The 99,475-nt window shown below is 35.4% G+C and carries 75 protein-coding genes, 1 tRNA gene and 2 CRISPR repeat arrays (1 of these 78 cut by a window edge); of the genes, 72 read left to right on the top strand and 4 right to left on the bottom strand.

Annotated elements, in window-relative coordinates:
• The first annotated feature begins 185 nt into the window (after positions 1-185).
• From C7390_RS02840 to C7390_RS02825, 4 genes are all read left to right on the top strand, one after another.
• Positions 186-256, top strand: a tRNA-Trp gene (locus C7390_RS02840).
• Between the two features lie 270 nt (positions 257-526).
• Entirely contained in the window at positions 527-778 is a 252-nt protein-coding gene (locus tag C7390_RS02835) for a hypothetical protein (RefSeq protein ID WP_022501416.1), read from the top strand.
• Between the two features lie 616 nt (positions 779-1,394).
• On the top strand, positions 1,395-1,664 hold the full coding sequence (locus C7390_RS02830; RefSeq protein ID WP_022501415.1) for an autorepressor SdpR family transcription factor: 270 nt from the start codon (positions 1,395-1,397) through the stop codon (positions 1,662-1,664).
• Between the two features lie 14 nt (positions 1,665-1,678).
• Complete coding sequence (locus C7390_RS02825) at positions 1,679-2,380, top strand: SdpI family protein (protein ID WP_116443556.1); 702 nt, start codon at positions 1,679-1,681, stop codon at positions 2,378-2,380.
• Here the strand turns inward: C7390_RS02825 and C7390_RS02820 are convergent.
• A complete protein-coding gene (locus tag C7390_RS02820) occupies positions 2,367-3,170 on the bottom strand; it encodes a S8 family peptidase (RefSeq protein ID WP_022501413.1) in 804 nt (267 codons plus the stop codon). The two genes, C7390_RS02825 and C7390_RS02820, sit on opposite strands and share 14 nt — an antisense overlap.
• Positions 3,171-3,408: 238 nt before the next feature.
• Here C7390_RS02820 and arcC point away from each other — a divergent pair, with 238 nt between their 5' ends.
• The 29 genes from arcC to rpe all read left to right on the top strand — a co-directional run bounded on the left by arcC (position 3,409) and on the right by rpe (position 42,550).
• Positions 3,409-4,347, top strand: coding sequence for a carbamate kinase (arcC, locus tag C7390_RS02815; protein WP_022501412.1), 939 nt, complete (start codon positions 3,409-3,411; stop codon positions 4,345-4,347).
• A 138-nt stretch (positions 4,348-4,485) separates the two neighbouring features.
• Positions 4,486-4,941: a hypothetical protein gene (locus C7390_RS02810; protein ID WP_147581263.1), complete on the top strand. Its 456-nt coding sequence runs from the start codon at positions 4,486-4,488 to the stop codon at positions 4,939-4,941.
• 52 nt (positions 4,942-4,993) lie between these two features.
• Positions 4,994-6,631, top strand: coding sequence for an ABC-F family ATP-binding cassette domain-containing protein (locus C7390_RS02805; RefSeq protein ID WP_055174348.1), 1,638 nt, complete (start codon positions 4,994-4,996; stop codon positions 6,629-6,631).
• Between the two features lie 579 nt (positions 6,632-7,210).
• Entirely contained in the window at positions 7,211-7,906 is a 696-nt protein-coding gene (locus tag C7390_RS02800) for a hypothetical protein (RefSeq protein ID WP_090141390.1), read from the top strand.
• A gap of 4 nt (positions 7,907-7,910) precedes the next feature.
• The gene (locus C7390_RS02795) at positions 7,911-8,273 is read left to right on the top strand and encodes a flavodoxin (protein ID WP_318255993.1); all 363 of its coding nucleotides are present in this window, start codon (positions 7,911-7,913) and stop codon (positions 8,271-8,273) included.
• Positions 8,274-8,334: 61 nt separating this feature from the next.
• On the top strand, positions 8,335-8,472 hold the full coding sequence (locus C7390_RS13555; RefSeq protein ID WP_318255994.1) for a hypothetical protein: 138 nt from the start codon (positions 8,335-8,337) through the stop codon (positions 8,470-8,472).
• A gap of 375 nt (positions 8,473-8,847) precedes the next feature.
• Entirely contained in the window at positions 8,848-9,570 is a 723-nt protein-coding gene (gene cas6 / locus C7390_RS02790) for a CRISPR-associated endoribonuclease Cas6 (RefSeq protein ID WP_116443554.1), read from the top strand.
• A gap of 84 nt (positions 9,571-9,654) precedes the next feature.
• Positions 9,655-11,424 (top strand): Cas8a1 family CRISPR/Cas system-associated protein, encoded by a 1,770-nt coding sequence (locus C7390_RS02785; protein ID WP_090141395.1) that lies wholly within the window; start codon positions 9,655-9,657, stop codon positions 11,422-11,424.
• Between the two features lie 13 nt (positions 11,425-11,437).
• Positions 11,438-12,316 carry a type I-B CRISPR-associated protein Cas7/Cst2/DevR gene (cas7i, locus tag C7390_RS02780; RefSeq protein WP_090141397.1) on the top strand — a complete coding sequence of 293 codons (879 nt, stop codon included), beginning with the start codon at positions 11,438-11,440 and terminating at the stop codon, positions 12,314-12,316.
• Positions 12,300-13,025 carry a type I-B CRISPR-associated protein Cas5b gene (cas5b, locus tag C7390_RS02775; RefSeq protein WP_090141398.1) on the top strand — a complete coding sequence of 242 codons (726 nt, stop codon included), beginning with the start codon at positions 12,300-12,302 and terminating at the stop codon, positions 13,023-13,025. Before cas7i ends, cas5b begins: the two co-directional genes overlap by 17 nt.
• A gap of 81 nt (positions 13,026-13,106) precedes the next feature.
• Complete coding sequence (cas3, locus tag C7390_RS02770) at positions 13,107-15,605, top strand: CRISPR-associated helicase Cas3' (protein ID WP_116443553.1); 2,499 nt, start codon at positions 13,107-13,109, stop codon at positions 15,603-15,605.
• Between the two features lie 49 nt (positions 15,606-15,654).
• Entirely contained in the window at positions 15,655-16,149 is a 495-nt protein-coding gene (cas4, locus tag C7390_RS02765; protein WP_090141402.1) for a CRISPR-associated protein Cas4, read from the top strand.
• A 26-nt stretch (positions 16,150-16,175) separates the two neighbouring features.
• Complete coding sequence (cas1b, locus tag C7390_RS02760; RefSeq protein WP_090141403.1) at positions 16,176-17,168, top strand: type I-B CRISPR-associated endonuclease Cas1b; 993 nt, start codon at positions 16,176-16,178, stop codon at positions 17,166-17,168.
• Positions 17,169-17,306: 138 nt separating this feature from the next.
• Positions 17,307-17,585 carry a CRISPR-associated endonuclease Cas2 gene (cas2, locus tag C7390_RS02755; RefSeq protein WP_090141404.1) on the top strand — a complete coding sequence of 93 codons (279 nt, stop codon included), beginning with the start codon at positions 17,307-17,309 and terminating at the stop codon, positions 17,583-17,585.
• A 194-nt stretch (positions 17,586-17,779) separates the two neighbouring features.
• A CRISPR array of direct repeats spans positions 17,780-22,204; the repeat unit is 30 nt; unit sequence GTTTTAATAGATACATAGTGGAATGTAAAT.
• 307 nt (positions 22,205-22,511) lie between these two features.
• Complete coding sequence (locus tag C7390_RS02750) at positions 22,512-24,104, top strand: phospholipase D family protein (protein ID WP_116443552.1); 1,593 nt, start codon at positions 22,512-22,514, stop codon at positions 24,102-24,104.
• Between the two features lie 363 nt (positions 24,105-24,467).
• Positions 24,468-24,665, top strand: coding sequence for a hypothetical protein (locus C7390_RS02740; RefSeq protein ID WP_090139889.1), 198 nt, complete (start codon positions 24,468-24,470; stop codon positions 24,663-24,665).
• A gap of 3 nt (positions 24,666-24,668) precedes the next feature.
• Entirely contained in the window at positions 24,669-25,757 is a 1,089-nt protein-coding gene (tnpB, locus tag C7390_RS02735; protein ID WP_090139886.1) for an IS200/IS605 family element RNA-guided endonuclease TnpB, read from the top strand.
• A 134-nt stretch (positions 25,758-25,891) separates the two neighbouring features.
• Entirely contained in the window at positions 25,892-28,606 is a 2,715-nt protein-coding gene (locus C7390_RS02730; RefSeq protein WP_116443551.1) for an FtsK/SpoIIIE family DNA translocase, read from the top strand.
• 114 nt (positions 28,607-28,720) lie between these two features.
• The gene (locus C7390_RS02725; protein ID WP_055174998.1) at positions 28,721-30,391 is read left to right on the top strand and encodes a formate--tetrahydrofolate ligase; all 1,671 of its coding nucleotides are present in this window, start codon (positions 28,721-28,723) and stop codon (positions 30,389-30,391) included.
• Between the two features lie 25 nt (positions 30,392-30,416).
• Positions 30,417-31,922 carry a UDP-N-acetylmuramoyl-L-alanyl-D-glutamate--2,6-diaminopimelate ligase gene (locus tag C7390_RS02720; protein WP_116443550.1) on the top strand — a complete coding sequence of 502 codons (1,506 nt, stop codon included), beginning with the start codon at positions 30,417-30,419 and terminating at the stop codon, positions 31,920-31,922.
• Positions 31,912-34,140 carry a replication restart helicase PriA gene (gene priA, locus C7390_RS02715; protein ID WP_116443549.1) on the top strand — a complete coding sequence of 743 codons (2,229 nt, stop codon included), beginning with the start codon at positions 31,912-31,914 and terminating at the stop codon, positions 34,138-34,140. The genes C7390_RS02720 and priA overlap by 11 nt, the downstream gene beginning before the upstream one ends.
• 35 nt (positions 34,141-34,175) lie before the next feature.
• Positions 34,176-34,646 (top strand): peptide deformylase, encoded by a 471-nt coding sequence (gene def / locus C7390_RS02710; protein ID WP_022501405.1) that lies wholly within the window; start codon positions 34,176-34,178, stop codon positions 34,644-34,646.
• A gap of 2 nt (positions 34,647-34,648) precedes the next feature.
• Positions 34,649-35,608: a methionyl-tRNA formyltransferase gene (gene fmt, locus C7390_RS02705; protein WP_116443548.1), complete on the top strand. Its 960-nt coding sequence runs from the start codon at positions 34,649-34,651 to the stop codon at positions 35,606-35,608.
• Between the two features lie 30 nt (positions 35,609-35,638).
• Positions 35,639-36,949 carry a 16S rRNA (cytosine(967)-C(5))-methyltransferase RsmB gene (rsmB, locus tag C7390_RS02700; RefSeq protein WP_318295534.1) on the top strand — a complete coding sequence of 437 codons (1,311 nt, stop codon included), beginning with the start codon at positions 35,639-35,641 and terminating at the stop codon, positions 36,947-36,949.
• A 56-nt stretch (positions 36,950-37,005) separates the two neighbouring features.
• Positions 37,006-38,055: a 23S rRNA (adenine(2503)-C(2))-methyltransferase RlmN gene (gene rlmN, locus C7390_RS02695; protein WP_022501402.1), complete on the top strand. Its 1,050-nt coding sequence runs from the start codon at positions 37,006-37,008 to the stop codon at positions 38,053-38,055.
• 126 nt (positions 38,056-38,181) lie between these two features.
• Complete coding sequence (locus C7390_RS02690; protein WP_055307057.1) at positions 38,182-38,901, top strand: Stp1/IreP family PP2C-type Ser/Thr phosphatase; 720 nt, start codon at positions 38,182-38,184, stop codon at positions 38,899-38,901.
• A 16-nt stretch (positions 38,902-38,917) separates the two neighbouring features.
• Entirely contained in the window at positions 38,918-40,912 is a 1,995-nt protein-coding gene (gene pknB / locus C7390_RS02685; protein WP_116443546.1) for a Stk1 family PASTA domain-containing Ser/Thr kinase, read from the top strand.
• 15 nt (positions 40,913-40,927) lie between these two features.
• Complete coding sequence (gene rsgA, locus C7390_RS02680) at positions 40,928-41,803, top strand: ribosome small subunit-dependent GTPase A (protein WP_022501399.1); 876 nt, start codon at positions 40,928-40,930, stop codon at positions 41,801-41,803.
• 87 nt (positions 41,804-41,890) lie between these two features.
• Positions 41,891-42,550, top strand: coding sequence for a ribulose-phosphate 3-epimerase (gene rpe / locus C7390_RS02675; RefSeq protein WP_022501398.1), 660 nt, complete (start codon positions 41,891-41,893; stop codon positions 42,548-42,550).
• Between the two features lie 161 nt (positions 42,551-42,711).
• Here rpe and ychF read toward each other — a convergent pair whose 3' ends face one another.
• Positions 42,712-43,809, bottom strand: coding sequence for a redox-regulated ATPase YchF (gene ychF / locus C7390_RS02670; RefSeq protein ID WP_022501397.1), 1,098 nt, complete (start codon positions 43,807-43,809; stop codon positions 42,712-42,714).
• Positions 43,810-44,098: 289 nt separating this feature from the next.
• Between ychF and mraZ the strand changes: the two genes are divergently transcribed.
• The 15 genes from mraZ (at position 44,099) to hemW (ending at position 60,635) form a co-directional block, all read left to right on the top strand.
• Positions 44,099-44,581 carry a division/cell wall cluster transcriptional repressor MraZ gene (gene mraZ / locus C7390_RS02665; protein WP_318295533.1) on the top strand — a complete coding sequence of 161 codons (483 nt, stop codon included), beginning with the start codon at positions 44,099-44,101 and terminating at the stop codon, positions 44,579-44,581.
• 36 nt (positions 44,582-44,617) lie between these two features.
• Complete coding sequence (gene rsmH / locus C7390_RS02660) at positions 44,618-45,553, top strand: 16S rRNA (cytosine(1402)-N(4))-methyltransferase RsmH (RefSeq protein ID WP_116443545.1); 936 nt, start codon at positions 44,618-44,620, stop codon at positions 45,551-45,553.
• A 16-nt stretch (positions 45,554-45,569) separates the two neighbouring features.
• On the top strand, positions 45,570-46,088 hold the full coding sequence (locus tag C7390_RS02655; protein WP_022501394.1) for a septum formation initiator family protein: 519 nt from the start codon (positions 45,570-45,572) through the stop codon (positions 46,086-46,088).
• A gap of 33 nt (positions 46,089-46,121) precedes the next feature.
• Positions 46,122-48,032 (top strand): peptidoglycan D,D-transpeptidase FtsI family protein, encoded by a 1,911-nt coding sequence (locus tag C7390_RS02650; protein WP_055174354.1) that lies wholly within the window; start codon positions 46,122-46,124, stop codon positions 48,030-48,032.
• A gap of 83 nt (positions 48,033-48,115) precedes the next feature.
• Positions 48,116-49,873 carry a peptidoglycan D,D-transpeptidase FtsI family protein gene (locus C7390_RS02645; RefSeq protein WP_318255778.1) on the top strand — a complete coding sequence of 586 codons (1,758 nt, stop codon included), beginning with the start codon at positions 48,116-48,118 and terminating at the stop codon, positions 49,871-49,873.
• A 120-nt stretch (positions 49,874-49,993) separates the two neighbouring features.
• Positions 49,994-51,346 carry a UDP-N-acetylmuramoyl-L-alanine--D-glutamate ligase gene (murD, locus tag C7390_RS02640; protein ID WP_116443544.1) on the top strand — a complete coding sequence of 451 codons (1,353 nt, stop codon included), beginning with the start codon at positions 49,994-49,996 and terminating at the stop codon, positions 51,344-51,346.
• 2 nt (positions 51,347-51,348) lie between these two features.
• Positions 51,349-52,506, top strand: coding sequence for an FtsW/RodA/SpoVE family cell cycle protein (locus tag C7390_RS02635; protein ID WP_090139869.1), 1,158 nt, complete (start codon positions 51,349-51,351; stop codon positions 52,504-52,506).
• Between the two features lie 2 nt (positions 52,507-52,508).
• Entirely contained in the window at positions 52,509-53,231 is a 723-nt protein-coding gene (locus tag C7390_RS02630) for a cell division protein FtsQ/DivIB (protein ID WP_055307054.1), read from the top strand.
• 152 nt (positions 53,232-53,383) lie between these two features.
• Positions 53,384-54,586, top strand: coding sequence for a cell division protein FtsZ (ftsZ, locus tag C7390_RS02625; protein WP_022501388.1), 1,203 nt, complete (start codon positions 53,384-53,386; stop codon positions 54,584-54,586).
• A gap of 402 nt (positions 54,587-54,988) precedes the next feature.
• Positions 54,989-55,858: a sigma-E processing peptidase SpoIIGA gene (locus tag C7390_RS02620; RefSeq protein WP_318255787.1), complete on the top strand. Its 870-nt coding sequence runs from the start codon at positions 54,989-54,991 to the stop codon at positions 55,856-55,858.
• 22 nt (positions 55,859-55,880) lie between these two features.
• Positions 55,881-56,186, top strand: a complete 306-nt coding sequence (locus tag C7390_RS13855; RefSeq protein WP_456362869.1) for a hypothetical protein — start codon at positions 55,881-55,883, stop codon at positions 56,184-56,186.
• Positions 56,170-56,736, top strand: coding sequence for a sigma-70 family RNA polymerase sigma factor (locus tag C7390_RS02615; protein ID WP_456362868.1), 567 nt, complete (start codon positions 56,170-56,172; stop codon positions 56,734-56,736). The genes C7390_RS13855 and C7390_RS02615 overlap by 17 nt, the downstream gene beginning before the upstream one ends.
• Positions 56,737-56,802: 66 nt before the next feature.
• Entirely contained in the window at positions 56,803-57,609 is an 807-nt protein-coding gene (locus tag C7390_RS02610) for an N-acetylmuramoyl-L-alanine amidase family protein (protein ID WP_116443543.1), read from the top strand.
• Complete coding sequence (gene lepA, locus C7390_RS02605; protein WP_022501384.1) at positions 57,596-59,410, top strand: translation elongation factor 4; 1,815 nt, start codon at positions 57,596-57,598, stop codon at positions 59,408-59,410. Before C7390_RS02610 ends, lepA begins: the two co-directional genes overlap by 14 nt.
• Entirely contained in the window at positions 59,400-60,635 is a 1,236-nt protein-coding gene (gene hemW, locus C7390_RS02600; protein WP_116443542.1) for a radical SAM family heme chaperone HemW, read from the top strand. The genes lepA and hemW overlap by 11 nt, the downstream gene beginning before the upstream one ends.
• 111 nt (positions 60,636-60,746) lie before the next feature.
• Here the strand turns inward: hemW and C7390_RS02595 are convergent, their stop codons facing one another.
• Positions 60,747-61,574 carry a helix-turn-helix domain-containing protein gene (locus tag C7390_RS02595; RefSeq protein ID WP_022501382.1) on the bottom strand — a complete coding sequence of 276 codons (828 nt, stop codon included), beginning with the start codon at positions 61,572-61,574 and terminating at the stop codon, positions 60,747-60,749.
• Between the two features lie 433 nt (positions 61,575-62,007).
• Here C7390_RS02595 and C7390_RS02590 point away from each other — a divergent pair, with 433 nt between their 5' ends.
• A complete protein-coding gene (locus C7390_RS02590) occupies positions 62,008-63,765 on the top strand; it encodes an ammonium transporter (protein WP_022501381.1) in 1,758 nt (585 codons plus the stop codon).
• A 247-nt stretch (positions 63,766-64,012) separates the two neighbouring features.
• Positions 64,013-64,906 carry an NAD(P)/FAD-dependent oxidoreductase gene (locus tag C7390_RS02585; RefSeq protein ID WP_116443541.1) on the top strand — a complete coding sequence of 298 codons (894 nt, stop codon included), beginning with the start codon at positions 64,013-64,015 and terminating at the stop codon, positions 64,904-64,906.
• Positions 64,907-65,097: 191 nt separating this feature from the next.
• Here C7390_RS02585 and C7390_RS02580 read toward each other — a convergent pair whose 3' ends face one another.
• Positions 65,098-66,543, bottom strand: coding sequence for a polysaccharide deacetylase family protein (locus C7390_RS02580; RefSeq protein ID WP_116443540.1), 1,446 nt, complete (start codon positions 66,541-66,543; stop codon positions 65,098-65,100).
• A gap of 280 nt (positions 66,544-66,823) precedes the next feature.
• On the opposite strand from C7390_RS02580, the gene nifJ reads away from it, so the two are divergent.
• The 22 genes from nifJ to C7390_RS02470 form a co-directional block, all read left to right on the top strand.
• The gene (gene nifJ, locus C7390_RS02575) at positions 66,824-70,384 is read left to right on the top strand and encodes a pyruvate:ferredoxin (flavodoxin) oxidoreductase (protein ID WP_116443539.1); all 3,561 of its coding nucleotides are present in this window, start codon (positions 66,824-66,826) and stop codon (positions 70,382-70,384) included.
• Between the two features lie 125 nt (positions 70,385-70,509).
• On the top strand, positions 70,510-71,214 hold the full coding sequence (locus C7390_RS02570; protein ID WP_116443538.1) for a hypothetical protein: 705 nt from the start codon (positions 70,510-70,512) through the stop codon (positions 71,212-71,214).
• A 33-nt stretch (positions 71,215-71,247) separates the two neighbouring features.
• Positions 71,248-72,582, top strand: coding sequence for an MATE family efflux transporter (locus C7390_RS02565; RefSeq protein ID WP_022501376.1), 1,335 nt, complete (start codon positions 71,248-71,250; stop codon positions 72,580-72,582).
• Between the two features lie 120 nt (positions 72,583-72,702).
• Positions 72,703-74,112 (top strand): spore germination protein, encoded by a 1,410-nt coding sequence (locus C7390_RS02560; protein WP_022501375.1) that lies wholly within the window; start codon positions 72,703-72,705, stop codon positions 74,110-74,112.
• Positions 74,113-74,755: 643 nt separating this feature from the next.
• Positions 74,756-79,033, top strand: coding sequence for a type II CRISPR RNA-guided endonuclease Cas9 (gene cas9 / locus C7390_RS02555; RefSeq protein ID WP_116443537.1), 4,278 nt, complete (start codon positions 74,756-74,758; stop codon positions 79,031-79,033).
• Positions 78,996-79,865 (top strand): type II CRISPR-associated endonuclease Cas1, encoded by an 870-nt coding sequence (gene cas1 / locus C7390_RS02550; protein ID WP_022501373.1) that lies wholly within the window; start codon positions 78,996-78,998, stop codon positions 79,863-79,865. Before cas9 ends, cas1 begins: the two co-directional genes overlap by 38 nt.
• A complete protein-coding gene (cas2, locus tag C7390_RS02545) occupies positions 79,862-80,182 on the top strand; it encodes a CRISPR-associated endonuclease Cas2 (RefSeq protein WP_022501372.1) in 321 nt (106 codons plus the stop codon). Before cas1 ends, cas2 (C7390_RS02545) begins: the two co-directional genes overlap by 4 nt.
• The gene (gene csn2, locus C7390_RS02540; protein ID WP_116443535.1) at positions 80,179-80,877 is read left to right on the top strand and encodes a type II-A CRISPR-associated protein Csn2; all 699 of its coding nucleotides are present in this window, start codon (positions 80,179-80,181) and stop codon (positions 80,875-80,877) included. The genes cas2 (C7390_RS02545) and csn2 overlap by 4 nt, the downstream gene beginning before the upstream one ends.
• A 57-nt stretch (positions 80,878-80,934) precedes the next feature.
• Positions 80,935-81,366: a CRISPR direct-repeat array (repeat unit 36 nt; unit sequence GTTTTAGGAGTATGTTATTTTGAATGGTAACAAAAC).
• Between the two features lie 30 nt (positions 81,367-81,396).
• On the top strand, positions 81,397-81,579 hold the full coding sequence (locus C7390_RS02535; protein ID WP_022502752.1) for a hypothetical protein: 183 nt from the start codon (positions 81,397-81,399) through the stop codon (positions 81,577-81,579).
• A 164-nt stretch (positions 81,580-81,743) separates the two neighbouring features.
• On the top strand, positions 81,744-83,492 hold the full coding sequence (dnaK, locus tag C7390_RS02530) for a molecular chaperone DnaK (protein ID WP_022502751.1): 1,749 nt from the start codon (positions 81,744-81,746) through the stop codon (positions 83,490-83,492).
• A 125-nt stretch (positions 83,493-83,617) separates the two neighbouring features.
• Positions 83,618-84,685 (top strand): chorismate synthase, encoded by a 1,068-nt coding sequence (aroC, locus tag C7390_RS02525; RefSeq protein ID WP_055175011.1) that lies wholly within the window; start codon positions 83,618-83,620, stop codon positions 84,683-84,685.
• A 30-nt stretch (positions 84,686-84,715) separates the two neighbouring features.
• Entirely contained in the window at positions 84,716-85,852 is a 1,137-nt protein-coding gene (tgt, locus tag C7390_RS02520) for a tRNA guanosine(34) transglycosylase Tgt (protein ID WP_022502749.1), read from the top strand.
• A gap of 135 nt (positions 85,853-85,987) precedes the next feature.
• Entirely contained in the window at positions 85,988-86,272 is a 285-nt protein-coding gene (yajC, locus tag C7390_RS02515; protein ID WP_022502748.1) for a preprotein translocase subunit YajC, read from the top strand.
• A gap of 349 nt (positions 86,273-86,621) precedes the next feature.
• Entirely contained in the window at positions 86,622-87,704 is a 1,083-nt protein-coding gene (leuB, locus tag C7390_RS02510) for a 3-isopropylmalate dehydrogenase (RefSeq protein WP_022502747.1), read from the top strand.
• A gap of 184 nt (positions 87,705-87,888) precedes the next feature.
• Positions 87,889-89,559 (top strand): dihydroxy-acid dehydratase, encoded by a 1,671-nt coding sequence (gene ilvD / locus C7390_RS02505; RefSeq protein ID WP_022502746.1) that lies wholly within the window; start codon positions 87,889-87,891, stop codon positions 89,557-89,559.
• A 54-nt stretch (positions 89,560-89,613) separates the two neighbouring features.
• Positions 89,614-91,305, top strand: a complete 1,692-nt coding sequence (ilvB, locus tag C7390_RS02500) for a biosynthetic-type acetolactate synthase large subunit (protein ID WP_055174368.1) — start codon at positions 89,614-89,616, stop codon at positions 91,303-91,305.
• A gap of 191 nt (positions 91,306-91,496) precedes the next feature.
• Positions 91,497-92,579, top strand: coding sequence for a 3-phosphoserine/phosphohydroxythreonine transaminase (serC, locus tag C7390_RS02495; protein WP_318295529.1), 1,083 nt, complete (start codon positions 91,497-91,499; stop codon positions 92,577-92,579).
• Positions 92,579-93,742 carry a phosphoglycerate dehydrogenase gene (locus C7390_RS02490; protein WP_116443534.1) on the top strand — a complete coding sequence of 388 codons (1,164 nt, stop codon included), beginning with the start codon at positions 92,579-92,581 and terminating at the stop codon, positions 93,740-93,742. Before serC ends, C7390_RS02490 begins: the two co-directional genes overlap by 1 nt.
• Positions 93,743-94,058: 316 nt before the next feature.
• On the top strand, positions 94,059-97,244 hold the full coding sequence (locus C7390_RS02485) for a type I restriction endonuclease subunit R (protein ID WP_318295528.1): 3,186 nt from the start codon (positions 94,059-94,061) through the stop codon (positions 97,242-97,244).
• A 20-nt stretch (positions 97,245-97,264) separates the two neighbouring features.
• Positions 97,265-98,890, top strand: coding sequence for an HsdM family class I SAM-dependent methyltransferase (locus C7390_RS02480; RefSeq protein WP_116443573.1), 1,626 nt, complete (start codon positions 97,265-97,267; stop codon positions 98,888-98,890).
• Positions 98,883-99,104, top strand: coding sequence for a hypothetical protein (locus C7390_RS02475; RefSeq protein ID WP_116443533.1), 222 nt, complete (start codon positions 98,883-98,885; stop codon positions 99,102-99,104). The genes C7390_RS02480 and C7390_RS02475 overlap by 8 nt, the downstream gene beginning before the upstream one ends.
• Positions 99,101-99,475, top strand: the beginning of a protein-coding gene (locus C7390_RS02470) for a restriction endonuclease subunit S (RefSeq protein WP_116443532.1). 861 nt of this gene lie beyond the right edge of the window; 375 of the gene's 1,236 nt are visible here — the first part of the coding sequence; the start codon lies at positions 99,101-99,103; the stop codon falls past the right edge of the window. Before C7390_RS02475 ends, C7390_RS02470 begins: the two co-directional genes overlap by 4 nt.

Raw genomic sequence — 99,475 nt, 5'->3', positions numbered from 1 at the left:
TGGAAGTGTGGTGACATATGGAGCTGATCTGTACTAATAGGTCGAGGGCTTAACCGAAAGAGGTTAAGGTTTGGATAGAACAAAGAGAGTTATTCTTAAGGAAAGTACGAAAGTACTTGACAGGATACGGATGTATAAGATATATTTAATGTGCAGTTTTGAAGGAGCAATCTATTCCTTTAGATAGGGGTGTGGTGAAGTGGTATCATAGGGGTCTCCAAAACCTTTGGTGGGAGTTCGATTCTCTCCACCCCTGTTATAATTTTATATAAGTTAGAAGATAGTTTTTGCATTAGGAGATAATGTAAAAGCTTTTTTTATTTTAATTTAGTATCTTATGAAATAAAGTTTATCAGCTTATTGTCAAAGCAACTTATGCGATATGACTAAAAGATAAAGCTATTTATTAAACTTATGTAAATCATAATTATAAATATTGCGTCAGAAATAATATAATGTTATCATTAAGAAGATATGTATATAATCAATTATTATAGCATAATTAATAATATATTCAGGAGCGTATATGGTAGACAGCAGCTATTTTAAGAATAATAAGAACAATGGTAATAGAGCGGGCGGTAAGAATAACGGCAAATTAATGGACAGGTTAAAGCAGCATAAGTGGATACCACTTGTTGTAATTATAGTATTAGCACTTGCAATGATTGCAATTCAGTATTTTATGTTAGATGTACTTCAATATACAAGACAGATGGCAGAACAGCAGAAAGAGGGATTTATTAATATATATCCTATAATCAATAATTTGCTTTAAAGAACATTTAGCATTTTAAAATAGAAAAATTTAAAATGCTAAAATTTTAAAATATTCAAAGCTTAGAAGGTTATAATAAATAAGGTCTTAAAAGTCAAAATACGCAAATTCCCACCTAGAGATGGAGGAGAATTATGCAGTTTTTGATTTTTAAGACCTTATTTATTTGATTTTAATTGTTCCCCAATATTAAATTGTATGTGTTTAAGTTTACGTGTTATTAGAAATAGAAATTAAGACTTATAAGACAAGATAGATTTATAAGATAAGATAGATTTATAGGACAAAATAGACTTATAGGAAAATGTGACTTATAGGACAAAATGTGTTGATAGAAACCGTCCTCAGACCTTTAATTTCAATGGCTGAGGGCGGTTTAATCTTTTTTGAAATAACTTTGATGGTGGTTAAAATATATTGATAAAAAACTTATATTCAATTTCAAATAAAAGAGATAATTAACAAATGTAAGAAAATAGATAATACATATTGACTTTATAAATAATATGCTTTACTATTTAGATAGATTTCTAATTAGATAATTTTCTAAATAGAATGAAATTATAATACAGCGCTGAATGGAACAATAATTAGGCAAAGTTAGGAAGTGATATGTTTGGCATTTGCAGATACTTTTAAGGCATTATCTGACCCGGCAAGGAGGGATATTTTAGAGATGTTAAAGAATAAGCCTCTTTCGGCGGGAGAGATTGCTAAACAGTTCGATATGACACAAGCCACAGTATCATATCATTTGAAAGTATTAAAAAAGGCAGATTTAATAAGAGAAAATAGAAAAAAGAATTTTATTTACTATGAATTAAATCTCACAGTACTAGAGGAACTGATGATGTGGTTATCTGATTTAAAGAATAAAGAAAATTAGGAGGAAAAGTATCTATGAAAGATAATAATACAGATTATCAAAATGATAATAGCTGTAATAATTCTAATATAAGCCTTTCAATGGCAGTAATATCGGTTATCGCTACATTGCTACCAATTATTATAGGATTGGCGTTATGGAATAAGCTTCCCGATGAATTGCCTGTTCATTGGGGAATTAAAGGCAATGTAGACAGATTGGCGACTAAGGCTGAGGGAATATTTATAATGCCTTGTCTGTGTGCAATTATCCAGATTGGTGTACTTATTAAATTATATATTGACCCAAGAAAAGAGCAGATTCATCATAAACCTGTACTTGTATCAATATGGATTGTTCCATTGATTACCATTTTAATTAATGTACTTATATATATAATAGCACTTGGTGGTAAAGTAAGTATGACAATGGCAGTATTTTTTATCATTGGTGTTATGTTTATAGGGCTTGGTAATTATATGCCAAAGTTGAAACAGAATTATACAATAGGAATTAAAGTTCCGTGGACATTAAATAGCGAAGAGAATTGGAATATGACACATAGAATGGCAGGTAAGGTATATGTTGTGGCAGGTGTTATTTCAATAATAATTGCATTGCTTAATAATGTATTAAGTGATGAAGTGACAATTATTATATTTATGGCTGTATTTCTTGTGACAGGCATAGGAAGTGTTGCTTATTCATTCTGGCTTTATAAGGTCAAGGGCCTTTAATAAATTGTATTATATCAAGATGTCCCCAGCCCTGCTGATTGGTGGCAAGATTGACTTTGTGACAGCATTTTTTAAGCCGTTGGCGGATTTCGTCAGGAGTATAATCGTGATTATTAAGAACACGGGCGATTGCACCGCTTACAATTGGTGCAGACATGGATGTTCCGCTTTTGGTGGAATATCCATTTTTTTTATTACTGCACGCTGTGATATTAGAGCCAGTGACAACAAGTTCGGGCTTAAGAATGCCATCAAGAGTAGGACCGCGGCCGGAATTAAATGTCTTATCATCAATAGAGCCAACGGTAATGACAAGGCGGCTTGTGCCGGGTGCGGTTATGCTGTGGGACTTTGGACCGCTATTACCGGCAGCGGCGACAACAATAATGCCTTCATTCCACATATTTTCCACATTTTTTATTAGTTCAGAAGTATTGGAGGGGTTGTGGGTAGTGCCAAAGGAAATATTTACTATTTTTATATTGTAAATATCTTTATTATTGATTATCCATTTAGTGCCTTTAATAACATTTTCTATATTGCCATTGCCGTTGGAGTCAAGCACCTTAACAGATATAATCTGGCTCATAGGGGCTATTCCTTTGAATCGGCCGTGACTTGCATAGCCATCGCCTGCGATTATGCCTGAAACGTGCGTGCCGTGACCGCTGTCATCATATGGAAATGCTCTATTATTAATAAAATCTTTAAATGCGATTATCCGGTTTCCAAAATCTATATGCTTATATATGCCTGTATCAAGTACAGCAACACCTATATTATTATTCATATCTATCCTCAGTTATGCTCTATATAAATATTTTATTCATAATAATTGTGATTGGTGCGTTGATTATTGATGTCTTATATTTGCTTTTTGTATTAAAATCTTATATAATATTCAAATACATAATACATTTAAGTAATTGGAATTGCTTTTATCTGAGATTTTCGAGTAGAAAGTTTTTATGTAAGATTAAAGGCATTGATAATATGTATAATATTCGTGAAAAGTGAGAGGTTGCGTTATGGACAAGAAAAGAATTGTTGTTGCATTAGGAAGAAATGCTTTCGGAGAAACATTCCCAGAACAGCAGGCAAATGTTAAGAAAGCAGCTAAGGCTATTGCAGATTTAGTAGAAGCTAAGTATCAGATAGTAATTACACACAGCAATGGTCCTCAGGTTGGTATGATTCAGACAGCTATGACAGAATTTGCAAGACTTGAGCCAGAAGACAGGACTGTTGCTCCTATGTCAGTATGTGGTGCTATGAGTGAAGGCTATATAGGTTATGATTTACAGAATGCAATCAGGGAGGAGCTTCTTAACAGAGGTATCTATAAGACAGTTTCAACAATTATAACTCAGGTAAGAGTTGATCCTTTTGATATAGCATTTTCTGAGCCTTCTAAGATAATCGGAAGATATATGACTAAGGAAGAAGCTGAAGCAGAGGAAGAAAAGGGTAACTATGTAGTTGAAGAAGAACCAGGCAGGTTCAGAAGAATAATTGCAGCTCCAATGCCTATTGATATATATGAGATTGATGCTGTTAAGGCACTTCTTTCGGCAGATCAGATTGTTATTGCTGCCGGTGGTGGTGGAATTCCAGTATTACAGCAAGGTTCACACCTTAAGGGTGCATCAGCTATTATAGAGAAGGATTACACAGCAGCTAAGCTTGCAGAACTTGTCGGAGCAGATACATTATTATTCCTTACAGCTTATGATAAGCTAACAATTGGCAAGGGAACAGCTGACGAGAAGGTATTTGACAATGTATCAGCAGCAGATCTTCACCAGTATATTAAAGCTGGACATTTCCCAGCTAAGACAACATTCCCTAAGGTAGATGCATCAATTAGATTTGTTGCAGCTGATTCAGACAGAAAGGCAGTTATTGCTAATCTTGAGCAGGCTAAAGAAGGCTTAGACGGAAAGGCAGGAACTACAATAACAGCTTAACTGGGTGACATATAATGGAACCTGCACAACAATAAGTGGTTCAATTACAACATATATTTGATGAATTACAACATCTCTCGATAATATATATAATTATGTGGTAGAATATGGTTATAATAATTATCAGGAGGTGTTGTTTTGCTTTTAATGGGGATGCAAAAGAAGAATTCAGATATGGATAGTCTGATGGAACATTTAGAATTTAAGGGTATTAATGTATTGAATGTATTTGAGGAAGGGAGGGTTAATAATCTGCTGTGGCAGATGAATACAAGAAAGAATAATGAACTGTTTATTAAGCACAGGTATGTTGTGTTATTTATATCATATGAAATGCTTAATGACATTAAAGGAGTATATTATCTGGAGCTTGTTAAGAAATTATCAGAACAGGGGAAGATTAAATTATATGTAGTCAACAACCATATTAAGATTAAGAATTTGCCCAAAAGAGGTGGCTGGCTTGAAAGTGTTATATGTGATTGTGAGGAGTGCGAGGACAATTATGAGATGAATTGTAAGATGTATCAGCTTGCTGATGATATTGTGTGTAATGTTGTCAATGATATATTCAATCAGAATACTTGCAATTAATCCCAATTCCATCTATAATTGTAATGTTTAACATTACTGGAGGTTATGATTAATGATTAGTGCAAACAATGTAACACTTCGTATAGGTAAAAAGGCCCTTTTTGAAGATGTAAATATTAAGTTTACAGAAGGTAACTGCTATGGTCTTATCGGTGCTAATGGTGCAGGTAAGTCAACATTTTTAAAAATACTTACTGGTCAGATTGAACCAAGTAAGGGAGATGTATCTATTACACCAGGTCAGAGATTATCATTCCTTGAACAGGACCACTTCAAGTATGATGAGTACACTGTATTAGATACTGTTATTATGGGTAACACACGCCTTTATGAAATAATGAAAGAAAAAGAAGCAATATATGCTAAAGAAGATTTCACAGAGGAAGATGGTAATAAGGCAAGTGAGCTTGAAGCAGAGTTCGCTGATATGAATGGCTGGGAAGCAGAATCAGATGCTGCACAGCTTCTTAACGGGCTTGGAATTACTACAGATCTTCATTATAAGCTTATGTCAGAACTTAATGGTAGTGAGAAGGTTAAGGTTCTTCTTGCTAAGGCTTTATTTGGTAATCCTGATATTCTTTTATTAGATGAGCCTACTAACCACCTTGATCTTGATGCTATTGCGTGGCTTGAAGAATTCCTTATTAATTTTGATAATACTGTTATCGTTGTATCACACGACAGATATTTCCTTAATAAGGTATGTACACAGATTGCAGATATTGATTATGCCAAAATTCAGCTTTATGCTGGTAACTATGATTTCTGGTATGAATCAAGCCAGCTTATTATTAAGCAGATGAAGGAAGCTAATAAGAAGAAGGAAGAAAAGATTAAGGAACTTCAGGATTTTATTCAGAGATTCTCAGCTAATGCGTCTAAGTCTAAGCAGGCTACTTCAAGAAAGAGAGCATTAGAGAAGATTGAACTTGATGAAATCAGACCATCAAGCAGAAAGTATCCTTATATAGATTTCAGACCAGCAAGAGAGATTGGTAATGAAGTACTTCAGGTTGAAGGTATTTCTAAGACAATTGATGGTGTTAAGGTGCTTGATAATATATCATTTATTGTTAATAAAGATGACAAGATTGCATTTGTTGGTTCTAATGAATTAGCAACTACAACTTTATTTAATATTCTTACAGGTAATATGGAGCCAGATGAGGGTTCATACAAATGGGGTGTAACAACTTCACAGGCATATTTCCCTAAGGATAGTGCGGCAGAGTTCAACAGAGAGGATACAATTGTTGAATGGCTTACACAGTATTCACCAGATCCAGATCCTACATATGTAAGAGGTTTCCTTGGACGTATGTTATTTGCTGGAGATGATGGTGTTAAGAAGGTTAAGGTACTTTCCGGTGGAGAGAAGGTTAGATGTCTTATATCCAAGATGATGATTATGGGTTCTAATGTACTTATATTTGATGACCCTACTAACCACCTTGATATGGAGTCTATTACAGCACTTAATAATGGACTGATTAAGTTCCCAGGTGTGGCACTTTTCACATCACACGATCATCAGTTCATTCAGACTACAGCTAACAGAATTATGGAAATCGTTCCATCAGGGCAGCTTATTGATAAGATTACAACTTACGATGAGTATCTTGAGAGCGATGAGATGGCAAGAAAACGTCAGGGATTTGCAGAAGCTGCAAGTGATGATGAAGATTAATTATTAATGCTTAGGATGGGGTTGTCACGAATGTGGCATCCCCATATATTAGTATTAGTCAGGTGTTGATAGCTTATGTATGCAATATAAGTGTGTATACACAAGCTGTTATTACCTAATTTTAAATATGTTGAAAGGAAAAATATGTTATCTTTAGTAGTTAATGTATAGAAAGTAAAAGAATAGATATACCCTAATAAACCGTAGTAAGTATAAGGGTTTGTTGAGGTATATTACTGTAAAGTAAGTGTACCTTAAAAATTGAATATTAAAAGATTATTAAACAGTAGTATAACTGTTGAACGTATGTTCTTTATACGGTAAAATATATAGTAAATAAAAGATATTTTACTTATTAGACATATAATAATTGTATTGGAGGTATCAGATACATGGAATTACACGTTACAAAACATAAAGGAAGGGAGATAGTTGTTCTACTGGATAATGATATGAGAAAAGAGATTGCTTTAGATTATAGGTAAATAATATCAGAAGAAATATAAATTAGAAAAGCAAAAGTCAGCCAAGATGTTTCATGGCGCATTGGTGCCTTTCGTAGAAAGGCGGATTATAAAAATGAAAAAGACAAAAATAATAATCACAGCTGCAATAATGGCGGCATTGGTAACAGCGACAGCTTGTGGTGGCAAGAACCAGGCTTCTACAGCAACAGAAGCTCAGACAACAACAGTTGCAGTAAAACAGGTTAATTCAACAAGCACAGAAAATGCAACGGACAAGCAGGAAGTAACAGAAGCTTCCGTAGAAAATACAGAGGCTTCTAATGAAGAAGTTTTAGTAGCTGAAGCAGTAATAGATGAAAATCAGGGAAATGGTGATAGTGTAGAAGAAGTTAATAATACAGTTCTTGAAGAACAGCCAGCAGAAGATATAAATGCAACCTGGACAGATACAACACCGGCAGAACAGCCAGAAGAAAATATTAATTCAGGCTGGGAAGATGCAGCACCAGTAGAGCAGCCAGCCGCTCCGGCAGAACCAAGTCCAGCACCAGAGCCAGTAGTAACTCCTCAGGCACCAACAGCTACAACATTAACAGATGAAGAAAGATTAGTTGCAACTGGAAAATGGACTAAAATTAGTGAAGGTATAAATTCTTATACAGGAAAAGCTTACTCTATCTATGAAGGTATTGACCCATTAACAGGATATAAAATAGGTACTGTATTTTCAGATGGAACTTTAACAGGACTTCAAACTAACACGAAAGAAGAGGCTTGTGCAATTGCGCAAGCACATAGAGCTACTTAAGACATTGCCTCAAAATACAGTAAGGCAGATGATTGTTGATGGAATGCAGTCAACATTTGGCAGAAAACCACAGATAAAAGGTGTTCCAGATAATATAGATTACTATGATGAAATTATATTAGGCACACCTATATGGGCAGGAATGCCAGCCGCACCAGTATATACATTTATAAAAAAATATGGAATAGCTGATAAAATAGATGCAGTATTTACATTTAGTGGCGGCGGAGATAATGACAGATGCATGGCGCAGTTGTCAAAGACACTTAAAAATATAAAAAATGAGGTTGCATTAGCAGACCGTAATAGCGAAATGGCAAAGAATAATCATGATAAACTTGAGAAATTTATTATGGATATTAAGTAGAATATAGGGGCATTAATGTATAAGATGAACATAATGAAAAACTGATGAAAAGAAATTACTTGTGACATTCTGTGCGGTCAAATCAAATGTATTATTAGGATGGCTTATAGGACTTGGCAACGTGGAAGAGTTAGAACCAGAAGATGTAAAGGAAAAAATGATAGCTCTTCTTGATAAAAATAAAGATTCTTATAAATAGATTTAACAGTGGAAGTGTATTTTGTGTATACTAAAAAGATATATAATGTGTTTTAGATAAAATTTAAAATATAATAAAAAGAAAAAAGGAATTGTTGTAAATTTGCGGCAATTCCTTTTTTAGATGGTGGTAGAATATTATCAAATAGTAATTCCAATATGTTGATATTAAAATAAAATATATAATAGTTATCTATTATTTACATTCCAGTATGGTAAATGTTTATAACTTAGAATTCTACAGTAAAAAATTAAAAAAATCAATATATAAAGACATTGAAATAAATTAGCACCTAATAGATAACTTTTATATTGACATATATAATAATAAGTGATATATCTATAGCATAAGAAGATAATAAAGGAGGTGAAATTGATGATTCAGTTAGTATTAGAATTTCAGCTAGAAAAGCCAGAACTGCCAGTAGAATATGAAAGAACAATTGTGAGCTTTTTAAAGGCAGCAAGTAATAATTATTCACAGGAAATGTTTGAAAGATTATATGATAAAAGTAAGTCAATAATAAAAACATTTACATATAGTGTATATCTGCCAGGAGCTGTTTTTGACAAAGATGTGATAAAACTTAAAGAAACGAGATTTAAAATATTTTTCACTGATGCAGATATGGGACAGAGCATAGAGTGGTTTAATTCATTTCAATTAATGAGAATGAAGAAATATCCGCTTAATAACAATGCAATGAAACTTATTTCAATAAAATCACAAAATAGAAAAGAGATTGTTGATAATGAACTTGTCATTAAAATGCAAAGTCCACTTATTGTAAGACAACATAATGCAGATACTAATAAAGATGAATATTATACATATGACAGTGCTGAATTTGCTGATAAGGTAAGAGATAATGTTTCAATATTCTTGCAGAAGGTTAATCTGGATATATCCATGGAAGATTTTTCACTGTTGCCAGTGAAGGGCAAGAAAGTTGTAGTTAATTGCTTTGGAAGAAAGATAGATGCCAATATAGGCATTTATAAAATAACAGGAAATCAAGAGCTGCTTAATATACTTTATCAGTCAGGACTTGGCAGTAGGCGTAGTGTAGGGCATGGTAAGTGGGAAGTGCTGATGTAACGTAACAATATGTATGGTATATAAGTATGCATTGGAGTTGAAAGTGTATACAAATAATTTGATTAAATTGAGAGGAGGTAAGAAATGAGTAAGCATCTTATAATACCGGGGGATTTTCTTAAAAATGCTGGTATTGTCGGGTTATATTATATGCTTAAGGAATATAATATAGATATTCTTGAAGGCAGGGAATATGGCATAAAAGAGCAGGGAAGTACTGAATATGGTTTTGAACCATATGAAAGTGGATTATGGCTGGATGAAGATTTTATAGAAAATGCTGATTGGACAGATATATTTTTTAAAGCCTGTGTTAAATATTACAGAGATAGTACGGTGTATGCAAGAGTTTTAGATAATATTAATGTTATTATAGACAAAATAGATAATGATGTATGGCAGGAAAATTCTGCTAATAAAGATATGCTTAAGTTTATCAGTGATAAGCTTTTATCCAATAGTTACAAGTCAGGCTTTGATAATATAAAGAATGATATAGAGAATGCATATATATATGAGAATCTGCAGAAAGAAAAGCTGAGCTTCAAGTTAGATGCGTGTGAACTTAAAAGGCGTTTAGAAGAATTAAATATATTTTTAAAGCAGCCTTTATGTGAAGAAACATTTGTTATGAAAAGTGTTATATATAATTATATTAACCGTTTTTGGGATGGAAAATGTTTTTTATTAAGAGCTAATGCAAAGAAAAATATGCGAATATTATTTGAACAGGATTTTGTAGAACCATTCAAAGAATATGTTAAGAAATTGCATAGTAAGGATAAAGATATATGCATTGACTGTGGAAAATTGCTGGGTAGTAGGGACAAGGTTTCAATAGCATTTATGAAGGATATGGCGGATGATCTTTCAAGAAAAAAATCAGCTTTTTGGAATTGTAAAGTGGATGCTTTTTTGTGTCCTGAGTGTGCATTTATTTATGCTTTATGTCCGTTGGGATTTAATCTTTTAGGAAGCCGATTTGCATTTCTTAATACAAATATTTCTATTAGAGGGATGATAGAGGCTAATAAAAAGAATGATTATGCTTATATAAAAGAAAATGATATATATCCGGATAATGCTGTAAAGCGTGAAAAAGAAAGTTATTCACAGTGGTTTGCAAGAATGTTGAACAGGCTGATGGAATATAAACTTAAAGAATTATCCAGTGTCCAGGTAATAATCAGAGGTACGAAGCAGGATGATAAGTATGTTTTTGCAGTTGTAAGTAATGATGCATTGAAAATTATTAAAGAGAAAAAGGTCCAGAATGCTTTACAATATATGCAGATGTATCCATATATTATGATAGAAGGAGAGTATATTAATATTCATGAGCAGGTTGTTCTTAATATACTGAACTTTAAAGGTCAGGAGCTGCTTCTTAACAGAGTGTTAAGGGCATCAATAGAGTCACCAGCTTATAATGCCTCTGCTTACTGGATTTATAATGTACTTTTGTGGAGCAATATAGTTAAAAGTGGCAAAGAGAATGGAGGTAAGATAGCTATGAACAGATTAGCAGTCATGAATAGTGGTTATTCACTTCGTACAGCATTATTAGCATCAAAGGGAGCTAAAGATGATGAATGTATCAGAGGTACGTTGTATCAGCTTATGAATGCACTTTCGACAAAGAATACAGGAAAGTATCTTGAAATAGTGATGAGATTATATAGTTCCTGCAAGATACCTGCGAATGAGGAGCAGGCAGGTAAGCTGGTAGTTCCTAGTGCGTTTGTAAATATGTTTAATAATCCAGCATTATTTGAAGAGTACGGATATGCATTTTTACTCGGATTAAAAGGATGCAATTCAAATTCTAAAAAACAAGATAATAAGAATGATTAAGGAGGGCATATAGATGAAAAAGGATGGATTAACATTAACAATGGTATTCTTGGCAGAGAGTGCCAATTATGGTGAGGGCGTAGGAAATATAACAACTTTGAAAAAGATGACAAGGGGAGATTATCAACAGTACTCATATATATCAAGGCAGGCTATAAGGTATAATTTAGTTCAGCAGCTTAATTGGGATGATACACCTGTGGATGGAAAGAGTGGGGTTGTTCAGTTTGCACCGTCCGCTACAATAAAAGAGTATCCAGAGATAGATTTATTTGGTTATATGAAGACGACATCTAAAGATGATAATCTTAAGGGTGGAGCAACAACAAGAAGCGCTGTGGCAAGACTGAGTAATGCGATATCTCTTGAGCCTTATCAGGGTGAATTAGAGTTCCTCACCAATATGGGACTTGCAAAACGACAAAATCTTGGTAATGCTATTGCACAGAGTGAGATACACAGGGCGTATTACACATATACATTATCGATTGATCTAGACAGAGTAGGAGAGGATGTAGATATAAGTATATCACCAGAACAAAAGACAGAAAGAGTAAATGCACTATTAGATGCCGTACAGTATTTATATAGAGATATTAAAGGAAGAAGAGAAAATCTTTCACCACTATTTGTTATTGGCGGTAATTATGCTAGGAAAAATCCTTTCTTTGAGAATTGTGTTCGTATTAAGAATAATAGTATAAGGACAGGTGCATTTGTAGATTTAATGCAGGGGGATGACAGTATAAATGATAATACGGTTGTTGGAGTTGTATCGGATATATTTGACAATGATACAGAGCTTAAGGAAAAGTTACACGCAGTGACAGTAGCAAAAGCATTTAGCCAGTTGAAAGAGAAAGTGAGCGAATATTATGATGAAAGCAATTAGACTACACTGTTTTCAAAATCTTGCTAATTATAAAAAGCCAAGCAGCTTTATCATAAAAGAAACGTATCCACTTCCACCATATTCAACAATCATAGGAATGATACATGCAGCATGTGGGTTTAAGAGATATCATAGGATGAAATTGAGTATACAGGGAACCAATCAGGGAATGATTTCTGAACTGTATACAAGATATTCTTTTTCATCTGGGGCAAAATATGAAGAAGGACGACATAATATATGCATTGAAGATGGTGAAAAATATGGAGTATTCAAAGGAGTGGCTAATGTAGAATTAGTCTGTGAAAATGAGATAATTATTCATATTTTACCAGAAGAAGATGAGGATATGCAGATTATATATGAGGCACTTAAAAATCCACCTATGTATCTGTCGCTTGGAAGATATGAGGATTTAATAGATATAAAAAGTGTTGATATAGTAAATATAAGAGAAGAGGACGAAGCAGATACAAAGCATAATATATATATTCCAGTATCATATATTATGGAAAGAGGTTATGAAAACAGTAATTCTACTGTTTATACCCTTAATAAGGAGTATGAGATAACTAAACAGGGGCTGCGTAGATGGAAGTCAGAGAAAGAAGGCGGACGGGTTAAAGTTTTTTATTATCCTAGTGGAATAGAGATAGAAAATATTTTAGTAGATGATTCACAATCAGAAGATGTAGTAGTATTTGCGTAATTAAAATTAATAGATACATATTGGAATTAGATTTATTTATCAATAATTACATAAGAGTTTGACAGAGTAGAAGGAGAACATATGGAGTATTATGCAAAGTCAGCAACAAAAAGTTTATCTGATGATGAGAAAAGTGAAATTGTTAAAAAGATTAAATCTGCAATAGAAATAGTAGAAGATAATCTCACACAAAGTGAAAAAACAGCTATTGATAATTCCATTGATGAGTTTATAAATATAACGGAAAAAGGACAGGTTACGTTAAAACAGCATCTTGAAGATATAGTAATATGTGCAGAGAATTTTTTTAAAATATATGGTGGATATTTTACGGATAAAGAGAAAAAGCTTGTTGTTGAAGCATGTCGAATACATGATATTGGTAAAGCTAACATAGTATTTCAGACTAAAATAGGTAATAGAGATTTACATTTAGATGAAACCTTCGATTATGAAATTCCTCATGGATATTTAAGTGCAGTAAGTATATCTCAGGATGAATTAAGCAATATGGTTCCAGATTGTACAGTAGAAGATTTTAAGATATTTATAACTGCTGTTTACCATCATCATGACAGGGAAGATAAGTGGGAAAGTGCTCAAATAAAGGAATTCTGTAAGAAATACTATATTGATAATCTGGCTGATTTTTATAAAAGAGAAGAAAAAAAGATAAGAGCAGCCAATGTTAATAAAATTTTATTTAGAAATAATGAAACATCAGTTAATAAGAGGCTTGATAATAATGTATGGGAAAAATATGCGCTAGTCAAAGGTCTGTTAAACAAGTTCGATTATACTGTTAGTTCAGGCTATGATAAAGCAGAACAGGTTTCGGATATTGATAACAAAATATTAGTTAACAATATTTATTCTTACTTTAAGTCACATAATATGCAATTTAATTCTATGCAGCTATATATGAAAGAGAATATTAATAAGAATCTAGTAGTAGTAGCACCAACAGGAATGGGAAAAACAGAAGCAGCTTTATTGTGGGCTGATGGTGAAAAATGTTTTTATACATTGCCATATATGGTTTCATCTAATGCTATATATGACAGAATAAAGAAAACATATAATTATGGTGATGTTACATTATTACATTCAGGAAGTATGCAGCATTTTATAGATGAAAGCAGAAAGGGAGAGGAAAGTGCTTATAATATGTATCAAAAGGCAAAGCTGCTTTCTTTTCCATTGACTGTGTGTACTGTTGATCAGATATTTAAGTTTGTATACAAAGCATTGGGAACAGAAATATTTGCAGCAACACTTAAATATTCTAAAGTTATAATAGATGAAATACAATCATATGATTCGGAAATTATAGCAGCAATTATATATGGTCTGAAAATTGTATCAGATATGGGAGGACATTTTGCAATTATAACGGCAACATTTCCACCAGTGTTAAGAAGTTTAATGGAGGAATATGGTCTTATAGAAGCAGTAGATTATGAATATAAAGATTTTTCAACAGTGGCAGAAAATGTAAGACATTGGCTTGATGCAGAGTATGGAGATATTAATGTAGATAAAGTTATTGAAGATGCCAGAGATAAAAAAGTGTTAGTAATATGTAATACTATCAGCAGTGCTCAGGTGTTGTACCAAAAAATATGTGATATATACGATTTCTGGATGAATGAAGAGAAAACAGAAATACATCTTTTACATTCAAATTTTATAAAACAACATAGAAGAATATTAGAAGAAAATATAATGTCATTTTCAAGGGATAATTCGTCTACTGGTATATGGATAACAACGCAGATTGTAGAAGCAAGTCTAGATATTGACTTTGATGTATTGTATACAGAAATGAGCACGGTTGATAGTTTATTACAACGTCTAGGAAGGTGTAACAGACATATGCGTTATGTACCTATAGAGGCTAATGTTCATATATATATTGCAGAAGAAATTAATAGCAAAGGAAATTCGGTAGAAATACTTAATGGTGATGATGTAAAAAGTAATAAGAAAAAAAGCATTAGTTATATATATGATAAAGATATATATAATCGCTCAGTAAATATACTGAAAGATTATACAGGAAGACCTTTAGCAGAAAGAGAAAAGAATGAATACATAAACCGGGTGTATTGTACAGAGGAATTAGTAGATACTGCTTATTACCAAAATATAAAGAAGGCTCTAGATAATTTCCAAATGATTAAGGAGGCGGAGTATAGTAAACAAGAAGCTGATAGACAATTCCGCAATATAAATAGTGTTACGATAATACCTGATAACATATATAACCAAAATATTGATTTTATAGACAATTGCTTAAAGATAATTAATGATAAATATATTAAAAAGGACATTAGAAGTATATTTACATCTAAAATATCGGATATGACTTTGTCGTTGCCAACATATAATAAGTACAAATTGCCAGAATTAGTTGACGAATGTGTTATTTGGGAAAGTGGCAATGGGGATGGGAAAAACAAAGCAAGGCAAGCAGAATTGAATATACATAGAGCAAGTATGGATTATGAATTTGATATAGATAAATGTACGGGAAGTGGATTAATAAAAAAACAGACGCAGGCTTCTATATTTATGTAATAGTTGTTAATAATATCAAGAGTATGTAGTATTTATGAGGTTTACAGTTATGGAAGATAAAATAACAGGTGTAATGATATATTATTATTTTATATGTAAAAGAAAACTGTGGTATTTTTGTCATCAGATTACAATGGAAGATGGCAATGAAAATGTACAACTTGGTAAATTGCTGGATGAGAATAGTTATGCAAGGGATGACAAGCATATTAATATTGATGATGCTATTAATATTGATTTCATACGTGAGAAGAAAGAATTACATGAGGTGAAAAAGAGTAAGGCGATAGAGGAAGCTGGAATATGGCAGTTAAAGTACTATCTATATTATTTGAAAAAGAGAGGCGTAGAAGGGCTTACTGGAAAGATTGACTATCCTTTGGCTAAAAGAAATATAGAGATAGAGCTAACAGATGAGGATTGCAGGGAACTTGATAAAATTATTGATGATATTAATAAAATAAAGGAGTATAAACTGCCACCAGAATTGAATGAAACCAAGATATGTAAAAAATGCGCTTATTTTGATATGTGTTTTATATAGTATTATGTAGTAAGTGGAGGAATAAAATGCAGCAGAGCTTTTATGTATACAATAATGGAGATTTAAAAAGAAAAGATAATACATTAAGATTTACATCATATGATGGTGAAAAAAGAGATATACCTATAGAGCGTATATCAGATATATATGTTATGTCAGAAATGTCTTTTAATACGACATTTTTAAGTTACATATCCCAGTATGGAATACCGATACATTTTTTTAATTATTATAATTTCTATACAGGAAGTTTTTATCCTAAAGAAAGTAATCTTGCAGGTCAGTTATTAGTAAATCAGGTGCAGCATTATACAGAATATGATAAAAGACTTTTAATAGCTAAAAAGTTTATTCAGGCGGCAGCAGATAATATATATAGAAACTTACGATATTATAATGGACGAGATAAAAATGTATCAGATTATATGAAGGATATAGATTCTTTGCGTACAGGATTGGTAGGTGTAAAATCTATACAAGAACTTATGGGGATTGAGGGAAATATACGAAAAAAATATTATGCTGCATGGAGTGTAATTATTAATCAGGAAATAGAATTTGATAAAAGAGTAATGCATCCTCCAGATAATATGATTAATTCATTAATTTCATTTGTTAATTCACTAGTATATACAAGAACATTAAGCGAAATATATCATACGCAGTTGAATCCAACAATAAGTTATTTACATGAACCTGGTATTAGAAGATATTCGTTATGCCTTGATATATCAGAAGTATTCAAACCATTGATTGGTGATAGATTGATATTTTCATTACTTAATAGAAAACAAATAACAGAAAAAAGTTTCACAAAAGAATTGAATTATTTACATTTAAAAAAGGATGCTTCTAAACTTATTGTTTCGGAATTTGAAAAAAAGATGAAACAGACAATAATGCATAAAGAGCTTGGACGACAGGTATCATATCAGTATTTGATAAGGTTAGAGGCATATAAACTTATCAAACATCTAATAGGTGAAAAGGAATATGAAGGTTTTAGGATATGGTGGTAATATTATATATGGATATCGGGTTCCAAGGTTCTTCACCAACTTATGAGCAAGCTCATGTGGGCTTAGACCTCTTGACTCTGGTATCATGTATGAAATTAACGACATTTAACATATATAAATAAAATATGAGGTTAGTGTATGTATATTGTTTTAGTATATGATGTAAGCAAGGATGAAAATGGAAGAAAAAGATGGTGTCATATATTTAAAATATGTAAAAAATATATGACACATATACAGAATTCGGTTTTTGAAGGAGAATTATCAAAAGTACAATTAATTAAAATGCAAAAAGAATTAGCTCCATATATTAATAACGAACTGGATTCTGTTATTTTATTTAAAAGTAGACAGCAGAAGTGGGTTGATAAAGAGTTGTGGGGTAGACAGGATAATGTAACAGATTTTATAATATAAAGTTATATATGTATTGCACAATCTTGTCTGTCGAATGATAATGATGTAAAATAACCATAAGGTCGACAATGTAGGTTTTATCAGATATTTGTAATTGTTGGATAAAATCTTTAGGATAATAATATATATAAATAATAGGAGTCGACAAAAAGGTATAAATTAAGATATCAAAATAATGTCATTTAAGACCACGTGTTTTAATAGATACATAGTGGAATGTAAATTATGTAATGTTAGTCGAGAAATACCCAAGTACAGCAGTTTTAATAGATACATAGTGGAATGTAAATCATTATGTAAGTCCGTGGGAAGCTTATAACGAAATTGTTTTAATAGATACATAGTGGAATGTAAATGCAGAAAATAACAATGCAGGAGCAGTTGATACAACAGTTTTAATAGATACATAGTGGAATGTAAATCATAAAATTGGATTATTTGATATTGATGGTGAATACGTTTTAATAGATACATAGTGGAATGTAAATATGGTACATATTGGGAATACAACGGAAATCCCCTTGGTTTTAATAGATACATAGTGGAATGTAAATCTAAATCCGCAACGGCAACTGTAACAGTTGTTTAATGTTTTAATAGATACATAGTGGAATGTAAATGTAGAAAAAAAATGTGGTGACTTAGATTATACATTGTTTTAATAGATACATAGTGGAATGTAAATGAACAAATTATTTAGCGAATGAGTGCGATAAACTGGTTTTAATAGATACATAGTGGAATGTAAATTTGAGTGAAGGCAGGCTAGAATTCGTGATGTAATTAGTTTTAATAGATACATAGTGGAATGTAAATGCTCTTCTATGCTCTCTTGACTGTAAAAGTTGCTTGTTTTAATAGATACATAGTGGAATGTAAATGAAGATGAAAAGATATTTCCGGTAACAGCAAGAGCGTTTTAATAGATACATAGTGGAATGTAAATTATTGCTATGAAAGTCAATATTAATAAACTTCCAGGTTTTAATAGATACATAGTGGAATGTAAATCATCCTACTTACATAGTTGATTCTGGTCGTGGAATGGTTTTAATAGATACATAGTGGAATGTAAATTTCTGCTTAGGATATTGTTGTTTATTGATATTTAAGGTTTTAATAGATACATAGTGGAATGTAAATTGTATAACAACGCTGTTCAGCAGCTGGATGATTATGTTTTAATAGATACATAGTGGAATGTAAATCTGCTTAGTAGTAATACTAAGGTATACGCTAGAAGTTTTAATAGATACATAGTGGAATGTAAATATTTAAGATCCGGAATAATCAGACTTGGCTTTTCTTGTTTTAATAGATACATAGTGGAATGTAAATTACAGATACAAGTGTATATGCAACAGGATGGTATGCGTTTTAATAGATACATAGTGGAATGTAAATGGTTATTACAGCACAGGACAGATATTTCACGGTTGAGTTTTAATAGATACATAGTGGAATGTAAATTACTTATAAATACTCATAGTGTTAAAAAAATCTAAGCGTTTTAATAGATACATAGTGGAATGTAAATGCTTTAGAATTATTCCGAGATGTGTTCAGTGATGTCAGTTTTAATAGATACATAGTGGAATGTAAATACACAATAGGAAGAGCTGTATATTCAGGTGAGACGGTTTTAATAGATACATAGTGGAATGTAAATAATGGAAAAGTTATTGCTGAACTTGTATGGAGTGAAGTTTTAATAGATACATAGTGGAATGTAAATAAAACTTTTCTCATTTCTCTCTGCATATCTGTAAGCGTTTTAATAGATACATAGTGGAATGTAAATTTTTGTCACTGATGACAGTATTGGGACACACTTGCGTTTTAATAGATACATAGTGGAATGTAAATGAAGGAGTGTGTACTTATATTTTCAAAGCCTACATAGTTTTAATAGATACATAGTGGAATGTAAATACAATTCCGATGACAGTAGATAGCTTTGCAACTTAGTTTTAATAGATACATAGTGGAATGTAAATCTTGATAAAGTGAAACTCTGCTGTGAAAATGCAGAAGGTTTTAATAGATACATAGTGGAATGTAAATTAAAGAGAACTCTGTCATTGTATATCGGTAATGTACGTTTTAATAGATACATAGTGGAATGTAAATATATGTACCGACAAGGCATTACATAGGGCTATGAAGTTTTAATAGATACATAGTGGAATGTAAATACATTAATCCCTAATATTTCAAATCGTTGGGGAAATAGTTTTAATAGATACATAGTGGAATGTAAATATAACGATGGTGAGATTTGCTGTGTCACAATCGGTTTTAATAGATACATAGTGGAATGTAAATAGATGAATTACTACTTGTAATAGAAATTCTATTACCGTTTTAATAGATACATAGTGGAATGTAAATAAAGAAAAGGCGACAAAACTTGAAATTATGCAATCGTTTTAATAGATACATAGTGGAATGTAAATCACGTATATATATTTTTGTGTATCTCTGTCGGTAGTTTTAATAGATACATAGTGGAATGTAAATATAAACAAATCGCATCTAAAATTCCTCCTGAGAAGGTTTTAATAGATACATAGTGGAATGTAAATTTTTATGATTATTCAATGTTCAATCTATTAAATGATGTTTTAATAGATACATAGTGGAATGTAAATGAAAAACCTAGACAGAATGTAATTCAGATTGAATTTGTTTTAATAGATACATAGTGGAATGTAAATTTGTTAAATCAGATATTCAAACACTAATTGATAAAAGTTTTAATAGATACATAGTGGAATGTAAATCTTTTTGGAAAAGAAATTGCAAACTGCATAGATGGGTTTTAATAGATACATAGTGGAATGTAAATTTAGTCAGACAAGCGGTTGGTATGCCAGACAACCTTAGTTTTAATAGATACATAGTGGAATGTAAATAAAGAGCAGAACAATTATTTGTTTGTGACAAGTTATGTTTTAATAGATACATAGTGGAATGTAAATTTGGCACTATAACACTGTATAGTTGTTGGGTTATTATGTTTTAATAGATACATAGTGGAATGTAAATGAGGGTATATCTGTGGACGATTATATTGCACAAAGTGTTTTAATAGATACATAGTGGAATGTAAATAACATTATGTGGCAAGTTCTAACAATTTTTCTTTGTTTTAATAGATACATAGTGGAATGTAAATTCGTCTGGGGAAGATATAGGAACACAGGTAGAGATGGTTTTAATAGATACATAGTGGAATGTAAATACAGAATAGAAGCTGGTGATTTTGGAAATGGCAGGGAGTTTTAATAGATACATAGTGGAATGTAAATGTAGGAGGTATAGTGTGAAAAATAAGATTTTCATAGTTTTAATAGATACATAGTGGAATGTAAATTCAATAATACTATTGGTGGGAGCACCAGTAGCGTGTTTTAATAGATACATAGTGGAATGTAAATATAAATGTATAATGCAAGTATCTTATACGAGGGGGTAGTTTTAATAGATACATAGTGGAATGTAAATAAAGATAATCAGACAGTAAATTCTATGGCTAATGCGTTTTAATAGATACATAGTGGAATGTAAATGTAACAATAGTAGTTTTAATTTTACTTTCAGAAATTTGTTTTAATAGATACATAGTGGAATGTAAATGACATTTGGAATTTTAGACACTTCCTCATATTGCTCGTTTTAATAGATACATAGTGGAATGTAAATACAAAAAGCAACGGTGGAAGAATAAAATACACTTAGTTTTAATAGATACATAGTGGAATGTAAATTTATCATCATTGAATTATATAATGAATTAACAAATCCGTTTTAATAGATACATAGTGGAATGTAAATTTTGTTAAAGTCACCCTTAAATACAGTAAATGTTGCGTTTTAATAGATACATAGTGGAATGTAAATATAAGCAAGAAAAAGATATTAAGGCTGGTGAGTGGGTTTTAATAGATACATAGTGGAATGTAAATTTATTATGTCTATGTTGTTGTGCTGCGGGTGTTCTGGTTTTAATAGATACATAGTGGAATGTAAATACGGATGATAGCAGTTCGTCTGGTTCATCAGGTAGTTTTAATAGATACATAGTGGAATGTAAATTTAAGCTAGAGGCGTCTATATGTATATGTCATAATGTTTTAATAGATACATAGTGGAATGTAAATCCAGAAGGTTTTTATTGGATATTTGACGGAGACAGGTTTTAATAGATACATAGTGGAATGTAAATCAAAGTCTGTTCGTACATCTGTTACACCTCCTTTTCGTTTTAATAGATACATAGTGGAATGTAAATGAAGAAACAAGATAACAATCTGAAATATTATCTTGTTTTAATAGATACATAGTGGAATGTAAATACATATGGCTCTGAATATGCCGCCGGTGCTGACCTCGTTTTAATAGATACATAGTGGAATGTAAATCTTTTCAAGTGTTGGTCTGCCCAGCTCTACAGACCAGTTTTAATAGATACATAGTGGAATGTAAATAATAGTGATGATTATATAAGCTATAATTCAGATAGGTTTTAATAGATACATAGTGGAATGTAAATGTCAGTGATTGTGATTGTGTAATGCGCACCGCAGGTTTTAATAGATACATAGTGGAATATAAATTTTTCTGATAATGAATTAAAGATATATACCCATGAATTAATCTCTTTTGATTGTAAAAAGAGTATAAAATCCCTATGTCAAGTTTTTGGGTAGTTATCTAGCTGTCGAGGTTAATTAATAGTTCCTATGAATCATTGAGATTGCATCAAAATAAAAAAATAAAACGCATAAAGAATATATAAAGAAATCACAACTAATCTTGCAATAAACAGTATATACTGATAGAATACAAGATGTTGCACGTTTTGCAGCTTATACAATAAGATATAGTTCCAGATGATTATATAATTAAAAAGGGAAAAAGTATATGCGTATAAATAGATTAAAGAAAGTGATAAAAGTATTCTTAATAATACTTGCTATACTACTTATTATTGTGATTGCCATAGTTGGTTGTGCGCTTATTACATATCATAAACAGCCAGTATTGACGGAAGAGGACAAAGAAGAGCTGTCTGTTGATAATATATGGAAGACAAGAACAGAGCCGGAAATGGCGGAAGTTATAGAAGATAATGGAGATGCACTGCTTGAGCGTATTAAGCTGATAAGCAACGCTAGGGATGAGATTATATTATCAACCTTTGATTTCAGGGCAGATGATAGTGGAAAGCTTATTCTTGGTGCGCTTCTAGATGCTTCAGAACGTGGAGTATCGGTAAATGTAATAGTTGATGGAGTATCTGGATTTCTCCGTATGAATGGTAATCCTTATTTTGAAGCGTTGGCAGCTGGAGAAGGAACAAGCATTAAGATATATAATAAGGTCAATCCGTTTGCACCATGGAAATCTATGGGAAGACTTCATGATAAGTATCTTATAGCTGATAGAAGCAGTTATATAATAGGTGGAAGAAACACATTTTCATATTTTTTAGGAAGCAGCTCGCCATATAAGAATTATGACAGAGATGCGTTGGTGTATTGCGAGAATCCAGATGAGAATAGTTCTGTTAACGATATTCTCTCGTATTTTGGGAAAGTATGGAATTATAAAGAAAGTAAGGCTTTTATCAATGGGGTAAATGCGCTTACGGATACAGACACATATTTTACAATATCAGAGAAAAATGAATATAATTATTGTGTAGAGAATACATATTCACATAATAATTCGGTGGACAGTTCCAGAATCACAGATAAGAAAAACAAGCTGGCAGCTAAGAAGAAAGTGGCAGCAGCCAGGGAAGAACTTCATTCATTATATGCAGACTATTGTGAAGACAATACAGATAATGGTATTTATAAAGGTCTTGGGAAAAGTGTTTATAAGGATATGTTTAAAGATGCTTATGAAGTGAATAATGTAGCACTTTTGAGTAATCCCATAGAATATTCATCAAAGAAACCATATGTATGGTATCAGCTTGTTGAACTTATGAAGAAGGCTGAAAGCAGAGTTAAGCTGCATACACCTTATATTATATGCAACGATTATATGTATGAAGGGCTAAAGTCGGTTTGTGACACAGTGGGTGATGTATCACTTATGACGAATTCAGTTGCTAACAATGGCAATCCATTTTGTTCTGCAGATTATTATGTTAATAAGAACAGGATACTTGGTACAGGGATTGATGTATGGGAATATGAAGGCGGTTATTCATACCATGGTAAGTCAGTACTGATTGATGATAACATATCAGTTATAGGCTCATTTAACATAGATATGAGAAGTGCTTATCTGGATACAGAGCTTATGCTTGTGATAGATAGCAAGGATATTAACAGAGAGTTGAATCAGTCAATGGAGGGCTATGAAAGGGTAGCAAGAAAGGCTGATAAAGATGGAAGCTATGATAATCCATATAACGTAAAGCCGGTAGAGTTATCATCATATAGAGAACGTCAGATGAAGCTCATAAAGAATTTTGCTTTGTGGGCAAGATATCTATTTTAGCATATATTAAAGCATTTACACCTTTAAAACAATTTAGCAGAAATCCAGTTAGCTTTAGCTGAGTGGATGAATGCGTCAGTCATAGACAGATTGTTCTAAAACAATCGTCCGTTACCGATAAATCAAATAAAGGAGATTTGTCATGGGCGAATGGAAATCAAAAAATCATAGTAAATACTTATTACAGAACTATGAAAAGCTATACCACTTATCATATCTGGAAGAAATATAATACTTATCTTTCTAAATGCTTTTGGAAAGAACATACCTTTTGGATGGATTGATATTTTGTATGTTCAGTTGGAAATGTCAGTGAAAAAATTCTAAAGGAATATATCGAAAACCAAGGGTAAATGTAAAATTATGGTCGACTATTATGTGGCAATACCTTATAATATAAGTATATTAAGAAAGGCGGTATGCTTATGGATAAATTATATTGGCATACCTACAGCAGCATTACAGGATTGGGAGCACGAAAGACGTACTCCCCCACCATATATCATTGGTATGATGGAACGGATTTTAGAACTGGAAAAAGAACTTTCAGAGAAAGGATAAGCTATGGTTCAGAAAGCATATAAATTCCGATTATATCCAAACAAAGAACAAAGAGAATATTTTGCCAGGACTTTCGGTTGTGTGCGTTTTGTATATAATCGCATGCTTGCTGAAAAGATAGCCTGTTACGAGGAAACAGGTAAATCTTTGTCTGTTACTCCTGCAAAGTATAAATCGGAATTTCCATGGCTGAAAGAAGTGGATTCATTAGCACTTGCCAATGCACAGATGAATTTACAGAGTGCATATCGCAATTTTTTTCGTGATAAATCAGTGGGTTTTCCTAAATACAAGAGCAAAAAGAACAACCACAAAGCCTATACAACAAACAATCAGAAAGGTTCAGTTGCGATTGTTGGGAAATGCATAAAGTTACCTAAGATTGGATATGTAAGGATAAAACAGCATCGTAGTTTTGTTGGAACAATCAAAAGCGTTACGATTTCTCAAGTACCCAGTGGAAAGTATTATGTGTCAATACTTGTAGAAACAGAGCATATCGAACTTCCACATACTGATAATAAGGTTGGACTGGATTTAGGAATTAAAGATTTATGTACCGCATCAAATGGAGATAAGTTTGAAAATCCTAAGACATTAAAGAAATACGAAAAACAGTTGGTAAAATTACAACGTCAGCTTGCACATAAGGAAAAAGGCAGTGCCAATTTCCATAAAATGAAACGAAAGATAGCAGGATGCCATGAAAGAATTACAAATATCAGAAAAGATAAACTGCATAGAATCTCACATAAACTAATCAACGATAACCAAGTGATAGTAAGTGAAAATCTGGCAATATCCAATATGATAAAAAATCACAACCTTGCAAAATCAATAGCAGACTGTTCATGGTATGAACTAACACGACAATTGGAATACAAGGCTGAATGGAACAATCGTCAGTATATAAAGGTCGATACATTCTATGCGAGCAGTCAGTTGTGTGGGTGCTGTGGATATAAGAATACAGATGTAAAAAATCTTGCAATAAGAATATGGTCGTGTCCTGTATGTGGGACAAAACATGATAGAGACCTCAATGCAAGTCAGAATATATTAGCAGAGGGACTCAGACTACTCTCTGCATAACAAAATACAACTAGGGATGGTTCAGCCCGAAGTTACGCTTGTGGAGTTAGTAGGTTACGAGGACGTTGAAGCAAGAAGCCAGTAAGCTTTAGCTTAGTGGTAGTTCACTAGTAGTATATGGAGGAGTTAGATATATGGCTTCAGGCAGAAGTAAAAGTACAGGCAAGAAGACCAGCAGTACCAAAAGAAAGACGACGTCTAACAGCAAATCAGGTAAAACTTCATATTCAGGAAATAGCAATACAACTAAGAAAAGCTCTAATTACAAAGGAAATGGCACGAAAAGCCCTAATGCAAGGGGTTCTGGTTCCCAAAGCTCATCTTCAAGGAATACAGGAAGCAATTCATCGCAGATGAATAACCAGCTAAGGGATGAGATAGTTTTTTTAATAGCTTTAGCGTGTGCAATTATCCTCCTGCTCAGTAATTTTAATATGGCAGGAATTGTTGGGCGTTCAATTAAATGGTTTATGTTTGGATTATTTGGAATTGCTGCTTATATAGTTCCGGTGATTATAGCTGTAAGTATTATGTTTATGCTTGCCAATAAAGATATTATCGGAGTTATGAAGATTAAAGCAGCTATGGCATATGTATTGTCGGTTATTGCGGCAGCTTTGTGGCAGAGAGTTACTAATGTGCCGGATATAAAAGAGCCGGTTGGTACATATTTTACATATTGTTCAGAGTATAAGACTGGAGGCGGCCTGTTTGGAGGAATATTATGTAAGATGTTAAATCCACTGGGTATGGCAGGTTCTTTAGTTATACTTATAATTCTTGCTATTATCTGTATAATCGTTATTACAGAGAAATCATTTATCAAAGGTATCCGTAATGGCGGAGAGAGGATAGTAAGTGAGGCAAGAAAAGATTATTCAGAATATAAGGAACATTCCAATCGTGTAAGAATGTTACAGGAAGAAGCAAGAGAAGAAGCCCCTGCTAAATCACGTATGAATAATGTTGTCAGGGGTGTTACTAATGACCTTACAATATATGACGATAACAGGAATGAAGGTTCAGATATAGATATAACAGAGATAGAGGCTGTGGATAATGAAGATGATATGTATAGTGATGATATATACGATCCGCTGATTACACCTATGCCTCGTATAAGCAGAGAACCAGTATGGGAGCTGCATGTGGATAGTGCGTCAGAGGAAAATATAAGCACACATCAGGACAATGCTGAGGACAATATCATCAAGAATGCTGCTGACGGCTCAGATGATATGTATAAATCAGAAGATAATGGTTTAGGTGAAATTATACAAAGCACAGCGAATACAGATATAGAAGATAAAGCAAATTCAGGTACAGAAAATATAGTCAATTCATATGCAGAAAATACAGCTGATTCATCGGCTGAAAGTTCTAAGCAGTATAAGTTCCCGCCAGTCAGCCTGCTTAACCGCAATACTAATTCGAAAGCTTCTAATCTTGAGCGTGAGAACAAAGATACAGCAATCACATTAAAGCAGACATTGCAGAACTTTGGTGTTAAGGTTGATATTACAGATATAAGCTGTGGCCCATCAGTAACAAGATACGAATTAAAGCCTGAGCTTGGTGTTAAGGTAAGCAGGATAGTATCTTTAGCAGATGATATTAAGTTAAGCCTTGCGGCAGCAGATATAAGAATAGAAGCACCTATTCCAGGTAAATCAGCCATAGGAATAGAAGTCCCTAATAAAGAGGCAGGCAGTGTATTCTTAAGAGAGCTAATAGAAACTGATACATTTAAGAATACTTCGTCAAAGATTGCATTTGCGGCAGGTAAGGATATAGCAGGAAAGACCATTGTTGCAGATATAGCAAGAATGCCTCACCTTCTTATTGCAGGAGCTACTGGTTCAGGTAAATCAGTATGTATTAACACAATTATAATGAGTATTTTATATAAGGCACGCCCTGATGAAGTAAAGCTTATTATGGTTGACCCTAAGGTTGTTGAGTTAAGCATATATAATGGAATACCACATTTGCTGCTTCCAGTTGTGACAGAGCCTAAGAAGGCGGCAGGTGCTCTTAACTGGGCAGTCAATGAGATGGATACAAGATATAAGAAGTTTGCAGGTGTTGGTGCACGTAGTCTTAAGGGCTATAATGACATAGCTGCAAAGATGGAATTCAAAGAAGGAGAAGTTCCTGTTGAAAAGCTGCCGGAGATAGTTATAATTATTGATGAGCTTGCGGATCTTATGATGGTAGCACCGGGAGAGGTCGAAGGTGCAATATGCAGGCTTGCACAGCTTGCAAGAGCGGCAGGTATCCATATGGTTATAGCAACCCAGCGGCCATCTGTTAATGTAATAACCGGACTTATTAAGGCAAATGTACCATCAAGAATAGCATTTTCCGTGTCATCGGGTGTTGATTCAAGAACTATACTTGATATGAATGGTGCAGAAAAGCTGTTAGGTAAAGGCGATATGTTATACTTCCCATCTAATATACCTAAGCCAATCAGAGTTCAGGGAGCATTTGTGTCAGATGAAGAAGTGTCAAAGGTTGTTCAGTTCCTTAAAGATAATATGTCAGGCGAGGTTAATTACGATGAGAGCATAACGGAGACTGCCATAGCTTCAAAAGCCGGTGGACAGGCAGCAGAACAGCAGGATGACAGAGATTCATTATTTGCAGATGCAGGACGTTTTGTTATTGAGAAAGAGAGAGGTTCAATTGGAATGTTACAAAGACAGTTTAAGATTGGCTTCAACAGGGCAGGACGAATAATGGACCAGTTAGCAGATGCCGGTGTTGTAGGACCAGAGATTGGCACTAAGCCAAGGAAGGTGCTTATGACAGCAGAGGAATTTGAAGAATTTATTAAAAATATATAATGAATATATGTACAAAATAGATTATATATGATATATGTAGTAGCATAAGTATCATAGTCAGGGCATTAGTCCTGTCATTATAATTACGCTGCGGGAAAGGATGAAATTATGGAAATTAAGAGCGATATTCAGATAGCACAGGAAGCACATTTAGAGAATATTAAAGATGTTGCGGCAAAGGTTGGAGTAACAGAAGACGAACTTGAAATGTATGGAAAGTATAAGGCTAAGTTATCAGATGAGCTTATCCACAGAGTAGAGAATAACGAAGATGGAAAGCTTGTTCTTATTACAGCTATCAATCCAACTCCGGCAGGTGAGGGAAAGACTACAATAAGTCTTGGACTTACAGAAGCACTTAACCAGAAAGGAATAAGTGCAATTGCTGCATTAAGAGAACCATCATTAGGACCTTGCTTTGGTATAAAGGGAGGAGCTGCCGGCGGCGGATACGCACAGGCTGTTCCTATGGAAGATCTTAATTTGCATTTTACTGGTGATTTCCACGCGATAACATCAGCTAACAACCTTCTTGCAGCAATGCTTGATAATCATATACATCAGGGTAATGCTCTTGGAATAGATACTAAGAGGATTGTATGGAAGAGATGTATGGATATGAATGATAGAACTCTTAGGAATATCGTAATCGGACTTGGTGACAAGCCTAATGGTGTTACAAGAGAAGATCATTTTATAATTACAGTAGCCTCAGAGATTATGGCTATACTCTGTCTTGCTGAGGATATGAAAGATTTAAAGGAAAGAATTGACAAGATAATTGTTGCATATAATTATGCAGGAGATCCTGTTACAGCCAAGGATTTAAAGGCAACAGGAGCTATGGCAGCTTTATTAAAAGATGCAATAAAGCCTAATATGATTCAGACACTAGAGAATACACCTGTGCTTGTACACGGTGGACCATTTGCCAATATTGCACACGGATGTAATTCTGTAAGAGCAACAAAGCTTGCTTTAAAGCTGGCAGATATTGCTGTTACTGAGGCTGGTTTCGGTGCAGATCTTGGAGCTGAGAAGTTCTTTGATATTAAGTGCAGAAAGGCTGGACTTAAGCCTGATGCAGTTGTTATTGTAGCTACTGTTAAGGCATTAAAATATAATGGTGGAGTTCCTAAGCAGGAATTATCAAAGCCAGATATGGAAGCTTTAAAGAATGGTATAGTAAACCTTGATAAACATATTGAGAATATTCACAAGTATGGTGTACCTGTAGTTGTTACACTCAACTCATTTGTGACAGATACAGAGGAAGAATATGAATTCATAAAGAAGCACTGTGAAGAATTAGGCTGTGAATTTGCATTATCTAATGTATGGGCAGACGGCGGAGCAGGCGGAATAGAACTTGCAGATAAGGTGCTTGCTTCATTTGATAAGAAGAGCAATTTTAAGCCTTTATATGAAGATGAACTTCCATTAGAGGATAAGATTATGACAATAGCTAAAGAAATATATGGAGCAGATGGTGTTACATATGATTCTAAGGCTAAGAAGGAACTTGACCATATTACACAGATGGGCTTTGGAAATCTTCCTGTATGTATGGCTAAGACACAGTATTCTTTGTCTGATGATGCATCTAAGTTAGGAAGACCAGAAGGTTTTACAATTAATATTAGAGAAGTGTATGTTGATGCTGGTGCAGGCTTTGTTGTAGCACTTACAGGAAAAGTTCTTACTATGCCAGGACTTCCTAAAGTGCCAGCGGCAGAAGGCATTGATTATGATGAAGAGAATGAGAAGATAACAGGATTATTCTAGGTGTCTTGAAAAGAAAGGAGCAGTTATGCAGTTAAAAGATATTTTGGATATATGCAGAGCTAATGAAGTAGAACATTTTGAATATACAGTTGTTAATGGTGATATTAATACAACTGTTACAGGTATTGCTTCTGACTCAAGAAAAGTAACAGACGGAGGTATCTTTGTCTGCATAGTTGGTTCGGTAAGCGATGGACATAAATATATAGAGCAGGTTAAGGATAAGGCGGCTGTAATAGTTGTACAGAAGGGATCACAGTATAATACAGAGAAGATACCGGCAGCAGTTATAGAATGTGATAATACAAGACTTGCCCTTGCACTTATGTCAGCAGCATTTTACGGCAATCCTGATAAGAAGTTGTTTACAATTGGAATTACAGGAACTAAGGGTAAGACAACTACAACTTATATGATAAAGAATGTTCTTTGTGCGTGTGGAATAAAGACAGGTCTTATCGGAACTATCGAGACAGTTATAGGAGATGAGGCTGTTCCGTCCTGCAATACAACACCTGAGTCAATACAGATTCATAAAACCTTCAGGAAAATGGTTGATGAGGGATGTAAGGCAGTAGTTATGGAGGTATCCTCACAGGGCTTAAAGCTTGACAGAACTGCAGGTATTGTATTTGACATCGGAGTATTTACTAATCTTGAGCCTGATCATATCGGTCCTAATGAGCACGCTTCATTTGAGGAGTACCTTGAATGTAAGGCTAAGCTTTTTAAGCAGTGCAAGACAGGAATAGTCAATGCAGATGATAAGCATACAGCTGATATATTAAGAGACTCTGTATGCAGTGTTGAGAAGTATGGCATATCAGAAGATTCAGACATAAAGGCAAGTGATATCAAGTTGTTCCATGAGAGAGGAAAGATAGGTCTTACTTATAAGTGTAGTGGTCTTGTCAATATGGATGTGGAACTTTCACTTCCGGGAATGTTCTCAGTATATAATTCATTGTGTGCAATAGCTGTTACAAGACATTTTAATGTGGATAATGCTATTGTTGAAAATGTATTGAAAGATGTAAAGGTTAAAGGAAGAATAGAGCTTGTTCCAGTATCTGATAAGTTTACTCTTATGATTGATTATGCTCATAATGCGATGTCCTTAGAGAGTATTTTAAAGACACTTAAAGAGTACAATCCACATAGACTTGTATGCCTGTTTGGCTGTGGTGGCAACCGCTCTAAAGAGAGAAGATTTGAGATGGGTGAAGTGTCTGGAAGATTAGCAGACCTTACGATTATAACATCTGATAATCCAAGATTTGAAGAGCCTCTTGCTATTATGGAAGATATTAAGACTGGAATTAACAGGACTACAGGTAAGCATATTGATATTGCAGACAGAAAAGAAGCTATTAAATATGCTATTGAGAATGGTGAACCTGGAGATATTATCGTGCTTGCAGGTAAGGGACACGAAGATTATCAGGAGATAAAAGGCGTTAAATATCCTATGGACGAACGTGTTCTTATATCAGAAGTTCTTAAAGAATTAAAGGAGAAAAATGTACGCTGATATAATAATAGATATTTCACACGAACAGCTTGATAAGACATTCCAATATGCTGTGCCTGATGATATGGATGGTAGTGTTGATATCGGAACATCTGTAAGAGTGCCATTTGGAAAAGGTAACAGAATTATAACAGGATATGTAATTGGTTTAACTGATAAGCCATCATATCCTGTTGATAAGATAAAGAGCATTGACAGTGTTGTTACAGGAAAAGTAAATGTCGCTAAAAGTATGATAAAGCTTGCAGCGTGGCTGAAACGGCATTATGGCTGTACTATGAATCAGGCATTAAAGACGGTTATTCCTGTTAAGGACGAGGTCGGACATAAGCAGAAAAAGTCTGTCTGCCTTTTGGTTGATACTAAAAAGGCACAAGAACTTATAAGCATATATGAGAAAAAAGCGAAAGCCAAGTACAGGCTTATGTGTGCACTTATTGATGAACCTGTTATTGATATGGAGATAGTAAAAGACAAGCTTAATATTTCGCCAGCAACAGTAAAGGCACTTGAAGCAGACGGAATTATAAATGTCAAGGTTGAAAGTTACTATAGAAATCCTGTGTCTGATAAGCACATTTTTAATAAAAAGGTTGTGCTTAACGAGGAACAGCAAAGAGCCGTTGATACAATAGTGGAGGATTATGATAATAAAGCGTTCAATACATATCTTATACGAGGAGTAACCGGAAGCGGAAAGACAGAAGTGTATCTTGATGTTATTGAACATACTATTAATTCCGGACGGCAGGTTATAATGCTTATACCTGAGATAGCACTTACATTTCAGACTGTTCAGAGATTTTATCACAGATTTGGGGATAAAGTGTCTATTATTAATTCAAGAATGTCAAAAGGTGAGAGATATGACCAGTTCGTAAGAGCACTTAAAGGTGAAATAAGTATTATGATAGGTCCAAGATCGGCATTGTTTACACAGTTTCCTAATCTTGGACTTATTGTTATAGATGAGGAACACGAGGGTGCGTATATATCAGAGCAAGTCCCAAGATATCACGCCAAAGACCTTGCAATACATATTGCAAAGGAGGCGGGAGCTTCTGTTATACTAGGCTCTGCAACACCGTCAATTGACAGCTATTACAGGGCAGAAGCAGGCGAGTATAAGCTTATAGAGCTTAATAACAGGGCAGGAGAGGCAAGCCTGCCACAGGTATATATAGCTGATATGAGACAGGAGTTAAAGACAGGTAACAGGACAATATTTTCAAGAAAGCTGTATGAGCTTATCAGTGACAGGCTTAATAAACACGAACAGATAATGCTGTTTCTTAATAAAAGGGGAACTGCCGGATTTGTTTCGTGCAGGTCGTGCGGCTATGTTATGAAATGTCCGCATTGTGATGTATCTATGACACTTCACAGGAATGGAAAGCTTGTATGTCATTATTGTGGATACGAGACTCCTAATGTATCATTATGCCCTGAATGTGGTTCTAAGTATATCCTTGGCTTTAAGGCAGGAACAGAGGCTGTAGAGGATGCAGTTAAGAAGATGTTTCCTGCGGCAAGGGTATTAAGAATGGATATGGATACAACCAAAGGCAAAGGCGGACACGAGAATATATTAAGTGCATTTGCGACAGAACAGGCAGATATACTTATAGGCACGCAGATGATAGTAAAGGGACACGATTTCCCAAAGGTTACTCTTGTCGGAGTCGTGGCGGCAGATATATCCTTGTATGCAAGTGATTATAAGGCTGTTGAGCGTACATTCCAGCTTATAACACAGGCGGCAGGAAGAGCTGGACGAGGAGAAAGAAAGGGTGAAGTTGTAATACAGACATATTCACCTGATAATTATGGCTTGTTATGTGCGGCGGAGCAGAATTATAAGAGTTTTTATGAGCAGGAAATGTCTTACAGGAAGCTGCTTTCATATCCACCTGTTAATAATATGGTAAAGATTAACATAAGCAGTATTAATGAGAAGCTGTTATCAGAGCGTGCAGGAAATATTAAAGCTTTGATACAGCAGTATATTCAGGATAACAATACTGTTAAAGATGACAAGATTATAGTACTTGGTCCATCAAATGCTTCTATATACAAGATTAAAGATATATACACGAAGCAGATATATTTAAGAAGTTCAAGCTTTAAAGCACTTGAACTAATTATGGATATGCTGGATAATAATATTAATGGCAGTTCAGATTACAAGAATATTAACATTGCATATGATGTTAATTAAACATACGCATATGTTATTTGATTATGGAGGAAGTTATGGCAATCAGAAATATAAGAACATTAGGTGATGAGATATTAAGAAAAGAAGCAAAAGAAATAACTGAGATGACACCTAGAATACAGGAACTTATTGATGATATGTTTGAAACAATGTATGAGGCTAATGGAGTTGGACTTGCAGCTCCACAGGTAGGAATAAGAAAGAGATTAGTAGTAATTGACTGTGGTGATGATCCAATAGTGCTTATTAACCCTGTAGTTCTTGAGACAAGTGGTTCACAGACAGGACAGGAGGGCTGTCTTAGTGTTCCGGGTAAGGTTGGTATCGTAACAAGACCATCTTATGCCAAGGTTAAGGCACTTAATGAAGATATGGAAGAGATTATCGTTGAGGGTGAAGAACTTCTTGCAAGATGTCTTTTACACGAGATTGATCATCTTGACGGAGTAATGTATGTTGATAAGGCAGAAGGTCCACTTATGGAAACTGAAACGGAGGAAGATTAATATTGAAGGTTGTATTTATGGGAACTCCTGACTTTGCAGTTGTGACGTTAAAGGAACTTATTGATAACCAGTATGATGTAGTGGCTGTTGTGACACAGCCGGACAAGCCAAAGGGAAGAAGCAAGGAGCTTGTATTTTCACCTGTTAAGGAAGAAGCTGTTAAGAATAATATACAGGTTCTTCAGCCAGAAAGAGCAAGAGATGAAGCATTTGTTGAAGAATTAAGAAAATATAATGCTGATGTGTTTGTTGTTGTTGCATTTGGACAGCTATTGCCTAAGAGTATTATTGATATGCCACGTCTTGGATGTATTAATGTACACGCTTCACTGCTTCCTAAGTACAGGGGTGCCTCTCCAATCCAGTGGGCAGTAATAGACGGATGTGAGTATTCCGGTGTTACGACTATGAAGATGGATGAGGGGCTTGATACAGGAGATATTCTTTTGGTAGATAAGGTTAAACTTGATAAGAAAGAGACAGGCGGAAGCCTTTTTGACAGATTAAGCATAGTTGGTGCTAAGCTTCTTATTAAGACACTTGAAGGACTTGAGACTGGAATCATTATACCAGAAAAGCAGAACGAAGCTGAAAGCTCATATGTCAAAATGCTTAAAAAGTCAATGGGAGAGCTTGATTTTACTAAGAGTGCCAGACAGATTGAGTGCCTTATAAGAGGACTTAATCCCTGGCCAAGTGCATTTACACATCTTAATGGCAAAATGTTAAAAATATGGGATGCAGATGTTGTGAATGACAGTGATGATATTATAAATAACAATAATGTTTCAAAGGAATGTGAAGCTGGAACAGTATGTTATGTAGATAAGAAGACATTTATTATAAAATGCGGAAAAGATTATCTTAAGGTTAATGAACTTCAGCTTGAGGGTAAGAAGAGAATGTCAACAGATGCCTTTCTTCTTGGAAGCCACGTTGAAGAAGGGACTGCATTAGGGTAATTAGTTATATTATAATGGAGAATAATCTGTATGGAAGTTAATTTAAGAGCGGTTGTACTCGATATTTTGGAAGAAATAGAGAGTAACAATGAATTTTCACATATAATAATCAACAATGCACTTTTAAAGTACCAGTATCTTGATAAGAGTAAAAGATCATTTATCAATAAGCTGTCTTTAGGCATTATAGAGAGCCAGATAGAATTAGATTATATTATTAACAAGTATTCAAAGACACCAGTTAAGAAGATGAAGCCTGTTATAAGAAGAATTGTAAGAATGGGTGTATATCAGATAATATATATGGATAATGTGCCTGATAGTGCAGCTTGTAATGAGGCTGTCAAGCTTGCTGTAAAGAGGGGATTTGCGGGGCTTAAGGGTTTTGTTAATGGTGTGTTAAGAAATATATCACGCAATAAAGACAATATTGAATATCCAGATTATAATAAAAGTCCATATGAATATCTGTCTGTTAAGTATTCTATGCCAATGTGGATAATTGAGCTGTGGTCAGGGCAGATGTCAATAGATACTGTTAAATCCGTGCTTGAGGGTATGAAGTGTGAGAAGAAGACATATATAAGATGTAATACATCAAAGGCTTCCAGGGAACAGATTAAAGAACTTCTTCAGCGTGAGAATGTGACAGTAAAAGAAGTAGAGAATATACCATATGCGTATGAGATATCCGATTATGATTATATCGCAGGGCTTAAAAGCTTTCAGGATGGTATGTATCAGATTCAGGATATCAGCTCAATGCTTGCAGGTGAATACACAGCACCAAAAGCGGGAGATACAATAGTTGACGTATGCGGTGCACCGGGCGGAAAGTCAATTAATGCCGCACTTAAGATGTCAGAACAGGGGGATTGCGGCAGGGTAATCGCCAGAGATTTGTCAGATTACAAGGTTGCACTTATTGATGAGAATATTAAGAGGCTTAATATCACTAATATACAGACACAGGTATATGATGCACTTGATTGTGATGAAAGTCTGATTAATAAAGCTGATATTGTTATAGCTGACCTTCCTTGTTCAGGTCTTGGGATAATAGGAAGAAAGCCGGATATAAAATATAATGCTTCGCCTGAAAAATTGCAGTCACTTGTAGATCTTCAAAGAGATATTTTAAAGGTCGTATCACGCTATGTTAAGAGTGGTGGAGTGTTAATGTATAGTACTTGTACAATTAACAGGGCAGAAAATGAGGATAATGCCGACTGGATATGTAAAGAATCAGGCTTTACGAAAGACGGAGAGTATCATCAGCTGCTTCCTGCCAATAATTCAGGAATGGACGGATTCTTTGTCGCTCGTCTTATTAAGAGTTAAACAGGGGAATGTAAATATATTTAAGAAATAACAGATAAATGGAATGGAGTATGGTTATGCCGCATAAGACTGATATAAAATCATTGAATTACAATGAACTTGTACAATATGTTGAGAGTATTAATGAAAAGAAATTCAGAGCTGCCCAGTTATATTCGTGGATGCACGAGAAACTGGCAGAAAGTTATGATGAGATGACCAATATTTCCGATAAGCTTAAGAATACTTTAAAGGAAGATACCTTGTATACAAGTCTTAAGATTGTAAAAATGCAGGAGTCAAGGATAGACGGCACTAGAAAGTACCTTTTTGAGCTTTATGACGGCAATCTTATAGAAAGTGTATTTATGAAGTATCATCACGGCAATTCGGTATGTATTTCATCACAGGTCGGCTGCAAAATGGGCTGTCGTTTCTGCGCATCAACTCTTAATGGATGTGTAAGAAATCTTTCACCATCAGAAATGCTTGACCAGATATACAGAATAAGCAGGGATACTAATGAGAGAGTAAGCAATGTTGTTATAATGGGTTCTGGTGAGCCTATGGATAATTACGATAATGTTATTAAATTCATAGAACTGCTTAACAGTGAAAGAGGACTTAATATAAGCCAGAGAAATATAACAGTATCAACCTGTGGAATTGTGCCTAAGATAAAAGAACTGGCAGATCTTAAGTTACAGATAACACTTGCAATATCGCTTCACGCACCTAATGATGAGTTAAGAAAGACTATGATGCCTATTGCTAATAAATACAGCATAGCAGAGATTATGGATGCGTGCAGGTATTATCTTGATAAGACAGGACGAAGAATATCATTTGAATATAGTCTGGTTAAGGGCGTTAATGATACTAAAGAATGTGCCAATGAGCTTATAGAGCTTGTAAAAGGGCTTAACTGTCATATTAATCTGATACCGGTTAATCCGATTAAGGAAAGAGATTATGAGCAGTCAGAGAAGAATTCTATAAAGAATTTTAAGGATATGCTTGAAAGAAAAGGAATTAATGCGACTGTCAGACGTGAGATGGGGCGCGATATAGACGGTGCCTGTGGACAGTTGAGGCAGAATCATATAGATGAGAATTCTGCCATATAGAGCCAGCTGCATAAAAAGTGGCTGAAATATGTCGCATTTTTATAGCTGGTATGATAATATATATTGATATGGGATACTATTCATTAATAGTAAAACTGATACATTAAAGAATGGATGGAGAATGAAATGAACGCATTTGCAACAACAGATGTAGGAATTGAAAGAAATGTCAATCAGGACTATGTCTATGCAAAGCTTGATGATATAGGGTGTCTGCCTAATCTGTTTATTGTGGCAGACGGTATGGGAGGACATAAAGCTGGTGACACAGCGTCAAGATATACAGTTGAAACGCTTGTTGAATTATTAAAAGAGTCAGAAGGCAAAGATCCTTTAGCAACAATAGATAATAACATTAAGCTTGTCAACACACTGCTTCTTAGAAAGGCAGGCGAGTCGGAAGAATATAATGGAATGGGAACTACATTAGTGGTAGCCAGCATATTTGACAATACTTTAAGAGTAGCCAATGTGGGTGACAGCAGATTGTATGTAATCGGAGAAGATATAATCCAGATTACAAGAGACCATTCGTGGGTGGAAGAAATGGTACAGCGGGGCGAAATTGACAGAAAAGCTGCAAGAACCCATGAGAAAAAGAATGTTATCACAAGGGCAATAGGTGGCTATGACACCGTCGAAGCCGAGATGTTTTCAGTTGATCTTAAAAAGGAAGATATGATACTTATGTGTTCTGATGGATTGACTAATATGTTAGAAGACCAGGAGATATTTCATATAATAAAGAGCAGCCACGATATCAGGGAAGCCGCAGAAAGGCTTGTAAGCAGGGCCAATGATAATGGTGGCAGAGATAACATATCAGTGATTTTAATTGAACCATAGGCAGAGAGGTAATTTAATGATGTTAAGAGAAGGAATGTTTTTAGCTGACAGATATGAGATAATTGAACAGATTGGTACAGGCGGAATGGCAGATGTATACAAAGCCAAATGCCACAAGCTTAACAGATATGTTGCAATTAAAGTTATGAAGTCAGAATTTAGCCAGGATAAGACATTTGTAAGCAAATTCTGGGCTGAGGCCCAGTCAGCTGCCGGACTTACTAATCCTAATGTTGTAAATGTGTATGATGTCGGTGTTGAGAATGGCATATATTACATAGTTATGGAACTTGTTGAGGGAGTTACCCTTAAGAAGTATATTGAAAAGAGAGGCAAACTTCCATATAAAGAGGCTGTAAGCATTGCTATACAGGTAGCTAATGGTATGGATGCAGCTCATAAACATAATATTGTCCATAGGGATATTAAGCCACAGAATATAATTATATCTAAAGAGGGCAAGGTTAAGGTTACTGATTTCGGTATTGCCAAGGTAGCTTCAACAGCAACAATTAATACATCAGCTTCTATGGGGTCTGTACATTATATATCACCAGAACAGGCAAGAGGCGGCTATTCGGATGAGAGAAGTGATATATATTCACTTGGTATTACATTATTTGAAATGCTCACTGGAACAGTTCCATTTGACGGAGATACAGCAGTATCAGTAGCTGTACAGCATATTCAGGATACAATACCAGCACCATCTCAGCTTGTTGAGGGAATACCAGTAAGTGTTGATAAGATAGTTCTTAAATGTACACAGAAGAAGACAGACAGGCGTTATCAGTCTGCCTATGACCTTATAGTAGATTTAAAGAAGTCACTTGTTATGCCGGAGGACGATTTTGTAAAGCTTGCTCCTATGTATGATACATCAGTTAATGATAACTATGCACAGACTGATTCAGATGATGAGGATATAGATGAGCAGGAAGAAGATGACGGCTTATTAGGTGAGGATACATTTGCAGATATTGATGATAATATAGATGAGGAAGAAGATGATAACGATATTGATGATGAGAGTAATGATAAGTTAGAGCTTATTATGAAATGTATCGGTATAGGAATTGCAGTTATAATTCTTATTATCACAATATTTGTTGTTGTAAAGCTTATAGGAAGTGGCAAGAGTTCATCTAACAATAACAGTCAGGCTTCTAATCAGGTTACAACTGCTGTGTCTGGCAATTCAAAGGCATCAGATATGGTTACAGTACCATATGTAGTTGGAATGACTAAGGACGATGCAATAAGTGCACTTAATAAAGTTGGTCTTGGCTATAAAGCCGTGACACAGAGTTCAGATACAGTTGCAGAGAACAGTGTAATAAACCAGGGCAATGTAGGTGGTTCTAAGGTTGAGAAGAACTCACAGATTGTTCTTACAATAAGCAGTGGCAGGGAAACTAAGAACGTCACAGTTCCTAATGTAAAGGGTAAGACAGAAGAAGAAGCAAAAGAGCTTATTGAAAATGTTAATCTTGTCGTCTCTGTTGATTATGTATACAGCAGTACAGTAGAAGCCGGAAAGGTTGTTAAATACAGCCCATCTGGAACAGTAACAGAAGGTACAACAGTTACAATAGAAGTAAGCCGTGGAAAGCAGGTAACTAAAGCCACAGTTCCTAATGTAATAGGAATGACAGAAAGCCTTGCCAATCAGTCTATCGAGGCAGCCGGGCTTAAGGTATCAGTAAAATATGAGACTTCATCTAAGGCATCATATGGTACTGTTACTTCACAGACACCTTACTCTGGTGGTGACACTGTAGAGTCTGGAACAACGATAACTATATATGTAAGCCACTATACAAGCTCAACAACTTCTACTACAGCATCAGGTTCAGGCAGCAGTAATAGTAACAGCAATAACAACAGTAACGGCAATAGCAATAGTAACAGCAATAATAGTGGTTCTAACACATCGGGCAATAGCAGTGGAAGCAATACATCAAGTGGCAATGGCAGTTCTAATACAGGAACGGGCAATACAAGCAATTAGAGTATAGGAAGTCTTATGCAGGGAAAGATAATAAAGGGAATTGCAGGATTTTATTATGTCCATATAGAATCCTGTGGTATATATGAATGTAAGGCAAAAGGAATATTCAGGAATAAAAAGATAAAGCCGCTTGTCGGGGATAATGTTATTATAGATATAATAGATAACGATAAGATGACAGGTAATATCATACAGATACTTCCAAGAAAGAATGAGCTTATAAGACCAGCTTCTGCGAATATAGATCAGGCTATGGTAATATTTGCTGTAAAATCACCAGAACCTAATTATAATCTTTTGGACAGATTTATAATGATGATGGATTATCAGAATGTGCCTACAGTTGTAGTGTTTAACAAAATAGATCTGGCAGAAGATGACACATTAGAAGAACTTTCTGACATATATGAAAAATGTGGCTGTAAAGTCATATTTATAAGTACTTATGATAATAAAGGAATAGACATAGTTCTTAAGACACTTGAGAAAAAGACGACAATATTAGCTGGACCATCAGGTGTTGGCAAGTCGTCACTTACCAATCTTATACTTCCGCAGGAAGTGAGTGCAACTGGTGATGTGAGCAGGATTGGAAGAGGAAGGCATACAACAAGACATTCGGAGATATTTAATGTGAGCGATGCTACATATATATGCGACACGCCGGGCTTTACATCTCTTAATATTCCAGAACTTGAAAAGGAACAGATAAGATTTTATTTTGAGGAATTCAGTGAATATGAAGGGCAGTGCAGATTTAATGGCTGTGTTCATATTAATGAGCCTGACTGCAGGGTTAAGGAAGCGGTTGAGGCAGGATTAATAAGCAGAAGACGTTATACAAGTTATGTAGAGATATATGACGAGGTAAAGAACAAGAAGAAATATTAATTATAGATTAGCGATAATTGATTATCTATATGCCAGGGCTGGCGGTATAGGTTAAATAATATTAATTACACAGAAATGAGGAATATAATGACTATATTATCACCTTCAATATTATCAGCAGATTTTAAAAATCTTGAGAAAGATATTAAAGCAATTGATGAAGCAGGAGCAGAGTATATACATATTGATGTTATGGACGGCAGGTTTGTTCCAAGCATTTCCTATGGTATGCCTGTTATCAAATCAATAAGAAGCTGTACAAGCAGAGTATTTGATGTTCATCTTATGATCGAAGAACCAATCCGTTATATAGAAGAATTTGTAAAATGTGGTGCGGATATAATAACTGTCCACGTTGAGGCGTGCGAAGATGTTGTTGCCACAATTGAAAAGATACGGGAATGTGGTGTCAAAGCAGCTATTACACTTAATCCAGAGACACCAGTAAAGGCTATTGAGCCTTATCTTTCATTGGTGGATATGGTGCTTGTTATGAGCGTTCATCCTGGCTTTGGCGGACAGAAGTTCATACCGGAGTCATTAGAAAAGGTTAAGCAGATTAAAGCAAAGCTTATAGAAAAAGGTCTTGATAACGTAGATATTGAGATAGATGGTGGAATTAATATAGAAAATCTCGTATCAGTGCTTGAAGCTGGAGCTAATGTAATAGTTGCAGGTTCGGCTGTGTTTAAGAATGATGCAGGAGCTAATGTTAAGAGATTTAAGGAGATAATGAGCACATATTAAAATTATGTCCTGTAGATAAAAAGATGGTGACACGTTAATTCGTGCCACCATCTTTTATATAATTCTTTGTCAGAAGTTCAGAAGTTGGAACAAATCCTATATTATCTGACTTGTAGAACTTATATTATTATAAATATATAATTATTAATGTACTAATATTATTATACGTTGAAACGGAATAATATTACATCGCCGTCTTTAACAACATAGTCTTTACCTTCCATACGTACAAGACCTTTTTCCTTGGCTTTAGTATAAGAGCCACAGTCAAGTAAATCCTTATAGTTGACAACTTCTGCTTTGATAAAGCCTCTCTCGAAATCGCTGTGGATTTTACCTGCAGCACCAGGAGCTTTAGTTCCGTTAGTTATTGTCCAGGCTCTTGTCTCTGTCTCACCAGCAGTTAAGTAACTTATAAGACCTAATATTCTGTAGCTTGCAGCGATAAGCTTATCAAGACCAGAAGAACTAATTCCAAGGTCCTCTAAGAACATTTTCTTTTCATCATCATCAAGTTCTGAGATTTCCTGTTCAATCTGTGCACATATAACGAATACTTCGCAGTTATCCTTTTTAGAATATTCACGTACACTCTGTACATATTCATTGTTAGCACCATCATCGGCAAGGTCATCTTCTGATACATTAGCAGCGAATATAACAGGTTTGCTTGTAAGAAGATTGTATTCTCTCATAAATGATTCTTCGTCTTCATCTTCACATTCAAAGTTCTTGGCAAGATTACCAGCCTCAAGGAACTTAAGAAGTCTTTCGATAAGGTCACATTCTTTAGCGATGTCCTTATTATTGTAGGAAGCACGCTTCTGCTTAGCAAGACGTCTTTCAAGAACTTCCATATCAGAAAAGATTAATTCAAGGTTGATTGTCTCAATATCTCTTACAGGGTTGACAGAACCATCAACGTGAACAATATTAGAGTCCTCAAAACATCTGACAACGTGAACGATTGCATCAACTTCTCTTATATTAGCAAGGAACTGGTTACCAAGACCTTCACCTTTAGAAGCACCCTTAACAAGACCAGCTATATCAACGAATTCGATAACGGCAGGTGTAATCTTTGCTGAATTATAAAGTGCTGCAAGCTTATCAAGTCTTTCATCTGGTACGGCAACAATTCCTACATTAGGGTCTATTGTACAGAATGGATAATTGGCTGATTCTGCTCCAGCCTTAGTTAAAGAATTAAAAAGTGTACTCTTTCCAACATTAGGAAGACCAACTATTCCAAGTTTCATATATTCTCCTCATTTCCAACATAAATGTGTATCATATGCAGATTTATGTTTAGTAAATATACGCAGTAACGCAACCTGTATTTTAACATATCTTTTCCTAAAGCTCAACTAATTACATACAATCAGATGGTGTGAGTGTTAAAATTACTATTTTTATGTGTATATACATATGATTGTATATTTTACGGGCATAATATAGTGCAAAAGTTTAAAAAAATTTTATAAATTAGTGGAAAACACTTGTATTTTGCACAAAATCAGTATAGAATTGTTCTCAAAGTGGAGAAAAGTGGTAGCAAGTGGTTACAAGTGGGGGAAAGGAGGAACGATTGCTATGTTTATGGGCGAATATGGACATACAATAGATGCCAAAGGCAGAATAATCGTTCCTGCGAAGTTCCGCGAAAGCCTTGGGGATAATTTTATTATCACTAAGGGACTTGATAACTGTTTATTTGTATACACTAATGAAGAGTGGCAGAGATTCGAGGAGAAGCTTAAGACACTGCCTCTTACTAATAAGAATGCCAGAACATTTACAAGATTCTTTCTTGCAGGAGCAGCAGATGTCGAATTAGACAAGCAGGGAAGAATTCTTATACCATCTGTATTAAGAGAGTTTGCTTCGTTACAGAAGGATGTAGTATTTGTAGGTGTTGGAAGCAGGATAGAGATATGGAGTAAAGAAAGCTGGAATGACAGTATAAGCAATTATGATGACAATATGGACGAGGTCGCAGAGAATATGGACAGTCTGGGATTCACCATATAATTAATTGCTGATATAGCAGGCGGAAAGGAGATTAGTATGGAGTTTAAGCATAAGTCAGTTCTTTTATATGAGACGGTAGATGAATTGAATATTAAACCCGATGGCATATATGTTGATGGAACTCTTGGCGGAGGCGGACATTCATACGAAATCGCAGGAAGACTTTCCGAGGGTGGAAGATTGATAGGAATAGATCAGGACGAAGATGCCATAAAAGCAGCAGGTAAGAGATTAGAACCATATATGGACAGGGTTACAATCGTAAGAAATAATTACTGTAATATGGACAAAGTCCTTGATGAGTTAGGAATAGATAAAGTTGATGGAATTATGCTGGATCTGGGTGTTTCATCATATCAGTTAGATGCGGCTGACAGAGGGTTTACATATAATGTGGACACAGCACTTGATATGAGAATGGATCAAAGACAGGAGATTACAGCTAAAGATATTGTTAATGAATACAGCGAATTTGATCTTTACAGAATAATAAGAGATTATGGTGAGGACAGGTTTGCTAAGAATATAGCTAAGCATATAGTGGCTGCAAGACAGGAAAAGCCAATTGAGACAACATTTGAGCTTAACGATATTATAAAGGCAGCTATACCTATGAAGGTAAGGGCGACAGGTGGACATCCATCTAAGAGAACTTATCAGGCTATAAGAATTGAACTTAATAAAGAATTGGAAGTGCTAGAGAATTCCATAGATATGATGATTGACAGGCTTAAGCCAGAAGGAAGACTTTGCATAATAACATTTCATTCTTTAGAAGACAGAATAGTAAAGACAAGGTTTAGGAATAACGAGAATCCTTGTACCTGTCCACCAAGCTTTCCTGCGTGTGTGTGTGGTAAAGTACCGAAGGGCAGGGTGATTACAAGAAAGCCTGTAGTTCCAACAGATGAAGAGATTAATGAAAATAGCAGATCAAAGAGTTCTAAGTTAAGAGTATTTGAAAGGGTATAATGGGAGGTAGTGTAAAGTGGAAAAGAGAAGTAGAGCAGAGTACAGAAGAAATTCAAGAAATGTAAGCAAAGTGCCGTATGAATATGGTAGTGCGGTAAGACAATTAAATATCGCTGAACCACTTAAAACCCCAGATGAATCCCAGCAGACACAGAAGGAAATCAACAGAGAAATAAGAAGGCAGAGACAGAAGCAGATAAGACGCAATAATAAGATTAATCTTATGTATACAGTTGCAGTTGCGAGTGTTGCTGCAGTTGTCTTCTTTATATGTTATCAGTACCTTAATGTTCAGGCAGCAGCTAAGACTAATTCAGATATGATAGCTGAGTTAAAGAGCGAGCTTAGCACATTAAAGGAGAATAATGACGTATTAGAGTCAGATATTAATGCAAGCATAGATTATGATGCTATATATGATACAGCAGTTAATGAATTAGGAATGGTGTATCCAGAAAAGAAGCAGGTTATTACATACGATTCTAAAGAGAGCGAATATGTAAAGCAGTATAAAGATGTTCCTGAAAGCAATTAATATTCAGGTAAAATAATATAATAAGAGGTACTTATGGTAAGCGATGAACAGTTAAAAAAGAATAAGTACAGAAGAAAAAAAGTTATGCTTAAACGTGTTCACACCAAAGGAATGGTTGCACTTGTAATGGTAGTAGTAATTCTTATGGCATTAGGTGGACAGGTATTCAGAATTAATTATACACACGGAGAGACATATGCGAAGGCAGTGTTAGATCACCAGACATATACATCAACAGAACTACCTTATAAGAGAGGTCAGATATTAACTGGTGATGGAACTGTGCTTGCATACAGTGAGAGAGTATATAATCTTATATTAGATGTCAAGCTTATGCTTTCAGACGGAGAATATAAAGAACCTACATTATCAGCTCTTTGTAAATATTTTAATTTAAACAGAAGTGAGCTTGAGCAAAAGGTGAGTGAGAATTCACAGAGCAGGTATCAGAAGCTTTTATCAAACCTTACTACAGATCAGATAGCAGATTTTAAAAATCTTATGGCAGATTCAACTGAGGGAAAGAATATTAAAGGTGTATGGTTTGAGGACAGTTATATAAGAAAATATCCTCTTGGAACATTTGCAAGTGATGTTGTTGGATTTGCGAGTGCCACTAATGGTGGTGAACTTGGAATTGAAAGCCAGTATGATGAGGAATTAACTGGTACCAATGGAACAACATATAGCTATGTAGATGAGGGACTTGAGGTTACAGAGACACAGAAAAATGCTGTTGATGGCAATAATATAGTTACAACACTTGATTATAATGTACAGTCGATTATTGAGAAATGCATATTAGAATATAATGAAGAAAAGCCTTCAAAGAATACAGCAGTAGTAGTGGCAGACCCATCTAATGGTGAGATACTTGGAATGGCTAGTTATCCAACCTTTAATCTTAATGATCCAAGAAAATTAACTGGTATGTATACAGATGAGGAGATTAAAGATATGTCTGATGAAGAATACAGAAATAACCTGTATTCTTTATGGACTAATTATTGTGTATCAGAAAGTTATGAGCCAGGTTCAACATTTAAACCAGTAACGGTAGCCTCAGCTTTGGAGGAAGGTGTTGTAAAGGATGGTGATACATATGTATGCAAGGGATTTGAAACTGTAGCTGATTATAAATTAAAGTGTCATGTGTTCAGTACAATAGGTTCACATGGTTCACTTACAGTTGAGCAGGCACTTATGAATTCCTGCAACCCGTATATGATTCATCTTGCACTTGAGATGGGTAACAGCAGATTTGCATATTACCAGTCATTGTTTGGATTTGGAAAGATAACCGGAATAGATCTTCCAGGTGAGACAACAGGTATCGTATATGGTGACCGTATGACAACTATTGATGCGGCTTGTAATTCATTTGGACAGACTATTAATGTTAATATGATGCAGATGATGGCGGCATATTGTTCAATTATTAATGGTGGTATGCTTTACCAGCCACATATTGTAAAGAGAATTGAATCAGCCAATGGTGAAGTTGTAAAGGAATATAAGGCTAATCTTGTAAGACAGACAATTACAGCTTCAACATCAAAGCTTTTAAGAAGATATCTTAAGAATACAGTAGAAGAAGGAACAGCCAAGAAAGCAGGTGTTACAGGATATTCAGTTGCTGGTAAGACAGGAACGGCCCAGAAGGGTGATAGAAAAGATAACAAATGGATTATATCATTTATAGGACACGCACCGGCAGAAAATCCTAAGTTTGCAATATATGTAGTTATTGATGAGCCATATGGAACTACAGGAACATCAGGAAGTTCAGCAGATGTGCTTACACTTACACACAATATACTTGAAAAGCTTCTTCCATATATGAATGTATACAAGGATGCCTCAGACGAATATGAGGATACAAGTTCGAGTCCTGATGAATTAACAGTTGATGGGATACCAGCAGGCACAGCTTCATCTAATTAAGCTGTTAAGTAATAATAAGTATAAGAATAACCCTGAATAAACTTTCATAATAATAAGTAAGTTTATTCGGGGTTATTGTATTAGTGACAGAAAGAATTAAGCTTAATGAAGATGAGAGATATGGTTATTTTGTAAGAACAAGACATAGAAAGAAGCTTCTGGTGGTTATAGTAAGCCTTGTGCTTATAATGTCACTGCTCACAGTAAGAGTTGGATATATAATGACCGTCAGGGCTGAATATTACAGCGTGCGTGCAACAGAGCTTCACGAGAGGGAGAGAGCCATAAAGGCTATGCGCGGAAGAATTCTTGATACTAATGGAGTTGTCCTTGCTGACAATACGACTGTGTGTACAATATCCGTTATTCACAGCCAGATAGATAAGCCGGAAGAAGTTATTAAAATGCTTTGTGACAATCTTGATATGGACGAAGCAGCTGTAAGAAAAAAGGTTGAAAAGGTATCGTCAATTGAAACTATAAAGACCAATGTTGATAAAGATACAGGAGATATAATAAGGAAAGCTGGCTTAAATGGAGTTAAGGTAGATGAGGATTATAAAAGATATTATCCTTATGATACGCTTGCTTCCAAGGTGCTTGGCTTTACAGGAAGTGATAATCAGGGAATAGTCGGACTTGAGGCTAAGTATGATGTATATCTTGCTGGCAATAATGGCAGGATACTTACACTTACCGATGCATGGGGTACAGAGATAAAAAATGCAAAAGAGGGAAGGTTAGAGCCGCAGAGAGGTCAGGATTTATATATAAGCATAGATATGAATATACAGTCATATGCCCAGCAGTTAGCATATACAACGCTTGCAAAGAAAAATGCTAAGCGGGTGTCAATAATAGTTATGAATCCTAATAATGGAGAGTTGTATGCAATGGTCAACGTGCCTGAATATAATCTTAATGAGCCGTATGTACTTAATTACGAGGTGGAAGATGACGGCAGTTCAGGCAATAAAATGGATCTTCTTAATAATATGTGGAGAAATTTCTGCATTAATGATACTTATGAGCCAGGTTCAGTGTTTAAAATGGTAACTGCAACAGCAGCACTTGAAACCAAAGTTGTAAGTTTAAGTGACTCCTATACCTGTTCAGGTTCAACGCTTGTTGGTGACAGGCGCATAAGGTGTCATAAGACAACGGGCCATGGAACACAGGATTTTACACATACAGTTATGAATTCCTGCAACCCTGCATTTATTGAATGGGGAAGAAGGGTAGGTGTTGATAATTTCTATAATTACTGCGGCAAGCTTGGACTTTTGTCTAAGACTGGAATAGATATTGCTGGTGAGGCTTCAACGATTATCCACAATAAAGAAAACGTTGGTGAAGTAGAGCTTGCAACAATGTCATTCGGACAGTCATTTCAGATAACACCTATCCAGATGCTTCGTGCGGCGGCAGCAATTGTCAATGGTGGTAACCTTGTTACACCACATTTTGCAGTTAAGACAAGTGATGGTTCGGGGCAGACTTATAATGAGTTCTATTATTCTACAACTGAGAGCACAATTGACAAATCAACAAGTGATACTATGAGGGACATATTAAGGCAGGTAGTTGAGGAAGGCGGTGGAAAGAATGCATATATAGAGGGCTTTTCAATAGGTGGAAAGACAGCAACATCACAGAAGCTTCCGAGAGGCTCTGGAAAGTATATCGCTTCATTTATAGGATTTTCAAGTGTGGAAAATCCACAGGTTATTGCTATGTGTCTTATTGATGAGCCAGAAGGGGTATATTATGGCGGTACAATTGCAGCACCGGTCATAAGAGAGTTATATGAAAATATACTTCCGTACCTTAATAACAAGTAAGAAAATGCGTTAATAAAGCGTTAAAACAGTGTTTATCCGCTTTACAGATGGATAGGTGTAGAGTAAAATAAAGACAGTTGTTTAAAAAACGTATTATATGCGTGGTAATGGAGGAACATTATGGAATTAAATAATAAAAAGGTAATGGTAGTTGGTACTGGAATAAGTGGAATCGGTGCTATAGACCTTCTTAACAAAGCTGGTGCAGACTGTATTATATATGACGGTAACGAAAAGCTTTCAAGGGAAGATATATCAAAGAAACTTAAAGGCAATAAAGCAGAGATTATTATTGGAAAGCTGCCAGAGGATATAACTAATCAGGTCGACCTTCTTGTAATAAGTCCGGGCGTTCCGGTTGACAGTCCTATTGTTGAACAGTTTAAGAAAGCAGAAGTTCCAGTATGGGGCGAGATAGAACTTGCATATAATTATGATAAAGGCAGAATAATTGCCATAACAGGTACTAATGGCAAGACAACAACTACAGCTTTGGTAGGACAGATAGTGAAAGCCTATAATGAGAAGACATTTGTTGTTGGAAATATAGGTAATTCATATACGGGAGAAGTGCTTAATACAAGTAATGACTCTTATACAGTAGCAGAGATAAGCAGCTTCCAGTTAGAGACAATACACAAGTTCCATCCGGTTGTAAGTGCGATACTTAACATTACACCAGACCACCTTAACAGACATCATACAATGGAATGTTATTCCAAGACTAAAGAAAACATTTCTATGAACCAGACAAAGGATGATGTGTGTGTCCTTAATATGGAGGACGAAGAATTATACAGATTTGGAAGTGAGTGTCCAGCTAAGGTTGTATGGTTCTCAAGCAAGAGAAAGCCTGAGATTGGTGCATATGTTCAGGGAGATGATATAAGATATACAGATGGCACCACAGATGAGCTTATGCTTAATGTACACGATATGAACCTTCTTGGAACACATAACTATGAAAATGTATGTGCTGCTATAGCAATGACTAAGGCAGCAGGCATACCTGATGACATAATTGTACAGCAGGTAAAGAAGTTCAAGGCTGTAGAACACAGAATAGAATATGTAGCTACCAAGAATGATGTATGGTATTACAACGATTCCAAGGGAACTAATCCGGAAGCTTCTGTAAAAGCAATTGAGGCTATGGTAAGACCAACTATATTAATAGGTGGTGGTTATGATAAAGGCTCTGAATTTGATATGTATGTAAAAGCCTTCAAGGGCAAGGTAAAGAAGCTTGTTCTTATAGGCCAGACTGCTAATAAAATAGCCCAGACCTGTGATAAATACGGATTTAAGGACTATGTATTTGCTGATAATTTAAAAGAAGTAGTAGATATATGTGCAGCCAGCGCAGACAAAGGTGATGCGGTATTATTATCACCAGCGTGTGCAAGCTGGGGAATGTTTGATAATTATGAACAGAGAGGTGACATGTTCAAGCAATATGTCAATGAACTTTAATTATGGCAAAGAAAAGAAGAAAAAGAAAGAATGGATTCTATTTTGATTACAGTCTTTTGTTTGTGCTTATATTCATTGTAGGTTTCGGACTTACAATGATATACAGTACAAGTTCTTACACAGCGCAGATTAATTATGGCAATCCGGAATACTATTTTAAAAGACAGCTTATATTTGACCTGTTAGGTTTTGCGTGTATGTTTTTTATAGCAAGATTTGTAGATTATCATATTTTAAAAAAGGCCGCTCCGTGGATATTTGTTATATCACTTTTAATGGTGTTAGCAGTTATTCCATTTGGACGTGAAAGCCACGGTGCTAAAAGATGGATATATATTGGTCCGATAAGCTTTCAGCCAGCAGAGCTTGTTAAGATAAGTGTTATTATTATGGCGGCGGCTAAGATGTGTGCGTCAGGAACAAAGATAAAAAAACTGTCACAGATAGCGAAAATATTTTTGGGCTGTGCAGTAATTCCGGCGGCTATGCTTTTTGGAATTACATCTAACTTAAGTAGTGCAATCATAGTATGTGGAATTGTGTTTGTTATGACATTTGTTGTATATCCTAATTACTGGGTTCACGGTGGAATTATCGGACTTATTATGGCAGGCTATATAGCGGGCAGGCAGTGGCTTAAGCAGGCTGTTGAAAATGGAGTCCAGTTTAAGAAGTTCCGTTTTACAAGACTTTTAGTATGGGTAGACCCTGAAAAGTACATAGACGGAAAAGGCTATCAGACTATGCAGGGGCTTTATGCCATAGGTTCTGGCGGACTTTTTGGTAAGGGTCTTGGAAAGAGTATGCAGAAGTTGGGCTTCATACCAGAGTCACAGAATGATATGATATTTTCAATAATATGTGAGGAGTTAGGACTGTTTGGTGCGGCGTGCGTTATTATGCTTTTTATAATAATGCTCTGGAGAATTATATATATATCACAGAACTCACCAGATTTGTTCGGTTCACTTCTTGCAGTTGGAATATTCGCCCATATAGCAATTCAGGTAATAGTTAATATTGCCGTTGTAACCAATGTATTTCCTAATACAGGCGTAACACTTCCATTTATAAGCTATGGAGGCACGGCGAGTCTGTTCCTGCTGGCAGAGTTAGGAATTGTGTTTAATATAAGTAGTCAGATTAGGTTAGAGAGATAGTTATGGCAAAGGCGAGAAAGAAAAAAAGGCTGTTCATAATATCTATTATTGTGGCAGCCCTGATAGCTGCGTGTGCGGCTGTCTATTTTGGATTTAGAACTGATAAGATAACATATGTGGGTAATTCCCATTATTCTAATGAAGAAATGACAAGCAGAATATTTGGAAATGACACACCAAACACTGTATTGTATACACTGTTTGGCAATAAGAAAAAGACAATACCTTTCATTCAGAAATATGATGTTGAAATACAGTGGCCAAGAGGTATGTACATAACAGTCTATGAAAAGGCAGTTATTGGTTATATACGTTATATGGGCTGTAATATGTATTTTGACAAAGATGGTATTGTTGTTGAAAGTTCAACAGAAACTTTTGAAAAAGTTCCTGAGATAATAGGTCTTAAGTTTAATTCAATAGTGCTTGATTCCAAGCTTGAAGTCGGAGATGATGAAGTGTTCAGGCACATACTTGATCTGACACAGAGCTTTGATAAGTATAATCTTGATGTTTCAAAAGTATATTTTGACTCATCGGACAATGTAATATTGTATATAGACGAGGTTAAGGTATACCTTGGAAAGAGTGATGATTATACGGACAAGCTTTTTGAGTTAAAACAGATGGAAACCAAATTTGCAGGGCTTAAAGGTTCTTTGTATATGCAGGATTATACAAAAGACAGTTCGTCTATAATATTCAAAAAAGATGAATATAATTAAAACAAACTAAAATGATGTGTAAATATTCAGAATTGTACGCTTTAAAGTTCAATTTTTAGTGAAATAAAATGAAAAAATCAGTTGATATTTATTGCGAAAAATTATATCATTATAGATAAATGTATAAGGATTGATTAAAGGAGGCAACAACCTTGGTAGAAATAATTAACGAATCAGATTCATCAGCAAGAATTATAGTCATCGGCGTAGGTGGAGCAGGTAATAATGCTGTTAATAGAATGATAGATGAGAATATAAGCGGGGTAGAATTTATTGGTATTAATACAGATAGCCAGGCATTACAGTTCTGTAAAGCTCCAACAGCTATTCAGATAGGTGAGAAGCTTACTAAGGGACTTGGTGCAGGAGCCCAGCCTGAGATTGGTGAGAAGGCAGCAGAAGAGAATGTTGAAGAATTAACAGAAGCTATCAAAGGTGCGGATATGGTATTCGTTACTTGCGGAATGGGCGGCGGAACTGGTACAGGTGCAGCTCCGGTTGTTGCTAAGATTTCTAAACAGATGGGTATCCTTACAGTTGGTGTTGTTACTAAGCCTTTCAGATTTGAGGCAAGAACAAGAATGACTAATGCAGAATCGGGTATTGAGAAGCTTAAGGAGAACGTGGATACACTTATTGTAATTCCTAATGACAAGCTTCTTCAGATAGTAGACAGAAGAACAACTATGCCAGATGCCTTAAAGAAGGCTGATGAGGTATTACAGCAGGCAGTACAGGGTATTACAGACCTTATTAATGTACCAGGTCTTATCAACCTTGACTTTGCAGATGTTAAGACAGTTATGTCAGACAAGGGTATCGCACATATCGGTATCGGTAATGCTACAGGTGATGATAAGGCTATTGAAGCTGTTAAGCAGGCTGTTACAAGCCCACTTCTTGAGACAACAATCGAGGGTGCTACACACGTTATTATCAACGTATCTGGTGATATGAGCCTTGTTGAAGCAGATGAGGCTGCAAGCTATGTTCAGGAACTTGCAGGTGATAATGCCAATATCATCTTTGGTGCTATATATGATGAGACAGCTACAGACAGCGTAACAATAACTGTAATTGCTACAGGTATTGAAGATGTGAATGTCAATACTGCAATGGCGAAGTTCTCACCTAAGGCACAGGCAACACAGGGAGTTGGACAGACTGTTAAACCAGCAGTAAAGCCAGCATATACATATCAGGCTCCACAGACACCAGTTCAGCCAGCAGGCGGTATGACAGGTGCACAGTCTCAGACACCACTTCCAGGACTTAAGCAGCCAGCCCCTGTTACAAGCAATGTGAAGTCTAATGGTATTACAATACCTACTTTCCTTCAGAAGAACAGAAAGTAATTAATATAATCATTTAATCTGACAGATAGGTTGTCGGTTCATATACTTATTGGGCTTATATTATTGTTAATGAAATATTGATATTAAGGAACGCTTCGGCGTTCCTTTTTTATGTAATAGGAAATTCCAATAGAATCCCCTATTACATAAAAGGCACTATATGCCGATGATGCACACTCGCACGAAGATGTATTTTGTCGCAAGCGACCGTGCTCGGTGCGAGAATGTGTTTCACACATTCTTTTTTATTTCATAGCGAATTATATTAGAAAATTAATGTGACTCTGTGCTTTTGACAAATTTTGCATATTAAGTTATGTATACTTATTTTCGTTGCAGGAAAGCATTTTCTGTAAACTATTATGCAGGGTATACCTGATTGTGCAATGGAGGTGAGAGTGAATTGTAATATACATTGATGTATTATTTGGAATTAATTATTGTATGGATTTGATTGTTATGGTTATGGTAAACAAAATAATGCATTATCATACATCACTGCCCCGTCTGCTGCTTTCTTCCACTTTGGGGGCAATATGGTCAGTCATTGCAATATGTATTCCGGATGAATATAGGCTTTTCGTTAATTGGTGCACATATTTAATCATCACTGGATTAATGCTTATGATAATTAATAGTCCATTAAATATTATCAAGGGAAGTTCAGGAAAGATTAATTGGTTTGCTATAAGGAGTTATATAAAGGACTTGTTAAAAGGCGTAGCGGTAATGATTGGCATAGCAGTATTTCTTGGCGGTGCGATACATTTACTCGTGTACTATACATATGTTGGCTTTGTAATAAAGAATATAATGATAAACAACAGGCAGTTGGTTATATATGCAGTCGTGGCGTATCTTATGCTCATCATACTGGTACGAAGCAAAGAGAAGCTCAATAGAAAAATGCAGATATATGTAGTAACAGTGGTTATTGGGGACGAACGTATTACATTAAAGGGAATGATAGACACTGGAAACCAGCTTAGTGATTATTATTGTAATAAACCAGTAAATGTTATGGATAAGAAATGTTTTGACAAGGTTCTTTCTAAGATAAATGATTACAGCAGAATAAGATATCATCTTATTCCATACAGGAGTGTAGGTATGGACACAGGAATGATAGAGGTAATTACAGCAGATTACATATACATATCCAATGATGTTAAGACGAAAGCTTATAAAAATGTGCTTATAGGATTGTCAGAGGTATGCGTATCACAGGCAGGGGAATATCAGGCACTTATTAATGGACATATGATGCAATAATGAGCACAAAGATGCTCATCATATGCACCCCCAAAAGCGTCACGGGACATATGATGCAATAATAAACAGGGTATGTCGGCGGTGCTTTCGTATTCCTGTAAAGACAAAAGAAAGCACCGTAGAAAAGAGGAGTAAGATAGTGATTAAAGTGGCAGTTGCAGATCGTTTTCAGCTTAAGGTGGTACCTTCTATTAAGAATTTTTATATGATGGGGACAAGAGAAGTTCATTATATAGGAGGTACAGAGGTGCTGCCAGCACCGCTTGATATTGAGGAGGAGAAAAATGTGCTGGCAATGTTAAAGACTGATAATGACGATTATGCATAAGAAAATGCTTATAGAACATAACTTAAGACTTGTTGTATACATAGCCAAGAAATTTGATAATACAGGTGTTGGAGTAGAGGACCTTATATCAATTGGCACAATAGGTCTTATAAAGGCAATTAATTCATATGACAGGGATAAGAATATAAAGCTTGCAACTTATGCTTCAAGATGTATAGAGAATGAAATTCTTATGTATCTTAGAAGAAATAGCAAGGTAAAAGCAGAGGTGTCAATTGATGAACCACTCAATGTTGACTGGGATGGCAATGAACTTTTGTTATCTGATATTCTTGGAACTGAAGATGATGTGTGTTATAAAGACCTTGAAAATGAGGTTGAGATGAAAGCATTAAAGAGGGCGATTGGCAATTTGTCTGAGAGGGAGAGAATTATAGTCGATTTAAGATATGGTCTTAGTGATAAAGATGGAGAGGAAAAGACACAAAAAGAGGTCGCTGATATGCTTGGAATATCGCAGTCATATATATCAAGACTTGAAAAGAAGATTATAAAGAGATTAAAAAGAGAAATGGTGAGAAGCTGTTAAACATTTTACTTGACAATCCGCTTGTATTCTAAGAAAATAGAAAGGGTATGGATTGGAGAGATAATAATGAATAATAAGAATAATACATCATTTAAGTGGGACAGAATATTCGGAGTGGCTTCATTAGCAGCTATATTAATATTTGCCGTAATGTTATATATTGACTGTGGAGCTTCGATAAGGTCAATTATGAATATAGGAAAGACAACATCAGATGAGGTAACTGATGATGGGCTTTTGCAGAACAATGAGGATAATAGCGAAGAAAGTAATAATAAGACAATTAACTGGTCGTCTAAGGCAATAGTCTGTATAGATGCTCCTCACGGTGGAAGTGATACAGGACAGTACGACGGAACTAACTATGAAAAGACACAGATGTTATCTTTAGCTGACAGCGTTAAGAATGAGCTTGAAAGTGCTGGCGTTACAGTTGTTATGACAAGAACAACTGATACATCGGTGGATTATACCAAGCGTATAGAGATATGCAATAACGCCAAAGCAGCGGCACTTGTGTCATTTCATAGGGATATTACTGATAAGTCAGGAAGCAGTAGGGGAATAAGTGCGTGGATTCATACCTCTTCCCCATCTAACTCTAAAAGCCTTGCGAGTGATATTATGGAAGAGTTAAATGGAGTAGATGTAAGCTTATCGGGAGTGAATACGGGTACTCCTGATAATAAGAGCAAAGATTATTACCTGAACCAGCACAGCAAAGTAGCGAGCTGTATAATAGAGTTAGGCAATATGTACAGCAGTAAGGATAATAAACTTGTAACAACAGATATAGACAATACAGCTAAGCTTATAGCTGATGGAATTATGAAATACTTAGAACAGGCAGGTTATACGAATGGCAGTAATTAATCAGAAGAACATAAGAAATTTTTGTATTATAGCACATATTGACCACGGCAAGTCAACTCTTGCCGACAGAATTATAGAAAAGACAGGACTTCTTACAAGCAGGGAAATGCAGGAGCAGGTTCTTGATAATATGGATATTGAGAGGGAGAGGGGAATTACAATAAAGTCGCAGACAGTAAGAACTGTATACAGGGCTCAGGACGGCGAAGAATATATATTCAATCTTATTGATACTCCGGGTCACGTTGACTTTAACTATGAGGTATCAAGGGCACTTGCGGCTTGTGATGGTGCTGTACTTGTAGTAGATGCGGCACAGGGCATAGAGGCACAGACACTTGCCAATGTATACCTTGCACTTGACCACGACTTAGAGGTATTTCCTGTTATTAATAAGATTGATCTTCCAAGTGCAGAACCAGACAGAGTCAAAGATGAGATTGAGGATATTATTGGAATAGAGGCTCAGGACGCTCCGTTAATTTCAGCAAAAAATGGTATTAATATTGAGGAAGTTCTTGAACAGATAGTAAAGAAAATTCCAGCACCTACAGGTGATGCAGCTAATCCTTTATCTGCACTTATATTTGACTCGTTATATGATGCGTATAAGGGTGTTATTATATTTGTAAGAATAGTAGAGGGTACTGTAAAGAAGGGTACTAAGATAAGAATGATGGCAACCGGAGCAGTAGAAGAAGTAGTTGAGGTAGGTTACTTCGGAGCTGGTCAGTTCATACCTTGCGATGAATTAAGTGCAGGTATGGTTGGATATATTACAGCAAGTATTAAAAATGTTCAGGATACGAGAGTTGGTGATACTGTTACAGATAATGACAGACCTGTATCAGAGCCGCTTCCAGGTTATAAGAAGGTCAACCCTATGGTGTACTGCGGTCTGTATCCAGCAGACGGTGCAAAATATCAGGATTTAAGAGAAGCATTGGAGAAGCTTCAGCTTAATGATGCTTCACTCCAGTTTGAGCCTGAGACATCTATAGCACTTGGTTTTGGTTTCAGATGTGGTTTCTTAGGGCTTTTGCATCTTGAGATTATACAGGAAAGACTTGAGAGAGAATATAACCTTGACCTTGTAACAACAGCACCGGGAGTTATATATAAAGTCCATAAGACTAATGGTGAAGTTATAGACCTTACTAATCCGTCTAATATGCCTGATCCATCAGAGATAGACTATATGGAAGAACCTATGGTAAGCGCTGAGATTATGGTTACAACCGAATTTGTTGGACCTATTATGAAACTTTGCCAGGAACGCCGTGGTGTATACAACGGTATGGAATATATAGAACAGACAAGAGCACTGCTTAAGTATGACCTTCCGCTTAATGAGATAATATATGACTTCTTTGATGCGTTAAAGTCACGCTCAAGAGGTTACGCTTCATTTGACTATGAAATGAAGGGATATGAGAGGTCTAACCTTGTTAAGCTTGATATTCTTATCAACAAGGAAGAAGTGGATGCACTTTCATTTATTGTATTTGCAGGAAGTGCGGAGGAACGTGGAAGAAAGATGTGCGAGAAGCTTAAGCAGGAAATTCCTAGACAGCAGTTTGAGATTCCTATTCAGGCGGCCATCGGAAGCAGGGTTATAGCAAGGGAAACTGTTAAGGCACTTCGTAAGGATGTACTTGCCAAGTGTTACGGTGGTGATATTTCCCGTAAGAAGAAGCTTCTTGAAAAGCAGAAGGAAGGAAAGAAGAGAATGCGTCAGATTGGTAACGTAGAGATACCACAGAAAGCATTTATGAGTGTATTAAAGTTAGATGAAGAATAATAACGAACTGGGGATATATATACATATCCCCTTTTGTATGCAAAAATGTATATATTGTGATTTCTTATCTGCACCAGCAGATGATAAGACGAAAAGCAGTTATGTTAAAGCTTTAATTAATGAGATAGCATTAAGTGAGGCTGGTCTTGATAAAAATGTAACTTCAATATTTATCGGTGGTGGAACTCCGTCAGCAATAAATGCTGAATATATTAAAGATATATTAGAGGCTGTAAAGCAAAGATATCGTGTTGATGGCAATGCAGAGATAACAATAGAATGTAATCCAGGTACAATAAATAGTGAAAAAGCATACATTTACAGGGAAGCTGGGATTAACAGAATAAGCTTTGGATTGCAGAGCACTGATGATAAAGAGCTTCGTATGCTTGGAAGAATTCATACATTTGAACAGTTTAAGAACAGCCTTGCCATAGCAAGGAATGCAGGCTTTACTAATATCAATATAGACCTTATGTCAGCACTTCCGGGTCAGACCATAGAAAGCTTTACCAGAGTGCTAAAGGAGGCTGTATCACTTAATACAGAGCATATATCTGTATACAGTCTTATAATAGAAGAAGGCACAAGGCTGTATGATAACATAGACAATTATCCGGATATTCCTGATGATGATGACGACAGGAAAATGTATGCACTTACTAAAGAGATATTAGGTCAGGCAGGTTATGAAAGATACGAAATATCCAATTATGCCAAGGCAGGTTATGAATGTAAGCATAATCTTAAATATTGGGATAGAACCGATTATATCGGTTTTGGAATTGGTGCAGCTTCATTATGTAATCATAAAAGGTATACTAACATCAGCAATATTAATAATTATATTAAGGCATTATGTGTGGAATATGCTGATAATAAAGAAAGCAATAAAGAGTGTATTGTGGAAAATATAAAGAATATCCAAGAGACTCTTAAGAATTCTTTAGAAATAAAGAATAACTGTCAGGACCTTAAAGAAAATATAGAGGTTCTCACGCTGGAAGATGAGATGGCTGAATATATGTTTCTTGGTTTAAGAAAGTCTGCTGGGATTGATATATGCGATTTTAAAGATATATTTGGAAAAGATATATACAGTGTATATAAAGAGCAGATAAAAGATAATATAGCAAAAGGTCTTTTGTGGCAGAATGGTACAAGAATAGCACTTACAGACAGAGGCATAGATATAAGCAATACTGTTATGTCTGATTTTGTGTAGAAATAAATATGCGTGGTGCTTATCGTCTGGATGGCGGTAAACACCACGCATATTTTATAACTCTGAAAAATTCAGTCAGGTAATTTAATTGACAGTATAGTTATAAATATATTATGGGGTTAATTCCTTAATAAAAGTTCTAGGTGTAATGCCTGTGTAAGCCTTGAATTCCCTCTGGAAATGTGCCTGGTCAGAATATCCGGCATTGGCAATATAATCGCTGTTTTCTTTGTATGGGTCATTTATAATATCAGATATGATTTTCTGAAATCTGATATTCTTGCAGTAATCTTTAGGACCTGCACCATATGCCGATTTGAATAATCTGTTAATGTGCCGTTCAGAGTACCCTGACATTTCGGATAAATCAGATATATGAATATTGCCGGAAGCTTTCTTTATCTCATTAGCCATATGTATGATATTGTCAGGGACAGCTATATATTTTTTGCTGTCATTAAGGAAACATATTAAAGCTTCAAGCTGTCCGTCAAAATCTTCGGCTTGGATTAATTCAGATATAAGTCTGTATTCAAAAGACTCTGTGGCAGGTTCGTATTCAAATACCTGATTGGCAATTGAAGCTGGAAGCACGCTGTCATCAACGGATGGTGCAAAATAACAGCCCTTATCCGCAAAACGAATTCCAAAATAATAATCAAAATCTCCAAAAGTATAGTCAAAACGTCTGCTTACTGGTCCAATACAGTAGAAGGAAGAACTGCTGTTATTCTTATTATATCCTATTATCCATTCTGCACTAGAGCATGGAATAAGAGTGGATACTTTCCTACTTGCAGAGCCGGTGGTGTTGTCTATGGCGTATACAAGCATAGTCTGTGGCACGGTTATATATTTGTAATTGATGTGCTGTTTACCATCTGAGCTGTTATATATTGCTGGATTAAATAATAATGGCTGGTGTAAATGGTCTTTCATAAGTACCCTCCTGATTTTATAATTGCATTAATTGGTATTATTATAATATCAGTGTCAAAGTCATTTCACTTCTGATATTATATACATTAAAATAATGTTGATAAGTAGTATATTTGATTACATTTATAAAATAATAATAAAACAAATATTAAAAAAGTCAATAATATGTCCGATTTTTTCAATACTTATTTGGAAAGATATGTATAATTAAACACATAAATCAAACAGTTGATTGCACAAAGGCGTGTATCCATTATATATGGTTACACGTCTTTTTTTGTTTTATTTAACTATAGGAATAAAGCAGCCGTTTAGTAACAACTGTTATGATACCAGATGAAACCTGATCAACTTCATCAACCACAATAAAAAGTATTTGTCAAGGGTACATAAATAAATATTATGTGCCGGCGCGAACAGGGAGGAAACGAATATGGCAATAGAAGAATTAACAAGCTTGATAAGCGACCAGACATTTGGTATATGGTTTCTTATAGGTGCTGCATTAGTATTCTGGATGCAGGCAGGATTTGCAATGGTTGAGACTGGTTTTACCAGAGCTAAGAACGCAGGTAACATTATTATGAAGAACCTTATGGACTTCTGTATAGGAACAGTAGTATTCATAGTAATAGGTTTCAGTTTATTATTAGGTGAAGATTTATTAGGTTTTATTGGAAAACCTGGATTTGATATTTTTACAGCATATGATAATTTCAATTTTTCAAGTTTCGTATTTAATTTAGTATTCTGTGCAACAACAGCTACTATTGTATCAGGAGCTATGGCAGAGAGAACAAAGTTCCTTTCATATTGTGTATATTCAGGTGTTATATCAGCACTTGTATATCCTATTGAAGCACACTGGATATGGGGCGGCGGCTGGTTAGCACAGTTAGGCTTCCATGATTTCGCAGGTTCCTGCTGTATACATATGGTTGGTGGTATATCAGCTATTATAGGTGCTAAGATATTAGGACCTCGTATTGGTAAATTTGTTAAAGATGAAAATGGTAAGGTAGTTAAGGTTAATGCTTTCCCAGGACATAGTATTCCACTTGGTGCACTTGGTGTATTTATATTATGGTTTGGCTGGTATGGATTTAATGGTGCAGCTTGTACAACAATTGAGGATTTAGGTTCGGTATTCCTTACAACAACAGTTTCACCAGCAATTGCAACTGTAACTTGTATGGTATTTACATGGATTAAGTATGGTAAGCCGGATGTTTCAATGTGTCTTAATGCTTCACTTGCAGGACTTGTAGCTATTACAGCTTCTTGTGATGTAACAGATGCAGCAGGTGCAATAGTAATAGGTATTGTAGCAGGTCTTTTGGTGGTATTTGGTGTATGGCTTCTTGATTATAAGCTTCACATTGATGATCCGGTTGGTGCAGTAGCTGTTCATATGATGAATGGTATATGGGGTACAATCGCAGTTGGTTTATTTGCTACAAGCAAAGCCCCTGGTTATGCAATTGCTATTGAGAGTGGTGCGATTAAGGCAGAAGGTTTATTCTACGGTGGTGGATTTACACAGCTTGGACTTCAGTTATTAGGTTTTGTATCAGTAGCAGCATGGGCTGCTGTATGTATGACAATCGTATTCTTTGTAATCAAGGCAACAATTGGACTTAGAGCTACAGAGGAAGAGGAAATAAAGGGTCTTGACATATGTGAGCACGGACTTACAAGTGCATATGCAGGATTTGAACTTGGTACAGCGGGTATGCCAGATATAACATATGAAGATGTTGTATCAGTTGGTTCAGAAAGCATGGAAAACTCAGTTCCAGCTATGATTAAGACATCTGATATTCCAGATGAGAATAAGATTACTAAGGTAGAAATCCTTATGAAGCAGGAGCGTTTCGAAAAGTTAAAGAAGGCTATGAACGACATCGGAGTAACTGGTATGACAGTTACGCAGGTACTTGGCTGTGGCGCTCAGAAGGGTGCTCCAGAGTATTACCGTGGAGTTCAGATGGAAATGCAGCTTCTTCCTAAGGTACAGGTTGAAATGGTTATTTCCAAAGTTCCTGTAATGGATGTTATCAATGCCGCAAGAAAGGTACTTTACACAGGTCATATCGGTGATGGTAAGATATTCGTATATGATGTGGAAAATGTAGTAAAGGTTCGTACAGGTGAAACAGGATACGATGCACTTCAGGGCGAAGATGACTAATTCCCAATAAATTTGATTTAATATTACCCATAAAGATGTAGACACATTTTGGATATGACTGCTGTTAAGTGGCAGTGCGATATCAATAAAATGTGTCTGCATCTTTTTTGATTTTACAATTATTATAATATGCGTTAGTATGTCTATAATATATTAAAAGACAAAACGATTAAGTAATGTTTGGTATATTAAGCATTTTGTTAATAATAATATAATTAAACATAAAAGGCAGGAAAGGGATTAAGATATGGAAAGATATGATATAGCTATAATAGGAACGGGCCCAGCAGGTGTGTCAGCGGCAATAACTGCTAAGATAAGAGGCAGGAAAATACTCCTTATAGGTAATAACAAGATTAGTGATAAAGTGTCAAAGGCACATATAATAAAGAATTATCCTGGTTTTATTGATATTACAGGTAAGGAACTGTCACAGGCATTTAACAATCACCTTAAAAGTCTTTCAATAGATATAACAGAAGATATGGTGAATGCAGTGTATGCAATGGGAAAATATTTTCATATACAGGGCAAAAAGAATAATTATGAGGCACTTACAGTTATACTTGCAACAGGTGTAGATGTTACAAAGCCATATGCAGGTGAATATGAAAATCTTGGACGTGGTGTAAGCTATTGTGCTACCTGTGATGCCGCTTTATATAAAGAAAGAGAAGCGATAGTTATAGGATTTAATGAGGAGGCTTTAAGCGAAGCAGAGTTTCTTGCACAGACGGCTAAGAAGGTGTATTATATGCCTCTTTATAATAAGGATAAAGATATAAATACATTACAGGCAGGCAAAGATTCATTAAAAGATAATATTGATATTATTAAAGGAAAACCGCTGTCAATTGAGCGTAGGGAGGATAAAATGGTTCTTATTATGGAGGACAGAGAACTTGCGGCAGACGGAATATTTGTATTAAGGGAGTCGATGAAGCCAGCCCAGTTAGTTCCAGGAATTAAGATAGAAGATAACAAAGTAATTACAGATAAAAGTATGGCGTCTAATATAAAAGGTTTATATGCGGCTGGTGATATAACAGGAGTACCTTATCAGTATGTTAAAGCGGCAGGGGAAGGAAATGTGGCGGCACTCTCAGCTGTTGGCTATCTTGCAGCTCTTAACAGGCAGTGAAATAAGGAAAGATATAAAATAAAAAAACTATGTATTACATCAGGATTGGATAAGACTGACCTAAGTCCTGCCAGTTAGTTAAAGTAAGAGATTTTAACTAACTGGAATAGATGATGTAATACATAGTTTTTTGTTCTAATATTAAATACTGATTGATATTATTTTGGGTTCATATTATTGATTGCTGCTCATTAATTATTAATTCCGTGGTGTACATCAGGGCTTGATGTTGTCAAAGGAAGGAATGTGTATCCGTTAGCAAGTCCCCACTGGATTATGCTCTCAACTGCATCAACGCTGAAGCTCTTAATATCGTGCTGTAATACAACGGATACATTATGGCTCTGGATACCATTGATTACATTCTGGTATACCTCACTTGTGCTTGTTGTTCCACCGGCATCGCCGCTTGATACGTTCCAGTCATAGTATTTATAACCTTGGTCAGTAACATCTTTTGCAAGCTCAGTCATAATTCCTTTGCAGTATTTCTTGCTGACAGAATTAGAACTTCCACCTGGGAAACGTACTAATGTTGGACGGCTTCCAGTCTGCGAATATATAATATCTGACATTTCGTTCAAATCATCAAAATAAGCACCAACACTTGAATAGATCTGCTGGTAATTATGGGAAGCACTGTGTATTGCAACTGTATGTCCTGCAGCGGCTTCCTTCGCAATCATATTCTGATATCCGCTGTTTACATTGGTTACAAAAAATGTAACTTTTATGTTATATTTGGCAAGCACGTCAAGAAGCTGCTGTGTGTAAGCACCAGGACCATCGTCGAATGTAAGGTATACAACCTTTGAACCGGGATTGACAGCGGCAGAGTCAGCCTGCTTTACGGCTTCAACAGTTACAGTTCTGTCAATTGAGTTGGTGTTGCCAAATTTGTCAGTAGCTGTATAAGTTAAAGTATAGTCACCAGAACGGTAATTCTTAACTTCACCAGATACTGTTATGCTGTCTGAAATGTCATTGCCGTGGGAATCTGTGGCAGCAGCACCGGTATCTTTGTATTTAGTTCCGGCTTTAATTGTTACATGGCTGTCACCATTGAGTGTGAGTGAAGGAGCAATTCCGTCATTATATTCAACAGTTCTTGTAACAGTTGTCTTATTGCCAGAGGAGTCGCTGACAGTGTAAGTAACGACATTGTCCTTTTCGTGGCGTGTAACCTTATCGGTAATATCACCATCATAATTGTCAGTGGCTGTAAAACCTTCTTCCTTATAAGCTTCACCTGTCTTAGGGTAATATCCCTCAACTGTGTTAAGTTCTATCACGGGAGCAGCTGTATCAACGACTTTAACTTCTCTTGTCTTAGTCGATGAAAGAAAGCCTTTCTTAGCTTTGTAATGTATATGGTATGTTCCGAGTTTAGAGCAGTCTACTTCGCCGCTTATTGATACATCAACAGATTTATTCTTAAAAGAAAGTGTATTATACGAAGCTGAAGCTCCTTCCTCTGTATATGTATCACCATATTCTATTGTTTCGTTTTCTTTTCCATTTACAATGATATTGATGTTAAATAAGGAAAAAAATAAAATTACAAGAAGCAATAGTACAACTACAACAGAAGTAATTACTATTATAAGCTTTTTGTTCTTAAGTTCTTTTGTAATCATAGGTGTTATCTCCTGACTTATTATTCTAACTAGAGCATTATATTCCTTTTTATAGAAAAAATTAACACTTTTTTGAAAAAATATTAAATTTTTAAAAAGATTTTTTTGGGATATATTTTAATAATATAGTAAAAATACTTTTGCATTCTGAATAATCAAATATTACAAAAATAGGTACAATAGATTTTAGATAATGGCTTTACTTTTTTGTCGAATAATACTAATATACATATATAGAGAGATTATTATCTCATATTTCGATTTAGGAGGTTATATAACAATGGCTAGAGAAAAACAGTCAATGGATGGTAATACAGCCGCTGCTCATGTTGCGTATGCATTTACAGAAGTAGCTGGTATCTATCCTATCACTCCTTCCAGCCCAATGGCGGATGTTGTTGACCAGTGGTCAGCAGCAGGAAGAAAGAATATTTTTGGTAACACAGTAAAGGTAACAGAGATGCAGTCTGAAGCAGGTGCTGCTGGTACAGTACATGGTTCACTTGCAGCAGGTGCTCTTACAACAACATTCACAGCTTCACAGGGTCTTTTACTTATGATTCCTAATATGTATAAGATTGCTGCTGAACAGCTTCCTTGTGTATTTGATGTATCAGCTCGTACAGTTGCTACACAGTCACTTAACATTTTCGGTGATCATAGTGATGTTTATGCATGTCGTCAGACAGGTTTTGCTATGCTTGCTGAGACAAACCCACAGGAAGTTATGGACTTAAGCCCAGTTGCACATCTTGCAGCTATTGATGGCAAGGTTCCATTCATCAACTTCTTTGATGGTTTCCGTACATCACACGAGATTCAGAAGATTGAAAAGTGGGATTACGAAGATCTTAAGGAAATGTGCCCAATGGACAAGGTTGAAGAGTTCCGTGCTCATGCACTTAACCCTAACAAGCCAGCTATGCGTGGTTCACATGAAAACGGAGATGTATTCTTCCAGCATCGTGAAGCATGTAACACAGTATATGATGAACTTCCAGAAGTAGTAGAAAAGTACATGAAGAAGGTTAACGAGAAGCTTGGTACTAACTACGACTTATTTAACTACTATGGTGCACCTGATGCAGACAGAGTTATCGTAGCTATGGGTTCTATCAACGACGTTGCAGAAGAAGTTATTGATTACTTAACAGCTAAGGGTGAGAAGGTTGGTCTTGTTAAAGTAAGACTTTACCGTCCATGGTCATCTAAGGCACTCTTAAAGGTTCTTCCTAAGACAGCTAAGAAGGTTGCTGTTCTTGACAGAACTAAGGAACCAGGATCACTTGGTGAGCCACTTTACCTTGATGTTGCTACAACACTTCGTGAAGCAGGTCTTAACGATATCACATTAGTTGGTGGACGTTATGGTTTAGGTTCAAAGGATACTCCTCCTTCATCAGTATTCGCTGTATATAAGGAATTAGAGAAGGATGAGCCAAAGAACAGATTCACAATCGGTATTGTTGATGATGTTACTAACCTTTCACTTCCAGAGGTTAAGCCAGCTCCTATTACTTCAGCTCCTGGTACAGTAGAATGTAAGTTCTGGGGTCTTGGTGGTGATGGTACAGTAGGTGCTAACAAGAACTCTACTAAGATCATCGGTGACCATACAGATAAGTATATTCAGGCATACTTCCAGTATGACTCTAAGAAGACAGGTGGTATTACAATCAGCCACTTAAGATTTGGTGATAACCCAATCAGAAGTCCATACTATATCAATCAGGCTGACTTCGTAGCATGTCATAATCCTTCATATGTTGTTAAGGGTTATAAGATGGTTCAGGATGTTAAGCCAGGCGGAATCTTTATGATTAACTGCCAGTGGTCAGATGAAGAACTTAATCAGCATATGCCAGCAGAAGCTAAGCAGTATATTGCTAAGAATAATATCCAGCTTTACACAATCAACGCTATTGATAAAGCTATTGAAATCGGTATGGGTAAGAGAACTAACACAATCTTACAGTCAGCATTCTTCAAGCTTGCTAACGTAATGCCTATTGATGAAGCTGTTGAATATATGAAGGCAGCTGCTAAGAAGTCATACAGCAAGAAGGGTGATGCAGTAGTTGAGATGAACTATAAGGCTATCGATGCAGGTGTTGATGCAGTACATAAGGTAGAAGTACCAGCAGACTGGGCAACAGCAGTTGATGATAAGAAGCCAGTTGAAAGAACAGGACGTCCTGCTACAGTTAAGATGGTTAACGAACTTCTTGATCCTATCGGAAAGATGGATGGTGACAGCCTTCCAGTATCTGCTTTCAAGGATATTGCAGATGGTCAGTTTGAGACAGGTGCTTCAGCATACGAGAAGAGAGGAACAGCCGTTATGGTTCCTGAGTGGGATCCAGCAAGCTGTGTTCAGTGTAACAGCTGTGCATTCGTATGTTCACACGCAACTATCAGACCATTCATTCTTGATGCTAAGGAACAGGCAGAAGCTCCATCACAGATTAAGCTTGCTGATTCTAAGCATGCAACAGACACAACAATGAAGTACACAATGTCAGTATCTCCATTAGATTGTATGGGATGTGGCGAATGTGTTACTGTATGTCCTAAGGCTGGAGAAGCTCTTAAGATGGTTCCACAGGAATCACAGGCAGAAGAGCAGCCAGTATTCGATTACCTTGTAGCTAACGTAGGTAAGAAGGATATTAAGCCAGCATTAGTAAATACACCAATTGGTTCTCAGTATAACCAGCCACTCCTTGAATTCTCAGGAAGCTGTGCAGGATGTGCAGAGACATCATACGCAAGATTAATTACACAGTTATTTGGTGAGCAGATGTACATTTCTAACGCTACAGGTTGTTCTTCAATCTGGGGTGGTCCAGCAGCTACATCACCATATACAGTTAATAAAGATACATTAAAGGGACCAGCTTGGGCTAACTCATTATTTGAGGATAATGCAGAACATGGTTTTGGTATGTATCTTGGACAGAAAGTTCTTCGTGATCAGGCTATTGGCAAGATCGAAGAGATGGCTGCATCTGATAAGGCAACAGATAGCTTTAAGGCAGCAGCAGCTAAGTACCTTGAGACAAAGGATGATACTAAGGCTAACACACCAGCTACAGAAGCTCTTATTGCAGAACTTGAAAAGGCAGCAGCAGATGGATGCCCAACAGCTCCAGAAGTACTTGCTAAGAAGGATTACCTTGCTAAGAAGTCTGTATGGATCTTCGGTGGTGATGGTTGGGCTTACGATATCGGTTTCGGTGGTCTTGACCATGTACTTGCTTCAGGCGAGAATGTAAATGTTATGGTATTTGATACAGAAATGTATTCTAATACAGGTGGACAGGCTTCTAAGGCTTCTAACATCGGTGAGGTATGCCAGTTCGCAGCAGCTGGTAAGGAAATCGGCAAGAAGTCATTAGCTGAAATCGCTATGAGCTATGGCTATGTATATGTAGCACAGATTGCTCTTGGTGCTAACCCAGCGCAGGCATTAAAGGCTATCGAAGAAGCTGAAAGCTATAACGGACCATCATTAATCATTGGTTATGCTCCTTGCGAACTTCACGGTATCGCTAAGGGTGGTATGAACCACTGCCAGGATGAAATGAAGAAGGCTGTTAAGGCTGGATATTGGAATCTCTTCTCATTCAACCCTGCATTAAAGGCTGAAGGAAAGAATCCATTCACATTAACATCTAAGGAAGGCGACGGCTCATATCAGGATTTCCTTAACAATGAGGCACGTTATACACGTCTTGTTAAGCCATTCCCAGAAAGAGCAGAAAGACTCTTTGCTAAGTCTGAGGAAGTTGCTAATGAGAGATATCAGCATTTACTCAAGCTTGTTGATTTATACAAGTAATTGTAAATTAAATACCTGAGTAATTATCTTTACAGATAATTATCCGGATATTATGGTTATGAACCCCTTAACATATAATTTAATTGTTAAGGGGTTCTTTTTTAAACAAAAGATTGGAGGCTTGTATGAGTGAAAAAGGTGCATTAAAAAACAAAAAAATAGAAGTAATAGCATTGGTAATCCTTGCGGCTTTTATAGTTGCACTTGGATTCCTTGTATACAGGTATAATAAGAATAAAGATTTCATATACGAGAAACATTTACAGGAAAATGTTATAACAATTAATGGTGAGAACATAACTTTGAAAGATTTCTCTTATTATGTGTATGTTGTGGAAAAGAAGATAAATGAGATGGCGTTACAGTATAATCCTGATGATGCTAATGAATTTTGGAATACACATTTTAAGAATTCACTTGACAGTGTGTTTACAAGGGATTATGCTAAACAACTGGCGATAGATTTATGTGAGTATGATTATATAATGGAATATGAGTCAACAGTATATAATCTATATCTGACAGATAGTGATAAGCAATCGTGCAAATCAAATGCACACGATACCTATGAAGATATGTCTGAAAAAGCTCATAATAATACTAAGCTGACAGAAGACGATATATATAACATCTTGTGTCGAAAGAAGCTTGTTGAGAAATATGTAACAAGAGCTGCACAGAAGGTACAGGAAGAAGGCTTTGAGGGCGACAGTTCGTTGTTTAATTATGATGGCGATTTCTACAAAGAAAAGATTAAGATTAAATATGATGTTACTGAGAATCACAAGCTGTTGGATAAAATAACAATGGGCAGAGTGACGGTTAATTAGAACGGAACACTTTAGCGGACAAGGAGAAAGACAATGACAAAGGATATGACAAAGGGTTCACCCCTTAGATTAATTCTTGGATTTGCATTTCCAATGCTTCTTGGAATGCTTTTTCAGCAATTTTATAATCTTGTTGACACAATGATAGTTGGTAAAACGCTTGGTGTGTCAGCACTGGCTGGTGTTGGCGCAACAAGCTCTATCAATTTTATGATTATTGGTTTTTGTATGGGTATATGCAGTGGTTTTGCTATTCCGGTTGCACAGCAGTTTGGTGCAGGGAAATACAGTGAACTTAGAAAATATGTATTTAATGGGTATGTATGCAGTGCAGTATTTGCTGTTGTTATGACGATATTGTCAGTTGTATTCTGTGCTCCGATATTAAGACTGCTTAACACACCTGATGATATATTTATGCATGCTTATAATTATATTGTGATTATATTTGCAGGTATTCCAACAGTATTTTTATATAATATTGTGTCAGGTATAATTCGTTCGCTTGGTGACAGCAAGACGCCTGTATATTTTCTTGTGTTGTCATCAGTCATAAATATAGCTTTGGATTTCATACTTATATTATATGTAAAGATGGGTGTTGCAGGAGCAGGCGTTGCAACTGTTGTATCACAGCTTATAGCAGGAGTTGGCTGTACAATATATATGTACAAGAAGTTTGACATACTTAAGGGCACTAAGCAGGAAAAAGTGATAAGTAAAAAACATATAAGCAACCTGTGCTTCATAGGGGTTCCTATGGGGCTTCAGTATTCGATAACAGCAATAGGAAGTACAATACTTCAGGCGGCAGTAAATGGACTTGGTTCATCATATGTAGCGGCTATGACAGCTGGTTCTAAGATGTTTAACTTTACCTGCTGTCCATTTGATGCACTTGGTTCTACAATGGCAACATATGGAGGACAGAATGTTGGTGCTGGAAAGATAGACAGACTCGGAAAGGGCATAAAAGCTGCAATGTTAATTGGTGCAGTATACAGTGTTGTTGCACTTGTGGTGTTATATTTCTCGGCTGATTATATTGCACTCCTGTTCGTTGATGCAGGAGAAACTGCAATTATAGAATTGACAAGAAGATTTATAATGGCATCAGCATTGTTCTATATCCCGCTTACAGGTGTTAATGTATACAGATTCTGTATACAGGGAATGGGCTTTTCGGTATTTGCTATATTAGCAGGTGTATTTGAAATGCTTGCAAGAACACTTGTTGCAATACTTTTAATTCCACATATTGGTTTTAATGGTGCGTGTCTTGCCAATCCGGCGGCGTGGATAGCAGCTGATTTATTCTTGATTCCGGCATTTATACACTGTTGTAATAAGCTTAAGAGATATGAATAAAATCACGGTAACAGGGCAATCTTAATGTTATAGTTATCTGTTCAGGGCTGGTGGTGATGTTACATCACAGCACTGTGAGGTAATGTTAGCTGGTTGAGATTGTTTGAAAGGATGCCTATAATGAGTGATTTTAGCTGTAATGTTAAAGAGAATATTAAAAGGTTGGAAACCAGTCTTAACGTAGAACGTAATTTTGATATACTTCAGAGAGAAGTAATAATTGCGGGGCGTAAGGCTGGCTTCTTTTTTATAGATGGATTTGTTCGGGAAGATATGGCTGAGAAGCTTATGCAGTTCTTTTATTCGTTGAAAGAATCGGACATAACAAGTCTTGATATATTTCTGGAGAAAGGTATGCCTTATACAGAGGTTACAAGGAGTGGAAATGTTGATTATGTTATAACACAGTTTCTGTCAGGTGTATCTATTATGACGATAGACGGTTTTGATGAATGTCTGTTAATAGATTGCAGAACGTATCCTATGCGTTCAGTATCAGAGCCGTGGAAAGACAGGGTGTTAAGAGGTTCAAGGGATGGTTTTGTGGAAACACTTGTATCTAATGCGGCACTTTTAAGAAGAAGGATACGTGACCCAAGATTCTCTATGGAATTATATGGAGTTGGCAGACGTTCACGTTCAGATGTTGCGATATGTTATATATCTGACTCTGTTGACCAGAGTGTTCTTAATAGAATGAGAAAGCTTATACAATCAATAGATGTGGATGCACTCACTATGAATATAGAAAGTCTTGCGGAGTGTATGTTTACACATAAGTGGATTAACCCATTTCCAAAGTTTAAATACTCGGAACGCCCTGATACTGCGACAGCAGCCATACTTGACGGGAATATTGTAATTATGGTAGACAATTCTCCCGCAGTTATGATAATTCCAGCCTCTATCTTTGATATTATAGAGGAAGCGGATGATTTTAACTTTTCACCAATGATTGGCTCATATCTTAGAATTACAAGATTTTTCTTCTCTATTGTAACGTGGATATTAACTCCGTTATGGCTGCTTTTTGTAAACAATCCTGACTGGGTTCCTGAATTTATGAAATTTGTGCTTATAACAGATGATATAACCGTGCCTGTGCTTTTACAGCTCCTTATACTTGAGTTAGCAGTTGACGGTCTTAAGCTTGCGGCAGTCAATACACCTACTATGTTATCGACACCTTTAAGCATTGTAGCAGGTATTGTTGTTGGTGAATATGCAGTTAGTTCAGGCTGGTTTAATCCGGAGGCACTTCTTTATATGGCGGTTGTAACAGTAGGAACTTATGGACAGACAAACTTTGAAATGGGTTACGCATTTAAGTTCTTAAGGGTGCTTACTCTTATACTCACACAGATATTTAATCTTGGCGGATTTATTGCAGGAGTTGTAATATCTGTGCTTATGATAGCATTTAACAGGACTATAACGGGGAAGAGTTATATATATCCGCTTATTCCCTGGGATGGGAAAATGCTTAAGAGGAAGGTACTCAGGGTCAGACTGCCGCATAGTTATAAGTAGAGAAAAGATATATTGTTCTTGCAATTTTGCTAAAAATTTATATAATAGATATTGACAAAAGCTATGTATGATTTATTTGAAAGAATTGCCGTTTAATTGTATTTTATATTAGGATATTATATTGTTTGGATTAAATGAAATGTAGAATGTGAGATATCTGATTTAATAAGGTTTTGTGGTGATTAAGATATGGTTATATTATAATATGTTATAAAACATTTGTTGTTGTATAGTTTTAGGCTTATGAAATATGAGTGTTGACATTTATTTGTAGTTGTTATACTATAATAATGTTATTACCATTCAAAATAACATAGCAGGTTAAAATAAATTTTTAAACTAAATGATTACAGTTGCGTATGGCAACTAAACTAAGAAGTCTGAAAAGTAACATTTTTGGACTTTTTTTTTATCTGCAAATAAAAATAAAAATAATGTTGTTGTATATGGAGGAAAATGTTGAATATATGATATAAAAGGAGTATCATTACAATTGATAAACAGATAATGGTTAAGGATAAATATTGTAATTATGATGTTACATACAAAATATTTAGCAAAACTAATATGTAAACTCTAAATGAGTAAATACAGAAAATGAGGAAAATAAAAAGTAATATAATAATACAGGAGGAAAGAAATTATGTATAACATAGGGTTAGATATAGGAACTGGTTCTGTCGGCTGGTGTTTAACAGATGAGAATGGGTATTTGCTAAAAGTAAATAGGAAAGGTAATAATGGCAACACATATAGAAATAGTGCTTGGGGAGTAAGATTGTTTGAGTCAGCAGATACAGCGGCTGATTGCAGGATAAAAAGAAGTACAAGAAGGCGTTATAAAAGAAGACGAACGAGAATTATAGAGCTAAGAAAGATAATGTCAGATATGATAATGCCGATTGATCCTAATTTTTATGCAAGATTAGACGAAGCATTTTTGTGGAATGAGGATAAGAGCGATAAAGCAAAAGCACCATTTTTATTATTTAATGATAATGGATATGATGATGTTAAATATTACACAGATTATCCAACAATATATCATTTGAGGAAACATTTACTTGAAACAAAAGAGAAGGCTGACCCAAGATTTATATATCTGGCATTACACCATATGATGAAGTATAGAGGACACTTTTTATTTGAGGGACAGTCATTTGAAGCAATAGATAATATAGAAGATACATTTATAGAGTTAGAACATTTGGTAAATGTATATGTTAAGGAAAAAGAAGATACAGATAACAATGCCGAGAATAATGCTTTATATCAAGAAATGAAAAATTATTTGGCAGATAATAAAGTGAAAAATAAAGATAAAAAAGAATATATAACAGATACATTTATCAAAGCAGATTATGATAATAAATATTCAAAGGAACTTGCGGCGGCAGTTCTTGGCTATGAATTTAATGTAGGGATTATTGTTAATGATAACAGTTTAACAGATGAAGATGGTAAAGCGTTGAAAGCTAAATTCGCAGATGCCAAATATGAGGAGAAGGAGGAAAAGTTAAGTGATACGCTTGGAGAAAGATATTATATTATTGAAACTCTTAAAAAGATATATTCGTGGAAAGTGCTTCACAGCATATTAGGTGATAATAAGTATCTTTCATATGCTATGGTAGATAAATATGAAAAACATAGCGAACAGCTTAAAGCATTAAAATACTTGTTTCATAAGTATACAAGTCAGGATGAATATAGTGAATTTTTTCATCAGGAAAAGAATAAAGAAGGTAAATATATAGTTAATTATGCCAACTATATAAAAGGAATAAAAAGGCTGAGTAATGAAACAAACAAGAAATACAATACAAAACAACAGTTGTATCAAAGCATAATGAAAATATTAGGTGAGAGGGCGGCAGATGATGAAGTTTATAAGAAGATTTTGGTAGAAATGGAACAGGAAACATTTCTTGAAAAGATAAATAATGTTGATAATTCCGCAATACCATATCAGTTAAATTTAATGGAGATGGATAAGATATTGACACAACAGGGAGTGTACTACAAAGAATTAAGGGATAATAAAGAACTATTGCTTAAAATGCTTACTTCAAAAATTCCTTATTATGTAGGACCGCTTAATAATAATAGCAATGGAAATCGTAATTTTGCGTGGATGACGAAAAAAGATGGGAAAGAAAACGAAAAGGTGTATCCTTGGAATGTTAAAGATGTTGTGGATATAGATGTTACGGCAGAAGATTTTATTACGAGGATGACGAATTACTGTACATATCTTCCTAATGAAAAAGTGCTTCCAAAGGAGTCATTGTTATATCAGAGATATATGTTATTAGAGGAGTTATCACAGATAAGAATAGATGGCAGGAAACTTAGTAAAGAAGACAGAAAAGCAATAATAAATGATTTATTTATTGGCAAGGGAAGGGTTAAGGTAAGCGATAAAGATTTTAAAGAATATCTTAATAAAGTTAATTATGTCAAGGTTAATGGCAAAGGATATGATGTTACAGGATACCAGAGCGATGATGGCTTTGCCTGCGCTCTAAGCAGTTATAATAAGTTCAGACGTATACTAGGACATATAGATGAACAAAATGAAAAAATGATAGAAGATATAATATACTGGATTACTGTATTTGAAGATAAAGATATAGTTAAAAGAAAGATAAATAAGCAGTATGCAGACAGGCTTAGTGCTGAACAGTTAAAGAAGATATTGAAGTTAAAATTCAAGGGCTGGGGGCGTTATTCTTCTAAACTGTTAAATGGCATAAAAGGTGATATGGGAACAACTATTATTGAAATGCTTGAGGATGCTGACGAAAGATTTGCATATTGCGATTATTGTCCTAATTTTATGCAGATTATTAATAAAGATGAGAAGATAAAGCAGATAATAGATGATAACCGACCTAGATATGATGGAACAAAAGATTTATTAGATGTTATACAGGATATGCATACATCACCAGCTAACAGGCGTGGTATATGGCAGACAATGAAGGCAATCGAAGAGATAATTGAATATATGGGTGAAAAACCACAGCAGATATATATTGAATTTGCAAGGGAAGATGACCCTAAGGCTAAGAATAAAAGAGCTGACTCAAGAAAAAGAGCTATTGATAAGGCACTTAAGAAATTAAAAGAGGATGTGGTTGATGAGTATAATGAAAAAGTATATAAGGAATTAAAACAATATGAGAAACGTTTAGATGAAGAAAAGGTGTATCTTTACTTTATGCAGAATGGGAAATCTTTGTATACAGGTAAAGAGTTAAATCTTAATGAGCCACAAAATCTTGAGATAGACCATATAATTCCATATTCATTATCTGATGATGATAGTCTGGATAATAAGGCATTGGTATTAAAGAAAGAAAATCAGAATAAAGGCAATAAGATAGTAAAAGAAGCATTTACACAATCATTTTCTGATAGTGAGATGATGGATTACTGGAAGAACCTGAAAAAATCTGGATTAATATCAGAAAAGAAATATAATAATCTTCAGAAAAATAATGTTGATGACATACTTACGAAAGGATTTATTAACCGACAGCTTGTCGAAACAAGGCAGATCGTAAAGTCAGTAGCCAATCTTATACTCGATTATTATAATGAACAGATTGACGTAATAGAAGTAAAGGCTAGTCTAAGCACAAGTGTCAGGAAAATGCTTACATATGAGAAAAAAGATAATAATGGATTTTGGATAGAAAATAAAGATAATTGTATGTTTTATAAAAACAGGGATATGAATGATTATCATCACGCACACGATGCATATCTTGCTAATATCATAGGATTGTATATACAGAAGAATTATCCACGTTTGCAGAAAGAGCTTAATTATTCCCAGTATAGAAGAATATGGCGTAAATATTATGAAAATACAAAGAACAATAATGGAGTAAACTGGTTTGCAACGCTTGGTAAATTCAGCAGTAATAATGAGGAAGCAGACTGGTATGGTCAAGATATTATAGCCTATATGAGAAAAATATTCTGTTATAGAGATGTTCTTATATCTAAAAAGGTAGAAGAAAATACGGGAGCATTTTATAGTGAAACTAAATATCCAAGAGAGGATAAAGCAGGCAGCAAGCTTGTACCTTTAAAACAGGGCAATAATATGCGTGGTGCTAATAATCTTAAAGAACTTGATGCAAGAAAGTATGGAGGATATAAAGGTGGTGAAAAAGCATATTTTGTACTTGTAAAATATTGTATCGAAAAGGCACTGAAGAAGAAAGTTAAAAAAGAGTATCATATGGAATTCGTTGAAATACCTGTATATATTGCAAGAGGTATTAAAAATAAGGATATAAATCTTTATGATTATGTGTGTGACATTTTAAATGAAGCTAATAAAAATAGTGTTGCAGATGTTGAAATATTACGAAATAAGGTTCCTAAATACCAGATGATAATAGGAGAAAATGGAGAGGAATATTATCTTGTTAGTGCAACAGAGGTGATTAATTCAAAACAATTTGTGCTTGGCGGAGCTAATCAGCAATATAACAGACTGTTGAATTATATTAAATATGGTAAAAATGATAAATGGCAGTATATTCAGACAGAGTTATTAGATGAGCAGTTGATAGGACTATATAATTTGCTTATAGCTAAAATTAAAGATGAATACAAAGGCTTTTCTAAAGAAGCGGTTAGGATACAGGAAAATAATTCATTCGATAAACTTGATGTAAAGGATAAGAAAGAATTTATAGCAGAGATGATTAAGCTTGTTCAGCCAGACTCCGACTATCCATATTTAGGAAAGTATGCAACAGGATTGTCCAATAGAATGGGCCGAAAGACTGGAGAAAAAGTTGGTAAAAAGATTACACTTGTAGATAAGTCAGTTACGGGTTTATACGAGAGGAGAACAACATTTGAGCTGGAGGACGATAGTAGTACAAAGTCATGTTAAATTAAGTTATAAGAATGGTTATATGATATCAAGAGGTGAAGATGTCAGGATGGTACACCTGAGTGAAATTAATACAGTTATAATTGATTCTACTCAGGTGTCATTGACATCATATCTTCTATGTGAGCTGGTTAAAAGAAAAATAAAAGTTATATTCTGTGATGAAAAAAGAAATCCATGCAGTGAATTAATGTCATATTATGGAGCTTATAACTCTAGTAAAAAAATACGTAAGCAGATTCAATGGGATATGGAGTATGCCAAGGAAATATGGACATATATTGTGAAACAGAAAATATTAAATCAGGCAGAAATGCTTTCTAAATATGGATTTGAAGCTAATATTAAATTAATGAAGTATGCAGAAGAAATAGAGCCATTTGATATGACAAACAGGGAAGCACACGCAGCTAAAGTGTATTTTAATAGTCTGTTTGGCAAAGAATTTTCAAGAGATGATGTCAATTCAATTAATGCGGCACTAAATTATGGTTATGGAATTTTATTATCTAATTTTAATAAAGAAATAGTATCAGATGGATATTTAACGCAGTTAGGCATTAAACATACTAATGAATACAACCCATATAATCTATCCTGTGATTTAATGGAACCATTCAGAGTTCTGGTGGACGAAATTGTATTTAATAACATAGATAAAACATTTGATTCTGATTATAAGATGCAGCTTGTAAATGTTCTGAATAAGCGGATTAATTATTGTGGGCGTGAGTATTATGTTACAAATGCTATTCAGATATATCTTGACAAAATGTTTAATGCGATAGAACAGAAAAGTTTTATTGCATCAATGATATATCAATTTGAATGATTAGTAGATTTATGAGAGTAATGGTGTTTTTTGATTTGCCCACAATAACAGATAAAAACAGACACGACTATAGAAAGTTCCGGCAGTTTCTTGTTCAGGAGGGATTTATTATGATGCAGGAATCTGTGTATACAAAGCTTGTTCTGAATGGAACTATGGTTAATCTTATGAAGAATAAGATAAGAAAGAATAAGCCGCAGGAAGGCTTGGTAGAAATGCTCGTTATAACAGAAAAACAATTCAGTGGGATTGAATATGTGTCAGGTGGAGAACAGGAAAATATAGTGGATGGAGAGGAAAGGTTAATTATTATATGATAATGAAAATATTTTCTCTGGAGAATGACATAATATTTTCAGAAGAATGTATTAATGTACTTCAAATTCAGGATAAAAAATTATTTGCTAATGTTATAAACAGCCTTAATGATAATATTAATGGTATTCAAAATACTAAAGAACGTATAATTATACTAGATAATGATACAGAGATTAAAATGGAAAAAGAAGCATTAATGGTTATTGATTTGTTTAATATTGATTTTAATCAAAAGAAAATACAAAGTGCTTTATATAATAAAATTGAAAAAATATATAAGCAGGAATTTGAAAGAATGTCAGAGTTTCAGACTCTTTTTCAAAAATTACAATTAAATGTATTAGACGTGTTTAATGAATTTCCGTTTGAGTTTAATTATAAAGATAGTATAGGAATACAAGAATATTTAAAATTATTAGGGCTTAAGATATCGAATAATAAAGGGGAAATTATAGATAAGATATTTTCGTTAATAGATGCTGTTGAATATCTTTCTGTCGCAAAATTATTAATATTTGTTAATCTGAAATTATATCTGAGTGATGATGAATTAAATGAGATATACAAATATGCGATGTATAAAAAGGTTAATATATTGCTTATAGAGACAGGTGAAGAAAAAGAGCCGATAAAAAATGAAAAAATATTGTTTGTTGATAGTGATTATGATGAAATTGTGTTGTATAATAAATAAAAATGTTACTATTCAAAATACAGGTGTGTTGCTAGCACCTGAAAAACTCTATTTGAGGTTTTAGGAGTATGTTATTTTGAATGGTAACAAAACATCAGTGTTATCTGGTTATGGCGACCCACTGTTTTAGGAGTATGTTATTTTGAATGGTAACAAAACTTCAACTGTCTGCTTCAGGATGCATTGAACGTTTTAGGAGTATGTTATTTTGAATGGTAACAAAACTAATTACACTTGTGCCTTTACAGGACTTATGTTTTAGGAGTATGTTATTTTGAATGGTAACAAAACAAGTGTCGTCGTAACAGCCACCCACGAACGGTTTTAGGAGTATGTTATTTTGAATGGTAACAAAACAAGTGCAATGAGCAATGTAGCAGCTATATCGTTTTAGGAGTATGTTATTTTGAATGGTAACAAAACATAACAGTATGGAATTTAAAAGGTGGAACAGTTTTAGGAGTATGTTATTTTGAATGGTAAAAAGCAATTGTTTTATAAATGTAAGGGAGTGGTTGTATGATACAGGAAGAGGCGATTATATTAGCAAGACAAGCAGAAAGAGAAATGATGCAAAACAGGGAAATTAAAGTTAGATGTCCCAAATGTGGAACAATGCCTAGAATTACAAATACACTTAGAGGTGAGAGGTTTGTTGTAAGCTGTGACTGCGGATATATTTATAACTGTGAGATTTATTAATCATAGTTACAGATAAGAGTATGGAATATAAGTAAATAAGTTTATATAATTTTTCTAATTAATTCCGCTTTTATTAATGGTAATTCCCAATAAATGTGATACACTTATATTATTAATGGAATTGTATTGTGATTTATTGATAATCTATGAGTGTTGGAGGAATTATGAGCAAGGTAATCGGAATTGATTTGGGAACAACTAATAGCTGCGTGGCGGTGATAGAAGGTGATACACCGACAGTTATAACTAATAGTGAGGGCTATAGAACGACACCATCAGTTGTTGCATTTACCAAGAACAAAGAACGTCTTGTTGGAGATACAGCTAGAAGACAAGCATCAGTTAATTCAGATAGAACCATTTTCTCTATCAAAAGATATATGGGTACAGATTATAAGAAGAAGATTGATGGAAAGTCATATACACCGCAGGAGATTTCAGCATATATTCTGATGAAGTTAAAGAAAGATGCAGAGGGATTCCTTGGCGAGGAAGTGACAGATGCTGTAATTACTGTACCTGCTTACTTTAATGATGCACAGAGACAGGCTACTAAGGATGCGGGCAAGATAGCAGGACTTAATGTCCTTAGAATCATTAATGAACCGACAAGTGCGGCACTTGCTTATGGGCTTGATAATGGCAATCCTCAGAAGATACTTGTTTATGATCTTGGCGGAGGAACTTTTGACGTTTCGGTTATTGATATAGGGGATAATGTTATTGAAGTGCTTGCAACGTCAGGTGATAATCATCTTGGTGGAGATGATTTTGATGCAAGGCTTGTTAATTATCTTGTTGAACGCTTTAAAGAGACTGATGGAATTAATCTGTCTAAAGATGCTTCAGCTATGCAGAGATTAAGAGAAGAGGCTGAGAAAGCCAAGAAAGAATTGTCGTCTGCATTTAATGCCAATATTAATCTCCCATTTATTGCGATGGCTAAAGATGGACCACATCATATGGATATGAATATTTCAAGACAGCAGTTTAATGAGCTGACGGCTGATCTGGTTGATAAGACAGTTATTCCTGTTGAAAATGCTCTCCATGATGCAGGACTTAATAAGAATGATATAGGAATGGTGCTTCTTGTTGGAGGTTCAACAAGGATTCCGGCGGTTCAGGATAAGGTAAGGCAGATTATGGGAAAAGAACCATCAAGAAATCTTAATCCTGATGAGTGCGTGGCACTTGGTGCGGCGGTTCAGGGTGGCAAGCTTGGCAACCAGCTTATGCCAGGCTCAGCGGCATCAGAGATTATACTTATGGACGTAACACCTTTGTCTTTGTCAATAGAGACTGTTGGAGGAATTGCAAGCAGACTTATAGAGCGTAATACTACAATACCTACAAGACACAGCCAGATATTTACTACGGCTGGTAATTTCCAGACATCAGTAGATATTAAGGTGTTTCAGGGTGAGAGAAGATTTACAAGGGATAATAAGCTTTTGGGTAATTTCAAGCTTAATGGTATCAAGAGGGCTATGGCAGGTGTTCCACAGATAGAGGTAACATTTGATATTGATGCCAATGGAATTGTCAATGTATCAGCTAAAGACCTTGGAACTGGAAGAGAGCAGTCTATTACGATAACTTCAAGCTCTAATATGTCAGAGGAAGAGATTGAGAGAGCTAAGTGGGAAGCGGAAGTGTATGGCGAGCAGGATAAGAAGAATGAGGAATACTGGAATTCGCATATTGAAGCTGAGAATACTTTAAAGAGAGCTGAGGGCGAATACAGCCAGAATAAAAAGGTATGGGATAAAGCTAAGAAGAAGGCTGTAAAGGAAGCTATGAACCAGTTGAAAAGAATTGTTGTCAAGTGTAAGCCTGAGAAGATGAATGCAGATTTAGCACATCAGTTAGATGAGCTTAGAATTAATCTTGAAAATGTTTTGAATAATTAATGGAAATCTGATATTATCTATAGAGTGTTATTTTATAGATAATATCAGTTTTTTATATAGATGTATACAGAATAGGAGGCAGATAAGTGGCAGCAGGTTCAACATATGGTAATATTTTTAAATTTATGACTTGGGGTGAATCTCACGGAGAGGGACTCGGAGTTGTTGTTGATGGCTGTCCTGCGGGAATTTCTCTTTGTGAAGAAGATATACAGAAGTTTCTTAACAGAAGAAAACCAGGACAGTCAAAGTATACTACACCTAGGAAAGAAGATGATAAAGTAAGTATTTTGTCAGGTGTATTTGAAGGAAAGACGACAGGAACGCCGATTTCTATGGTAGTATATAATAAAACACAGCGTTCAGCAGATTATTCTGAGATAGCAGGCTATTACAGACCTGGACATGCAGATTATACATTTGATGAAAAATATGGTTTCAGGGATTACAGAGGCGGCGGACGAAGCTCTGGAAGGGAAACTATAGGCAGGGTTGCGGCAGGAGCAATAGCTGTTAAGATATTAGAGGAACTTGGAATAAATGTATGCGCATATTCATCAAGAATTGGCGGAATTAATATAGACTATAATAATTTTGATTTGAAAGAACGTGATAATAACGCATTTAATATGCCAGACAGTAATGCTGCTATGCAGGTTGAGAAGTACGCAGATGAGAAGCTGAAAGAGCAGGATTCAATGGGTGGAATAATTGAGTGTGTTGTAACTGGTATGATGGCTGGTGTTGGAGACCCTGTATTTGAGAAGCTGGATGCTAATCTTGCAAAGGCTATAATGTCCATTGGTGCTGTAAAAGGTTTTGAAATTGGTGATGGATTTGCAGCAGCAGACAGTACAGGAAGTACGAATAATGACAGCTTTACTATTAAAGATGGAAGGATTGTCAAAAAGACCAATCACAGTGGTGGTGTGCTTGGTGGTATGAGCGATGGCTCTGATATAATCATAAGAGCGGCAGTCAAGCCTACACCTTCAATAGCAAGAACTCAAGAAACTGTTAATAAATCAGGTGAAGATATAGAGATATCTATAAAGGGAAGACACGACCCAATGATAGTTCCAAGAGCTGTAGTTGTTGTTGAGGCGATGACAGCAGTTACTCTTGTGGATATGATATTTGCCAATATGACATCAAGAATTGACAGGATAACAGAGTTTTATAAGAGAGATTAATTTAAGATTATATATAAGGAAAGAGAGAATATGTACAAGATATTAAAGACAGATGGAAGAGCAAAAAGAGCTGAATTTACAACAGTTCATGGAACTGTGCAGACACCTGTATTTATGAATGTTGGAACAGTTGCAGCTATTAAGGGGGCAGTTGCTACAACAGATTTACAGGAAATAGGAACACAGATAGAGTTATCTAATACTTACCACCTCCATGTAAGACCGGGTGATAAGCTTATAAAAGAGCTTGGAGGTCTTCACAAGTTTATGAACTGGAATAAGCCTATTCTTACAGATTCGGGCGGATTTCAGGTGTTCTCACTTGCGGGACTTCGTAAGATTAAGGAAGAAGGAGTAACTTTCCAGTCACATATAGATGGACATAAGATATTTATGGGGCCAGAGGAAAGTATGCAGATTCAGTCTAATCTGGGTTCGACTATAGCAATGGCATTTGACGAGTGTGCGCCTGCTAAGGCTGATAGAAAGTATATTATTAATTCAGTTGAGAGAACTACAAGATGGCTTGAGCGTTGTAAGAAGGAGATGAATCGTCTTAATTCACTTGAAGATACTATAAATAAGAGTCAGATGTTATTCGGTATTAATCAGGGGGCAATTTATGATGATATAAGAATTGACCACGCAAAGCGCATATCAGAGCTTGATCTTGACGGATACGCAGTTGGCGGTCTTGCGGTTGGTGAGACACACGAAGAAATGTATCACGTTCTGGACGAGGTTGTTCCATACCTTCCACAGAACAAGCCAACTTATCTTATGGGAGTTGGTACACCAGCTAATATCTTAGAGTCGGTTGACAGGGGTATTGATTTCTTTGACTGTGTATATCCATCAAGAAATGGACGTCACGGACACGTGTATACAAAGTTTGGAAAGATTAATCTTTTTAATGCAAAGTATGAAAAAGATACAGCACCTATTGAGGAGGGCTGCCAGTGTCCAGCCTGCAGGAATTATTCCAGAGCATATATAAGACATTTGCTTAAGGCTAAGGAAATGCTTGGAATGAGACTTTGTGTGCTTCATAACCTTTACTTTTATAATCACCTTATGGAAGATATAAGGGGGGCTATTGATGCAGGAAATTATAAGAGCTTTAAGGATGAAAGATTATATCTGCTTAAGACTTATGATAAGAAGTAATTAATGGCAGTGCATAAATATTTAAAATCATAAAAATGCTATAAATTTATCATTAAACAATGGACATATGACCACAATTAAGGTATTATAACAATATTGAGCCTATATGAAGGCAAGTAATTAGGAGGAATATATATGGGACAGCTTGGTATTATTGTAGTATATGTAGTTGCACTTGGTGCATTAATGTACTTTTTCGCAATTAAGCCACAGAAGAAACAGCAGAAAGAACAGCAGCAGCTTATGGACTCTATGGAGATAGGTGATTATGTTCTTACAACAAGTGGTTTCTATGGTGTTATTCTTGATATAACAGAAGATGATGTTATCGTTGAATTTGGTAACAATAAGAACTGCCGTATAACAATGCAGAAGAAAGCAATTGCTCAGGTAGAAAAGCCAGCTTCATCAGAAGAATAATCAGAGAGAATAATAAATCAGAATTAAAAGATTTAGCTTCCAGTGCCGGTAAATGGTGCTGGAAGCTTTTTGTGTAATAGGAAATTCTGATAGGATTCTCTGTTATACAAAAAATATTATGTGGCGATAATACACACTCGCACGAATATATAGGTTGATGCAGACGACCGAATACGGTGCGAAAATGAGCTTTTCCTATTTTAATAAAAATGAGAGTTTTGGTACTGCTGATATTGTACAAATACTTGAAAAATGCACTATTATGGAGTAATATATTAACCAATAGCCTGAAAGTGGGTTAATAAACTTAAGTAGGGCGTTAGTACAAGAAGGAAAGGCAGGATGCGTTATGGATTGTAAAATAACTTTAATTCCCGGTGATGGAATCGGACCAGAGATAGTCGCAGAAGCAGTTAAAGTATTAAATGCAGTAGCTGACAAATATGGACATAAGTTCGATTATACGAAGATTTTAATGGGAGGCTGTTCTATTGATGAGTGTGGAGTACCTCTTACAGATGAGGCAGTAGCAATTGCTAAGGCTTCAGATGCAGTGCTTCTTGGTGCTGTTGGTGGCAACGTGGGTAACTCAAGATGGTATGATGTTGCACCTGACCTAAGACCAGAGGCAGGATTATTAAAGATTCGTAAGGATTTGGAGTTATTTGCTAATATTCGTCCTGCATATTTATACAATGAGTTAAAGGCAGCCTGCCCTCTTAAGGAAGAGATAATCGGAGATGGCTTCGATATGGTTATTATGAGAGAGCTTACTGGTGGTCTTTACTTTGGTAAAAGACACACAGAAGAAGTTGACGGACTTATGACTGCTGTAGATACTCTTACATATAATGAAGAAGAGATTAGAAGGATAGCAATCAAGGGCTTTGAAATTGCTATGAAGAGAAGAAAGAAAGTAACAAGTGTAGATAAGGCGAATGTACTTGATTCTTCAAGACTTTGGAGAAAGATTGTACACGAAGTTGCTAAAGATTATCCAGAAGTTGAATTAGAGGATATGCTTGTAGATAACTGTGCTATGCAGCTTGTTATGAATCCTGGACAGTTTGATGTAATTCTTACAGAGAATATGTTCGGTGACATTCTTTCAGATGAAGCAAGTATGATAACAGGTTCTATCGGTATGTTATCATCAGCAAGCCTTGGTAAGACTAAGTTAGGCTTATATGAGCCAAGCCATGGTTCAGCACCAGATATAGCAGGAAAGAATATAGCTAACCCTATAGCAACTATCCTTTCAGCAGCTATGATGTTAAGATATTCACTTGACCTGGATAAGGAAGCAGATGCCATTGAGGCAGCAGTTGCAGCAGTCCTTAAGGAAGGCTACAGAACAACAGATATTTATTCAGAAGGCTGCACAAAGGTTGGAACAGACAAGATGGGTGACCTTATAGCAGAGAGAGTATAAATAAAGTATAGACAGTAATGATAAATGTTCCCTGGCAGCATAATGTATAAAAGCTGGATAATTAGTGAAGCAGTATAATGTATGAAGGCTTAACGAATATTGGAATAAGTTATGTATTTTATGTAAATATGTGGGCTAAGAGAACATTTTAACTTAAAGAATTAGATTTACAAGGAGAATAGTTATGGTAAGTGATAACGCAAGAAGCGGTATGCAGCAGGCACCTGCACGAAGCCTTTTTAATGCACTTGGCTTCACAGCAGAAGAGATGAAGAAACCTATGATTGGTATCGTAAGTTCATATAATGAAATAGTACCAGGTCATATGAATATTGATAAGATTGTTAATGCAGTTAAGTTAGGAGTAGCAGAAGCTGGTGGTGTTCCAGTAGTATTCCCAGCTATCGCAGTGTGTGATGGTATTGCTATGGGACACGTTGGTATGAAGTACTCTTTAGTAACAAGAGATTTAATAGCTGACTCAACAGAATGTATGGCTATTGCACATCAGTTTGACGGACTTGTTATGGTACCTAACTGTGATAAGAACGTTCCGGGACTTCTTATGGCAGCAGCAAGACTTAACCTTCCTACAGTATTTGTATCAGGTGGTCCTATGCTTGCAGGTCACGTAAAGGGTAAGAAGAGAAGTCTTTCATCTATGTTTGAGGCAGTTGGTTCATATGCCGCTGGAACAATGACAGAAGAAGACGTTCTTGAATTTGAGGAAAAGGTATGTCCTACTTGTGGTTCTTGCTCAGGTATGTATACAGCTAACTCTATGAACTGTCTTACAGAAGCTCTTGGTATGGGACTTCGTGGAAATGGAACAATCCCAGCCGTATATTCAGAGAGAATTAAGCTTGCTAAGCACGCTGGTATGGCTGTTATGGATATGGTTAATAAGGGTATAACAGCAAGAGATATTATCACAAAGGATTCTATTATGAATGCACTTACTGTTGATATGGCACTTGGCTGTTCAACAAATAGTATGTTACATCTTCCAGCTATTGCACACGAGATTGGTTTTGATTTTGATATTAAGTTCGCTAATCCAATAAGCGAAAAGACACCTAACCTCTGCCACCTTGCACCAGCAGGTCCTACATATATGGAAGATCTTAATGAAGCCGGTGGTGTATATGCAGTTATGAAGGAGCTTGCTGATATTGGACTTCTTAATACAGATTGTATGACAGTATCAGGAAAGACAATTGGTGAGTGCATTGCTACGGCTTATAATAAAGATGAAGAAGTCATAAGACCAGTTGATAAGCCATATAGTAAGACAGGAGGTCTTGCAGTTCTTTCTGGTAACCTTGCACCAGATGGTTCGGTTGTTAAGCGCTCAGCAGTTGTTGATGAAATGCTTGTACACGAAGGTCCAGCAAGAGTATTTGACTGCGAAGAAGATGCTATTGCAGCTATCAAGGGTGGAAAGATTGTACCTGGTGATGTTGTTGTTATCAGATATGAAGGCCCTAAGGGTGGCCCTGGTATGAGAGAAATGCTTAACCCAACATCAGCTATTGCTGGTATGGGACTTGGTTCATCAGTTGCACTTATTACAGATGGACGTTTCTCAGGTGCAAGCCGTGGTGCTTCTATCGGACACGTTTCACCAGAAGCAGCAGTAGGCGGTCCTATTGCTTTAGTAGAGGAAGGCGATATCATAAGCATTGATATTCCAGGCTTAAAGCTTGAACTTAAAGTTTCTGATGAAGAACTTGCTGCAAGAAAAGCAAAATGGCAGCCAAGAGAACCTAAGGTAACAACAGGATATCTTAAGAGATATGCTTCAATGGTTACATCAGGTAACAGAGGTGCTGTTTTAAAGACACCAGAGGCATAATAAGTATATTTAGATAAAATAGAATGATAAATATAATGAAAGGAAGACAGACTAATGATATTAAATGGTTCAGAGATTATAGTTGAATGCTTAAAAGAACAGGGTGTAGATACTGTATTTGGATACCCAGGTGGAGCCATTCTTAACGTCTATGATGCGTTATATAAGCACTCAGATGAGATAACACATATCCTTACATCTCACGAACAGGGTGCATCTCACGCCGCAGACGGATATGCGAGAGCAACAGGAAAGGTTGGTGTATGCTTTGCGACATCAGGACCTGGTGCCACTAATCTTGTAACAGGTATTGCAACAGCTATGATGGATTCAATTCCAATCGTTGCCATTACATGTAATGTTACACTTCCACTCCTTGGTAGAGATAGTTTTCAGGAAGTAGATATAGCTGGAATAGTTATGCCGATTACTAAGCACAGCTTTATTGTAAAAGATGTAAAGGATCTTGCTGCTACATTAAGAAGAGCCTTTAAGATAGCTAAGGAAGGACGTCCGGGTCCTGTTCTTGTTGATATAACTAAAGATGCAACAGCTAATGAGTGTGATTACATTAAAGAAACTCCTAAGCCAATTGAGAGAGTTACAGATACAATCACAGAAGAAGATGTAGAAAATGCAGTTGCTATGATTAAAGCTGCTAAGAAGCCATATGTATTTGTTGGCGGCGGAGTTATTGCATCAGAAGCTTCGGATGAATTAAGAAAATTCGTTAAAAAGATAGATGCACCTGTATGCGATACACTTATGGGTAAAGGTGCATTTGATGGTTCAGATCCTCATTATACAGGTATGCTTGGTATGCACGGAACTAAGACATCTAACTTTGGTGTGTCAGAATGTGACCTTCTTATTACAATCGGTGCAAGATTTTCTGACAGGGTTACAGGAAATACAAAGAAATTTGCAAAGAATGCGAAAATTCTTCAGTTTGATGTAGATGCGGCTGAGGTTAATAAGAATATACATACAGATGCTTCTGTAATAGGTGATGCGGCTGAGATACTAAAGAGAGTTAATGCCAAGCTTGAGCAGTCAGAGCATACAGAATGGATGGAACATATCAAAAATTATGAAGAAAAGTTCCCTATGAAGTATAGAAAAGATGTTCTTAATGGACCATATATTATGGAAAAGATATATGAGATTACTAACGGAGATGCAATTATATCTACAGATGTAGGACAGCACCAGATGTGGGCTGCACAGCATTATAAGTTCAAAAGTCCAAGAACACTTCTTACATCAGGTGGACTTGGCACAATGGGATATGGACTTGGTGCAAGCATAGGTGCTAAGGTTGGCTGTCGTGATAAGGTTGTTATTAATATAGCAGGAGATGGCTGTTTCCGTATGAATATGAATGAGATTGCAACAGCTACACGTTACAATATTCCAATAATCGAGGTTATATTTAATAATCACGTTCTTGGTATGGTACGCCAGTGGCAGGATCTTTTCTATGGACAGCGTTATTCTGCAACAGTACTTAACGATCAGGTTGATTTTGTTAAGGTATCAGAAGGTATGGGAGCTAAGGCATACCGTGTAGCAGATATAGAAAGCTTTGAGAAGGCTCTTAAAGAAGCTATCGAGCTTAATATACCTTGCGTCATTGAATGTGATATATGCAAAGATGATAAGGTATTCCCTATGGTTGCACCTGGAGCACCTATATCAGAAGCATTTGACAGAGATGATCTTAATAAAAAGGAGAGTGCTAATTAAGCATCAGCCTTTTGGTATTAAAAAAAGTACAGCAAATACTTTATTATGATAAAATATTAACTTGACAGAGCGATTTAGCAGGAATAGAATAAATGTTAATAAATTTTTAATATATTAAGTTATTTTGAATATATTTACTTATGATTAAATGTTTATGATTAATTATTGAAATGAATCAGGAGGAAGAGAAAGTGGCAAGAGTTTATAACTTTAGTGCAGGTCCAGCAGTATTACCCGAAGAAGTATTAAGGGAAGCAGCAGATGAGATGTTAGATTACCAGGGTTCTGGTCAGTCGGTTATGGAGATGAGCCATCGTTCCAAGGTTTACGATAACATCATCAAAGAAGCTGAAAAAGACTTAAGAGAGCTTATGAATATACCTGACAATTATAAGGTATTATTCCTTCAGGGTGGTGCATCGCAGTTCTTCGCAGAAGTTCCAATGAACCTTATGAAGAACAAAAAAGCAGCTTATATTATCACTGGCCAGTGGGCTAAGAAAGCATTTAATGAAGCTAAAATCTATGGTGAGGCTGTTGCTGTAGCTTCCTCAGAGGATAAGACATATTCATACATACCAGATTGTTCAGATCTTGATATTCCAGAGGATGCAGATTATGTATACATCTGTGAGAACAACACAATATATGGAACAAAGTATAAGACACTCCCTAATACTAAGGGACATATACTTGTATCAGATGTTTCATCTTGTTTCTTATCAGAACCAATTGATGTAACAAAATATGGTGTAGTATACGGCGGAGTTCAGAAGAATATCGGACCTGCTGGTGTTGTTATTGCAATTATCAGAGAAGACCTTATAACAGATGATGTACTTCCTGGAACACCAACTATGTTAAAGTGGAAGACACAGGCAGATGCAGATTCTCTTTATAATACACCTCCTTGCTACAATATCTATATCTGCGGCAAGGTATTTAAGTGGATTAAGAAGATGGGTGGACTTTCAGCTATGAAAGAACACAATGAAAAGAAGGCTGAAATTCTTTATGATTTCCTTGATGAATCTAAGATGTTTAAGGGAACAGTTGTTAAGGAAGACCGTTCACTTATGAATGTTCCATTCGTAACAGGAGATAAGGAACTTGATGCTAAGTTTGTTAAAGAAGCAGAAGCAGCCGGATTTGTAAATCTTAAGGGACACAGAACAGTTGGCGGTATGAGAGCTTCTATATATAACGCTATGCCAATCGAAGGCGTTGAGAAGTTAGTTGAATTTATGAAGAAGTTCGAAAAGGAGAATGCCTAATGATTAACGTAAATTGTCTTAATAATATAGCTTCTGTAGGTCTTGACCTTTTCTCAAGCGATTATAATGCTAATGCAGCATTTGAAGAAGCAGATGCAGTACTTGTAAGAAGTGCCAAGATGCACGATATGGAATTACCAGATAATCTTCTTGCTATAGCAAGAGCTGGTGCTGGTGTTAATAATATTCCACTAGATAAATGTGCAGATAAGGGTATCGTTGTATTTAATACACCAGGTGCTAATGCCAATGCAGTTAAGGAACATGTTCTTGCAGCTTTACTTTTAGCTTCAAGAGATTTACTTGGCGGTATCAAGTGGGTAGAAGATAATAAAGATGATGCAGATATTGCAAAGTCAGCAGAAAAGGCTAAGAAAGCATTTGCTGGTAAGGAAATCAAAGGTAAGAAGCTTGGTGTTATCGGACTTGGTGCTATCGGACAGCTAGTTGCTAATGCAGCTATAAGCCTTGGAATGGAAGTATATGGATATGACCCATATCTTTCAGTTAATGCAGCCTGGAATCTTTCAAGCGAAGTTAAGCATATTGTTAATGTTGAGGATATATATAAGGAATGTGATTATATCACAATCCATGTACCAGCACTTGACAGCACTAAGGGTATGATTAATAAGGCAGCCTTTGATATGATGAAGAAGGGTACAGTAGTTATTAACTGTGCAAGGGATGTACTTGTTGATGAGCCAGCTATTCTTGATGCTATCAAGTCTGGCAAGGTTGCTAAGTATGTTACAGATTTCCCTAACACAACAACAGCAGGTCAGGAAGGCGTTATCGTACTTCCACATCTTGGTGCTTCAACTGAAGAAGCTGAGGATAACTGTGCTGTTATGGCAGTTAAGGAATTAAGAAACTACATAGAGAACGGTAATATTGTTAATTCAGTTAACTATCCTAACTGTGATTGTGGCGTATGTACATCAGCAGGAAGAGTTACAGTATGCCATAAGAATGTTCCAGCAATCATAAGCAAGCTTACAAGCGTTATGGGTGATGCAGGTATTAATATTGAATCTATGGATAACAAGTCAAGAGGAGATTATGCTTACTCTGTTCTTGATACAGGTTCAGCTATCACAGAAGATGTAACAGCTAAGCTTTCAGCTATTGACGGCGTTATTAAGGTAAGAGTTGTTAAGTAATTATAGAATTTAATAGCAGTTTGTTCTTGTTTTGATAATTAAGAATGATAAATGTTATATATTTTATTTTGGCAGGTGTGAAATTCGTTTTGCACCTGCTTTTTTGCGTGTGAAACAAGCTAGAGGTTTATGTTTATATAATATCTTGGTAGTTGTTAAGATTTTTTATCTTGAGATATACTAAAGGACTATAATAAAACTGAAATCTTGAAAGGCATTAATTATTAATATATAATAATTATATTTATAACAGTAATGAGGAAAGTTTGTGTATAGATGAAGCTATTTTAGACAAGAGGTAGGAGGAAGCGTGAAAATGGAGAAAAATGGGAAGGAAAATATGTTTAACGAAGCTACTCGTGTCCAAATGCCAGCAATGGTTCATTTGACACGACTTGGTTATACTTATTTTGGAAAAATAACCGAGGATATGGCAGGTACAGTATATGACCCTGATACCAATATCTTAATTAACGTTTTCAAGGAGCAGTTCGTACGGCTTAATCCTACCCACGCAGGAGAAGCGGAACAGACATTGAAAACTATTAGGCAGGAATTAGATAATGATGATATAGGACGTAGTTTTTACGAGCGTTTATCGTCTGTTTCGCCTGTTAGATTGGTGGATTTTGAAAATCCAAAGAATAATACATATCATTTTACCGCCGAGTTCACTTGTAAGCGTGACCAAGATGAATTTAGACCTGATATTACATTGTTTGTAAATGGACTTCCACTTGTATTTGTTGAAGTAAAGAAGCCGAATAATCACGGCGGTATGGTTGCAGAAAGCAAGAGAATGAACCAAAAGAGATTTCCTAATAAAAAATTTAGGAGATTTTTGAATATTACACAGTTGATGATTTTCTCTAATAATATGGAATATGACACTATGGGTGGTATTGTTCCGGTTCAGGGGGCATTCTATTGTACGACGGCAAAACAGTCTGCACCGTTCAACTGTTTCAGAGAAGAAAATCCTACAAATTTGGATATTGCACCTTATAATGCAGATTTCCCATATAAGGATATTGACCCGATTGTTGAAAAGAAGATATTGACTGACTTTAATTGTCAGGTTATTCATACTTCTCCGGAATATCAAACAAATTTAGATGCCTATACACCGACCAATCGAGTACTGACATCTATGTGCAGTCCTGAAAGATTGTTATTTATATTAAAATATGGAATTGCCTATGTTCGTTTTCATAAAGAAATAAATGGCAAGATAGAGTTTATTGAGCAGAAACATATAATGCGTTATCAACAGATGTTTGCTGCCTTAACAGTAAGAAGTAAGATTGATGAAGGTGTTAATTCAGGTGTTATATGGCATACTCAAGGTAGTGGAAAGACAGCCCTTTCTTATTATCTTACTTATGTTCTTTCTGACTATTTCAGCAAACAAAATAAAGTTGCAAAGTTTTATTTCATTGTTGACCGCCTTGATTTGCTGAAACAGGCTTCAGAAGAATTTGAAGCTCGTGGATTGGTTGTGAAAACGGCAAGTTCCCGTGCTGAACTTATGGAGCAGTTCCGTAACAATCAAGCACAAGAGGGAAATACGGGAAAACCTGAAATTACAGTAGTAAATATACAGCGTTTTGCTGAAGATAGGTCAAAAGTTGACCTTCCTGCATATGCAACGAATTTGCAGAGGGTGTTTATTATTGATGAAGCACATAGAGGGTATAAACCAGAAGGCTCATTCTTGGCTAATCTTCTTGATGCAGATAAAAATGCAATAAAGATTGCGTTGACAGAAACACCGCTTTTGAAAGAAGAAAGAGAATCTTGGAGAGTTTTTGGTAATTATATTCATACATACTATTATGACAAATCAATTTTAGATGGATATACGCTGAAAATTATCCGTGAGGACATAGAAACTCAGTATAAAGAGCGACTTTCTGAGATTTACGAAAAACTTGAAACTTTGGTAGAAAAGAAAGACGTAAAGAAAAGTCAGATTGTTGAACACGATAACTATGTCAAAGAGTTGCTTAGATATATTATTTCTGACCTAAAGAGATTTAGACAAATTCAGGGAGATAATACGCTCGGCGGTATGGTCATTTGTGAAACAAGTGAGCAGGCAAGGAAGCTGTTTGCGTATTTTGATGAAATTCAAGCAGAACTTAATAAAGACGCTTCTATGAAAAGTCATTTGCGAGCTGGACTTATACTTCACGATAGTGATGACAAAGATACAAGAGATAAGATTATTGATGACTTCAAAAATAATATGACAGTTGATATTCTTATCGTTTTCAATATGCTTCTTACCGGATTTGATGCACCAAGATTGAAACGCCTGTATTTTGGTCGAAAATTGAAAGACCATAATTTGTTGCAGGCAATTACAAGAGTCAACAGACCGTATAAAGAAAACCATTATGGTTATGTCATTGATTTTGCAAATATAAAAAGGAATTTTGAGGAAACAAATGAAGCATACCTCAAAGAGCTGAACCGTTTTAATGACCCGAATGAAGTTGGTGCGGGAAATGAAACAGATACATTCAAACAGGTTATTGAAGACCCGGCAGAACTCATTAAACAAATGCAGGAAGTGCAGCAGGTTCTTTTTAACTACACCACAGATAATGCAGAAGAATTTAGTTCGGAAATATCTACGATTGAGGATAAGCAGGAATTGCTTAAACTTAAAAAAATTCTTATTGCTGCTCGTGACTGTTGTAATTTGGTAAGAACCTTTGGTGATGATGAATTGAAGGAAACATTTGCAAAAATGGAATTAACAAAGTTGCCTTCATTGATTTCAGAGGTGCAACATCATATTGATAACATAAATCAGAAAGAACTTTTTGCAAGTGATGATACCACGAAATTGCTTGTCAATGAAGCAATGGAGGATATTACATTTAATTTCAGCAAAATCAGTGAAGAAGAATTAAAAATCGTCGGTGGTAAAGACGCAGTAACAGAAAAGTATAAAAAGACTGTTCGTGCCTTTACTCAGAATATCGACCCTGATGATCCTGAGTTTATTACTTTGCAGGAAGCATTTTTGCTTCGCTTCAAGCAACATGGTTTTGAACCTAAGAGTGTATCTGAGATTGAGGAGCAAGGAAAGGAATTGGAAGATATTCTGAAAAAGCTTGATGAATTGCAGAAGAAAAACACGGTTCTGCTGAGAAAATATAATGGCGATGCGAAATTCGCAAGGGTTCATAAAAGAATCAGGGAAGAAAATCTTGCTCGAAAAGCAGCAAATAAACAGCCGATTGTTTCAGAATATGATATGTCTATTATGAATGTTTTGCTTTCTATTAAGTCTGATATTGACCAGAAAGTGTATGACAGAAATGATATATTGAAGAAAGACGCATATTTTGAGAGAACGGTTATGACACAAATAAAAGCAGGCATTGATAAGTTGGGAATAGCGAGTGCTCGTGAGGATAGAGTATTTATACAGAGCAGGATTACAAAACAGTATCTTGACCAGTATAACCAGACTTATTCAGTGGCATAAAGGAGAACACAATGGAAGAAATAAAGACGATAAAAGAAAAAACCATAGAGTTGATAGATGCCTTAAAAGCAACTTGTCAGACCTATGGTATGGGAAACGATGGTAACGAATATAAAATTATCACACAGGTTTTCCTTTATAAGTTCCTTAATGATAAGTTCGGATATGAAGTAAAAAAAGTAAGTCCGGTTCTTAAAAATGCTGAAAAATGGGAACTTGCTTATGCAGAAATGTCAGAAGATGACCGCTTGGATATTTTTGATAGTTTACCGTCAGATATTCCATTACTTAATCCGGAACATCTTATTGCCAACTTATGGAATCAGCAGGCAAAGGGCGATTTTGATTTAATCTTTGACAGCACGATGACAGATATAGCAGATAAGAATATTGATATATTTTCAACTCAGACTGCTCAGAATACAAAAATACCGCTTTTTGAAAAGCTGACACAGTATGTAACGGACGATACAGCAAGAGCACCTTTTGCCCGTGCTTTGGTTGATAAGTTGGTAAACTTTTCTTTTGAAGAAGCATTTGAGAAGCACTATGATTTCTTTGCAGATATATTTGAATATCTGATAAAGGACTACAATACCGCAGGCGGTGGTAAGTATGCAGAGTATTATACTCCTCACGCTATTGCAACGATTATGGCAAGATTGCTTGTTGGAAATGCAACTGATTTACATAGCATTGAGTGTTATGACCCATCAGCCGGAACAGGGACACTTTTGATGGCTCTTGCCCATAAAATTGGCGAAGATAAGTGTACGATTTTTGCACAGGATATTTCACAGCGAAGTAATAAAATGTTAAAACTTAATCTTATCCTGAACAGCTTGGTATCTTCTCTTGACCACGCAATTCAAGGAGATACGCTGATTGCTCCATATCATAAGAGTGATAATGGACAGGAATTAAGAACTTTTGATTATGTAGTTTCAAATCCGCCTTTTAAGATGGATTTCTCAGATACAAGAGAGCGTATAGCAGCAATGCCCGTTCGTTTTTGGGCGGGAGTTCCGAAAGTACCTGCCAAGAAGAAAGAGAGTATGGCAATTTATACGTTGTTCATTCAGCACGTTCTTAATTCATTGAAATCAACCGGAAAAGGTGCGATTGTAGTTCCTACTGGATTTGTAACCGCAAAATCAGGTGTAGAAAAGAAGATACTACAACATATTGTAGATGAACATATTGTTTATGGCTGTATTAGTATGCCGTCAAATGTATTTGCTAATACCGGCACGAATGTATCAGTATTATTTTTTGATAATTCAAAAAAAACAGATAAGGTTGTACTGATAGATGCTTCAAAACTGGGAGAAGAATATAAGGACGGTAATAATCAAAAACGCAGACTTCGTGATTTTGAGATTGATAAAATTGTTGATACATTTCTTAATAAAGAAGCCGTTGATGATTTTTCAGTTGCTGTTACATATGATGAAATCAAAGAAAAGAAGTATTCACTTGCGGCTGGACAATATTTTGATGTAAAAATCGAATATGTTGAATTGTCACAGGACGAGTTTAATGCTCGTATGAGTGCCTATGCAGAGAAACTGCAAGAATATTTTGCAGAGGGCGACAAACTGAAAACGGAAATCATGGAACAGTTAAAGAAGGTGAAGTATGAGTAGTTTTCCAAAAGAGTTATGTATCCCAATTCGTTCTCCTCTTAACAAGATGGATACAGAAAAACAGACATTCGGTTGTCGGCAAGCAAATCCAGATATTTGTGGTTACTGTTATATTGAAGGTGTATGTGCTTTTGCTTCCAAAGACTCAATTTGTAAACATCCATCTGCTAAGTGGAAAAAAATATATTTAGAACTTAAGGAGGGTAACAAGTGAAGTATTACAAACTAAACGATTTGTGCACAGACATTGTTGACTGCCCTCATACAACGCCTGACTGGAAAAACGAAGGTATTCGGGTAGTTCGTAACTTTAATTTAAAGGATGGAAATCTTGATTTTACAGATGGATATTTTGTTGATGAAGCAACATATTTGGAAAGAACTAAAAGAGCGATACCTGAAGAAGGAGATATTATAATTTCAAGAGAAGCTCCAATGGGCGTGGTCGGTATTGTCCCTAAAGGATTAAAGTGTTGTTTAGGTCAAAGACTGGTTCTGTTAAAGGTTAATAAGGGGAAATGTGACCCGTATTATTTATTAAATACACTTATGTCTGATTTCGTTCAAACACAATTTAAACGTGCA

The organism is Bacteroides galacturonicus, assembly GCF_003096855.1.
Classification (GTDB): domain Bacteria; phylum Bacillota; class Clostridia; order Lachnospirales; family Lachnospiraceae; genus Lachnospira; species Lachnospira rogosae.
Note: the sequence above shows the minus strand (reverse complement) of the source record. Positions and strands in the feature narration are given on the sequence as shown.

Bases quoted from the DNA above. Each gene is read 5' to 3' on its own strand.
- C7390_RS02835 (WP_022501416.1), top strand. From the start codon at position 527: ATGGTAGACAGCAGCTATTTTAAGAATAATAAGAACAATGGTAATAGA.
- C7390_RS02825 (WP_116443556.1), top strand. From the start codon at position 1,679: ATGAAAGATAATAATACAGATTATCAAAATGATAATAGCTGTAATAAT.
- C7390_RS02820 (WP_022501413.1), bottom strand. From the start codon at position 3,170: ATGAATAATAATATAGGTGTTGCTGTACTTGATACAGGCATATATAAG.
- arcC (WP_022501412.1), top strand. From the start codon at position 3,409: ATGGACAAGAAAAGAATTGTTGTTGCATTAGGAAGAAATGCTTTCGGA.
- C7390_RS02805 (WP_055174348.1), top strand. From the start codon at position 4,994: ATGATTAGTGCAAACAATGTAACACTTCGTATAGGTAAAAAGGCCCTT.
- C7390_RS02800 (WP_090141390.1), top strand. From the start codon at position 7,211: ATGAAAAAGACAAAAATAATAATCACAGCTGCAATAATGGCGGCATTG.
- cas6 (WP_116443554.1), top strand. From the start codon at position 8,848: ATGATTCAGTTAGTATTAGAATTTCAGCTAGAAAAGCCAGAACTGCCA.
- C7390_RS02785 (WP_090141395.1), top strand. From the start codon at position 9,655: ATGAGTAAGCATCTTATAATACCGGGGGATTTTCTTAAAAATGCTGGT.
- cas7i (WP_090141397.1), top strand. From the start codon at position 11,438: ATGAAAAAGGATGGATTAACATTAACAATGGTATTCTTGGCAGAGAGT.
- cas5b (WP_090141398.1), top strand. From the start codon at position 12,300: ATGATGAAAGCAATTAGACTACACTGTTTTCAAAATCTTGCTAATTAT.
- cas3 (WP_116443553.1), top strand. From the start codon at position 13,107: ATGGAGTATTATGCAAAGTCAGCAACAAAAAGTTTATCTGATGATGAG.
- cas4 (WP_090141402.1), top strand. From the start codon at position 15,655: ATGGAAGATAAAATAACAGGTGTAATGATATATTATTATTTTATATGT.
- cas1b (WP_090141403.1), top strand. From the start codon at position 16,176: ATGCAGCAGAGCTTTTATGTATACAATAATGGAGATTTAAAAAGAAAA.
- cas2 (WP_090141404.1), top strand. From the start codon at position 17,307: ATGTATATTGTTTTAGTATATGATGTAAGCAAGGATGAAAATGGAAGA.
- C7390_RS02750 (WP_116443552.1), top strand. From the start codon at position 22,512: ATGCGTATAAATAGATTAAAGAAAGTGATAAAAGTATTCTTAATAATA.
- C7390_RS02740 (WP_090139889.1), top strand. From the start codon at position 24,468: ATGGTCGACTATTATGTGGCAATACCTTATAATATAAGTATATTAAGA.
- tnpB (WP_090139886.1), top strand. From the start codon at position 24,669: ATGGTTCAGAAAGCATATAAATTCCGATTATATCCAAACAAAGAACAA.
- C7390_RS02730 (WP_116443551.1), top strand. From the start codon at position 25,892: ATGGCTTCAGGCAGAAGTAAAAGTACAGGCAAGAAGACCAGCAGTACC.
- C7390_RS02720 (WP_116443550.1), top strand. From the start codon at position 30,417: ATGCAGTTAAAAGATATTTTGGATATATGCAGAGCTAATGAAGTAGAA.
- priA (WP_116443549.1), top strand. From the start codon at position 31,912: ATGTACGCTGATATAATAATAGATATTTCACACGAACAGCTTGATAAG.
- def (WP_022501405.1), top strand. From the start codon at position 34,176: ATGGCAATCAGAAATATAAGAACATTAGGTGATGAGATATTAAGAAAA.
- rsmB (WP_318295534.1), top strand. From the start codon at position 35,639: ATGGAAGTTAATTTAAGAGCGGTTGTACTCGATATTTTGGAAGAAATA.
- rlmN (WP_022501402.1), top strand. From the start codon at position 37,006: ATGCCGCATAAGACTGATATAAAATCATTGAATTACAATGAACTTGTA.
- C7390_RS02690 (WP_055307057.1), top strand. From the start codon at position 38,182: ATGAACGCATTTGCAACAACAGATGTAGGAATTGAAAGAAATGTCAAT.
- pknB (WP_116443546.1), top strand. From the start codon at position 38,918: ATGATGTTAAGAGAAGGAATGTTTTTAGCTGACAGATATGAGATAATT.
- rsgA (WP_022501399.1), top strand. From the start codon at position 40,928: ATGCAGGGAAAGATAATAAAGGGAATTGCAGGATTTTATTATGTCCAT.
- rpe (WP_022501398.1), top strand. From the start codon at position 41,891: ATGACTATATTATCACCTTCAATATTATCAGCAGATTTTAAAAATCTT.
- ychF (WP_022501397.1), bottom strand. From the start codon at position 43,809: ATGAAACTTGGAATAGTTGGTCTTCCTAATGTTGGAAAGAGTACACTT.
- rsmH (WP_116443545.1), top strand. From the start codon at position 44,618: ATGGAGTTTAAGCATAAGTCAGTTCTTTTATATGAGACGGTAGATGAA.
- C7390_RS02650 (WP_055174354.1), top strand. From the start codon at position 46,122: ATGGTAAGCGATGAACAGTTAAAAAAGAATAAGTACAGAAGAAAAAAA.
- murD (WP_116443544.1), top strand. From the start codon at position 49,994: ATGGAATTAAATAATAAAAAGGTAATGGTAGTTGGTACTGGAATAAGT.
- C7390_RS02635 (WP_090139869.1), top strand. From the start codon at position 51,349: ATGGCAAAGAAAAGAAGAAAAAGAAAGAATGGATTCTATTTTGATTAC.
- C7390_RS02630 (WP_055307054.1), top strand. From the start codon at position 52,509: ATGGCAAAGGCGAGAAAGAAAAAAAGGCTGTTCATAATATCTATTATT.
- C7390_RS13855 (WP_456362869.1), top strand. From the start codon at position 55,881: ATGCACCCCCAAAAGCGTCACGGGACATATGATGCAATAATAAACAGG.
- C7390_RS02615 (WP_456362868.1), top strand. From the start codon at position 56,170: ATGACGATTATGCATAAGAAAATGCTTATAGAACATAACTTAAGACTT.
- C7390_RS02610 (WP_116443543.1), top strand. From the start codon at position 56,803: ATGAATAATAAGAATAATACATCATTTAAGTGGGACAGAATATTCGGA.
- lepA (WP_022501384.1), top strand. From the start codon at position 57,596: ATGGCAGTAATTAATCAGAAGAACATAAGAAATTTTTGTATTATAGCA.
- hemW (WP_116443542.1), top strand. From the start codon at position 59,400: ATGAAGAATAATAACGAACTGGGGATATATATACATATCCCCTTTTGT.
- C7390_RS02595 (WP_022501382.1), bottom strand. From the start codon at position 61,574: ATGAAAGACCATTTACACCAGCCATTATTATTTAATCCAGCAATATAT.
- C7390_RS02590 (WP_022501381.1), top strand. From the start codon at position 62,008: ATGGCAATAGAAGAATTAACAAGCTTGATAAGCGACCAGACATTTGGT.
- C7390_RS02585 (WP_116443541.1), top strand. From the start codon at position 64,013: ATGGAAAGATATGATATAGCTATAATAGGAACGGGCCCAGCAGGTGTG.
- C7390_RS02580 (WP_116443540.1), bottom strand. From the start codon at position 66,543: ATGATTACAAAAGAACTTAAGAACAAAAAGCTTATAATAGTAATTACT.
- nifJ (WP_116443539.1), top strand. From the start codon at position 66,824: ATGGCTAGAGAAAAACAGTCAATGGATGGTAATACAGCCGCTGCTCAT.
- C7390_RS02570 (WP_116443538.1), top strand. From the start codon at position 70,510: ATGAGTGAAAAAGGTGCATTAAAAAACAAAAAAATAGAAGTAATAGCA.
- C7390_RS02565 (WP_022501376.1), top strand. From the start codon at position 71,248: ATGACAAAGGATATGACAAAGGGTTCACCCCTTAGATTAATTCTTGGA.
- C7390_RS02560 (WP_022501375.1), top strand. From the start codon at position 72,703: ATGAGTGATTTTAGCTGTAATGTTAAAGAGAATATTAAAAGGTTGGAA.
- cas9 (WP_116443537.1), top strand. From the start codon at position 74,756: ATGTATAACATAGGGTTAGATATAGGAACTGGTTCTGTCGGCTGGTGT.
- cas2 (WP_022501372.1), top strand. From the start codon at position 79,862: ATGATTAGTAGATTTATGAGAGTAATGGTGTTTTTTGATTTGCCCACA.
- csn2 (WP_116443535.1), top strand. From the start codon at position 80,179: ATGATAATGAAAATATTTTCTCTGGAGAATGACATAATATTTTCAGAA.
- C7390_RS02535 (WP_022502752.1), top strand. From the start codon at position 81,397: ATGATACAGGAAGAGGCGATTATATTAGCAAGACAAGCAGAAAGAGAA.
- dnaK (WP_022502751.1), top strand. From the start codon at position 81,744: ATGAGCAAGGTAATCGGAATTGATTTGGGAACAACTAATAGCTGCGTG.
- aroC (WP_055175011.1), top strand. From the start codon at position 83,618: ATGACTTGGGGTGAATCTCACGGAGAGGGACTCGGAGTTGTTGTTGAT.
- tgt (WP_022502749.1), top strand. From the start codon at position 84,716: ATGTACAAGATATTAAAGACAGATGGAAGAGCAAAAAGAGCTGAATTT.
- yajC (WP_022502748.1), top strand. From the start codon at position 85,988: ATGGGACAGCTTGGTATTATTGTAGTATATGTAGTTGCACTTGGTGCA.
- leuB (WP_022502747.1), top strand. From the start codon at position 86,622: ATGGATTGTAAAATAACTTTAATTCCCGGTGATGGAATCGGACCAGAG.
- ilvD (WP_022502746.1), top strand. From the start codon at position 87,889: ATGGTAAGTGATAACGCAAGAAGCGGTATGCAGCAGGCACCTGCACGA.
- ilvB (WP_055174368.1), top strand. From the start codon at position 89,614: ATGATATTAAATGGTTCAGAGATTATAGTTGAATGCTTAAAAGAACAG.
- C7390_RS02490 (WP_116443534.1), top strand. From the start codon at position 92,579: ATGATTAACGTAAATTGTCTTAATAATATAGCTTCTGTAGGTCTTGAC.
- C7390_RS02485 (WP_318295528.1), top strand. From the start codon at position 94,059: ATGGAGAAAAATGGGAAGGAAAATATGTTTAACGAAGCTACTCGTGTC.
- C7390_RS02475 (WP_116443533.1), top strand. From the start codon at position 98,883: ATGAGTAGTTTTCCAAAAGAGTTATGTATCCCAATTCGTTCTCCTCTT.